The following is a 115,343-nucleotide window of genomic DNA, read 5'->3' as shown; positions in this document are numbered from 1 at the left end:
ACACCCTACACCTAAATAATCCAAAATCTAAAACAAAAGCATCCGTTGTTAAAATCTAAAATCCTTTGACTTGCTTCAACTCCAAATCCCTTGCAAAAATCTCATCAATCGCCAACATTTCGCCGTCAACTGTCATAAATTTATGATCTTTAGTTGCTCTAATTATCGAACCATCTTCTAATTCGTATTCAAAAACTTCTTGCATTCCGCGATTGTGCCATTGTGCGATGGGTTGACTATAAACATTCCCATTTTGATCGACGCTAAACACGGTACATTCAATTTTATTTTCAACTATTTTACCTATTGGCATCAAACCATATTCTTCAGTTAAAACTTCGGTGTCGTAACTCAAGCAATATTCAGCAAATTTAATCATCTGATCGAATAATGCTTCAGCAATTTGTTTGCTAACACCATTTTTTGCAGAACCATCAATAAAAATTTCGCGATGTTTCTGCATTTCTGATACTTTCTTTTTACCCATCGCACGCCGCAGCAAATCGGCTTGTCCCAAGGAATAACCAGCCATGTCTTGAGCAATTTTCATGATTTGCTCTTGATAAACCATAATTCCGTAAGTTTCATCAAGAATCGGTTCTAAAACATTGGCTTGGTATGCTATTTGTTCTCTACCGTGTTTTCTATCGATAAAGTGAGGAATTAATCCTGCGTCTAATGGTCCCGGTCGATAAAGCGCTAAAATTGAGGAAATATCTTCTATATTGGAAGGTTTCAAATCTCTTACAATTTGCCGCATTCCTGAAGATTCTAATTGAAATATTCCTTCTAATTCTCCTGCTTCTAATAATTCATAAGTCTTTCTGACATCGTTAGGAAGTTTAGCTGTTTCCCCACCTCTCGCTAATACTTTTTGGGCTTTTCTTTCGTGAGCAGTTATCTCGTAGGGATCTATTCTTCTGCCACCAATTTTTTTTTGGATTAAATCGATGGTTTTATCAATCATGGTTAGGTTTCTTAAACCCAAAAAGTCCATTTTTAACAAACCCATCGATTCTATATCTTCCATGTAATATTGGGTAATTACAGAACCATCGTTATTCCTTTGTAATGGTACAATTTCATCTAAAGGTTCCGCTGAAATTACCACACCCGCAGCATGAACTCCGAAGGTTTTGTTGGTTCCTTCGATACGAATTGCCATATCTATCCAGTGTTTCACCGCTGGATCGTTATCGTATCTTTCTTTAAATTCCGGTTCCGGCGTATCGTCGGCAATCATCTTTTTCAACTTAGCCGGTTTACCCCTAGCTACGGGAATCAATTTCGCCATTTTATCGGCTTCCCCGTAAGGAATATCTAACACCCTAGCAACATCTTTTAATACAGATTTGGAAGTCAATCTGTTAAAAGTAATAATTTGAGCAACCTTATCTTCCCCATATTGACTAGTTACATAATCAATAACTTTATCACGACTTTCTATACAAAAATCCGTATCAATATCAGGCATGGATTTTCTTTCTGGATTCAAGAAACGCTCGAATAACAATCCATGATGTACGGGGTCAATATTGGTAATTCCCATCGAGTATGCTACCAAAGAACCAGCCGCCGAACCTCTTCCCGGTCCCACGGGAATGTTATTGTCACGAGCAAATTTGATATAGTCCCACACAACTAAAAAGTATTCAGAAAAACCCATCTCCTGAATCATTTTTAATTCATATTTCAGCCTTTCTTTATAGGTATTATCTATCTCGTTACGAGATTTCCGATTTAACTTGTCTAAAAGTCCCTGCCATGTTACTTCTTCTACAAAAGTATCGGCTGTATGACCGGATGGAATCGGAAAATGAGGAGTTCTAGGTGGACTTAAAATTTTATAGGGTTCAATTTTATCGGCAACTTCTAACGTATTTGTAACAGCTTCTTCTATTACATCTTCCGGTAAATGGTCGCGGAATAACTGCTTCATTTCCTCGGCAGATTTCAGATATTCCGTACCGCTGTAACGCATTCTTTTATCTTCAAAAATCTTCTTCCCAGTTTGGATGCACAACAAAGCATCGTGGGCTTCTACATCGTTACAAGAAATATAGTGAGAATCGTTTGTTGCTATCAGCTTAATTCCTAATTCCCGCGCAATTTTGACAATTTCTACATTTACAACTCGGTCTTCTTGAGAACCGTGGTCTTGAATTTCTAAATAATAATCTTCACCAAATACATCTTGATACCATTTAGCCACTGTTCGTGCTGCATCCGGTCTACCGCTCATTATCGCTTGGGGTATTTCTCCACCCAAACAAGCGCTGGTAACAATTAAATCTTCGTGATACTGCTTTAATAATTCCTTATTTATACAGGGACGCGAAAAAATCCCCTTACCCTGCACCCCTTCTAAATGAGATATAGTAGTTAACTTAGTTAAATTTTTATAACCCCGAGTATTCTTCGCTAAAACAACCTGATGGTAACGAGGACGGCGTTCCTGTTTCGTGATATCGCCGTTAATAATATACATTTCATTGCCGATAATCGGCTTAAAATTCTTTTTCTGACAAATTTTAATTAACTCAACAGCACCATACATCACCCCGTGATCGGTTAAGGCGATCGCCTCCATTCCCAATTCGATGGCGCGATCGATCAAAGGAGGCAACTGAGACGCACCATCAAGCAAACTGTAATCGCTATGAATGTGTAAAGGGACGAAGGACATAGGCTTTCAACCTTTCTCAAACACCGTAAGTGTTATCCAGAGTAACGCAGGAATGTCATATACACTATAGTTTGTTGGCGATAAATATATTAAATTTCGTATCCGCATTGAAATTGTGACCTGATTCATTTCCCAATGCCCCATCCCCTATTCCCAATTCCCATTATTTAAAGATTTCTTAAAGTCCATCAGCATATCCTCAGTGTTGTTTGTGGTAATTATTACTTTTTTAGCAGAAAATAAATGTATGAATAGTTTGATTGTTTTTAAGTAATCTACCTAAAAGACATCAAATTCAGCCTCAAATTATCGGTTATATTCTGGATAAAGTTATCAAAATCAAAAGAAATCCAGGGTAAAAAATATTGCTAATAGAAGTTTTTGAATACTTAACTAAGATTCCCTTCGCGAGCTTATCCCCACAAAAAAGCCCCATCCTTGGGATGAGGCGATTTTATCAGGCTGAAAGTAAAATTAAAATGTTGGAAACCCAAAAACGAAAATTAGCCTATTCAAATAAAATTTTGTTAACTCGTAACTCATAAATCTTTCCCGAAGCGCCATAAAACCATCCTAAGAAGACAGAATTAGCTTATGCACCGCCTCTGGATTGCCCCTTAGCATCGCATTCTCTGCCCCAACAGCGCTCTAAAAGCTCTATTCTGTAAACGTAGGCAAAGGTATGGGGATTTAATATAAGTTTTTCATTAAACAATGGTTGGTTGAGATACTGCCAAAAAGGGAACTTTAGTTTGTTTTTGTTTTTTTCTGGATTCATAACAAGAGCCAATAATTTAAACCGTTGTTTGGATAGCAGGCATTTTTTTAAATGCTACTAGTTATTTAATAGTTAAACCTTACACAATCTGTATACAGTTGACCTGCGAACAATTGCGGAAACATGAATCGCTGACAGAGCCACTTACAACACCTTTATACATAATAGAACTTCCATTATTTTGCGGTTGCCAGAAAATAATTGTATGTATATTAAGCAACATAGCTAGTGGTGACTAGGGAATAGGGAATAGGGAACAGGGAACAGTGACCAGTTAACTGTTCATGTAGTGGTATGGTATTGTCCGGATTAATTTGTAAAACCTTGCCCACATAAAAGTGCCCTCCCCTGGAATCAGGAAAGGGTTGGGGAGGGGAGACAAGGGGATGGGGAGATCGCACAGCCACTGCGTTGGGCGGGTTCCCCGACTTGTAGCAAGTGGCGCAACCCGGAGGGGGAGATGGGGAGAAGGAGAAATATAAACTTTCTAACTCCTAACTCCTAACTGCTAACTGCTAACTGTTAATAATGGTTTCCAGCTTTGCGACGGTGGATAGCAGTTACTGTATCTGCTTGCAATAATTTACCATTGTCAACTGTTGCATATATTACCCAGTGGTCGCCGCATTCCATACGCTTGCTTGCAGAACATTCGATGTAGGCTATACCATCGGTGAGGATGATGCCACCATTATCAGCTGATGTTGTGGGGAAACTGGAAAAACGATCTTCACCGGGAGCAAAAGTTTTGCGGAAGTGCTTAACGTAATCTTGTTGATTGTCTTCACCGATAATATTTAAAACAAACTTACTTCCAGGATAAAGCAGCGTTTCAACCGCTCTATCTTTGGCGATCGCTAAACTAATTCCTGGCGGATCGAATGTAGCTTGCGACACCCAACTACCCAACATTCCGGTGGTAACTTCTCCCTGTTTGGCTGTAAGTACGCAAACAGAACCAACGATACGTCCAACGGCTTGTTCCATTGGAGTTGCAGTGGGTTGAGGTATACGTAGTTTGCGGGCTTTTCTCAAGGTTTGAGCAAAGTCGGTTGCTGTTTCTTCGCATTCTTTAAGGGTTTTATCAGATGGTTTGAATCTAGCTTTAAAGGTATCGAAGCCAAATTGAAATCCTGCATCCCTTAGCTTGCCTTCAATTAAATCGAATGCTTCGCCACTCCAACCGTAGGAGCCAAATACGCCAGCAAGTTTACCAGTATCACCAACTGAAAGAACAATACCCAAAGCAGTATGAATCGGAGTAGGAGCGTTACCGCCGATGGTAGGAGAGCCGATGATAAAACCATCCGACTTTTCAATGGCAGTGCGGATATCATCTGGGTCGGCAAATTCGCAGTTAATAGACTCAACAGCTACCCCACCTTTAGTTAAACCCAAGCCAAATGCTTGAGCTAAAGTTGAAGTATTACCGTAAGCTGAAGCGTAAAGTAAGGCAACGGTAACTTCGCGTTCTGTTTGAGAAACGCTCCACTGTTGGTAAGCCTTATTGAGTTCAATCAAACCATAGCGTACCAAAGAACCGTGAACCGTAGCATACATTCTCACCGGAATTTCGGAAATTTTTTCCAAAGCCGCTTTGACATGATGTGCATGGGGAGCCATCAAGCAGTCAAAATAATAGCGCTGATCTTCTTTTAAAATATCCCAGTCTTCATCAAATACTTCTTCACCGCAGACATGGGCACCAAATAGTTTATTTGAGTAGAGAACTTGGGTTTGTGGGTCGTAAGTAGCAAGTCCGGTAGGCCAGCGCGGACTCGGAATCGGAATACCTTTTAAAACGTGTCCCTTACCCAAATCGAGAGTTTCCTTACCCCGCATTTCTATAACTTTGAGGTTTGGGCCAAAAGCCTTACGTAGATTAGCAGCACCAGGAACAGAAGCCACAAATGTTAGCTGAGGTGCCCGTTCTAGAATTGCTTTAAGAGTAGCGACGCGATTGGGATTAAAATGTCCAACAATCACATAATCTAACTCTTGCAAATCTAGAACACTCTGCAAAGCCTCGATATAAATATGAGTAAAAGTTTCCGGAGGAGGATCGATAATTGCAGTTTTATCACCTTCAATTAAATAGCAATTAGAAGTACTACCCTTAGCCAATGCATATTCAATTTCAAATCGTAAGCGCGTCCAACTGCGAGCTTTAATCAACTTAGTATCGGTCGCAATCGGGGCGATCTGCATATCGCGGGGATTGGAATTGTTCATAATATCGATGGAAAAAATAACTTGTTTAAGAATCAAAAGATTAATCAAAAAAAAAAGAACGTAGATGCCTATTTGCAATTTAATAAATAGATGAAGAAATTAAAGTTCGTAGTAAGGACTTTAGTCCTCGGATTTAGGACTAAAGTCGGCACGTAGAACAATTGCTAACCCCTAATTAATAGTAGGTTCCAACTTTACGATGGCGAACTGCTGTGACTCCATCGGGGTCAGAAATACGACCATCGGAAACGATACAGTACAATAATGTGTGGTCGCTACATTCCATGCTGGTCTTGACTTCACATTCCATGTATGCTAATGCATCTGAAAGAATGGGGCTACCGTTTTTAGCTGTTTGAGTTTTCACTCCTTCAAATCGGTCAACACCGGGAAGTAAGCGCTTGAGGAAATGCTTTTTGAGGTCTTGATAGTTTCCTTCTTCAAGCACGTTGAGGACGAAATTATCGCCTATCTGTAGTGAAGATTCAATTCCTCGCTCTTTAGCAATAGCTACGGTAAATCCTAAAGGCTGTAAGCTTGCTTGAGCAATCCAGGAAGCAACCATTGCACCTTTAATGTCACCTTTTTTAGTGGTAACAACATAAAGTCCGTTGCTAATCCGACCTAATGCTTTTTCTAAGTCGGCATCGATTGACTTGAGATGCTTGATGTTACGTTCGCGTACTAGCAACTGTCCCATTTCGTTACCAGCTTCGTCAGCTGCTCGAAATACATCGTTTTGTGGTTCTTCTTTGATGCGGATTGCTTCAAAGCCTTCTCTTACACCATGTTCGAGGAATTTTCTCCGTAAGGTGTCGATAGGTTCGTCATCTCCACCGTATGACTCATAGAGTCCGATGACTTGCTTATTTTTCACTACTGCTAACAGAGAACTGATCGCAGCTTGTGCCGCAGTATTATGAGAAGGAGGCATACCGATGATGATACCTGCCGCTCTACCTGCTAATTCTTGGATTTCTTGGAGATCGGTGCTAGCTAAATCCAACATCTCCACACCAACGCCGGTTTTTTGGATACCGTGCCCAATTGATTGCGCTAAGCGATCGCAATATCCGTATTCCGCTACGTAGTACAAACCAATGATTGTTTCGGTTTTGGCTTGTTTTTGACTCCAAGTTTGATAACACTCTTTGAGCGTATCCAAGTTGTGATAAAGTAATGGCCCGTGCCCGTTAGCAATAATTTTTATTTTGCCCAAATCGTTCATTCTCTTCATTGCATTCAATAAAGAGCGAGCATTTGGCCCCATCAAACAATCGTAGTAAAACTTGAAGTCAGGTTCGATTGCCTCTAAATTGACATCAAAGGTATCGTCACTGCAATAGTGCATACCAAAAGCGTCGCAAGTAAAGAGGGTTTGAGTCTTCTTGTCGAAACTGAAGATAGTATCGGGCCAGTGTAAATTAGGCGCACTTACAAATTCGAGTTCGTGTCCGTCACCTAAATCTACAGTATCACCAGTCTTAACAATTCGCTTAGAAAACGGATCGTGTACCAAGTTTTCCAGAAACTGTAAAGCAACCTTAGAAGCTAATACAGTTGCTCTAGGAGCAATTTGCAGCACATCCTCCACTAAACCACTGTGATCGGGTTCAGTGTGGTTGACAATTATGTAATCAATCTCCTTGGGATTAATTAAGCTCTTGAGAGTTTCTAAATATTGTTCCCGAAACTTGCCGTGAGACGTATCAACCAAAGCTGTACGCTCGCCGCGAATTAGATAAGAGTTGTAAGTTGTACCGTTTTGCAATCCAAACTCAATATCAAAGCGATCGCGATCCCAATCGAGACTACGAATCGCCGTTGTGTTTGGAGCAATTTCAACAGTTTGTATAGTAAGACGTTTTTGTGCGTTCTCGTTGACCGCTACCATATATATAAATCCGAAGACAGTTTTTGTTTACTTTTCTGTCTTTATTTTTCCCATAAAAACTTTTGTAAAGTTGTCAAAAACTTTATATTCTCGAAAAAATTTTTTGTAGCAGATGTTGCTGTTTTTCAGCAGTTTCAAATCGCTGAAAGACGGTATAGTAATTTATTTTTTTATTTACTTGTTTATTTACTTTTTTCAAAACGGATTATATCAGGAAACTTAAATTTTTAAAAATAAAAGGTATTGTGAAAGCCGTAATTATCATGTGGTGATTAACGGTAATAGGGCATGGTTATTAGATTTTGTTGAGCTTTTTCAATTAAAAGATTGAACTTCTGTTAAGTACTATTACACATTAAGAAAAGTGGGGTTAAGTAGATTGTCTAATTTATTTTTTAGTCCTATTAATCTGATATTTTGCACCATTCTCAAGAAGCCCAAATTCCCGCCTCGTAAGCCGGAGGCTTTCTCGCAGAGAAATAAATTTCAAGGCTAATATACGAAGTACGTTAAAACGTACTATAATCACCTCAAAACCATACCCAGTCTGATTTATCAGACTTTGTATATAAGCCTTGGAATTAATTCCAAGGCGGTTGTTGAAAATGGTGCAAGATGTGAAATTTATAGAACTTTCGCTATTAGACCAAGATTTACAACCCCGGTTGGGTATGCAATATTACACCACAAAACAAATATGACGAGTTGGTAAATATCATTTTGAATAAACCTTTATTTCAACGTGATGTTGATTCACGTTTATTCGATACATACATCGTAAAGGCTCAAATCTTGTTCATCAGCAATTATTCGACATTTAAGTTTTGATAATTGGTCAATCATGCTACTACGTAATCCATTTCGAGAAAGATTGAGAGTGTGTAAGCAATTAAGTATAGAAGATTCGCTCAAATCAATATTTTCTACACTTGTTAAATAACCGAAAAAGGACTAAAGTCGGCACGTAGAACTGTTTGTTACCAATTACCAATTACACATTACCCATTCACTGTTCCCAATTCTTTCCTCTTTCAACAGCACGCAGCCAAGTAGCATAGTTTTGTTGAATCTCTTGAATATGATTAGAATCAAGATTCGGCTCAAATACTTTTTCTATAGTTCTTTGACTGATTAATTCTGCATAATCATTCCATAAACCGATTGTTAAACCGGCAGCGAATGCAATACCTTGTACTGTAGTATCTCGCATCACTGGTTGTTCGATGGGAATTCCTAATAAATCGGCTTGAAACTGCATTAAAAAATTATTGTTGGAAGCACCACCATCTACAGTTAACTTTCCGATAGAAATGTTACTAAATGTATTGATTGCGTCTACAACTTCTTTTACCTGATAAGCAATTGCTTCCAATACAGAACGAACCATATGTTCTCTGGTGACACCGGCGGTAATTCCTAGAAAAGAACCTCTAGCGCTCATATCCCAATGAGGTGCGCCTAATCCGCTCAATGCAGGTACAAAGTATACTCCACCGTTGTCGTTGACTTGAGTTGCTATAGTCTCAGTTTGAGCGGCTGTTTCAATTAATTGCATACCATCGCGCAACCATTGGATACAAGCCCCACTAGTAAACATACTGCCTTCAAGAGCATAGTTAATATCTAAAGAACCATCTTGATTTAGTTGAGTCCAAGCCACCGTACTCAAAACCTGACTTTGCGATCGCGCTATTTCTTTTCCAGTATGAGCAACTAAAAAGCTACCAGTACCGTAAGTGCATTTCATTAAGCCGGGAGCATTGCAACCATGACCGAATAAAGACGCTTGTTGGTCGCCTAAAATAGCAGTAATCGGAATTTCGACTTCGAGTAAAGCTTTATCAATAACTCCAAAATGACCAAAGCTGGGCTGAATCTGGGGTAAAATATGACGAGGAATTTTAAATAAATCTAATAGCCTTTCATCCCAATCGCAAGTTTCCAAATTCATCAACATTGTGCGACTGGCATTGCTGTGATCGGTTGCATGAACTTTTCTGCCGGTAAGATTCCACAGCACCCAAGTATCGATTGTTCCAGCCAAAACATTATTTAGTTCAACTCCTGCAACAGAATCTAATAGCCAAGAAAGTTTTGTTGCAGAAAAATAAGCATCAATAACTAACCCAGTACGTTGATAAATCTCCTGTGCCAAACCTTGATTTTGTAACTCATTGCAAAGGGGAGCAGTGCGTCTATCTTGCCATACAATTGCTTTTTGTAAAGGTTTTCCGGTGTTTTTATCCCACAATAAACAAGTTTCTCGCTGGTTGGTTAAACCAATAGCAGCTATTTGTGAAGGGGAAATTTGTGCTTTTTCAACAGCACTTTGCATTACCGAAATCGTCGCTTCCCAGATTTCTACCGCATCATGTTCCAACCATCCCGGTTGGGGATAATATTGTTTGAGTTCGAGGTATGCTTGCCCAACAATTTGACTGTTAAAATCAAACACAAAAGCACGATTACCCGTAGTGCCTAAATCTAAAGCCAGAATGTAACCTGGTTGATTTGTATTGCCCCTACTCTGGATCATATTTTTTTACTGCCAGCAAAGCCTATATAATCATGCCATAGAAAAGGGAGTAGGAACTAGAAAGTAGAAACTGGTAAATAGAAGAAGCGAGAGAATCAAATTTCACATCTATATATATAGTTATATTCAAACCGAGGAATCGGAATTCTGGGTTTGATGGCATTTGAGTTGGGAAATGGACAATGCAAGTCTTTGGTTATGTTTATAACGTGGTTGATTTGGTGCCTGAGTTTCCCTCATCCCCTAGCCCCTTCTCCCAATTCTGGGAGAAGGGGGACAAGTGGTAATATTGCAAAACGAAATGGGCAAACTAAGTGAGATAGTTTAAATCAGATATCTCATGAACAAATCATTCCCCAGAATTCGAGGAACTACACCTGAAATTGAAGAGGCTGCGATAGAATTACGCCGCGAATTTACGCCAACAGAAAAGCAACTTTGGCAAGCTTTGAGGGCTAGAAAAATAGGTGGTTTTAAATTTCGCCGCCAGCATCCGCTAGGACGTTTTATTCTTGACTTTTACTGCGCTAAGTGCAAGCTAGTTATCGAAGTAGATGGAGAAATTCATCATAATCGGCAAGACTACGATACGGAAAGGACGAAATACCTACAAAGCTACGGTTATACAATTTTGCGTTTCCAGAATCACGAGGTTATACAAAATTTAGAACAGGTATTGCAGCAAGTTTTGCAAACAGCATTAAGGCTTTCTTCACCAGATTAGTTTGTTTATATCAAATCCCCCCCTTCTCTCAAACTTGGGAGAAGGGGTTAGGGGATGAGGGAGAGTTTACAAAACCAACCAATTGATTCGATTAAAAAGATATGGCTCTTCATTACATAGTATGCTAAATTATGAGCAAGAAATCGCTGCAACACTTACTATGCAAAGACTTTGACTATTATTTACTTGATTTCTTCCTAAAATCGTTTTTTTCCCTTCTGCCTACAGCAAAGCTGCCTTCTGCCTTTTTACGATTATTTAGTTAGCATACCAAGTGCTGAAGAACCAAAGATATTTATCGATCAACACAGTCAAATCAGCAGGTTAACGACACTATTGGATTAAGGCTTTCCTCACCAGATTAGTTTGTTTAGACTCAAATCCCCCTTCTCTCAAACTTGGGAGAAAGGGTTAGGGGATGAGGGAGAGTTTACAAAACCAACAAATTGATTCGATTCAAAAGATATTATTTGATCAACGCAGTCAAATCAGCAGGTTAACAATACTCCGCCCATTAACGCTTGAGCGCTCTTCTTAGTTTGTTTAAACTCAAATCCCCCTTCTCTCAAACTTGGGAGAAGGGGTTAGGGGATGAGGGAGAGTTTACAAAAACCAACCAAAAAAAACTATTCTTCAAACAATGGACGTAACTGGATTCGAACCAGTGACCTCTACGATGTCAACGTAGCGCTCTAACCAACTGAGCTATACGTCCGAAGCTATATTTGTATAACATACATTCTGCAATGAATGCAAGTTTTTTGGATAATTGGTTTTCTGCACAAACCTCTTTAGAGACGTAAAATTATGACCTTGCGGTCACGCTACGCTAATACGTCTCTACATACATTATCAGTTGTTTATGTTTATTCTTTCAGTTGCTTCTGGATCGATGATATTAGTTCTTGCGCTCTTTTATAAGATGTTGTTCCAGACTGTACGGTTTTCAATTTACTGACAATTGTCTGTAATCTGGCTTTGTACTGGTTAAGCTCGGATGGGGGATTGGCAATAAACCTTTCAATTTGCACTTCAGCTTGATTGAGGATTTTCTGCGATTCTCTTTCTGCTTGCAGTCGAGTTTGAATAATTCCTTGGTTGCTTTGATATTTAGCTAGTAGTTTCTGGGCTTCTAGATAATTGGGATTTGTTGCGTCAATATTTCGCAACCGCTTGATTGCTTCTAACCACAGCTTTTCAACTTGCTCCCATTTATAAGTTGGATGGGGTGGATTTTGCGATGCTTGTGCTGCTTGCATGGCAAATACTTTCGCTGCTTCAATTAAATTACCCGAAACTCCACTTTTCCCATCTTTAGCAATTATTTTGGCTAAATCGGGTTGGGAAACTGCAATTATAGTCAGAGCTTTTTTACCAGCTAAGGTTTGTCTGGGAATTTGCAGTAAGGTAATCATTGCGGTTTGCATCTGAGCGATCGCCTTTTTTTTGTCTCCAGTATTTTTAGCTTCTTCATATTGCTGCTTAGCAACTTTTAAAGTTTCTTCTGCTTGCTTTACCGACTCAAAAGCATTTTTTTCTTGAAAGGCTTGGGCATCTATCCGCGCAACTCGACGACGTGCTGTTTCAAATTCATCAACAGTAAATTCCCAAGTACATTCAAATAAACCGCAATAAACTTGGGGATAATAACCTAAAAGTTGAGTTGGTAAATCATCTAAACTTCGTTGTGCTTGTTTAACTTTTTCACTACTTTGCTTAATGTCTTCTAAACTAGTAGCATTATTTATCAATCTATCTGCTTGTTCAATAGCACCGATCGCTTCACGATAGCCGTTATCCATACTGATGTAAGAAGGTAGAAGTAGAAATGGTGCTTTTTCAGCTACGGGTTTGCGAATCATAGGCAATGGTAAATTAACTAACCATATTGCACCGCCAATACTAGCTACAACTATTGCCACCCATTTCAAATCGCTGAAAATTCCCGGTGGTTGATTGGCTTTAACAGCTTTTCTGATCGCTTTTTCGCTAAAATCTGGAAATACATCCACAACTAATAAGAGTAATTCCTCAAAAGTTATGGGAGAACCTTTTTCTTTACGAAGCTTTTCAAAACGCTTAGCGACAATTTGTCTTTCTTTTCTACCGATATCATTATTAGAACCACAATTGAGCAACTCCGAGCGCAAAATTTTAAAAGCGGAATCATTAAGACGATACATGATTTTATGGTTGATTTAAAAGGTTGAGTTGAAAGGTTGAGTTGAAATCTTGAATCTTAAAAGTGAGGAGTTATTTAAAATCCCCGAATAAACGCTATTTTTTTTGAGCTATTTTCTCGTAATAACGCTAATACTACATATTTGAGCCTCCGCACGTAATATCTCAAATGCATTGCTATCTAGACGGTACATCCAATCACCCTGTTACTCTTACTATGATTATTCCCATCTGTGAGAGAAAAATTACAGTACGACGATGGAGAGTTAGAAGTTAGGAATTAGGAGTCAGTTAACTGTTCACTGTTCCCTACTCCCTACTCCCTACTCCCTGCTATCTGACTTTGGATAGGTCAAACTCTATGCCAATTGTTGCTAGCATCTGTAGGGTAGCTAACAAAATTATTATTAATAAAAATGCCTACAGCCTTAATTACTGGCGCTTCTGGTGGTATCGGTAAATGTTTTGCTCAGAAACTTGCAGCAAAAAATACAAATCTGATTATCGTTGCTCGCTCGGAAGATAAGCTTAATGCTCTTGCTCAAGAGTTACAGGAGCAATACAAGATTCAAGTAGATGTGATTGTCAAAGACTTATCTCAAATATCAGCACCTCAAGAAGTCTTCGATGCTGTTCAAGCTAAAGGATTGAGCGTTGATATATTGATTAACAACGCTGGCTTTGGTGACTATGGTGAATTTGTTCAGACAGATTGCGATCGCCAAATTCAAATGATTCAGTTAAATAATATTGCGGTAGTAGCTTTAACTCACAAATTTCTACCACAAATGCGCGAAAGAGGTTCGGGAAGCATTATCAATGTCTCGTCAATTGCAGCATATCAACCAATCCCATATCTTTCAGTTTACGCAGCCACTAAAGCTTTCATTCGCAGTTTCAGCGAAGCATTATGGGCAGAAAATCGTCAGCATGGGGTAAAGATTTTAGTAGTTTCTCCGGGACCTACAGAAACTAATTTTTACACTGAAGCTAACTTTCCTCCCGCATTAGCACGCACCGCTAAAAGTATGTCTACGTCCGAAGAAGTAGTCGATCAAGCCTTGAAAGCTTTAGAACAAGGAAACGCAGCCGTAGTAGTTGGTGGAATTGCATCCAAGTTTATCACCGGATTATCTTCTGTAATTCCCAGAGAAACTTTACTTAATGTATTAGAAAAACAGTTTAAGGGTTAAGGAATTGGGCCGCAGGGCATAGGGAATAAATTGTAGGTTGGGTTAGACACGAAAACAATATTGAAAAATAACAATAAAATTTATAAATCGTGTCGTAACCCAACATCAATATTTAGAAAAACATGAATAATTGAATTAAATTAATTTGTAGGGTGTGTTATCGCGGAGCGTAACGCACCTTAACTCAAAATATTTTACAAATCACCATTCACAACGGAGCATCATTAATAAGTTGCTCGGTAGAATCAATCAAATAAACTTGAGATTGACGCTGTTCCCTAACTGCAATCAAAGAATCAATAATTGGATTCAAACAGCGTTGTGCATCTTTATATCCTTGCTGTTTTAACTTCCTAATTCGCTGACTGCTGAAATCTAACCAGCTATCCACTACACCAACAACCGGAATTTCTGATTTATTAATCGTTTTTTCTGGTCTAATTTCAATAATTGTTTGTTCGGGAAAATCATCGCGATTCCACACAGAACCATTTTTTAAATGAATCACAATCACGTTTTTACATCCACGTTTTGCTAAAGCTGTTAGCGGTACATTATCAACCAAACCACCATCAATATAATTTTTTCCGTTAACTTCTCGACTGGGAAATGCAAGCGGAAGTGCTGCACTTGCTAATAGTAAATTATAAATAGTTTCATCATCCAAACAATCTTGTAAACAAAGCCAACAAGCACCAGCACCAGTTTTAGCACGAATCAAATCAATCAATAAATCGTAACCCAAACCGGGAATTTTTAAAGAAGGAAATACCGTCACCCATAATTCAATATTTTTTCGTAAAGTATTAGGATGAACCGCTTGTTTTAAAAGTTGTTCGATGGGTTCGGGGTCAAAAATAGAGGTATTATTTTTCTTTAATCCTTGTTTAATTAAGAAATCGACTAACCAGTGTCTTAAATTGGGAGTAAAAGCTAGAGTAGCGTAGCTAAAAGTTTGTAGAATTGTACCTGTATGAGGACGTAATATTTCTGCTTTTCCTAACTCTTCCCAAAATTGATTTAAACGTTCTACGGCATGGGGAAACGGGTAATAAGAAGATAAAACCGCACCATTTAAAGCACCGATACTTGTTCCAGCAATGATTTGTGGTTGCAATCCTAATTCTGCAATATATCGAACAGCACCAGCTTGATAAGCACCTTTAGCACCACCACCAGTTAATACAAGTCCGAATTCCGGTTGATTTGATTTCATTAAATTATTTTATTTTGTTCAATTTGTAACACACTTGCAAACCTAACCCCCTAACCCCCTTCCCTGCAAGGGAATGGGGAATATTAAAGCCTCTCTCCTCATAGGAGAGAGGTTTGGAGAGAGGTCAAAATGTAGTTTATTTACCTGAAATTATTCTTAAACAATCATTCGCAGTTTCTTCCACCACAGCAGTAATAAATTCCCTCGCATCGCTGGTACGAGATATATACTTAATTTGATTCCGACAAAGCGAAACTGCAATTTGTCCGGGTTTTGCTGTTTGTGGAAGAGTTGCTAATTCGAGAGTTGTACCAATAATAAATAAATGAGGAATATCAAATAAACGTTGCTGCGAGAAAGAACGAATTTCTAATAAACTTGCTGTTAATTCCTTATCATCTTCCGTCATTGAAGTAGAGGAACAATCTAATAAATCACCGATTCCAAAAAAGCTGCTGGTTAATTGTTTCTCTGTCGCAATAATTTTATTAACTAGCAATTCCCGAAAACGTTGGGTATCTCCCGTTTCCAATTCGTAGATAATAACAGCACTGCTGAAAATTTCCCTTGCGAGTAAAGCAACTTGTATAACCCAAGGTAAATTATGATAAGTTTGTCCAGCAGCCCAAGCAGTAATTATTCTGTCTAAATCTTCGTTTGCAGCAACTCGTATTTCTAATTGACGCAATCTTGTTTCGATATTGTTGATACGAATATTGATTTGTTCTACAAGTTGATCGAATCTCTCTTCTTGTACTTGTAAACTTTGTTTTTGATTACGGATAGCGTTACGTGCTTCTAATAAAGATTTTTGGGTAACTTCCAAAGCAACTTGAGAAACTTTGAGAGAATCAGTAAGCTCTAAAACCCAATTGTGTAAAGCTTCTTGACCTGCAATAATGTTTCCATCAAGTAATATTTTGCGTTTGTTATTGCTACCGTCGAGTTTATCGAATAACTTTCCGAAGAAACCGCGATTTTTGCGATAGCGGATAATGTCTTTATTAACTTGAATTCCGTTGACTAAGTTAATTAAAGCTTTGTCGCTGACGGTGGGAATGCGGTTTTGCAGTTGTGAGAGATGGTTGGTAGAAGGGCTGATTTTATTATTAGCTAATTTCGTTAGAGGAAAAATACTTTGCATTATTTATCCTCCATTAAGTCTTTTGTGCGTTGTAAATAAGTATCTGTTTCTCGAAGCTTTTTGGCAGACTCTGAAGATAAAAAATTCAAATTAGAAGTTAATTGAGATTTCTTCTCAACCTCTATTTTTTGGTCTTCTTGTGCTTGTTTTAAAGTTTCGCAGTAATTAGTTAAATAGTTGTCGAGATTATTAAATAAGTTATTAACACGCTGTTTGAAATCACAGTCTAAATATTGCTCGACACCTTTACTAATATTATCAATGTTCTCTTCAATTAAATTATTAGATTGATTAATAATTTCTTGAAGCGATACAGTATAATATCTCTCTTCTTTATCTGGTCGTTTAACTCTTATTGTTTCTTTCTTCGGAACTATCCATAACCAATGAGAAAACTTTCTTTTTTTAACTACTTTTGTCTCATATCCTTGGTCTATCAATCTGGTTTCATAATTAATATTTGTTTGAGGATTAGTAAGAGTCAGGCTATCAAATTTTAATTTAGGTAGTGACAAACTAATGTTAAAGCTTTCATTGAGCCTTTTTTGTGCCCGTTCAATTATTGGTTGCGTTTCATATTCTAAAGAATCAGTTAATTTTCGGCGTGCATATTCAATTTCTTTTTGGAAGTTTATACGAATTTCTTCTAGTAACGGCTCTATCACATTATACTTTGCCGAAGCAATAGCTTCTTCCACAAAATCTTCTGCTTCACTTAAGCTTGTAAATTCAATTACACCTTGACTACTTAAATTGATTTCACCGTGTCTAAATGGTTTAGAAGCCCAATTAAAAAAACTTTGGAAAGCCATACCTCCCTTTTTTATAATATCCGCACGTTGATATTTCTCTTCAGTGAAGTATATTTCAATAGATTTTGTAGCTCGTTTCTCTAATTTTTGAAAAATTTTATCTAATTTTCTCTCTAAATCGGCTTTAATTTTATCTACTACTTCTAAACGATTACGACATTCTTCTAAAGACTCTAAATCTTGTTCTAACGCTCCTAATTCAAACCTGAGTTTTTCTTCATCTTGAACAATAGCACTACTCCGAAGCTGTACATCATTATTCAACTCACTTAAATAATGACTTGCTATTTGTAGCGTTGACTTCATACACCTTGGTGCAGCTTCTCTCATTAAAGCAGCGATCGCACCATTCAAAAACGGCTCGAAACCTGACTTTTTCCACAGTCTTTCGGCTTTCCGCTTCAATTCGTCAATTGTCGCATCTTCTAATTCTTCTTCCCAATCAATTCCATATACTTCCTGAGCTAAAGCACGTACTGTGTTCATTTCACTAACTTTTTTATCAGGAGACTGCTGTAATTCCATCAAAAAAGTAGCAGAAGTAAACGCACGTCTAGCAGAAATTTCAAAGACTCGGTTTTTATCCCCAGTTTCACCAATCCCAAACTCAGCAGCAACAAAATCCTTAACTTGTTGTGGATTCATATCGCCATCACGGCGCTGATCGACTTTATTAACCAAGACATACAGGTTATCTTTTCCCCGTAACTTGATAACTCTTTGAACGTCTTGTTTAACTTTTTCAGCGGCTTCGTTTTTTAATTGAGTAAAATCTAAAACAATTAAAACTATCGAACTTTTAGCAAGTTGTTCGGCTACAACTGCTTGAAGTCGTAAATTTTCTCCAGCTTCATTTGGTCCCGGAGTATCAACAATTACCAGTTTTCCTTGAGTTTTAGATTCTTGATTATCTCCTACAGAACGCCAAAATGGTGTTTTAATAAGAGGAACATCTTCAAGATTTTGAATTGGATCTGATTGCGGATCTAATATGCTGCAAAGCCTAACAATATCATTCAAACTAGTTAAAGTATGAGCAATATTTGTACTTCCTTCAGACTTACGAGGTATTGACTCACCAACTTTTAATTCCTGAATTAACTCAGGCATCTCTTGCAAAATAGGATAGTTAGCAAGTCTTTCTTTTACTCTTTCCAAACCCTGCTCATTAATCCGATCTCGTAAGGAAACTAAAGTATTTTTAAAAACAGCTAAAACTTCAGGACTTAAAGTTAAAACAGGTTTATCTAACTCAGCATCAAAAATAATTTCAGTAGGAAGCGTAGTCATTGCAGAATTGCGACTGGGGAGAATATCTTGTCCCGCAACTGCATTAACAATAGTTGATTTACCGGCTTTCATTGGAGCAACAATAGCCATTCTCAACTCCAAGTTTTCAACCTTGCTGGTTTCGTTTCTTATTTGTTTTTCAAAGTCCGCATACTTGTTATCAACGTCATCAGAACTAAGTGCATTACTCGCACGGTTCATTAAATCGCTAATTTGCCCTAATAACTCAATAACGTCTTGCTGTAAGTCTTGTACGTTAGGAGTAAGTACTTCAGCGACCATAATATTTTATCCTATAAATGAAATGTAAATTAAAATTAATTTAATTGAATTGAATTAAAAAGAATTAATTCACATTCATTTTTGCCGAAAAAAGCAATATTGCAATCACTGAAAACACAGTTGTCGCTGTAGAGTGTGTTTTCATGAAGCATAACGCAGCTTGATTATTATTTGCTCTGATATACTCCAAATATCTATGATTGATAAAATATTTGGTTTATGGGTACTTTTAATTTACTCTTTAGTCCTATTTATAGGACTTTTGCTATTAGCTTGGGGTTTGCAACCTGAAGCGAGTATGAAAGAAAACCCATCAATTAAACGTTATCCAGCAAAGGCTGGTAGTGCAAAGGGTTTGGTATGGATGTCGGATGATTTTGATGAACCGTTGGAAGAATTCAAAGAGTATATGAAATGAAATTATTAGATACAAATATTTGGATCGGATGCGCGGGCATGGCTACTACGAACCTTTTATTTAGTCCGCGCAGGCGGACTTTGCCTGTGTAGCCGCGACTTCTAGTCGCCAGGTTAATTGAGAATTGAGAATTGATCATTGCTCATTGCCTAAACAAACTTCGTCAACTGCATCCGATATCTTTCTTTCTTAGTAACAGCAATTTCTCCAACTTCTAAACGCCCTTTACCGCGAATTGCAATCAAATCTCCCGTTTTCATCTGATGAGAAGCCTGCTTGACATCTTTCCAATTAACCCTGACATCACCAGCATTAATTAGATCGACCATTTTGCTGCGAGACATCCCAAAACCAGCAGAAGCGATCGCATCTAATCTTAAAGACGCTTCCACCGTGGTTAATTCTTTTTTCTTCGGTTCTCTTACTTTTAATTCAGCAAAATCCATCTTTTGAGTCTTGACAGGAACCGAACGTACCTGTGTCAAACTTGTTTCTAAAAAATCTGCTAATTCCGGTACAACTACAACCTGCGCTCCCCGCTCGCCAAGTACGATAATATCGCCGGTTTTTTCCCGTACAATTCCCGTTCCCAACATCGCACCTAAAAAATCGCGGTGGTTAGCAGTATCAAACAGAAAATTCCCAGCAATATTCAAAGCCACAAGTTCAACTTGCGATTCATCTAAAGGAAGTTCGCTGCGTGCGATCGCAATTCTTTTTCGTTCAGCTTGCGGATATCCACCCCATGCCAACAACTCAACTTCAGTTAACCGACTAAAACTTTGAATTGCTTCTGCCAACTCCGGTGGTGATAAAAAATCAGTAAAAACCACTTCCCAAGTTCTAATCGCTTGCTCGGCACAATCAATTACACGCGCTACAGTATCTCGATTTTCAACGTTCTTTAAAAGTTCTTCTCTTGGCAACATTTTGTCAGTTATCAATAAACAATTATCAATTATCAATTATCAATAATTAAGGTTAAAGGTTAAGAAATTTTGGATTTTGGATTTTGGATTAACACTTAGGAATTAAAAGTCAATTTTCTTCCCCTTTTTCCCCCTCTTCCCCCTCTCTCCTTGTCTCCCATGCCCAATGCCCAATTACCAATTACCAATTCCCAATCTCATTCAGCGGCGTAACCTTGAATATTTTCAGGTTCAAGTTGACGTAAAATCCGGGTTGTTTCACGTTTGGCACTATCGACACCTTCAACTACAACTATGTATTTACCAGCATCTAAGCGGTTGCGATAAGGTAAAGCGTCACCACCACCAACAACTAAACCGACTCCTCCACCAACAAAGATCGCACCTAAAGCCCCACTACCAGCACCTAACAATCCTCCAATCAGGCGATTGCCGACTTCCCCCGCCCAAGAAAAGGTATTTATCCCGGTAATCAAATTAAAAGCAAAGCCAGCAAAAAAGCCAAACGGTACCAGCCAGTAAGACATAAACTTTGCCTGCTTTTTGGCTTGTTCTTTAGGATCGATTAAACCAAATTCATCAGCAGATTTATAGCCTCTACCAAGTATGGTGCTTTTAATGTCCTTTTTTTCTAAAGCAGTGTAAGCTTCTTCTGCCATTATCCTGTCTGGGAATACTGCAACTAGATAGTTCATTTACGTTAAAGCTTTTATCTAAAGTTATCTAAAAAATATCGCTCTAACTAACAGCCTACCACCAGTAGGGAAGGGGAGATGGGGAGAGGGGGAGATGGGGAGATGGGGAGATGCGGAGACAGGGAGAGAATAAATAATTATTACCAATGCCCCATGCCCAATGCCCAATGCCCAATCCCAATTACTTATTCTTCCGTAACTAAATCCAAAGGTTCGCAAAATTCCGGTATACCCTGCTTAAAAACGTAAAGTAAAACCGGAGTAACTAATACGGTGGGGAAAGTCGGGGTTTTTTGGATTTGTTCGATGAGTTTGTCTACGGAACCTTCTGCTAAATCCGCACGCCATTCTTGCTGACAAATTAGCGATCGCCATTTTTTCGCTAAACTATCTAACCATTCGGAATTGCCAATTTCTGGTTGCTGTCCGGCTTTGATAGCCAAAGTCATTGCAGCATCTTCTAAGTCTCCGTCACAATCCTCAATCAAATCCAGCGCCTGTAATGCTGGGGGATAATTAGCAAATTTAGAGCGAAATTGGGCTATTTCTTGTGATGTAACTGTAGTCATAGAAATACTGTCTTTTCAGATAAATATTACAGCATTTTAACTACAAATAGTTAGCTTGAATACAAATTAAATTTTACTTTGATTCCCCCCTTAAGAAGGGGGGCTAGGGGGGATCAAAACGTTATAAAGCAAATTTAGAAGACTTGTGTTTACACCGTAGCTGTTTGCAGCAGAGAGAAGTGCGAGCAATCACAGATATTAACATCATAATTTTTGTTATGAATAAAACCCCAATAACTTTTAATAAATGTAATTAGCCAAAAGTCTATAGTTACAAGTTAGAAGCTAAGAACTAAAAACTAACAACTAACAACTAATGACTAATAACCTCCGTTAACGTAACCCTCTTGAAGTAACGTTACGTTGCAAATTAGCCAAAGCGCGATTGTAATCCAAAATAGCGGTAATTCGATTACCTTCGGCTCTAGTCAAAGCGTTTTCAGCATCAAGTACTTCAAGTTGAGTCCCAACACCGGCTTGAAAGCGCAAGCGAGCTAATCTTAAAGATTCTCTAGCTTGATCCAAAGCTGCTTGGGAGGTTTGCACGTTTTCCAAGTTGGATTGCAGTTGTGAATAAGCTTGCTCTACCTGAAAGCGGATTTGATTGCGAGTACTAGAAAACTGAGTTTCGGCTATCTCAGTGTCTACTCTTGACTGTGCCGCTCGCCCTTTTGATGCACCACCATCGAATAAGTTAAGGTTTGCTCTCAATGCGACGCTGTAACCATCGGTTAATCCTGCGGTATCGTTAAACTGATCGAGCAGTTCGTAATTAGCAACAACACTTACTTGCGGGCCGAGCTGTGCAAGTGCTTCCCGTCGCTGCTGTTGGCTAATATTACGCTGTGCTAACTGCTGTTGCAATTCGGGACGATTTTGATAGGCCAAAACTATACTGTTTTCCAGCGTTTGATTCCACAAACCAGCCAACTGTACTGGATCTGCGGCTGAAAGAGTGGCTGATTGGGCTACATTCAACCGTGTCGCTAGCTGACGACGAGAGATGCGCTGCTGCGATTGGGCATTAGTTAACTGTTGCTGGGAGTTTGCTAAGTTAACCTGAGTACGCAATGAGTCAAAGCGCGTTCCCACACCAGCTTCTTCTAATGCTCGCGCATCTCTTAAGCTAGCTTCAGCATTAACTACAGCAGCTCTAGATATACGGACTTGTTCGTCTGATTCTTGCAAGTTGTAATACTCGGTGGCTACGTTAAGGCGAATTTCTTCAGATAAACGTTCAACGTCTAATTCTTGCAAGCGCACCTGCTCTTCGGCTTGTTGGATGCGTGCCGAACGCGCTCCAGAGGTGTATAAATCGTAACTGATCTGTGCCTGCCCAGTGAAAGAAGTTGTGGGGTCGTCAGCATCCTCAAATTGAGGATTAGGATTAAGTCTACGTTGAAGTTCGCTTCCTGATGAAGAAGATCGACCGACTTGACCAGTCAAACCCACGTTAGGCAATAAAGCCGCTCGTGCTACCTTCAACCCTGCTTGTGCCCGTTCTAGCTGCAATAAAGCTACCTGTAGCTCTTGATTATTGCGTCTTGCGAATTCTAACGCCTGCTGCAAAGTAAGTGGTTGATTTTGGTCAACTTGAACTTCACTAGGTTTGGTAGGGTATTGCAGGGGATTGGCGCTGGGATCGAGACTGGGAGGAATTGGAGCCGGACTTTGTAAACCCGGTCTTGTAGGCTGCACGGGAGCGGGGGAAAGTGGTTGAGCTATTTTATTATTAGGAATAGAATTATTTTGACAAGCCCCAACCGCTGAGGATGATGAAATATTTTGCAGTTTTAAATCATCTTGTCCCCTTTTAGGCGTATTCTGCTGTATAGAACATGGTTCTACTTTTAATAAATTTGCCGCTCCCGACCCAGTTGTAATTTTCTGTAAGTTTTGAAATATTCTATCGTCTGGATTGTTTTTAACTGTCACTGGGGCAATTTTTTCAATTCCAGATGAATTCTCATTTCTATAAGAAACTTTGCTAAATGAACGTTTTTGCGAGGTTTGTGTCAAACTTCTATGGGAAGCAGTTTTCAAGCTGTCAGTGTTTGAATTTTGATTGTTTCTCCTTATCGGATTAATTAAAACTCCAGTTTTACCAGTCACCTTCACCCCTGAAATCTGACGATCGACTGGTTTTACATTGACCGATTCAAATCCGATGGGAGTAAATTGAACCGGGTACTGTTTGTCAACCGTAACTTTTGATGGCGTAAAAGTATTATCGTTATCTACTTCACTACTTATACTGGTAGTAAAGATACTAGGATAAACACCCAAATGCGAGTCATCCACAGTCACGGTATCAGCCAAACCAGGCTGAGCCGTTAAAACTGCTGCTGTCACACCGGGCAAGAAACTATTTAATATTTGCTGTGCTTTCACCGCATTTCCTCACACTACAATCAAGCGGCAGAGACTTTTTTCTCACCACAGACTATATCACGCTTACAACCCTGACAATGTTAACTCAGATGCTAAGACTAAGAATCAGATGTTTGGTCATCTTCAAAACCCCTAACAATGCGAGATAGTTCCGCCTTTTCATCGATACTAACGCGGCTCGGCACTCCACTGATAATTCTTTCGTAATCTTGGAATGAATTTTTGATTTGAGGCCCTTCACGAGTTATATTGTATTCCCTAATACCCTTATCGTGCCAGGAACCGCGCATTTTAAATACGTTGATTGCTCGCGACATTTCCCCACGAATTTCTACATATTGCAATAGGATAATCGTGTCGGTGATAGTGGAAATATGAGAATCGGTAATCGAGTTTGAACCCAAAAAGTGGGTAGTAGTGTTGGTAAAAAAGCCAGTAATTTCTTCTTGCTTGGCGTAAGCAGTTACACCAATAACAAATTGTCGAAATGCATTATTAGAAACTCCCCTATCTAAAGCGCTAAGGGAATCTATGGCAATGCGAGCAGGTTTAAATTCAGAAATTTCTGACTTAATAATTTGCAAGTGATCTTCTAAGCCAGTTGATTCGGGATAAGCACAAATAATTTTTAGCAATCCTTGCTTTTCTAGCTCCTCAAAATCAATTCCCCATGAAGTGGCGTTACGAGAAAGTTGTGCGCGGGATTCTTCATAGGCAAATAATATCGAGCGTTCGCCTTGACGGCAACCTTCCTGCAAAAATTTACTGACTAACAGCGTTTTACCCGTACCTGTAGCACCTGTAGCCAAAATAATTGAGTCTTTAAAAAATCCACCTCCGCACATCCGATCCAAGTATTCGACTCCTGAAGATACGCGGACGTTTGAAGAGCGTTGGGTTAACTGCATCGCACCCAATGGGAAAATATTTATCCCGCCGTTGGTAATGGTAAAAGGATATTCTCCTTTCATATGAGTCGTACCGCGTAACTTGAGAATTTCAATGGTGCGTCTGCGACGTTCTCCTTCTAAAACGTTACGAAAAATGATTACATTGTCCGAGACAAATTCTTCTACTCCGAATGTTGCAACGGGGCCGTATTCTTCTCGTCGTTCGGTTGTCATGATGGTGGTAACGCTCAAAAGTTTTAAACGTGCAACCAAACGAAAAATTTCTCGTCGTACTAAACCCGCAGCTTCGTACTGTTGGAATATTGCTGTTATCGAGTCAATCGAAATGCGCTTGGCTTTGTATTTTTTAATTGCGTATTGCAAACGCTCTATCAGTCCCGATAAATCAAAGTTACCGATAACTTCTTGCCCTTCAGGATCGGGAGAAGCATCGAGAATAAATAATTGACCGTCGTCAATCAACTGTTGTAAATCCCAACCAAATATATGAGCATTTCTGATAATATCATTGGGAGCTTCTTCAAAAGTAACAAATATTCCTGGTTCTTCTAAGTGGGTAATACCGTTATAGAGAAATTGTAGAGAATATAATGTTTTACCCGTCCCGGAGGTACCGCTGACCAAAGTTGTTCTACCTTTAGGCAATCCACCATGAGTAATATCATCAAAACCCTCTATCAAAGTGTGAATTTTTTCTACACCCCGATTTATTAGAGGTTTGGCAGTTTGTAGCGGCTTGTCTTTCTCGCTCATTGCTTGTTAACTAGAAATAATAAATTGACCCTCCTAATTTAGGATTTGGAATTTCGGATTTCGTAAATCTAAAATCCAATGGGTCCGGGTATGGTAATAACTACAGTTCGTTGATTAACCTCTATATAGTTTACTATTCCGAGTTGTTTTCTTGTTCGCTGTCTGGTGCATCTAATAAATTTAGCCCAATTAATACTTTTTCTTTGTCGGATAGATCGCCAATTATTTTGCGAACTGGTGGTGGTAAAATTTTTGACAAGGTTGGTGTAGCCAAAATTTTGTCATCCTCCGCTTGTTGCGGATTTTTTTGAACATCAATAACTTTTAAGGCATAGACTCCTTTAAATTCCTGTTCTAATATTGTTTTGAGCGTCTTTAGTGCCTGTACTGAATTAGGCGTGTTTCCTGATACATAAAGCTTCAGGACATAGGTATCACCATCTTGATGGTTCATACGCGCATCTTGGGGTAGAAAATAAACAAGAAACAGAGGGAGTAAATTTTAAACCGTATTTAAGCAATAAATATTTATTTTTATATTTTTATATTATTTATCTTCTGACAAATCACCGAAAACATCAACCCGATTAAGTCTTAGAACGTCGATACATTTCGCATAGGTGAGCTAACATATCAATCAATGTCAAGCGATAATCAAGAAGTAATGAATTGTAATCGCTTCTACCTTCTATTTTTAGCTGTTTGGAAAATTCATCTACTAAATCCATATGAATCTCAATAATTTGAGGCACGGGAATATTAGCACAAAATATTGTATTGATTAATTTATCTATTTTTTCTTTTAGATTTATATCATTGGTAAAGTATTTAATTAAAATTTGACGGTACTCAGACTTAATTTTTCGCAAAATTTCTTTTTTTTGATTTGAATCCATTTGCTCAAATAAGAGCATCATTTCAGATTGTGACATCTAACTACATATCCATTTTTTCCCTATGCTTCTTCATTTATTTTCAACTACATATAATCTTTGTTATACAAATATTTACAAAGGCTACAGTAATTTCCGTTCTTTACAAATAATCTTGATTTGATTGGGTAATATCGCGCCAACTTTTTAGTCTCATAAAATTGTTGCATTTCGACGAATGAAAATTATATTAACAAATACATATTTATATTTATCATTATTTTGAAGTTATGCTAATTATTCTTGGAAAATATTTTGCTTTAGACTTTGAATCAAATATTTGATGTTTGATAATTATTTTACTCCAACTTGATTTCCCTTGTTAAACCTAAATCAATATACTCTTAAATAATTGGGCTTCATCTCGTATTAGAAACTAGCATCGAAACAGTCGATCGTAGGTAACAATAATTTCTGTAAATTTTCTTCCTTAATCGTTGCTCCGCTGATTTTTACGGTAAAATATTTATTATTATTATGTATAAATAATTTAATCAAATATTTTGAAATTTTGCTTGATGATAAAATATGTGAAGTAGCTTTAAAAAATGTCATAATTTGAATCGTTATAATTACTAAAGATTTTCAGAGTAATTTTGGAGTAATAATTGTTTTAATGGTTGCTATCAGATGCATCATGGTATTGACTCCTTTATGGACGCAAGTAATTATCTCCCCGATGTATCTGCTGCCAAGTAAAACTAAAAACCCGCCGCACCGACAACTCTTGTATGGCAAGTAGGCTCCTGCGATATCGAACTCCATTGCTTGTATAAAGCATGTAGTTTCAGTTCAAGATCGTCCTGTGATGTCGCTGTCCTTTATAAAGTGAAGAACGATTAAACTTGTTATGACTTGTAAAAGGAACAAGACAAGCAGTGAAGACGGTGATGCCGGATGCTCTATACAGAAGAATAACTCCAGAAGGCAAATGTCAATTCAACATTACCCGCTTTACGAGTTTATTAGTAGAGTCCCCAGTTGCGATGAAACTACTCCTATAGAGGAGGTGTTATCTTTTTTTGAGCAAGAGCAGCATTCTGTGCAGTTAGTAGTGCTAAACGAGCAACAAGTTCCCTGTTGTTTGCTTGATGCAACGAATCTGCTAGAGTTTTTCATCTATGGAAAACAGGACGAGCTAGGAAACACACATAAATTTGATTGGAATCAACCGATATCTTGTTTAGATACAGAATTTTTCCAACCAATCCAAATTTTAAGCTCATCTTTAAGTTTAGAGCAATTTGGTTCAAAATTGCGTACCCAAAAATTGCCGGCAAGCTCTCGTAATTGGGTGCTGGTAGATGAACATGGTAAATTTTTAGGACTTTTAGATAGTTGTAAGTTGTTGAAGCATTTAGCATCATCGCACAGGGAAAAGAAAACTGTAGCCATAGCTTCAGGAATCTTAGAGACGGAATACCAAGAAGCGAGTAACCTTGGCTCGGTTATTTCCAGGAATTCGATCGCCAAAAGCCATTCAAATGGTGCTGAAGTTATCAGTTATGCAGATGCTAAAAATAAAATTTATTCGATAAATCAAAATAAAAGCCAATGGTCTTATAAGTATGCAGCACAATTACTTAAAGGGCTTCCTTGGGCGTTAATGTTAGAAACAGATACTAAAGAAGTAGTATCGCAAAATCAACTTTGGTACGAACAGCTTGGGGAATTAAAAGATCCGCAGGGGTTCAAGGAACTTTGGGAAAACACAATCGAAGGCAATTTAACACAAAAAGGTGTTGAACCTGAATTAAACCATTCTAAGTCCGGTTCTACCTTAAACCGTTGTTTTATAGATAGCGAACCAGGTAGTTGTGTTTGTGTTGTGGAAATGCAAGATGGACAAGAAAGAGTTTGGCGGTTTACGAAAATACCAGTAGATATTGGGGATATCGATCTTCAGGAATTAAAGCAGGAAGAAATACCGGAAAACGGTCAACTGTGGCTTGTTTTGGCTACAGATATTACCGAACAACAGCAATTAACCCAAGAATTAGCAGCGAAAAACGCCGATTTAATCCAACTTAATCGTTTAAAAGATGAATTTTTGGCTTGTATCAGTCATGAATTAAAAACACCTTTAACAGCGGTATTGGGGTTATCGCGCTTGTTATCCGATCAGCAGTTAGGCAAACTTAACGATAGGCAAGCCAGGTACGCTAAATTAATTCATCAAAGCGGCCGTCATTTGATGAGCGTAGTTAACGATATTTTGGATTTAACCCGGATGGAAACGGGCCAAATGACCTTAACTCCAAGCAAAGTCAATATTAAAAACGTTTGCGATCGCGCTTTAAAAGAAGCCAAAGCAATCCACGATCAAACAAGCAAAGCCACAGCATCGGAGTTAGAGGAAGACTATCAATTTGTTCTTGATATTGAGTCAGGATTAGAAGAAATTGTTGCTGACGAATTGCGTTTGCGTCAAATGTTGATTCATCTGCTTTCCAACGCTTTTAAGTTTACCTCTTGTGGTGGTGAAATTGGTTTGCAGATCAATAGTTGGGAAGGTTGGATTGCTTTTACAGTTTGGGATACGGGTATTGGTATTGCCGATAGCCAGCAACATTTGATATTTCAAAAGTTTCAGCAATTAGAAAATCCCATGACTCGTCAACATGAAGGTACGGGTTTGGGGTTAGTATTAACCAGGGCTTTAGCTCGACTTCATGGCGGTGATGTTAGCTTTTTATCGCGAGAAGGTTCGGGAAGCCAATTTACAGTGCTTTTACCTCCATCTCCTCCTCAGAAGATGGTAGGAGAAATCGGTTTGGGCGATACGGAAGGACACTTACAATCGGTCGGCTCCCCAGTTACACAAGAGAAGCCATTAATAAAGTCTGGTTCGCTAAAAGAATTACCAGTGGAAAATATTCCTGTTTCCACAAGTAAAAACAATTTTAACTTCTTATCTTCTAAGGATCGAGATTCTATTCCTAAGTTACAAACTGTTGCTAACAGTTTAGTCTTGGTTGTAGAAACGGTAGCTAGATATATAGATGATTTTACGAAGCATTTAAGTAGTTTAGGATACCGAGTAGTAGTAGCTCGTTCAGGCTGCGAAGCATTAGAAAAAGCCCGGAGACTGCAACCCATAGCAATTTTTATCAATCCTTTGCTACCGATACTTTCGGGTTGGGATGTATTGACATTGATCAAATCAGATGTTGCAACTCGGGATATTCCGACAATTGTCACGGCTAGCGCGGCAGAAAAAGAACAAGCATTTAGCAAACGCGCCGATTATTTTCTCAACTTACCTGTTACTTATCCAGCTTTAGCGGGGTTATTAGAAACGATTAGCCACATACCCGAAGAAAAGCCAGCAGATGCGAAAAATAGCACCCCGAAAGCAAAAACTTCATTGCGGATATTGAGATTAGTCGAACCCGAAGTAGAATCATTAAGTTATCATCCATCGCTGGGAAAACATCGAGTAATAGAAGCAGATGACTTAGAACAAGCACAACTCTTAGCTCGTGTTTGGAAGTTCGATGTGGCTTTATTAGATGTAGAAATGCCTCTGGCCGAAACTTACCTAGAACAAATTGCCAAAAGTGAAATTTTAGCGGCTTTACCTTTAGTAACTCGTAGTGTAGAAACCATACAAGCAGCATCAAAAATCGGTAAATTATCGGTATTTCCTTGTTTAACGCAATTAGGCAAACACAACAATATTGATAAAGAAAAAGCACCAACTTTATTATCAGTGTTGCAAATTGCTGCTGGTGTATGCTGCCCTCCGAATATTTTAGTTGTAGATTTAACTGTAATACCGGATTTACCGGGAGCAATAATTGATCGTGAAATAAAGAAAACTAACAAAACTAGTAAAACTAATAGAAATAACCGCGCTCAAGTTAACTTACCCTGTAATGGAAAACTTCCCTGTCCCCTAAACGACGAACAACTTCAAACAACTCGTCCAACAGAATGGTTTCAAGCTTTGGTTCAGTACCTACAAACAGCAGGTTTCAAAGCAGCAATGTGTAACAGTTGGAAAGAACTTTTACAACAATTACGTCACGAAAGTGTCGATTTACTATTAATTTGTTTAGGAGAATCCACCATAGAGCTAAAAGTTCAATCGCTAATAGAAGCATTAGAACAAATGGCTTCGGATTTACCACCATTGTTACTACTCGATCGCCGATCGAATTCCAATCAAATAGAATTGTCAGAATTTGAAGCATCAGCAACCATCGCAGCACAGGTGTTACCTCGTTCAATTTCGATGGAAAACCTGTTAAGTAGAATTAATCAAGCGTTATCAGTGAGCAGTGAGCAGTGAGCAGTGAGCAATCTACCCGACACCCTAGAAGGGTGCGGCTACATTTATTAATTAGAATTAATTGGAATAACTATATAATTTGTCACTGCGAACTGCTCACTGCTCACTGATTCCTGATTTTGACTCGAATTAAGCCATAAGCTTCTTTTTCGGCTATATTTTCGTAGTCAGTTGGTTCTAAACCCATTTCAGGAAACTTTTTCGGTTGTGCCAAGATTAATATTGAGTCAGCTTTTGCTTGATTTTGAATATAGTCTGCTGCTTGTGAGTTGATTTTAATATAATTAATTTTGCGCTGGCTGTAAAAAGCAACGCTGGGTTTTTTAAAGCCAACCATGACTATTTCTTCTCCAGGTTGTTGTACTTGTGCGGCTAATTGCGATAATTGTTTCAAAGGGAGCTGACGACTAGCATCAGATACAAATATAGCTGGAGTTAGAACCAATACCATGAATGCTGAAAACGCCAACAAATTGATACAAATTAAATGTAAATAACGGCGACGTATTAAGAAAATTGCAATAATTACAGCAGCAGCCACCCAAATTATGCCTCCTAAAACTGGTAAATTAGACCTTTGCAACATTTGCTGAAAATTCGGTGCTGCGGGATCTGGGCCAATTAAACTGCTAACTTTAAAAAAGGCAAACCCTACTGCTGAAATAAAAACTACATTTAACCATCCACTTGCTTGCATTAAAGGCGAGGAAAGCAATACGGGAGATAGCGTAGAACTAGATGTTTTAGTCTGCGTACTTGTATCAACTATTAAATCGCCCCACAGCAGCGCGATCAAAATACCAGCGGCTGGCATTAAAGGTAATACGTAGCTGGGCAGTTTAGTCACGGCGATGGTAAAAAAGCTGAAAACACCAACAAACCACCAAAAAGCAAATAAACCAAGCTGTTGAGAACGTTCGGTAGATATCCACGCTCTACGCTGCCAAAACTTTATTCTTGCCATTGCAACGGGCAAGTAAACCGCATATGGGGCAAAGCCAACCGCTACGACTACAAAATAAAAATACCACGGAGCCGAATGTCCGTTAACAACATCTGTAAACCGCTCAACATTATGTAAGCCAAAAAAGGAATCAATAAAATTCCAACCATTCCTTAAAGTTACCAATACATACCAAGGAACTGATACGGCAGAGATAACCAGCATTCCTCGCAAAAGGTGGATTTCCTTTACTACCTGCCAAAAATTTCCTAAATAAACTAAAAATAGAAAAATAATGAAACCGGGTAAAACAATACCCACAGGTCCCTTAGTTAAAATAGCTAAACCAATTAATACATAAAAAGCAAAATACCACCGTGCTTTTACGGTAGAATCAACAGGTTGAGAATATCCTTGAAAAAAGCATAATAAAGCCGAAGCCATGCATCCCGTAAGCAGCATATCCGAAACACCTACTCTACCCCAAGCAATCATTTCCGGATTCAAGGCTATTACAGCGGCACCCAAACCAGCAGTTAACCAACGGCGAGAAGGATGGTATACCCCTTGTAAATCGTCAGTTTTAGCTTGGTGATCGTAAAGAGTATAAAACGCCAAACCAATCAAACCCAAAGCCGCGATCGCAGAAGGCAAACGTACAGCCCATTCATTCACCCCGAAAATACTGTAAGCTATTGCCTGACACCAATAAATTAAAGCAGGTTTATCGAAACGAGTTTCCCCATTAAAATAAGGTGTAATCCAATCACCCGTAACATACATTTGACGAGAAGCTTCCGCAAACAGCGGTTCAGTCTCATCAATTAAGCTAAAATCTCCCAAACGCCAAAAAAAAGCAATCCCCGCAACCAAAATTACCCATAAAATCGATAGCATCACAGCCAGTTGCGGACGCTTTGACATATTCTTCCACCAATACTTAGAAACACTTTGAGTCATCAGTTTATAATCAGTGGGACACTCACTAGTTATTAGTCATTAATAATCGGTTGTTAGTCAATAGTCAAAGACAACTACCACTCCACATTTTAATGACTCTCACAGAAATGCTCTGTTCCTTTTTTCTAGGGAAGGGGAGAGGGGGAGATGGGGAGATGGGGAGATGGGGAGACAAGGGGACAAGGGGACAAGGGGACAAGGAGAGGGGGTAGAGGGGATAGAAATAATAACTCCTAACTCCTAACTTCCAATGCCTAATGCCCAATTACCAATTACCAATTACCAATGCCTTAAAAAATGCAAAACACTCGTCTAAACTCGCTATTCGATTTAATTGTTAGGAACCTAGCGTTATGGTTCCTTAATCCTTGGCGGAGAATATCGCTGCTGATGATTAGTTTTTTGTTCGGTTTTTTTATGGGAACGGTAGCCGCTACTACAGCCGGACAAAGAGCAGTATTAGATGTTTTTATAGCCGCATTTTTAGTATTCTTAACGGAAGTGAGCAGTCGAATAGTTTACCGACGACCACCCAAAGAACGTCGTAAATTATGGGTAGAATCACTTAATTTTCTCAAAGTCGGTTTTATTTACAGCCTATTTGTAGAAGCGTTTAAACTCGGTTCTTGACGCAAAGAAAGTGACTATAGCATATCTGGTGAAATATTTTTATCGAAGGTAACTACCATCTGGGAAACCCTGACATCTAAAGGTTTAAAATTTGGATTAACAGAAGAGAATATGCTATCGCCGGAAACAGCTGAATACTGCTTTTGATGTTTTGCAAATGAATTTTCATCTGGGCTGAGTCTTAGAGCAAGTTTGTCTTTGTATTTAGATAATTTCGTTCCATCTATATAAACAAAACCGCCGTTATCCCAACCGAATCCAGTTAATTGAAACTCATCTAATATTTCGCGTAATCCGCTCATAGAAGTTCCAACCCCAACACCACCGTCGAGCATTTTCCATTGCCGACCAAAACCCGAAACATGACTAATTTTACTCCGATTTTTATCTGTCCAAAAAATTGTCAAAGCACCTGGTGTAGTTGAATTAACTTTGGTAACTGGAAATGAAACTGTACCCTCACCTCGCAAAACTACGTCATCTTTTAGATTGGTTTCACCATACAATTCAACTAAATCTGCACGGGTAGTGTCAGCAGTAATAAGCCCAATACGCTTTCCTGGAATTATGAAAGTATCGTTTACTGGTTTCAAATAATCAACTTTAGCTTCAACAGGTTGGTTTTGAGATGAATTAGTTGGTGAATTATCTGTGTTTGTGGAATTGCTTGGTGCTACAGATTGCTTTTGAGGTACCTTTGGTGTATCAACCGATAATGGTTGTTGTTGAGATGAACTAGTTTGCGAATTATCTGTATTATCTGGGTTTTGTTTCTCCATCGTTACGGGATTCGATGGTTGGATTGCTGCTTGTGAAACTTCTTGTGGTAAGGAATTTACAGTATTGTTATCCGAACAACCTACTCCTACTGCTAAAGTCAAAACAGCAATAGCAAGACCTTTGTTAATAGAAATCATTTATATACCCCTTGCACAAATTAATAATTACGGGATAGAATTATTACCTATTTATACTTCAATACGTAGTAAGCTAATTCCTTAAAGTGATGAAATTTTCTATATTGATAGTTCCCAACTATTCATCAAAATGAACAGTCATTTGAGAAACTTTCATATTCAAAGGTTGCCAATTTGGATCGGTTGAAGATAATTGGCGTTAAGCGAAGCTCTACCGAAGGTAATCGCCTAATACAGCTTGATGTTGCTGAGAATTTTTTTAATAGCCTTCTCCGAGGCGGAAACCGAGCAAATATCCTTCCTATTTTACCAATTACCAATTACCAAAATTCTATAGATTATAAGCTTTCCAAAAAATATAAGCCGCCAAAATAGCAAGCCCTACACGAAATGTTAAACTAACAATTTGGTCGGGTAATTTAGGTAAAAAACGGGTACTTAGCTGTGCCCCTAAAAGTCCACCAAACCCTAAAATTAAACCTTGAGCTAACAAGATATTACCTTCAATGGCGTGTCTAGAAGCAGAAGAGATAGAGCTAATCACAATAACTCCCAAACTAGTTTGAATTGCTTTTTTTATCGGTTCTGCTAGTAAAAGCATTTGTAGAGGTACCATAATTACACCACCACCTACTCCGAATATACCAGCAAGCATGCCAGCAAGACCGCCGGTAACAATTGGAGCAATAATAGAACCAATTTTCGATTCCCGATCTTGTTGATTCTGTTCGTTTTCTGCTTCTTGCTTTTTCGATAATTTTTTGCGTAACTCTACTAAATAAATAGTAAATAAAAGCAAAATACCAAAGGCCACTAATTGATTGCGGGGAGGAATAAACTTTGCTATTCCAGCACTAAAATAAGCTGTAACTGCCGCAGGTAATGCTAAAAAAATTACCTTTTTAAAATCGATATAGCCCATGCGCCAATTCTGAATAGTTCCAGAAGTCGCGGTAATTACAATTGCCAGACTACTAGTAGCAACAGCCTGCAATGGTGTATATCCAAATGCCAATAGTATAGGTACTAAAACCGTACCACCACCAATACCCAACAATCCAGCAAGAATACCCGCAATTAATCCGCTAATTACTAGAAGCAACCAATTTTCCATGTTTTAATTGTTAGTTGATAGGGAGTGGGTAATAGGGAAATCGAATAAATCTTTTCCAAGAAGATGTTTCAAAAGCCAAATTTAATACTTTGCTTAACTATTAATGTATAATTCACAATTACTAATCTAAAATCTAAAATCTAAAATCTAAAATCTAAAATTGCTTAACTCCCAACTCCCTTCTGGTAAAATCGCTTTCGATAACATTCCATGTACGCCTTTTTGCGGTAAGTTGACGACTTGAGTAATCCGAAAACTTACAGCTAAACTGCATAACACGTAGGCATCTTCTGGCGATAACTTCGTGCAGCTTACCAGAAAATTGATCGTATTTTTTAACGCTTTTTCTAAAGCTTGATCTAATGTGGGAGCAAAGCCCATCGTGATGATATCAGTAGGGGTTTCGGCTATTGGTGTGGAGATTTGCAAATCCTTTCTCAGCTTTAGTTCAATAGTACCGTTCATGGAAGTTTCAATTGCAGTCACATTTACTTCTCCGTCTCCTTGAACTGAATGCCCGTCACCGATGGAAAATAAGGCACCGGGAACGAATACGGGTAAAAATATTTTGGAACCAGCTTGTAATTCGCGGTTGTCGATATTGCCACCATAGTTTCCCGGAGGTATGGAATTTCGGGAATTTTCGGCTGTGGCAACTCCAAGAATACCGAAAAATGGTTTGAGGGGAATTTTAATCCCGCTACCCGTGGGAAATTCTGTAACGTTATTTTCTAAATCCAAAGGAATAAATCTTAAGGCAGGTTGATTAAATTCTTCTGGTAAAGCACCCCAATTTTTACGAATAGCGTTAAAACCAACTGGTAGACTTGGTGTAATATGCTTTAAAGTTACTTCCAAAACATCCCCAGGTTGAGCATCTCGCACGAAAATTGGTCCGGTAAGTAAATGAGGCCCCCCTGCAATTTTACGTTGGGGGGAAAGATTTTCGTATATATCAAGCAATGCGGGAGTCACAAACTCTGGTGGTGCTTTGTGGCAAACATGAAACCCCGTGTAAGTTTCTACATCCACCGTATCGCCAGAGTTTACGGTTATTGCTGGTTCGAGTGAATGGGAAAAACCGCCAAGATGTACGGTATATTTAGTGGCTTTGATAATGTGATGAGTCATGGGATTTTAGATTTTAGATTTTGGAAAATGTTTCAAAAGTCGGATTTATACTTTACTTTACTTGTTTGCTCCTGTTGGGAATAATCGTTGTTTGATTCCATAATTGCTTCGTTTTGTGATTCCATAAATAATTTAGCATTAGGGGAAATTGTCAAGTCTTTATTTAAACTTTTATCCCGATTTTTAAATTCATCTAATAATTTATAGAAAGAATCAAGACCTTCTTTTTCGCTTCCACAATAAAGCATAATTATCTTTGCCCAGGAATTAGATGTTGAAACATGATATCTTTTTTGAAGCCAAGGCTGAAACTCTCGATGAAAATCTATTTCGTCCTCTGTTGACTTAATGTCTAATTCTCTTAATGCGGTTTTAAAGCCTACCAGAAAATGAAATAAATCACTTACAGATGCACGACCTATATACATTCCAGGACGGACTCTAATTTTTTCTAGTATTTCAAAAAATTTACTCATTTTAACTCACGTATATTTATTAGTTCACTTTGATATGATATCAATATTGGTAATTACAAAATCTCCACTAGGACAAATGAAATCATTAAACCATTCTTCTTTGGTCAATCCGTTTGTCGAAAGATTATCAAATATTTTACTTTTAATTTCTACTCCGTAATGCGTTCCATTAAGCGTGATAGACTCGTTTATATTTAGATACTCTAGACGTTTACTCATTATATAATCTTCACCTTCAGATGTTTGAATTCTAACAATTTGACCTTTGACACCGTTTTCTTTTAACCAATTAACTATTGCTTCAACGCATTCGTAGCATTCGAGCAATTCATAAGTTGCTGTTATCTTACCAATTTCCCGATAAATTTCTTCATTTGATAGAGAACTCACCCACACACCCCTATACAAAAATCGCACATTTAATCAATAATTAATGCATGATTTGTTATTGATTAAACGTATATTTAATTAAATGAAATAATAACCAATTCAAGATTTAAAACCTTAATTCAAAACTCAAAACTATTAACTCCTAACTCGCCATTCCTACTTCCTAATCGCTGCTTTCATATCACCTTTAATGAAAAACCAAGCTATCAAATAAACTAATATTCCCGCAGCCATTCCTGGAAGTACTTCGTAAACTAGCTTTTTTAATTCGGGGTTTGTGCCCCATATTATTGCGGTTGATATTCCAACTATCATCATTGCAACAGCAACTATTCTGTTAATAGGTAGCTGTAATACCCGTACTATAAACAACGGACCTAATGCTGAAGCTAAAGCTGACCATGCAAAAGTAACTAGGAAAAATACGCTTTGGCTGCCAAATAAGGCAATTACAAATACCATTGCGGTAACGGTTAGGGTTCCTAATTTGACTATTTTATAAGAATGAGCAAATTCAGGAAAGACATCTTGAGTAAGGGCTGCCGAACATGAAAGTATCTGTGAATCTGCTGTGGACATTGTTGCAGAAAATATTCCTGCTAACATTAATCCTACTAAAGCGACTGGTAATAATTCTAACGATAATAAAGGTAAGGCTAATTCTTGATCCGTGGTTAATAATTCAGGTAGTAGCACTCTTGCTGTTAAACCGACACCAAGGGAAGTGAATGCGGCAATAGTACCGGCGGTTATTTTGATGTTGCGAGCTTTGGCAACGTTACGCGCATTGTCAATAGCCATTGCACGAACCATGATGTGAGGTTGCCCTACTACGCCAAATCCAGCCACAGCCCAACCGATAAAGAAGGGTATGAAACCTAATGGTAAATTTGCTGGACTCAAATTTACTAAGGCTGGATCTATTTCGGCTAGCTGCGTCAAAACTCCATTGAAACCGCCGCATTTTATAATTGAAATAACTAACAGTAACAGCAACGAAACAATCATAATTATTGCCTGTATTGAATCTGTCCAAATTGAGGCGCGGATACCCCCAGAAAAACAGTAGAGAACAACAATTATGGTTCCGATGATAATACCTATACTATAATCCCAGTTAAAAACTGCACTGAGGGCTTTGCTTCCTGCTACAAGTTGTGCGGCTGCGTAGGCACTAAGAAAAGCTATGGTAATTAAAGCTGAAATAACGGTAATCAGTCGGGCACCGTTAGTATTTTGACCGAGAAAACCCGAAACTGTCTCTGTTTGGGTTTCTTCAGAAATTTCTCTTAATCTTTTAAAAAAAAGCCACCAAGCAACATAGTCTCCGATCGCCCAACCAATACTTAGCCAAATTGAGGAAATTCCTGTTTCATAAGCATAACCAACTTGACCCAAAAATAAGAAACCGCTTTGTCCTGTAGACATTGCTGAGAGTGCTGTAAACCAAGGATTTACACTTCTTCCAGCCAGAAGGTAATCGGTAGTATCATTTTGCTTTTTAGTTGCCGAATAAATTCCTACTGCGGTAAACAAAAGCATAAAACCAATGAAAGTAATCGCAATCCAAATTTGATCTGCCATTATGTTAGTAGATAGTTAAAATATTTATTATTTTCCATGATTTGGGTTTTTAGCAAGGCAGGCATGAGATTCAGATTCATATTTGACTTTTAACTTTTTGTTTAAGTTAGGAACAATGATGATTCGTGAAATGTCTTTTATTTTTGGAACGGCAATATGTAAATAAATGTTTATTTGGAGCAGAGGAGCAGATTATACAAAATTTATATCTAAAAAAAATATAAAATGATTAAACCAAAACGATCAATGCAGTCGAAAATGGATAATTAGTCAATAAATTTAAAAAAATAGGTAAATTCTTCATGTTATAGAAATAACATTCAGTAGGTGGAAGCAGATATAATATAAGTATTATATATCAAGCTAACAATCAAAACAGGCAGTATTTTAATGTTAAAAAAGGTTACTTTAAATTTACGTGTAAACTAGCGAGAAGTGTACATAAATATATAATACGAAATACTTTACAACTTCTTAAAAATATTGTTATGACTTAGAGACTATCGAAATATTTTGCACTCGATAGCAATCAAATAAAAAATTTTAGATTTTAACAACGGATGTTTTTATTTTTGATTTTACTTCGTAGTTTTAAGCCCCCGGATTTATACTCGGAGGCTAATCCAGATTCTCTAAAAGTACTTTTCACAAATATATAATAATGGACTTACAGCCACCAATACCGTCGAACGAGCTAGCAAGATTAGCAGCACTCCGTCAATATCAAATACTCGATACTGCTCCAGAAAAAGTATTTGATGACTTTACATTTTTAGCCGCACAAGTTTGTCGTACTCCCATTGCGCTGATTAGTTTTGTCGATGGCGATCGCCAGTGGTTTAAGTCAAAGGTTGGTGTAGATGTAGACTGCACTCCCAGGGATGTAGCTTTCTGCGCTTACACCATCATGCAGCAGCAACCATTGGTAGTTCGTAATGCTTTGAACGACTCTAGATTTGCGAATAATCCCTTGGTTGCCCAAGCACCTGAGATTCGATTTTATGCCGGCGCACCTTTGATTACACCAGAAGGATATGCGATCGGAACCTTATGTGTAGTTGATACAGTACCGCGAGATTTAAGTTTAGAACAACAAGAAGGATTAAGAGCATTAAGCAATCAGGTAATAGCACAGTTAGAAATGCGACGTAACGTTATTACCGTATCTCGTAACGTCATGCAGCGACAGCAGCAAGAAGCAGAAATGCGTCGTCAGCAGGAGTTTATCGAAGTTATTTATCGTCGGGGATTAGATAAAATCCAAAAAGGCGATTATGAAGCAGCTGCTTTAGATTTTAGCCAGTATTTACAGTTAAAGCCCAATGGAATTAAAGCTTATTATCAAAGAGGATTAGCCCTTCACAAGTTAGGAGACTATCAAGGTGCAATTGCAGATTTGAATCAATACCTGCAATACAACCCCAACCACGCAGAAGCTAGATACAGTCGGGGGCTTATCCGTTCCCAACTAGGAGATTACAATGGAGCCACAGCGGATTATACAAAAGCTATGAGCATTAATCCCGACTATATTAATAACAATAACAATAATTCGGGATTGCTTCTTCCGACTGGTGAAGATAACCATCAAAGAATAACTTTGGATTCTATTGACGCTTCATCAATTACATCCGAACATACAGTTACCGTTGATTCTAATATTGTTAGTTCCGAACTTAGTAGCGAATACCATCGAGCTATTTCTGTAGGATCTGAAGTTTTATCATCTCCTCCTCAAAATCCACAAGATTATATCAGTCTAGGCAACGATTATTATAAAAATCAAGACTATAACAAAGCAGTAGAAAACTATACTCTTGCTTTGAAATCAAATAGTTCAAATAGTAACAATGCCGCAATTTATTTAAATCGCGGCAATGCTAATTATCATTTGAAAAAATATGGTGAAGCAATTGAGGATTACACCCAAACCTTACGCATAAATCCTAAAAGTGAAAAAGCTTATATAGGATTGGGTAACACTTGTGCCAAACTAAAAAATTACGATAAAGCGATTGAATACTACACCAAAGCTTTGACGGTAAATCCCAGCAACGATAAAGCTTATATCAGCCGGGGGAATGCTCGCTCTAAATTAAAAGATTACACCGGAGCGATGGAAGATTATAAAAAGGTGTGGGCTAAGAGGGAGTAGGGAGAGGGGAGATGGGGAGATGGGGAGATGGGGAGATGGGGGTAACTCCTAATTCCTAATTCCTAACTCCCTAATCCAAAATCCAAAACAAAAGCATCCGTTGTTAAAATCTAAAATCGAACTAGGCTTTATCCCTTTCGTGAACTTCTGCGGGGGGACTTGTTGCTTCAACGGCGGTGAATGATTCTAAGATTTTGTAAGTATGAGAAGCCCCTTTTGGTACTACCCAAGAATCACCAGCTTCTAATACAACTTTTTGACCTTCTAAATGTAATTCTGCACTACCTTTAATTACATAACCTACGGTTTCATATTCTCTTGATGCTGCTTCTTTTGGTTCGTTGGGTTGTTCGTTTTCCCATAAACGCATAGAAACGGTTTTACCGGAAGCTAAATATTTCTGTCCCATTTCTCCTGTTGGAGAATTAGCTGAATCTACTTTTTTAACGGTTGTATCGCTCATTTTATTTCCTTATTGTTTTTTAGTTTGTAGTAAGGACTGTCTTCCCTTTTAACTAAGAACTAAAGTTCTTACTACGAAGCTCTAACTAAGCCCTGCAAAAATTCAATTACGGTTTAAGCACAACTTTAATACAGTTTTCTTGCTTCTGCTTGAAAATTTCGTAACCTTTAGGTGCTTGTTCCAAAGGTAATTGATGGGTGATTACAAAAGATGGATCGATATCGCCGTTTTGAATATGTTCGAGTAAAGGTTTTAAGTATTTATGAACGTGGGTTTGTCCAGTTTTTATAGTTAACCCTTTGTTCATCGCCGCACCCATCGGAAATTTATCTATAAACCCACCGTAAACACCGGGAACTGAAACGTTACCACCTTTACGACAAGCTACAATCACTTCCCGTAAAGCAGTTGGCCGATCGGATTCTAAACGTACTGCTTGCTTTACCTGGTCGAATAAACCCATAAAATCGGTACCGTGGGCTTCCATTCCCACAGCATCTATACAAGCATCGGGGCCTCTACCTCCGGTCATTTCTTTGAGGGCTTCGCCTACGTCTACTTCTGTATAGTTAAAAACTTTCGCCTTACCGAATTCTTCCGCCATTTTTAAACGTTCGGGAATACGATCTATAGCGATAACTTGTTCGGCACCGAGCATATAAGCGCTTCTGATGGCGAATTGTCCGACGGGACCGCAACCCCAAACAGCGACAATATCACCCGGTTGAATGTCGCAATTTTCCGCTGCCATGTAGCCGGTAGGGAAAATATCTGTTAAAAATAATACCTGCTCGTCTTTTAAACCATCGGGGACTTTGAGCAAGCCAACATCGGCAAAAGGTACTCTAGCATATTCTGCTTGACCGCCAGCATATCCTCCTAACATATGAGAATAGCCAAATAAACCTGATGGGGAATGTCCCATTAATTTTTCAGCTATCCAAGCATTGGGGTTGGAATTATCGCACAAAGACCATAAATCGCGATTGCAGAAAAAGCAGCCACCGCAAGCAATCGTAAACGGAACTACAACGCGATCGCCAACATTAACATTCTTAACCGCGCTACCGAGTTCGACAACTTCCCCCATAAATTCATGTCCGAGGATATCTCCCTTTTTCATGGTGGGGATATATCCATCGTAAAGATGCAAATCGGAACCACATATCGCCGTAGAAGTGATTTTAACGATTGCATCGCGGGGATTGATAATTTTAGGATCGGGTACAGTTTCTACCCGTACATCATTAGCACCATTCCAGCAAACAGCTTTCATTATAGTTAGTAGTTAGTGATTAGTTGTTAGTTGATAGTTGATAGTTGTTAGTTGTTAGGGAATTAGGATTTATAGCAACCTGCATGGACTTAATAAATTAACCCACGCAGGTGGTGAATCTAGTTGGCGGTGTCGGTTTCCGGAGCCACTTGCGTGCGGGGGTTCCCCCCGTTGAGCAAAGTGGCGTTCCCGCCAAACTAGTACACCACGGCTTAAATAAGGCAACCATTAAAAATGGCTGAAAAGCTTAGAAAATCAAACTTCTTACTTCTTACTTCTTACTTCTTACTTCCGCCAAGCGGTACTAGTGAACCCGGAGGGGTTTTGCTTGTGTAGCTAAGCCAGTGCGTTGGGCGGGTTCCCCGACTTGAAGCAAGTGGCGTGCGGTTTCAACCGCCGGGTAAATATAGATTACATTTACTAAACTATCTACTTTGCTCTGAATAATATGGCTTTTTCGTACCAGTTATTGGCTCAACTGTATCTTCAATTCTGTCTTCTGTTGAACGAAGGAAATCCTTAGTGCTTTCAGGTAATGGTTCGTTAAGGTTTAGCTTTTCTACGATAGTATCTTTAGCATCTTTAAGACTTTTCACTGGTTTTTCATCGTCAATATCAATTCGAGAATCTGCATCCGGAACCTGATATCTACTTGTTGCTTCTGGTGTTAGTGGTTTAGCTTCTGCTATGTTTGGATAACTAAAAACCGATACAAAAATTAAACTCAATCCAATTAAGACAACTGCATCAGTTCTCTTATTAATCAAATTTTGAAACCAATAAACCAATTTTTTCACTAATCTTTTCATGATACACCTGTATTTTTTACTTCAAATTATTTAAGCTTGACCCTTGTCTAATTACACTAGTTTGTTAGATTGTAAATATTGTATAATAGCCATGTTTGCCCATTCAATTTTACATAATAAAACAAAATCTACTGTAACTACGAACTACCCTTCGGTTGTCCTTCAGTAGTTGCAATTTCACCCGTTTCCATCAGCATTTTAAAACGGTTCAAATCATCGCCAATTTGCTGCTTCGGTTCTTCACCAAAAAGTTTGGCAATTGCAGCACCAATTTTACCACCCGGTGGTTGATACACGATGACTACTTCTACTTCCGTTCCGCGATTACCAGGAGCTTTTTTAAAGCGAACAAAACCAGAATTTTCGATATCCGCATCCTTCACCGAAGACCAAGAAATAAACTCGTTTTTTCGATCTTCAATAATATCAGCATCCCATTCAACACTCGTACCCAAAGGAGCTTTTGCAACCCAATGCGAACGCTCTGGATCGACTACCTTAACCAACTTCAGATGATTCATGAATTGAGGCAAATTTTCAAAATTATGCCAAAAATTATAAAGTTCATCCAGTGGTTTATTTATTGTTACCGTCTTTTCAACTTTTATGGTTTGACTCATTTTTTTTAATCAATTTTCAATTATCAGTTATCAATTATCTGCATAGCTATTTATTGATAATTGATAACTGTTCACTGCTTACTGTTAACTGACTAAACAGCAGTACTCGTTGTAGGTTTAGCTGGTTTCAATTCACCACCCATTTTTGCTCTATAAAGCTCTACCAAACGCTGTTCGTGAGCCATCAAATCTTTTTGAATTTCGGTAAAAATTTCAGTTGTTACCGGATCGGTAAATGCAGCCATCATACTACCGACATCGTTTACTGCTGTTTGCAAATCGCCCAAAGCGCAGCGAATTTGATGGATATCATCGCTACCCTTGATTGCATTTTTTACTTTGGCATAACCTTCAGCAATCTTTGTTTTCAAAGAAGGTTTTTCACCAAGTTGATCCAACCGCGCTTCTAATTTACGGGTGTGAACTTCTTTACTTGCAATCATCTCTTGAAACAGAGATTTTACAGACGCATCTGATACTTTTCCTGCATACTTTCCTAAAGCTTCGTGAGAATAACGCTCTCCAGCTAAAACGGTATTCAAACCATTGACAATATCGCTTTTATGAGAACCACCCCAAGCATCTGCGATTTTCCACCATTCAGCATTAGGATCGTCTCCGGTGGGTAAATCAACTTCTTTTCCGCCGTAACCCAAACGGCTTAAAATCGCCGTACAAAAAATTGGTAAATCCCCAGGTTGACGAGAAGTAATTAAGTTACCATCTACCACCAAAGGCTTATCTTCATAATTAGCACCAGCGTTAATCATATCTTTACGAATAGCGCTGAAACCAGTAGCTTTTTTACCTTTTAATAAATCACCTTCAATCAATAATTGTGGCCCGTGACATACCGCAGCAACTAGCTTACCTTGACTCATGGCTTCTTGTACGAAACGCACGGTATTAGGATTGCGACGCATTTTATCGGGAGCCATTCCTCCGGGAATAACTACCGCATCAAAATCGCTTGCCATTGCTTCGGTAGTAGTTCCATCAGCAACGTGCGAAACTTTACCTTTTTTACCTTTATAGGCTTCGTTCATCCGAGAACCCAAAACAGAAACTTCCATTCCTGCTTGCTTTAAAGCTTTATAAGGAACTTGAAATTCTGAATCTTCTACACCATTTTCAATTAGAATTGCAACTTTCTTTGCTGTAGAGTGACTATTTGTAGATACCATGTTTTTCCTTTGTAAATTTCAACTATATTTTTCAAATTATGCAGAGGCTTCGCTTTCAGATAAGCTAGGGAAAACTTCTCCAAAATCATCAGAAAAATTATGTTTAAAACTAGCGAATTCGCCAGGTGACACCGCATTTTGCAGAACTGTAAAAACAGCGCGGATATGCATTACTGCATCGTTGGGTTCTACACCTTCTTTTTTACTAACCCGCTCGATAAATTCTTTAACTTTAAAATGCTGACCGTTTTCACCTTCACGTCCGCGCAAATATTGAGCGATTTCTTCTGGTAATTGTGCGGCTAAATCTTTAGCTTCATCGCCAACAATTCGCTCTTTAACAACTTCTAATGTCGCCTTAATTGCAGCTTCTCCTTTTTCGCGAGAATCAACTTGAGCAACGCTTTGGACGTGTTTGATAAATTCGTCGTACTTCATGCAAAATATCTCCTATTTATTTTCAACTTAATTCAACACCTTTATAGAGTTTTTATCTTAATTAATTGCTATTTATCTATAATTAAAATGTTGCTATTAATAATCGAAATTATTTTATTTATTTCTTGTCTTGAGCTTTTTTGGACTTTTACCGATTGTTACTCCCTATTACCTATGACTCAAATAAAAAGCGATGAATCAACATTAAAGATATTCTTTAGAAATAACGACTAGATGTTGACTCATAGCTTAAGTTAATTCTGTGAGGTTGCTTTTATGTGGATTATTATTTACAACGATATGCGTCCATTACCTATTTCACTTCGTTCGTAAGGGAGATATTCTTTTACAACTTTAGTTATAGTTCTTTTGGAAGAGAAATATTTTAAAGTATTGAGCTATCGTGATAAAGCACCATTATTAAAAGTCAAATGAGCGAACCTAAAAATAAAAAGGAGCAAAATATCAATAACGAAGCTGAAGCTAGCGATTTACCTCAAGAAATAACTGAGTCATACGGAACCGGAGTTAGCCAACAGCCGGGAATGAATATTGGTGGAAGAGAAATAGAAGAGCAGTTACATGAGCATAATGCAACAAGCCCGGAATTAACCGGGGGTGATGTTGATGCCTATTGGCAAGGTGCAAACGCTGTTGGTGATGAAGCAGTTGGTGGAACCGTTACGACTCCCGATAAAAATGTGACGGAAGAATTAGGAAAAGCAGTTGGTTTGGAAATGGATGATAAACAACCCCTGCAAACAAACGATATTTTAGATAGACGGGATGATGAGCGCTGGGAATTAGATCCTAAATCATCCGAAGATTATCGAAATCACCCCAAGTAAAAAATTATAGAAATTAGCTTATTCTTTCTAAGAATTAATAAACCCGGTTTTTTTATTGAAAAGCCGGGTTTCTGATTGTTCGTAGTAAGGGCTTAAATCCTTTGATATATATAAGGCTAAATCCCTTACTACAAACAAATTAAAAAATTCATCTCAAACAATTGCACTTTTTGAAAACCTCGCTTGGTTGAAATTATTTATTGAATAAATACTCTTTGCGATATCAATACATCTGTCTTCAGTAGGGTTAAATACTCAAGGTTACTTTGATACGGTTGAAATTAATAGATAAATAACTTTATTGCAATCGGAGTAAATTATGGAAGCTACACAAACTAACGACCCTAAAGTTCGCGAAATAGTTCAATCAATTCAAAAATTAGGTGTAGATGAGCAGCTTGCTTTGTTCTATTTCATCTACAAAGAAATGGGTGATTCAATTACACCTGCCGCACCTGGAGCTAGTACCGTTTCTCCAGCAATTGCTGATGGTTTATTCAATCAAGTTAAAGAATTATCTCACGAAGAACAATTACAATTACAACGGGATTTAATTAATAAAGCCGACACCCTACATACCCGCGAATACGGTTCAATGAGCGATACAACCAAGCTGCTATTTTGGTATCGTTTAGCTCAAGGTATGGATGCTAATACTATTATCCCCATGCCTGCTGGCTACGAAATGTCTTCTCAATCGAAAGAAATAATGGATAAAATCAAGCCCTTAGATTTTGGCGTACAAATGAGTCTTTTCCGCGATTATGTAGCCCCAATGGGTGCAGAACCCAAACAGGGTAGTGAAGTTTAATAATTTTGAATTTTCTTTTTTGAACAGTTTTTATTCTTTGTAAGGTTGATACATCACCTTAATAGCGATACATATTAATCCTGTAGAGACGTAGCACTGCTACGTCTTTATTAATATATAGTGCTGAACAAAACTATTTTAGTCAAAGTAATGAATCAGATTTGATGTAACTTTTATCTATTTTACTCTATGTAAGAAGAACGAAAAACCCGCTTATTCCACAAACTTAGATCCCCCCAACCCCCCTTTACAAAGGGGGGCTTTTTATAATTCATATCAAAATTAACTAATTATCAGATATGCTTGAAAATCGGAATAGCTGTTGTATTCTTCCAATTAACAAGAAAGTAATAAGAAACAGGACTAATAATTTCTATGAGTTTGATTTTAACCAACGACGACGGTATTGATGCTCCAGGTATTCAAGCTTTGCTCAATGCTGTAGAAAAATCAGCAATTTCATCTGATATTTTATCTACAATTTTATCTAAAGTTATTATCGCCGCTCCTCAAGGACATTTATCCGGTTGCGGACATCAAGTTACTACCTCCACTCCCTTAACATTACAGCGTCGCTCCGATAATGCCTACGCGATCGCAGGTACTCCCGCAGATTGCGTTCGTCTTTCAATTTCCCATATTAGCCCCGAAATTAAATGGGTACTTTCGGGAATTAACGCTGGAGGAAACATGGGAGTTGATTCTTATATTTCCGGTACTGTAGCTGCGGTTAGAGAAGCTGCAATGCACGGTATTCAAGGAATCGCAATTTCTCAATACAAGAAACCAGGTTTGGAATTCAACTGGGATAAATCAACGAAATGGACGGCTAAACTTCTAGCTGACTTATTTAATCGTCCGTTACCATCAGGAAATTTTTGGAATGTTAATTTACCCCATCTTCCACCAGAAGCAGCGGAACCCGAAGTCATTTTTTGTCGTCCTTGTAACAAACCTCTGCCAGTGAATTATCGTACCGAAGGCGATAAATTTTATTACGTAGGCGAATATGCCAGTCGAGAGAGAACCCCCGGTAGCGATGTTGATATATGCTTTTCAGGAAAAATAGCCGTAACTCAATTGACAATTAACAGTTAACAATTATCAATCATCACCCGTCGGGTGTGAATTATAAGTAGTTATAAGAAAAATATTTATTGGTGCAGCGTTCCTTATCAGCTTAATTCCGAAGCAGGATGATTTGCATTTAACAAAGCATAACGACTTAATTGTTCATTGATAATTGTATGACGCTACCGCGTCACGCTATGTCCTAACGGACACGCTAACGCTAACGCTAATATTGATAATTGATCGCTGATTACTCTTCATCTTCCGTTTCCAAAACTATCATCAAACGGTTTAGGGTTTGCGTTAATTGAGTAAGTCTTTGCAGGGAATTGTCTTGCCCTTCTGCAAGAGTTTGCACGGCATCGCACAATGCCAAGATTTGATAACCTTGCTGCTGTATCTGCTTTCCCTGCTCTTCTACTTGTACGCTTAAATTATCGACTCTATCGGAAAGACGTTCTATTGTCTCAGTAGTAGCCAGTACGGCTTCGCCAATTTGCTCAACTATCGACTCTAAACGTCCTACTTTTACTTTGTCTATTCCAGTTATAACCATTTTTAGCACCTTAATTTTGAGATAGCACCACTGTGGAGCTGTCGTTCATCCCTAACCACAATGGAAATATTTTGTAGTACCTATGTAACTACACTTAAAAGGGATGCTATTAATCATGTTTCCCAAAACATTGAATGAAATGCACATAAAGGGAGTTGACAAGGAATAATTAATTCCCTTTTATGAGCGGCTAATGTATTAAATATTCATCCAAATGGCTCGACTATAGATGTTTGAGGAATTGTATCACCTCTTACACGTAAACTACTTTTTGACCGCATTGTTATTATTTTTCTGTAGATTATAAGCCTTACCATACAACCAAAGTATTCGCTAAATCAATAATTAAATGACTAAGTTCTACTTGATACGTAAAACAGATTCTATATATCAAACAATCATCAAGGCTTACGCATTAACTAGGTAGCAAAATTTAACATCACGGGTGATTAACTCGCCATAATAATTTTTATGCATCTATCTTAAGAGAGAATTATTATTCTTTACCGAAAGTTTATAAATAATGATTATTCTGATGAAATAAATGAAGATTCAGCAAATATACGGGGGCAGACTTTCGATCGCATAAAGCTAAGTCTATATTCAAGGTATTGTTACGTAAGAATACGTTTCTCGCTTAAAACTTAGTTTGGTTGCGTTCCAATTACCGATGATAAGTATTGTTAAAGGTGCAGGTTCTAACAGTTGGGTTTCACTAATTGCCCCTCATCCCTCAGTAAATTCTAGATTTAAACGTTTTCTAGATATTTTAGGAAGTATGGTGGGTTTTGTGGTTTTAGCGATTGTATTTTTGCCGATCGCGATCGCCATCAAAATAGATAGTCCCGGTCCGATTTTTTTTGCACAGGAAAGGTATGGACTTTACGGACGTACATTTCGCATTCGTAAATTTCGTTCAATGGTTTCGGATGCGGAACAATTAAAATCGAAGGTACAAAATGAAGCTAACGGACACTTTTTTAAAAGTAAGAATGATTTTCGGGTTACAAAGGTAGGACGTTTTCTGAGAAGCACGAGTTTAGACGAACTTCCTCAGTTTTGGAACGTTTTTGTAGGTGAAATGAGTTTGGTTGGAACTCGTCCCCCCACAGGTGATGAGGTAAGCCGTTACTCGGAGCATCACTGGCAACGTTTGCACGTCAAACCCGGCTTGACAGGAGAATGGCAAGTAAACGGACGTTCTCACATTAAAGATTTCGAGCAAGTATTCGAGCTAGACTTGCAATATCAAACAAAATGGCATCAATTCTACGATCTATCGTTAATTTTTAAAACAATTTATGTAATTTTTGCCCGTATAGGAGCTTTTTAAGTCAGTTAGTAGATTGGGTTAGACGCAGGTGCGGATTTAATCATCAGTCAATAATTTACTAAAGCGTCGTAGCCCAACATTTTTATGCTTCGGCTGATAGTTAGTATTAAATCAAAATAACCCGCTAACTGCTAACTGCTCACTGCTAACTGCTAATGCAGCAACTCTTCTACCTGATGCTGACTCCATAAATCTCTGTAAAGTCCGGGTTCTTGTAAAAGTTCTATTTGAGTACCAGTTTGAACGATTTTACCTTTTTCCATGACAAAAATTCGGTCGGCAGCAGCAGCAGCAGATAATTGATGGGTAATGAAAACAACTGTTTTACGTTTGGTTCCGCTCGAAAGATTTTTTAAGATTTGTGTGGCAGTTTGATTATCGACGCTAGAAAGTGCATCATCTAAAATCAGTACCGGAGCATCAACCAACATGGCTCTAGCTAAAGCTGTACGCTGTCTTTGACCGCCAGAAAGTGTAATTCCGCGTTCGCCGACTAAAGTGTCATATTGTTTGGGAAAATTAGCTATTTCGGAACTAATTTGCGATAATTCGGCAGCAGTTTTAACTTCTTGCTGTTCTGCTAAAGGATCGCCATAACGGATATTATTTTTAATTGTAGTACTAAAAAGAAAGCTGTCTTGGGGAACGTAAGCGATCGCATCCCGTAAGTCAGTTAAAGCGATTTCTGTAATATCCGTTCCATCTAAAAATAATTCTCCTTTATCAACATCTAATAAACGCGGTAAACAATTAGCTAAGGTTGATTTACCCGAACCGATAGCGCCTACTATGGCGATTGTTTCTCCTGGAGTAATATTAAAATTAACATTGTCTAACGCGGGAGTTTCTGCTCCTGGATAAGTAAATGTGAGGTTTTTAGCGGTTAATTCTCCTTTAATTTGCTCTCGCGACAGTTGAATTGAATTACTGTAATCTTTAATTTTGGGTTCGACGCTGAAAATTGATTCAACGCGATCGACGCTAACTTCACCACGTTGATAAGCAGTAATAGTAAATCCCAGTAAAGCTGTAGGAAATATCAGGCGCTCAATATATAACAATAAAGCTACAAAATCACCCACCTCCAAACTCGAACCAATTCTACCTGCTCCGATCCAGATAATTATCAACGTACTGATATTAGCCAATCCGCCAATTAAAGGAAACAAAGTATTTCGCGTTTGCGCTAATTTTAAGTTAGCTTTTAATAGCTGGTGATTTTGTCTAGCAAAAGCGCGACGTTCGTTATCTTCTTGAGCGTAAATTTTTATTAAGGAAATACCGCTAATATCTTCTTGAATCAGGTTACTGATATCCGAAAGATTTTCCTGTACTGAAGTTTGCTGATTGCGGAGACGCTCGCTAAATAGCAATACCATAAAGAACATGATCGGATAAGGTATTAATGCTAATCCGGCTAGTTCCAGATTGAGAGAAAACATGATCGGTAAAGTTAATGCATAAGCAAACATAGTATTTGCAAAGCTCAAGACTACAAACCCTAATAACCGTCGAATATTATCAACATCACTCGTAGCACGGCTAATTAAATCTCCAGCTTTATTAGTAGCAAAATAAGAAGGCTCCAGTTTCAGCAAATGTTCAAAAATCTGCTGTTTAAGGTCAAATTCTACCTGTCTTCCCACACCAAATATCCAGATACGAGAAGCCATCCGGATCAGCCACATTGAAGAACTGAGTGCAACAATAATTATGGAGTAGCGGATTATTTGTCCGTAATCGAAGTTTTGCGAAAGTTTATCAACGCAATCTCGAATTAATAAGGGTATGTAAGCCCCCAACCCATTAACAACGAGTAAAGCGATAATACCTAAAGCTGTTGGTCGCCAGTGAGGGCGCAGATAAGCAAGAAGTTTGACAAAGCGTCGTGATTTTGACATTCGAGCAATTAATTATCAATTTTCACCCGTTCACCGCAAGGTGCGGATCTTCAATTATCAGTTATCAATGAACAATTATCAATGAATAATTTTTACTCGTTTGTCGTAAGGAACCAAATCGAACTTTCTATTTTCTTTTGAGAATAAGGGAGCGTCTCGCTTCCATGACAAATTAATTACGAGGGGTTTGTAGTGAGGACTTCAATCCTCTAATTAAGGGCTTTGCCATTACTACGAACCTTTAATTTACCTCGCAAAACTTATGTGGCGGAATACTAGCTGATAACTGCTAAACAAAAACTAGAGTACGGCACTTACCACACCCTAGTATATTTTTTTGCTATTTTGCTATCTATATAGATAGTTCTATCGAGGGCGTAAGAAAGAATTGACTTGATTCAAGTAACTTTCCCAAACTCTTGTAGTTAATAGCAGAGTTTCTGCACTCGGTACAAAGTCTTCTAAACGTAAGCCCCGACGACGAATAGTATCTGGTCTTTGTAAAAGATAAGGCGGAATATTTATACTGCTGGGGTTAAATGCTAATGTTGTTTCACCTAGATTTAATTGAGGTGTAACAGTATCGCTAATTATATCTGACATATTAGCTACATTTGTTTCATCTGCAAATGCAACAAGGGTTGCAGATTTCGATTCAAGTAAAGCGACATCAGGATAACCTACCCGTGCAACAGGCGATTGAATCAAGAAATAGGCCACAGCTGGTGTACTTGCTAACAATAATATCGTTAGTGCCCAACCAACTAACATTCCTCCTGGCTTGTCTATAGCTCCACTTTTCATTCTTTGAGCGGCAAAAGTCATCAGTAAAATTGATGCTCCTAAAGGCTTCAAAGGAAAGGATACTACTCTCCATAAAGAAGCAATAGCAGGTTCGTTGGGATTAACAAACGACAATAACAAAATAATCAGAAAAACTACAACTACCAATCGTCCGACAAAGTTTCCGCTTGGGTAGAATTTCTGAAATAGGCTAAATACAATAGTACCTATAAGTAGCCATAGAAGTACTCGGCTTAGCAGTTCAAACATAAATTTACTCTCAAATGTTTCTGTACTCTCAATCCTATATGGCTCTGAGTTTGATTTATTCTACTGTCAAATGGTAGTAGTACCATTGCTTGACTTCAAATACCTCACACCCTACACGCCAAAACTACCTTCGTAGTGATTTTAGTGCAATTTTTATTAATATTGTTTAGTATTTGTAATCTAGAAGATAAGTAATCTCGCTGGCATTAAATTAAATTAATGATGTAACTGTCAAATTCAAGGGAAATTTTATGTCTTCCGAACAAAATACTATTTTAGTTACCGGGGGAGCCGGGTATATTGGCTCGCACACCGTATTAGCTTTGAAACAAGCTGGTTATTCCGTTTTGATTCTTGATAATTTAGTTTACGGACACCGTGACTTAGTGGAACAAGTTCTTAAAGTCGAACTTATCGAGGGAGATACTGGCGATCGCGATTTATTAGATAAATTATTCAAATCCCGTAACATCGCAGCAGTAATGCATTTTTCTGCCTACGCTTATGTAGGAGAATCGGTTTCAGACCCAGCAAAATATTATCGTAATAATGTAATCGGTACAATAACCCTATTAGAAGCAATGCTCGCTGCATCCGTTAAGAAATTTGTATTTTCTTCAACTTGTGCAACATACGGAGTCCCAGAAACAGTACCGATACCGGAAGATCATCCCCAAAATCCGATCAATCCCTACGGTGCAACTAAATTAATGGTGGAGCGGATACTTTCAGATTTTAGCGAAGCATACGATTTTAAATCGGTACGTTTTCGATACTTTAATGCAGCAGGTGCAGATCCTGAAGGTAATTTAGGAGAAGATCACAATCCCGAAACTCATTTAATTCCTTTAGTGTTGCAAACAGCTTTAGGAAAACGCGAGTCAATTTCGATTTTCGGCACCGATTACCCCACTTTGGACGGTACTTGCGTTCGCGACTACATTCACGTTAGCGACTTAGCAGACGCTCACGTATTAGGCTTAGAATATCTGCTCAAAGGTGGTGATAGCACCTTTTTTAATTTAGGTAACGGTAACGGCTTTTCCGTCAAAGAAATAATTGAAGCAGCAAGACTTATTACTGGTAAAGATATTAAAGCAGTAGAGTGCGATCGCCGTCCAGGAGATCCCCCAGCCCTGATCGGAAGTGCAGAAAAAGCCCGAAAAATACTAGGCTGGCAACCACAATATACATCTATCAAAGATATCATGACTCACGCTTGGGAATGGCATCAGAAACGACACGGGAGTTAGGACATGGGGGGATGGGGTGATGGGGGGACAAGGGGAATTTTAACCTTTAACCTTTAACCTTTTCGCACTACGGCGAAAATTCCACCTATAAGTACAACAATTCCCAAACCTATAGCCCAAAATGGCAAGGGAAAAGCTTGTTCTTCGGTTTGATTTAGATTGACATTTTGTACTTCTTGTGCAGTCTGTGTTTCTTGTTGATTTGTTGTAGCTTTCTTCGTTCCAGCAGCTACAGTAACATCAAACTTTAATTCAAATGGTTTGAATTTAGCATCATTTGCAGGTTTACCGGAAAGCTCTAATTGATAAGCTCCGGGTTTGGGGAATGTAATCTCTGCTCCCGGAATACCTTGATAGCGTTCGGCTGATATAGGTTGCAAACTCGGTTGAACAAGAGGCTTTGCTTCTGCTGTACGTGGTTCGCTGTAAACACTCAAGCTACAATTGCACTCTTTAAGAGGAATTATCTTACCTCCCTTACGAGTTAAAGCAAACCAAGTTTGTGCAGCTTCTCCAGCGCGGGGTGTATCGTCTGGTTCAATATGCAAAGTAGCCCCCACATCTTCAGCAGTTTCTATCTTGTGTGCGGAAGCCCGAGGAATTAGTAATGATGGAAGATTCATAATTTGGGACATGGTTGGGAGTAGAGGGGGAAGATGGGTGAAATTTCTACTGATAACTGATAACTGCTCACTGCTCACTGCTCACTGCTTGCTGGAAACATAAAATCTTCGCAAACCTAATGCTGACCAAAAAAGGCGGTTTCTGAGTAATAATATTCCGAGAGTGACAATTACTAAAATCACTGGGGCTATTTTGCTTAGAAGAGTTGATTGCACGGAACCAAGATAATTGGAACCAATAATTAAGGCATGAATTGCACTTAATATTAAAGCTGGAACGCTTAATAAATGAATTAGCCGCCAATATTTGCCTAAAGATTTTTGTAAGTAATCAAAACTAGTTAAAGCAGCAGGAGCCATTAAAATTAACGCTACTGCACCAAAAGCCATTCCTAATTGAAATTCTGATGGTAAGAAGAAAAAACTATTTAGCTTCCAGCCTAATGAATGTTCCATCATATGAGCGGTGTGGGCTAAAGAAACGACGAAAGCACCAACCCCTAAAGCGCGACGATAACGCATTGGTGCTGCCCATAAACCACTGATGGGACGAGCTATCAAGGCTAACATCAGCAGTATTAAACCAGCGTGTCCGGTGTAGTCTACCATTGTGTCGCCAGTTCGTAGCAGGGTAATGGAGCCTATTGCCAGAGTTACCCAGCCACCCAAACGAAATAATTGCGATCGCCTATCTTTACTAATTAAGGATGCAGAGACTCCCACACCCAACATCATCGGAAAGGTTCCCAAACCAAAAGCTAGCATTGTAGCTGCACCCATCCACATATTCCCCGTTTGAGCAGCTTTGATTTGAGCGGTATACAGGAAACCACAAGGCATTAAACCCCAAGTCATCCCTAAAAATGCTGGTGTATACCACGTGTTTTGCAATGATAGTTTTGACATTCCCGCATTCAAGCGATCGTGTAAACCACCTTGTAATAACGGGTGTAAAAATGGAATTTTGGGTAAAAAGTTCGGATTAATTTGTCTAAGTCCAAATAAAATCAACATTAAACCAGTAATAATTGCTATCCACTGACGTAATTCGCTACCAACACCCGCTAATTGACCTCCTTCTACTAATATCGAACCTATAGCTCCAATGGCAGCACCAACCAAGCCATAACTGAGAATTCGTCCGAAATTAAGCAAAATATGGAACTTGGATTGTTGCCACCAATGAGTATTTTTACTTTGGGAAGATAAGGAAAAAGCTACAGTCAAAGGGCCACACATTCCTACACAATGACCAAAACTACCAAGAAATCCCAAAGCTGCAATTAGGAAAAGATCGAGTAACATTTTAGATTTTGGATTTTGGATTATAAAAAAGTTTTTATTAAAAATAGATTTATAGTTAGGTTCGTAGTAATTCGTTTAGTCCTTTATCTGAGGATTAAAATCCTCACTACAAACTATGAATTATTGCTGCTGATTTTTATTTACTGCTTCTGAAACATTAACCACTGCTGTATCTGCAATAACTTTACCGTTGCTAGCCCAATCAGCATGATTGTTAGCATTCAAAGTTACTTTAATCTTGTTTTCACCGGGTTCGAGATTTTCGAGATAATACCAAGAACTATACAGTCTGGTAATTTTTTTACCGTTCACAAAAATATGAGCGTGCCCTTCTCCAGCTTCTGGTGCTTGGTTCACTTTTTCGGGTGCAAATTCAAAGTTAGTTACTTTCGCTTCCAGATTCCACCCTTTCTTAACATCTTTACGTAGCACTACATCAACAGTTGGAATTGCTTGCCCTTGAGGGACTTCCATTGTTCCATGTTTGTGTTCGCCATGTCCGCTTCCCATCTCAGCTACAGTCATAGTCGCACCTTTCGCGATCGCCATTACGGAAATCAATGTAGCCGCCGCGACAAAAAAGTGTTGAGCTTTCATAGCAAAAAAAAGTCAAAAATTACCCGTTTCAACCCTTAAAAGTAAGTGTTTTTGATTAAAATGTCAAAAGACAAGTTGTCGTAGTGAGGAAATAGATCCCTATTCCCTATTCCCTTTTACTGAACCATCGGAATTTCGATTACAAATTCCGTACCCTTTCCTGGTGTTGAATTACAATAAAGTTTACCGCGATGTTTTTCTACCATGATTTGGTAGCTGATAGATAAACCCAATCCCGTTCCTTTTCCAACTTCTTTGGTAGTGAAAAATAAGTCAAATAGTTTCGATTTATTTTTGATCGGAATACCAATACCGTTATCAGAAATACTTATTTTTATATGGTTGCTTGCAGTTGATTTGTAAATTAGCAATACAATTACGCAGCGTAAAAAGTTCTGCTTGTATCGCTTCATATGCGTTTTGTTCGATAGAAATTAGATTATTTGTCAGCTAAATAGTCGTTTAAGAGGGACTAAGTAGTAGGAAAACGATCGCATTAGTTTCTGAATCTTAGTAATGGAGCGCAATAACCTTTATATAGTAAGTATTTAAGCACTTTTGCCAAAAATTAAGCATCCCTTTGTACGGCTATAACCAAAAAAAAAATTGAGTAGTTTGTCTGAAGGGACGAACTACTCAATAATCCGGTAAATTTAAACAGTTAATTATTTTGTGACGGTAGAAAAAAGGTTAATTAGAAAACTACCGAAATGATGTTAAAAGTTGTGAATCTAAAAACTATATGCACGCTCCGATAACTTAATGAATGTGACAATCAATAATTATATTAATAGTTCATATTGCATAAGTATATAGAGACAGATTTTATACATAAAAATAAAATTACCTGTTCTCAAGACTATACACTCGTAGAACTTAACTTGTGTTTTGACTGCAATTATAGGTGTAAGGAGCTTTCCTCAAATGCTACGAACGTTGCGAGCAAACAGCTATGCCATATAATACGCAAGGCTAAATGCGGAAACTGCAACAATCACGGGAGCGACAACGCTAAATTCAAACTTTTTGGTTTTAAATATCTTTACACAAGACATAGGAATTATTATCGGCCAAAAGATAGTTGACATTATAAACATCACAAACGACAAAAATTTGTCTTCTGGAGAGGAACTTGGATTACGAAGAGTAAATCTCAGCCAGTTAATGAAAAAATAGCAAGTCATTAACAAATAACTGACAAAAACGGCGGATTCAGTCTTATTCATAAACGATACTCCTTGGCTATCTAAAATGACGACGATACGAGTGGACAATGACATTCGCAAATATTCATCACTGTTGAAGAAATGTGTGCTAGATGACAGTGTTGTTTTTGACCTCTTTATAACGGTTTATATTTTTATTAACATCTATCTATGTTAATAGAATTGTGAAAACCGAGAAATCCGTGTTAACACTTAAATTTTATTATAAATACCGAATGTACAATTACAAAATTAAGTTCGTGCTAGCTATAAAGGAAACAATACTTATGCTGATAAATCGCATTAAATTAATTGCAATCGGCATATTTACGATATTCAACTATCTATGGGCACATCAGGAATTGTATTATATTTTACCAACTCACTACAAATAAACAAATAAAAATATTTTGTATAAAATACTACATATCGTATCGGATTCGATCGGAAATAAAGTCGTGTAATTCAAAAAAAGATTTTTAGTAGTTAACTAAAATCAAACTTTATTATATGCTCAAAGCTCAAAGCTAAAAGCTAAAAGCTGGATAAATAATATATTTTTAGTAGTAAATTAAAAACTTACTTACAAATTAAAGAGTTAAATTTATTTGCTTAAACCCTGAATAATACTCTTATAAGCAAATACTAATTAATACAAACTTTTACTATTAAATGCTAAATATTTTTTGCGGTAAACACCCCTACGGCGCTTTTAAAGCAGTAATTGCACTACTTTGTCGATCTAAATACGCTATAAATTCTGATAACAGGTTAAGTACTATGACTCTAGTACTATATACCAATGCAATATATCCCAATATTATTACATTTGCTCGCAACATGAATCGCTATTCTTTTTGATGTAATCTTTGATAGTATCTAAATCGATAAAACAGTCAGCAACATCAATTAAGGATTCATTAGTCATTGCTCGCAGACTAACAAGTTCCACTCTAGCACCTTGGTAAGCTACAGCATTTACAGCATAAGTTAACTCTCCATCTCCACTTACCAAAACTGCTGTATCGTAGTAAGGGGCTAAATTCATCATATCTACAGCAATTTCTACGTGCTGATTTGATTTTCTCGAACCATCTGGAAGTTGAATTATTTCCTTTGTTACTACACGATATCCGTTTCTACGCATCCATAGCAAAAAACCTTGCTGCTTTTCGTTATGGCGATCGACACCAGTATAAAAGAAAGCTCTTAACAATCTTGACTCTCTAGTTAAACAGCAAAGTAATTTAGTGTAGTCAATTTCAATACCAAGTTGTAAAGCTGTATGAAACAAATTTGAACCATCAATAAAAATAGCAACTCTACCGCGATTAGAACTAATGTTTAATTGAGAAGCTTCTTTTTTTATTGGCATCTGTGTTTCTTCATCTGCGAGAATAATTTTCATACCTTTTTGTGGTTTTTCTAGTTGCCCTTCAGCGGTAAAATTTGTGATATCCATGATTTTTAAGCTTTGTGAATGACAATAGTGCGGTTAGATTAATGATTTTTTTTTCACAAGTATTAACGCAATTCACAGAAAAGAAAATAATTAAGTATTTATTCTATAAATTCAAAAGTATGATTTACATATTTTATTGAATGCTTGAGATTGAATTTATATACGTAAAACAATCGAAAAGCTCTCTTTTATTGTTAATCGATTATTTAAGCCAGATATTGCATATAAATTTATTGTAACGAAACTTTTATTTGGTTCTACACAAAGTAAATTATTTTGAGGTTAATTGAAAGCTGAAATAATTACAAATTAATAAAACGGCAATAAAACAGTAATATTCACAACATTTTTTGCGGCAGGAATAAATTTGATCGTATTTTTGCTTGATAACAATCGCATTATTCAGCTTAAGTTTTCAAATTATTTATGACCGATACATTTAAAAAAAAACCTTGCTAGATAGTTTCTTAGCAATATTTAGTTACTCTAAGTCTCTTTGAGTAAACTTCTACACAAATAGTTAATACTTGCTTGAGAGATAATTCGCAGATGTAATATTTTGAAATATTTTTGGCAGATGTTAAAAATATTAATCATTAATCTACTTAATTATATTCTTGAACAAGAAGCTGCACCCGGATATTTCTTACAATAAAATAGAAGCAATATACATTATTTAAGATAAAAATATAGATATATCGTCACGAATGCTTATTTTAAATTAAATAGTCATAATTATTCGTTGAATTGTCTAAAAATTCCCAATTATACTGCATAGACTATGCAAATTTAATGTAAACTGTACTGCATAGTTTGTTTATTTTAATTAGTTTTTTTAGTCTGATTTTTTTTATATTTCTTAATAATGATGAATTATGGTGAGTTATCATAAATTATTTGAACAATTCGTAATTTAAAACACATCTTTAAACCTCTCCTATATGGTAGAAGAGGTCTGAAAATATGTTTTAAACTATTTTTTATTAAAAGAATTAATTGGCGATCGCCTTCATCGAAAGTATACGAAGTTCTTCTCGTACACTCATTAAGATTTTTCCTAAATGATTTTCTCCGGTTTTATTTTCACCGCAACCCCAGAAATAATCATTTGGTGAATTTTCCACAAGCAATTTGTCACCAGTCGAAAGCAGGATTTCTCTAATATCCGGGTGAGCAAGAAACTTTTTGTGTACCGCTTCTCGCATAACTTGGGTTTTCACCATTTCCCAATCGGAACGTATTTGATGAGTAGAACACCTTCCTAAAGCAGCAGCTTCCTCTGGAGTCGAAGCTTGATGAATCAAAGGGATAACTTCTTCATCAGGACTTCCTACGAACTTTTGTGCTTGGTAATAATGCTCCACTGTAGACCACAAAGTATTCTGTATTTCAATTGAGTGGAGGGAAAAGTTAGAAAAACAACCGTAGGGCTGCCAAACTTTGTAAAAATAAATAGTCATATGAAAACTGCTGTTTAATATACCACTTCTATGATGCCTGTAGATGTTAACAGCTTGCTTGTTGAATTCAAATTTATTCTGTTTCTACAACCTTTAGACGGAAGTTTTTTCCTTAACCAAAGCTTTACCGTGAGAACTAAACGTCTTAATGGTATACAAAATGGAATCACAATTAGCTAGCAACCAACGTAAACCGCTGATAATAGCTGGAATTTGCTTGGGTATAGGCTTAGGAGGTTTTTTCGATGGGATTGTGCTGCATCAAATTCTCCAATGGCATCATATGTTGAGCAATGTTTTGCCCTTAACAAATCGCTCCAATATAGATTTGAATGTACTGGCTGATGGTTTCTTCCACGTTTTCGATTACGTGATGACTATAGTGGGAGTTGTCTTGTTATGGAAAGTAGCGAAGCGTGATGACGTTCCTTGGTCATCCAAGACCTTTTTTGGCTCAATTTTGATTGGTATTGGTTTATTTGATTTCGTTGAAGGATTAATCGATCATCAAATTCTCGGAGTTCATCACGTCAAACCTGGCCCAAATGAATTTGCTTGGGATATGGGATTTTTAGCACTTGGTGTGCTTCTTATGTTAGTTGGTTGGCTAATTTGTGCGAAGAGCGAACAGTTATCAGTGAACAGTGAGCAGTGAGCAGTGAGCAGTTAGGAATTGGGCATGGGTAATTGGTAATTGGTAATAATTATTTATTCTTCCCCCTCTCCCTCCTCTCTTTGTCCCCCTCTCCCCTTCCACATAACTTAGAATGTGACCATAGTCATGACTAGGGACATTATGAAGACTATTTCCAAAAGTAAACTCAAAAGTCAACTGCTAGAGTTCTTACGTCTTGTGGAGTCAGGGGAAGAAATAATTGTTACCGATCGCGGAAAGCCAGTAGTAAAAATATCTAGATATGGCGATTCACCAACAACCGAAGAGTTATTTGGAGAAATGCGCGGCAAAGTACAGTATTTTGAAGATTTGACGACTCCCACAACTGACGAATGGGGAGAATTGTGAAAATTGTCCTCGATACTTGCGCTTTGATTTGGTGGAGTTTAGATCCAAATGAACTTACGAGCGCTGCAATAGAAGCTTGCAAGCAGATGGAAAAAAACAAAAATGGCCTTGTTCCATCGATCGCGATTTGGGAAATTGCTCTCAAAATCAAAAATAAAAAATTGGATTTAGGAGTCAATCTTAATAAATACGTTGCCTCTTTGAAAAAGTCCGATGTCGTAAGTATTGTTCCGATTGATGAAGATGTGTGGTTAGAAAGCGTAAATCTGGAATGGGAGCATCGAGATCCAGCAGATAGGGTTGTTGTAGCATTAGCCAGCAGAAATCAGGCTTCGATTGTCACAGCAGATACAGAAATAAGAAATTTTTACCCAGATGCGATCTGGTAATTAGAAGTTAGGAGTTAGGAGTTAGGAGTTAGGAGTTTAATCTCCCCTTGTCTCCTTGTCTCCTTGTCTCCTTGTCTCCCCATCCCCCCCCATCTCAAGCGTTCTGCATTTTCCGCCAAACGGTAAAGGCTAAAAGTACAATAATTGTGAAAGTAGTAGCAAAAATGACTTCGGGGGTCATTCTTCGTATACTCATTCCCAACCAGTTGCAAGCTAAAGTTATTGACCAGAGGATAACCGCTGCACGTCTCTGGGATAAGCCCCAAGCTAGTAAGCGATGGTGCAAATGGTCTTTTCCTGGCGTGCTGAGAGGATTTTTACCTTTTGCTAATCTTCTTACAAAAACTTGGGTAGTATCCAGTACTGGCAGTAGAAGAAATGCAACCGGGGGCAATATTGATAACACTGTAGTTATTTGTAATTCGCCTAAAATACTGGTTGCTGCTAATACATAACCGAAGAAATATGCTCCGGCATCACCCATAATAATTTTTGACGGATGGAAGTTATGGCGTAAAAAGCCTAGCGCCGAACCACCTAAAGCTGCTAAAACTAAAGTCGCTGCCGCACGGTTGGGAAACTGGGCGGAAACTGCTAGCAAACTCATCGCCGTGATAAAGCTGACTCCTCCCGCTAAGCCATCCATACCGTCCATTAAATTAATAGCGTTGGTAATTCCTACTACCCACAATACTGTCAATAATGTTGAGAGCGTAGAATCTATAGGAGTATTGAAAGTTAAATTAAAGCCAATATTGTTAGCAACTAGCAAAAGCGCTGTTAAGATTTGCACTAACAATCGAAAAGAGGCAGGTAAGCCGAATTGGTCGTCAATAAAACCTACTAATACCAGTATTGAGCCGCCCAGCAATACGGTTAAAACCTCCGCTAATACATTTTCTAATTCAATCGGTCGTAATAAGCTAGCAAGGGTAACAGCGGCAATTACTCCTGCATAAATTGCTAATCCTCCCGCATTCGGTAAAGGTTCGCTGTTCAAACGCCTTGCATTTGGTTGATCTGCCCAACCGACACGTATCGCAAATTTACGTATCCGGGGAATTAAACTCCAGGTAACAACTAAAGCCAACAAAAACGTAAACACTACTGCCAACCAGCCGGAACCGCTGGGTTCAGCAATACCGAGAGATTTAAGGGAATTGTATATATTCATCTCCCGATTCCTTGATTACTGCGAGTATCTATCACGATCGCCAACTGTATATTAATCATTTTTGCTTTTAATATCTGTAATATAAACAGCTTGCATTGTTAGCACTCTTGAGCAGTGAGTGCTAAATTGTAAAACAATAGTGCTTGTGAGTTTAAAAATGCCAAAAATCGTTTCCTTTAATGAAGAGTCACGTCGGTCGTTAGAGAGGGGTATTAACGCCCTTGCTGATGCCGTCAGAATAACCTTGGGTCCCAAAGGTCGCAACGTTCTTTTAGAAAAGAAATTTGGTGCGCCTCAGATTGTAAACGATGGTATCACCGTTGCTAAAGAAATTGAACTTTACGATCCTTTGGAGAACACTGGAGCAAAATTAATCCAGGAAGTAGCTGAAAAAACCAAAGAAATCGCGGGAGATGGTACTACTACCGCTACCGTGTTGGCTCAAGCTATTATCCGCGAAGGACTCAAAAACGTTGCTGCTGGCTCCAACCCTATGAGCTTGAAGCGCGGTATCGACAAAACTATCGAAGCGCTGGTGCAAGAAATCGTTAAGATTGCTAAACCAGTCGAAGGAAGTGCGATCGCGCAAGTTGCCACCGTATCTGCTGGTAATGATGAAGAAGTCGGCAAAATGATTTCGGAAGCGATGGAGAAAGTGACTAAAGACGGGGTAATTACCGTTGAGGAATCAAAATCTCTATCTACCGAATTAGAAGTTGTAGAAGGGATGCAAATTGACAGGGGATATATTTCTCCCTACTTCATCACCAACAATGACCGGATGACAGTAGAATTTGAAAACGCCCGCATCTTGATTACTGATAAGAAGATCGGCAATATTCAAGAATTAGTGCCAATTTTAGAAAAAGTTGCTCGTAGCGGTCAACCTCTGTTAATTATCGCTGAAGATGTCGAAGGTGAAGCCTTAGCAACTTTGGTTGTAAATAAAGCCAGAGGTGTGTTGGGAATTGCTGCTATCAAAGCTCCTGGTTTCGGCGAACGTCGTAAAGCCATGCTACAAGATATTGCGATTCTTACCGGCGGACAAATGATTTCCGAGGAAATCGGTTTGAGTTTGGATACCGCAACTGAAGAGATGTTAGGAACCGCTCGCAAAATCGAGATTGACAAAGAAAACACTATTATCGTTGCTGCTGGTGAGTTGAAAGCCGATGTCGAAAAGCGCATCGGTCAAATTCGCAAACAGCTTGAGGAAACCGACTCAGAATACGATACAGAAAAATTACAAGAACGTATCGCCAAACTTGCTGGTGGTGTAGCTGTAATTAAAGTTGGTGCTGCAACCGAAACCGAATTACAAGACCGTAAATTACGGATTGAAGATGCATTAAACGCTACCAAAGCAGCGGTAGAAGAAGGCATCGTTCCCGGTGGCGGTACTACCTTGATTCACCTGATCAAAAAAGTAGAGGAAATCAAGAAGAGCCTCAAAGACGAAGAAAGAATTGGTGCTGACATAGTAGCACGAGCCTTAGAAGCGCCATTACGTCAAATTGCTGAGAATGCCGGTGTAGAAGGTTCAGTTATTGTTTCTAAAGTTAAAGAGACTGAATTTAATATTGGTTACAACGCAGCTAACGGCGAATTTGAGGATTTAATTTCCGTCGGAATTATCGATCCAGCCAAAGTAGTGCGTTCCTCCTTACAAAACGCCGGTTCCATCTCCGGAATGGTATTAACTACCGAAGCCTTGGTAGTAGAAAAACCAGATCCTAAAGCTGGTGCTGGTGCCCCCGACATGGGCGGCATGGGCGGCATGGGCGGCATGGGCGGCATGGGCGGCATGGGTATGCCAGGAATGGGTGGAATGGGCATGATGTAAGTTAGGGGTTAGTAGTTAGTGGTTAGTGGTTAGTAGTTGGGAGTTGGGAGTTGGGAGTTAGGAGTTACCTGGCGATTGAAATCGCGGCTACACAAGCGAAACCCACCTGAGCCGCACCTAGCGGTGAACGTGGGTTAGGAATTAATAGTCCACCTCCGTGGACTTCGTCTGTGTAGAAGGGGTTTCAACCGCCGAATACATTTCTAACAACCAACAACTAACAACCAGCAACCAACAACTAACAACTAACTAAATTGCTAAATTCTCTTTAGCCCATAGGGCGGCTTGGGTTCTATCTCTTAACTCAAGTCGCCCTAAAATTTGGGTAACGTAGTTTTTTATGGTTCCTTCGCTGAGATATAAAGTTTTAGAAATTTCTCGATTGCTTTTTCCTTGGGATATTAAAGTTAATACTTCTAATTCCCTTTCGGTTAATTTTTCCTGAATATCGTTTTCTTTAACTGGAATTGGCGGGCGTAATTGGGCGAATACTTTGGGGGCAATAGTTGGCCCTAATTGAGAATGTCCTTGGTGTATGGCGTGAATTGCAGCGGCTAATTGAGTTGCGGGAGTATTTTTAAGGAAGTAACCGAGTGCCCCAGCTTGTAAAGATTGCCAAATATATTCATCTTCATCGAAAGTCATCAGCACCAAAATTTTTATCCAAGGGAAAGAGTGATGAATTTCGCGGGTTGCGGCAACTCCATCGCAAACAGGCATCCGCACATCCATAAGAATTACATCAGGTTGCAATTGTTGGGTAAGAGAAATCGCTTCATTACCATGATTGGCTTGCCCGACAATTTCTATATCTTCTTCTAATGATTAATTTCGCCCAACTTGTTCTATTAAAGTGGCTAAAGCTTGATTAAGATTAAAATTTATTTGCCGTCTTGACTGCACGGAATTTCTGACATTATAAAAAATGTTTTCCGGAGATGTCTAATTAAAAGCAACCATTCCACATAGCTTATGGTGCGACGGATAGATAAAGAAGCAGTTTGGTTAAAGCGCATGAAATTACAACAATTGCGATTTAGATAAATTGTCTTAAAAATATTATGTATCAAAAGATATATTGGCAACATGACTAAAGTCATTTCGCTACGGGCTATTTTGCAAATGTGCGTGCTGTTCGAATAGAAACTTCAGTAGGAGTTTTAGGAAGCGCTCGCAGTTTTATCCAAGCATCAACCTTTCTTTATTCGTTTTTCAGTATTTTCTCTGCTGAGTGGTGCGTTATTTTTCGATGCTGTCACCGATTTAGGTACGGCAGACAGCGTAACAGGTAATCCTGCTGGAGCAAGAGATAAACGCTTTTTGATTGTTAAACGAACATTATGAGTTAAGATTGGTCGGTGAGATATGTTCGTGGAAAATAAACTAATCTCTTGTAGGTAGTGGTTTTTATCAATTTATGTATTAGAAAAAATAGGAAATTTAAGAAATCATTATTATCTACATTATTTAATAGGGTCAAAATATATGCTAGAAAAATTATTTCGTCCGGCTCTTCAAGCAAATGAACCCTACGAAGAAGATTTTTATCACCATCCAGGAACAATACCGGGAACTCTTAATGAAGATAGAGACGCGCCACCTACTAAGATTTCTTTAATTGATTACAATGAAGACAAAGTTATTCCTAAAAGGATTTCTGTACCAGAAGATTGCGCTAAGTATCTGAATACTGAATCAGTTTCTTGGGTAGATGTTGCGGGTTTGGGTAATACAAATATTTTGCAAAGAATTGGCAAAGTTTTTGATCTGCATCCTTTGGTTTTGGAAGATGTGGTAAATGTTCCAGAACGTCCGAAAATAGAAAATTATGAAGATCAGTTGGTGATAATTTCGCGGATGGTGATGCCAACAGAGAATAGTGATGGTTTTCACAGCGAACAAGTAAGTCTTGTTTTGGGAAAAAATTATCTGCTTACCGTGCAAGAAGAACCCAACTTTGATTGCTTTGACCCGGTACGCTTGAGAATTCGCAACAATAAAGGTATCATCCGCAAGCAGGGAGCTGATTATTTAGCTTATGCTCTTTTAGATGCAATCATTGATGGGTTTTTCCCCGTACTCGAAGATTATGGCGAACGCATTGAAGACTTAGAGGAGGAAGTAATATTAAATCCGACTCGAAAAACACTGCAAAAAATTTATAGAATTAGACGAGAATTGTTACAATTACGTCGCGCTATATGGCCGCAACGTAGCGCTATAAATGCTTTGATTAGAGATAGTAATGAACTTATTTCTGAGGAGGTGAGAATTTACTTAAGAGATTGTTACGACCATGCGGTGCAGGTAATGGATATGGTAGAAACTTATCGGGAACTTGCATCGGGGCTGATGGACGTGTACCTTTCTGCAATCAGCAACAGAATGAATGAAATCATGAAGTTGCTCACGGTGTTTTCGTGGATTTTCCTACCTTTAACCTTTATTGCTGGGTTGTACGGCATGAACTTTGAGTATATGCCTGGTTTAAAAACACCTTGGGGCTTCTGGTTATGCGTTGCAGCAATGGTGGCGATCGCAGTTGGTTTAGTAGTGTTTTTCCGCAAGAGAGGGTGGTTGGAAAGCCCTCCAACTCTCAAAGATGTTCGAGGTGAGCGAAAATTTTAGGGGGATTACATTAAACGCTTATGCAACAATCGACGAGTCCTAATTTACTTGTACTGACGCTTTATATGATTGGTGTCAGTTATGTGCTAAACTTAATGGTCGAATCAATCGATGAAAAAATTAAGTTTGTCTATGATAAGGCAACTGTTGACAAACAGTTAAAAGAACTAGAACTTGATGATAAGGTTTCTATCGCCTTTAAACTTAGTCCTTCTTATGATATTGATGGCTTAAGAGATTTATTAATTATCCTTGGCAATAAATCGGATCATCTTGCGATGTATATTGACTGGGATAACTGTTCTTTTGTTGTAAAACACAAAAACGTATCGCGTCGAGTAATTCGTAAATCACCAGATATGTCACGAGATTTAGCTGTACCCCAAAGCCCCAGTTTGGTTGCTCCCTCTCAAAACCTCGTAGAAGGCATTACCACTGAAGATGTGTTTGGAAGAGATCAAGAAACAGGAATATATGAAGCCAAAAAAGCTTTAGTTAATATAAGCGGACTAAAAAGTAGTCCAGTCAGAGCGCAAAGAAAGTTATACAAAAACTTTATCAGCAGAAGAGAACAATTGGAATGTTCTCTACAATTAGTGCTGCGATTTTCCGAATTGCGCGTGGGATTAAGCCCTGGTGAAAATGTTCCTCCCATGTCCATTATTACTTGTCCTTTTATAATTAGAAAACTTCCTTGGACTTATGCCTTACCTTGGAATCAAAAAAGAAAAAAATAACTATTAGTCAAAGGTTATATCAAAGCTAAACTAGAATGTTATGGGAGAGTTGGCGAGGCGGTTGCAGATTAGTTTGAAAAAAAACTAATTTGAGGAAAGTCCGGGCTTCCCAAAGACCAAACTTGCTGGGTAACGCCCAGTGCGTGCGAACGTGAGGATAGTGCCACAGAAAAATACCGCCTTTTCAATGAACAATGAACAATTATCAATTATCAGTTTTCGCTGTTCATTGATAATTGTAAATTGATAATTGTAGCCCGTAAGGGCGTGGCGTTAGCCATAAAAGGTAAGGGTGCAAAGGTGAGGTAAGAGCTCACCAGCAGCATCGAGAGGTGCTGGCTCGGTAAACCCCGGTTGGAAGCAAGGTGAGAGGAACTATGGTTGGTCTTTTACCAGTTCCGCTTTATGAGAGCCGCTTGAGGCGTTTGGTAACAAGCGTCCCAGATAGATAGCTGCCCTGGGAATTCGGAGAGAAATTTCCGCATTTCTTGAACAGAACCCGGCTTATGTCCGACTCTCTCTCCTCCCTCTAGGAATTTTGGATTTTGGATGCAGGGATTTTGGATTTTGGATTGAAAGAGTTAGGAGTTAGGAGTTAGGAGTTAACAATTAAAGCATTTAACTAGTTATTAATATTATCAATGCCCAATGCCCAATTACCAATTACCAATTACTAATTACCAATTGATTGATGTCTGTTATTTATCCGCGTCGTCAGCGACAACTTGAGAGTTTGGTTAAAAAGCTAGGTTTATCGGTAAAAGCGCCTATTAAATGGGATTTACTGGACTTGGCGTTGACTCATCCGTCTATTTCTGAGTCGGCGAATTACGAACAACTTGAGTTTGTTGGAGATGCGGTGGTACGTTTGGTGGCTGCTCTTGTTCTATGGGAAGATTTTAGTGATGCTCGCGTAGGAGATTTTGCTGCAATTCGTTCGGTATTAGTTAGCGATCGCATTCTTGCAAAATTAGCTGGCTCTTACGGTTTGGAGCTACATTTATTGGTTGCTGGTAGTGCTTACGGAGATAGAGCAGGGCAAGAATCTAGATTAGCTGATGCTTTTGAAGCGGTTTTGGGTGCGCTTTATCTGAGTACTAATAATTTGGAATTGATTCGCTCTTGGTTAGATCCTCATTTTAAACAACTCGCTACAGAAATTAATTCAGATCCAGCAAGACAAAATTATAAAGCTGCTCTACAGGAATGGACTCAAGGAGAATATAAAACCTTACCTGAATATCGCGTCACTCAGTTTACTTCACCTCAACACAATCAAGAACGCTTTCGAGCCGAGGTTTGGTTGCACGATCAAAAATTAGGTGAAGGTAAAGGACGTTCCATTAAAGCTGCCGAGCAAGCTGCTGCCAAAATGGCTTTCATGGCAATTCAGCCTCAGTAATAATACTGTATTCAAATAAGTATCTGTTAAGCTATTGATTATAAAGTTGTTGTATATTTAATTTTAGATTTACAAAAATTCTACAGTTGTAATTTTTTTGTATTTGATATAGCTAGTAGTCCTTTTCATTAGTTCTACGGGGTAAAGGAAAGTTTGTTCGTAGTAGCGCTTCAGCGCATCCGGATTCCGGAGGCGCTGAAGCGCTACTACGAACCCAGCAAAACTTATGTGGTTGAGTACTAGCTCTAACAACTAATAACTAATAACTAATAACGAGCGGATGACTAATTCAATAAAAGTTGCTGTGGTTGGGGTTGGACGTTGGGGTGTTCATTTATTAAGAAATTTTTTAGAGCATCCCCAGGTAGAAGTTGTAGCAGTAGTAGATCCAAATGCTGAATGTTTGGCGAAAGTAGAACGGCAATATGATTTAAGTGAAAAATCTGAAAATAATGTTTTATTAACTACCGAATGGCAAAAACTTCAACAGCTATCAGAATTAAATGCGGTAGTAATTGCGACTCCTGCCGTTACCCATTATTCATTGATAGTAGATGCTCTAAATTGGGGATGTCATGTTTTAGCTGAAAAACCTTTGACTATTAATCCCTCAGAATGCCGTCAGTTGTGCGAATTGGCAGAAAAACAGCAGTTGATTCTGATGGTAGATCACACCTACTTATTTCATCCGGTGGTAGAAAAAGGACAAGCAGTATTGCAAGCTGGTGCTGTAGGAGATTTACGCTACGGTTACGCAACACGCACCCATTTGGGGCCAGTACGTCAAGATGTTGATGCACTATGGGATTTAGCTATTCACGATATAGCAATTTTTAACAATTGGTTGGGCGAATCACCAATTATTGCCCAAGCAACAGGAAAAGTTTGGCTACAACAAAAAGCTGTTGATTCTCCCCCTCTATCCGATTTAGTCCAAGTAACGCTAACATATCCCTCGGGTTTCCAAGCGTTCATTCATCTATGCTGGCTAAACCCTGATAAGCAACGGCGTTTGGTAGTTGTAGGTAGTCAAGGTAGCTTAATTTTCGATGAAATGTTAAACGATAAGCCTTTAACGTTAATGCAGGGTGAATTTGACCTAACTGAAAATCGCTTTATCCCAGTAAATCAACAGCAAAAAGTGCTAGAAGTCGAAAAAGGGGAACCATTACAACGAGTTTGTAACAGTTTTATTGAATGCATCCAGCAAAATACTCCGTCATTAACATCTAATGGTTGGGTAGGTACGCAGCTAGTAGAAATTCTCACCGCTCTTACTCAATCCTTAGAAGCAGAAGGTGAACCTATTTCTATACAAAACCAACATAGCGATAAACGTAAATAAAAATGTTTGAACCCGGATGCGTTCGCCGTCAGGCTTGCCGTAGGCTAGACGGCGCTACTACGAACAATGATTAACACTGCTATTTTAAGTTACCTTGAATACTAGCTTGTGGTACTTTACCATTCCCATTTACAGAATCAATTTTATTTTCGCTATCTGTTAAAGCTAAAGTAATTTTAGCTGTAGTACCTCGATTTATCCCCGGACTTTCAAGAGTTATCGTACCTCCCATCAATTCGATTAAATTGCGTGAAATTGCTAGCCCCAACCCCGTACCATTATGCTGGCGGGTATTGCTAGCATCTACCATCACGAAAGGATGAAATAGTTTTTGCTGTTGCTCGATATCAATACCTATACCTGTATCAATAACCGAAACCGTTACCCAAGATTTATCGTTATGATTTTGAATTTCTGTGGTTATGGTTATACTTCCTGCTTCAGTAAATTTTGTGGCGTTGCCGATCGCGTTGATTAAAACTTGCTTGAGCTTCGCTGTATCTGCATTAACTCGAATTTGCTCTTCTAAAACAGGAATATTCAACTGCAAACCTTTTTGTCGAATATTAAGCGATTGCGAGCTAATTACTTCGTTAATGACTTGATGCAAGTCTATTGGTTTAATTATGACTGAAAGCTTACCTGCTTCGATTCTAGAAATATCAAGCAAGTCATTAATAATACCCAACAAATGAATCGCGGTTTCATCCGCACGTTTGAGAAACTCTTTTTCTTCTTCTCTATCGTCACACATATCTTCCCGAACCAAACGTATGGAATTAATAATGACGTTTAAAGGGTTTCTCAACTCGTGGGAAGTTGTCGCCAAAAAATAGCTTTTGCTTTGATTTGCAGTTTTTGCATCTTTCCAAGCAATTTCCAACTCTTGGGCCGATGCTTTGAGTCTTTCAACCATTTGATCTAATGCTTGTGCTAATTGATTGAATTCCCGAATGTTGAAATTATGCGGAATGGGGGAAGAAGTATCTGATAAATGAAGATTCAAGGCATAATCGCGTAGTTGTTCTACTGGATGCGCTAAGTAACGAGCCACATACAGCGATGCTAATAAAGTCGCAGCAATCAAGCCAACTGTCAAAACAAATAAAATTAATTTGATTTCTTTCAAACCGACTAAAGCATTATCCAAGCTCGTAACGGCTAAAATTACCCATTTTTGGTCGCCATCAACTGGGCTGTCAATAGCTGTATATCCAGCAAGTAACTGCTTGCCTTCTTGATCAAAAAACAAATCTGAAGAACCTTCGGGTTTGGATACAGCATTTTTTACAATCTGCTGTAGCTTTTTTGCATCTGCGTGTTCGGCGATATTGGTACCTACTCGTTGAAAAATCGGGTGTGCCATAATTGTCCCGTTTTCTGCAATTACTACCGTAGAACCTGTTAATAATCTGGGATTCTTTTGATTTTTTTCGTGCAGTAGTTGCGATTGCATACTTAAGGTATAAAGCAATTTACCTTGAGTATCGTAGACGGGAGAAGCTAAGTTTAGCTCTAGCTTTGAGGATGGATTTTCTAAACTATTTTTTTGAGATTTTGCCGGTAAAATAGGTTCAATTTGAACTTTATTTCTCGATGTCGAAAAATTATTCAAATTAATTACTTTTTTACCACAATTTTTAGCAATAATATTGTTGTTGCTTGGATTTTTCAACTGAATGCATTTGATTTGTCTGGGCAATTCTTTCACTAACTGAGTAACAAATTTTTCTATTAACTCAGGTTTACCCGATTGAATAACTGTAGTTTGGGAAGCGATAAATAGATTACTTTTAAGCGTATCAATAGTATCGACAATGTTCTCTGCTTTGATCGTTGCACTTTCAGTTAAATTCTGACGGGCAACTTCTATTAAGCTAGAACGTGCTTTTTTATAGCCGACAAACTCACCTATCAATAAGACTGGTACTGATAGCAATAATATCTTGGATATTAGAATTCGGCGAAATGATGATTGACGAAAATTCACCATTGGTATTCTCTGATAAGCATCTGTTCAAACTTTAAAATAAATGCGATCTAACAAGTTAATATACTTCTATTATTAAGTTTATTATTCCGGTATAGTCAAGTTATTAAATTCTTGTCAACAAAAAAGAATTGCGAGATACCAAATTTTATCGGCTAGAATAAAAATTTCCATAATTTAGTATTTGGTAATTGGTACATCTTTGTTACACTTGATCAACCTTCACATTTAAGATACATATTGAGATAAATATGATAAAGTATATGACTTCGCTACAAGAGTATTGTTTATTGCATGGCAATTATGCTTTGAAGTTAATCGCACCAATCTAACTGTATTACAGCTAATAAATATCGGCTATACAAGTTTTCTATTTATTGGTATTACTCGTTGAGAAAATATCAGTATCGCGGCGCAGTCGCACCATAATCATGACAAAACAATCTCGTCCTCAAACCACAATCGTTTTGGCAATGAGTGCAGATGGGAAAATAGCAGATGTTACTCATGCTCCAGCTAGATTCGGTTCAAAGAATGATAAAGCACACCTAGAAAAACAAATTGCGACAAAGGATGCTGTTTTGTTTGGTGCTGGTACTTTACGCGCTTACGGTACAACTTTAACAGTATCGCATCCACACCTATTACAGCATCGAAAATCCAATGGTAAGCCACCCCAACCCGTTCATATCGTTATTTCTGATTCCGGTGAGTTAAACCCAGATATACGCTTCTTTCAGCAGCCAGTTGAACGCTGGTTAATTTCAACAGCTACAGGAGCCAACTTTTGGCAAACAAGACCGGAATTCAAACGTATACTGGTATTTGAAACACCCGCAGGAAAAGTTGATATTCATGCAGCGTTCAAACATTTGACTACATTGGGTATAGCACAGTTGGGAGTTTTAGGTGGCGGAAATTTGGTCGCGAATCTTTTAGAGTTAAATTTAATTGATCAAATTTGGCTGACTATCTGTCCCTTAATATTAGGTGGTGAAGATGCTCCAACCCCAGTTGAAGGTTGTGGATTTTTAGCGAAACTCGCTCCACGCCTGCAACTGATAGAAGTTCGCACCGAAAACCAAGAAGTATTTCTGCACTATTCCCTGCAACAATTCCCAGATTAGATTACGCTGTAGGAAGCTTTTGCCGCTCCTAAATGTGTCTTTAACTCTGATGGTGGAAAAAATTAAGTCGAGTTATTCTCTCTTGTGGATTGATAAAGTTGCTGAAGTACCCAAAAATGCTTGGAATGCTTTGGCTGTTCCACTTCAGACTCCTTTTTTTGAATGGGATTGGTTAAACAATCTCGAAGTTTCTCAAAGCGCTACAGCCAAGAGTGGTTGGTTGCCCAATCACTTAACGTTATGGCGAGATAGAACGTTGATTGCTGCTGCTCCACTTTATATCAAAGGACATAGCTATGGAGAATTTGTCTTTGATAATCAGTGGGCAGAATTAGCTTACCGTATTGGCGTAGAATATTACCCCAAAATGCTGGGGATGTCGCCGTTTACACCAGCCGAGGGTTATCGATTTTTGATTGCACCAGGGGAAGACGAAGATGAAATAACTTCCTTAATGCTGCGGGAAATAGATTCTTTTTGTAAAAAGCAGCGTATCAGTGGCTGTAATTTTTTGTATGTAGATCCCGATTTTCATCAAGTATTGGAACGTCAGGGTTTTACAGCTTGGTTGCACCACAATTATGTTTGGCAAAATCATGACTTTACAAGTTTCGATGATTATTTAGGTGCATTTAATGCTAATCAGCGTCGTAATATCAAACGCGAACGAAAGGCTGTAGCAAAAGCAGGTTTGGAACTCAAAGCATTTACTGGTGATGATATTCCTCAAAACTTATTTCCTTTAATGTACGATTTTTATGCCGACACCTGCGACAAATTTGGTTGGTGGGGCAGTAAATATCTGACAAAACAGTTTTTTGAATCGCTGTACGAAAACTATCGCGATCGAGTCGTCTTTTTTGCAGCTTACAGCGAACAAGATAACAGCCAACCTGTGGGAATGTCATTTTGTTTATACAAAGACGATAAAATGTACGGCCGCTACTGGGGTAGTTTTCAAGAAATAGATTGTCTGCACTTTGATGCTTGCTATTATTCACCCATTGAATGGGCGATTAAAAACAATATTCAAATATTCGATCCCGGTGCAGGTGGACGACACAAAAAACGTCGTGGCTTCCCAGCAACCCCGAACTACAGCCTACATCGTTTCTACGACAATCGTTTAGGACAAATACTCCGTCGCTACATCAGCGAAGTCAACGAACTCGAACAGCGGGAAATTGAAGCAATTAACGAGCAGATTCCTTTTGCAGCTAAGAATGAGGAGTAGGGAGTTAGGAGTGGGGAGTTAGGAGTTAGGAGTTAGGAATTAAGAGTTAGGAATTAGGAATTAGGAGTTATAAATTCAATGTTGGTAACTGGTAACTGGTAACTGTTCACTGTTAACTGAAAAGAATTACACTATTTTAAGTTCATGAAAACCCTTATGAGAGTAATTGTTTTTAAGTAATTATGAATCTACTTGACAATTTAAAAGCAATAGATGACAAACTTTCTCAACGACATATTGATTTAGATCCTGCCGGATATTTTATTATTTACATCGACCGAGAAGAAGGATTAATTTTTGCTAAACATTTTAGTAACATCATCGATGAGCGAGGTTTAGCCGTCGATCCAGAAACGGGAAAAGTTATTCCAGCAAAAGGAAAAGTAGAACGAACCCATACTACGGTATATTCTGGCAGAACCGCAAAAGAATTATCTGTAAAAATTTTTGAAGAAACTCAGCCCTGCCCGATAACCATGTTCGATCATGCTGCTTATCTAGGTAGAGAATTTGTCCGAGCCGAGACTGCTTTGGCAACAGGGCAAGTGTACGTGCAGGATTAAGATTTTGGTAAGGTAATTGGTAATTGGTAATTGGAGAGAGGGGGGAGAGGGGGTAGAATAAATTATTATTCACTCCTAACTCCTAACTCCTAACTCCTGACTCCTAACTCCTAACTCTCTTTACCTTCCGATGATGGTTGGAAAACTAAATAGATATAGTATGTTGCCATCGGAATTACGGTAGCAGCTATCAGTAATCCTACTATCCAAGCTGTAGCATTTTCCTGGTCGGTGTCTTCAGCTTTGGTAAATGTTCCTTCCACCTGTACATCGTTTTTAACTTCTGGTGGGCCGGGATCTGGTTCACCAGAAAGTACGGTGACAAGACGTTCTTGTGCATCTAAAAAGGCTTGATTGTACTTGTTGCCGTTCCGCAACGGTACTAAAATTGTTTCTGATGCTACACTTTCGGCTATGTCATCAGGCATTATGGATTTGATTTTATCACCCGTAAGAATAGCGGTGCCATTGGTTACAGAGTCAATCATTAATAAAGTTTGATTTGCTTGTGCTTCTTTGGTAGGAAACCATTTTTCAAATAGGGCTTTAGTAAAACTTTCGGGAGTTTCTCCGTAATCTAAACGACGAACAGTAACTATTCTGACTTCGTTTCCTGTTTGAAGAGCCAATTCATCAAAGGCACTACTAATTTGACCTTCATTGAAACGGCTGATTAAATCTGCTTCATCTACAATCCAGGTGTCTGAAGTCAGGTTTGGCATATTATATACACCCGTAGCCAAAGCAGGTATCGTAAACGTTGAAAAAACGAATATCATCATCGCTAACAATACAATCAGCTTAGCGATATACTTTTTGCAACTCAAGAAGCGATTGAGAAGCTGTTTCATAGCAGAAAACCACCATACGACTTTTCACCAAAAATACTACATAAGTACGATCAAAGTCTCGTTTTTGGCAAGGTTTTATATATAAAAGTGCCGAGCAATATTGATATAAGTAAGGATTTTAGGATAAAACGTAATGATTTCAGTTGTCAGTAAGCGAATAGGGAATGGGGCATGGGGAATAGGGAAAAATAAAAATGTGTTTGATAAAAACGGAAAACTTTTCCACACGTTTAGATCCCCCCAACCCCCCTTTTTTAGGGGGGCTTTACGTAAGTCCTATAATTTAAGAAATTATTAAAATTCAAATTAATCAGATGAATTACCTAATCGCGGTTTATGCTAACAAAGTAGAAGCTTTATCTGCTCGCACTGCTTTAGAAAAAAGTTTACCCAGCGAGCAAATTAGTATTTTAGGTGAAGGTTTTGAAAGTACTGACGAATACGGACTAATTAAACCCGAACGACAAGCTAAAAGTAACCTGCAAAGTTTTGCTTATTGGGTTGTACCGCTCGGATTTGCTTGTGGTTATGCTTTTAATTTTTTAGAGAATATCGAAATCCCGACCGTAGATGGTGTTCTCAATCAAGTTGCTGGAGGCTTGTTGGGAGCAGCTTTTGGTTTATTATTTGCTTTTGCTGTAGGTAGTAGTGTAGAGTCTAATGTTGTTAATAAAGATGCTTCCCTTTATCGCGATCGCCTTAATGCTGGCAAGTACTTAATTGTTTTTCACGGTACCAGTGAATTAGTAAAAATTGCTACTAATACTCTACATTGTTTTGATGTTGAGAATATTTAAAGATAGGGAGTAGAAAGTAAACAACAATTTAAGCAAACAACCTGAATCTCGCTAAAACGTTTTCAATCGTCTGCGGCAAAATATTATTTAATTCCCTAGTATCTTGAAATTGCATTATCTGAGTTGCACTTAAATCAAAGGGAAATTGTCCAACCATTACCTGACGCTGCATTTGTGCAATTAGTATCTGCTCAGAGCGCTTACTTTGAATAGCGTAACCGAGTTCAATACAGGTGTTAGCACTGGGAAGAAGTAAAGGTTTTTCCTTACCGCTATCAACACTGGCGATCGGTGTGGCATCCGCAATAAATAACAAGCTTCTGCGAATTTTTCGCATCATGCTGCTTCCCAATCTCATCGGCGCATCTTTTGGGCGAATAGACTCAATTAACTTTAATGGCAGTCGCGATCGCAAATTTAATTTATCTAAGGTATCGAGCAATCCTTCCCGCAAAGCATCGCTAGCTTCAGGATATTCATTTTGATAACTCAAAAAAATCGTTGGCTCTAACTGCGCTAACAAAGCCTGTTTCGTGAAATAAATCTCATGGCTAATTAAATCAATGTTGGCAACACAATAGCCACCACTGCCTTCAACATAAAATTCTATCTCGTCGCCTTCCAGATAGCGCCTAAACCAAGTTGAATTTTTTACTTCCTCACTGTCTTCCAAAAAATCTGCTCTCAAAGCCGACTTTAACAGACTTTTTTTACTGATACGAATATCTGGCTGACGTTTTTCCAACTCTGGAATCGGCTCATACTTTTCGATATACCAAGCTCTCAGAGCAATAATCGACATAACTAGAAGCTAATTGTTTAAATGTGACTAAAATTTAACTAAGTATTTCAAATATTTAACTTCGTACAAGCTTACACCGAAGTGTAGCCCTGAAAACAACATCCACATGAATATCATCCGAATGTTATATAGATATCAACATTCCGACAAAATTACAGTTAACTAAACTTTCATTAATTAACAACTTAAGATAGTTGTAGCAGCTTTAAAATATTGATACTCCCCAACACTCCAATTTTATCTGGAAAAATAAGTACTATTGTACCATAAAATAAAGAGATAAATCACAAAAAAATAATAACTGGTAACTTCTAACTGCTCACTGCTCACTGCTCACTGATAACTGTCGATCTTCTGCTTGCAAAATTTCCTTTGCTTGTAAGATACGCTGCATATGTTCTTCTGTTACGGTAGGATACTCTAACTTCAGTTCTTTTAATTTAGAGCAGACAATATCGGCTACAGCCATACGAGTAAACCATTTGTGGTCGGCAGGAATAATATGCCAGGGTGCCCATTCAGTGCTAGTGTGGCGAAAAGCATCTTCGTAAGCATTCATGTAATCGTCCCAAAAATTACGTTCTCGGATATCACTTGCTGAGAACTTCCAGTTTTTTTCAGGTGTTTCAATGCGCTTCATAAAGCGGTTTTTCTGTTCTTTTTTTGACACATTGAGAAAAAACTTCAGAACAACAATTCCATTATTAACCAAATATTTTTCAAAATTATTTATCTCTTCAAAACGCTGCTTCCATATATGGTTTCCTTTTAGAGATACAGGTAATTGTTGTTTTTCAATTAGCTCCGGATGCACCCGCGTCACCAAAACGTCTTCATAATAAGAACGGTTGAAAATACCTATTCTTCCTCTTTCGGGTAAAGCTTTAAAACTTCGCCATAAATAACCATGATTTAATTCTTCTGAGGAAGGTTGTTTAAAACTAAACACCTGACAGCCTTGAGGATTTATGCCAGACATAACATGCTTAATCGTACTATCTTTACCAGCAGCATCCATTGCTTGGAAAATAATTAATAATGCATGAGTATTTTTAGCATAAAGAATATCCTGGTATTTCGCCAATCGTTCAATATCATGAAGCAACTTAATCTTTGCATCGCCCTTTTGATCGTAACTACCTGTAAAAGCAGTATCGTAATCTTTTTTCAGAGAAATTTTTGAACCCGGTTTAACAATAAAAGCATCACGATCCATAATTAATGACTTTCCTTAAAAGCTGACAAACTTCTACAGTAATAAGTATTTATCCTTAATTAGCAATCAAGTAAAATAAAGCAACAAAACTTTTTATTTTGGGAATTGGGAATTGGTAATTGTCAACTCCTAACTGCTCACTGTTAACTGTTCACCAGTCATCATCTAAGTTTTGTTTATTAACTGGACGCATGGCTTCTCTACCTAAGAGAAACATTCCGGCAACTCCCAAGCAAACAAACCAAATATACTCACCCCAAAATGTTCCAATTTGTTGAGTTGGACTCATTTCTGGATGTAGGGTAGTGAAAAAAAGAGCCAAAATAAGAATCATTAACGAACTAAATCCAACACAGCTTAAACCAATCCGAATCCGAGCAGGACGTAATTCCCAATCGTTAATTTCACTTAGGTCTATTTCTGCTAATTCTTCTAACGAATCATCCGCAATATCTGAAGCATCTTGTAAGTTTTCGCTTAACTTTGGCGGTAGAATTGGTACTAATGCGGCAACAGTTGGACGGCGTAGCAAAGCTTCCGTATTTCGCAATATTTCTAAAGGCTTGCGAGAATCTGGCTCGGCAAATTCTAATTCTTCTGTAGTTTTTTCAACCGGGACTTCGCGTTCAAAATCCATATTTTTGCCTCGTTGAAATATCGCCTTTCTACTTCTATTTTTAACTTATTTTGCTCGCAGTTGTCGGGATGAATGTAATTAAGATCAAAGGTTAAAGGTAATAAATTAATTTCTTTTTTGGTAATTTTGATTTTTTAGGACTTACGTAAAGCCCCCCAATATAGCGGGGGGTTGGGGGGATCTAAACGGCTGAAATAGTTAATTTTATCTTTCTTACGGGACACGCTTCGCTAAGGTTGCGATTGCACAAGTCCTGTTTTTAACAATATGCAATAGTTTTATATTATTAAGGACGGGCTAGAAGCCCATCCCACAAGAAAGTGTGTACAAACGGGATTGTTGTTTTTGAAAATTCCTTTTTGTAATTAAGTGGTTTCCTGTAAATCTTTGAGTCTTGCCATTACGTCTTGAGAATGAACGATTGGATTAACTTTGACAAAAGTTTCTCGCAAAATTCCATCTGGATCGATAATAAAACTGTGACGGCTAGAAATAAACGATAACCAGGAACCGTAATCTTTACTTACCGCACCTGTTGTATCTGCTAATAAAGGAAATTTTAAACCTTCAGAATCGCAAAATTCGGCGTGAGAATCAATATCATCGGCGCTGACACCAATAATTTCGGTATTCCTTTCTAGGTATTTTGGCAAATCTTCTTGGAAACGACGAGCTTCGATAGTGCAACCAGCAGTGAAATCCTTGGGATAAAAATAAAGCACTACCCATTTACCGCGATAGTCGGAAAGGGAAATTTCTCCATCTCCAGTATTAGTCGGTAAAGTAAATTCCGGTGCGGGTTCATTGATAGAGGGTAGCGTACCACCCATTGCATTCGCAGCAGGGGTAAAATTCAACCATCCTAAGAATACAAAACAACTGGCAAATAATATATTGAGAAAATTGCGACGATTCATTTTTCTGTAGAGTATGAATGAGTACTTTATATAAGTTTACAATCACTCGTACAGTAGATGTATTTATATTTAGCAGTTGATTAATATAAGGTTCGTAGTAGCGCTATGCCCTGGCGGGCACGCTACGCTAACAGCGCCTCATATTCTGGAATCCGGATGCGCTAAAGCGCTACTACGAACCCAATTTATTGAAAGCCTTCACCCGATTGTTCTACTTGAGTGTGAGTTTCTACAGATTCTATATACTGACTATCGAGAAGAAATGAGCCTTTAGCGAAGCGGATGCCCCAGTATCCTCCGGGACGACGGTCAAGAACGATACCTTCTTCCCCTACATGGATGATATCGGGAGGGCGTAACATGGGCATGGGTTCGGCCGTTTTGATATAAGGTGGTAGCGCTACCACACGGACTTTACTACCAATAGCGAATTCTTCAGACATAGTAAGGAGTTGGGTATTAGGAATTAATTACTTATTAGTTTAAATCTAACGTTTTATCCTGTCTCAAATCTCCAAGATTTCGGTAATCTAGTACGGGGGAAGTAATAGAAACAATAAAATTATTTTTGATTATGCTGTCAGATAGTTTGTATCTTGTGTACGGTTTGCTTGCTGTTATTTTAATTTTTGGTGGGGCGATCGCCTTTTTTCGTTTTTTATTCGCGGCAATTTATGCTAAGGGAAATTCTAAAGATACGGTGCTTTTAGATTTAATGGAACGAGCGGGTATTCCTAACTGGCAGACTTTACAGCAAAAATCGGGTGTAAGCACTACCGTAGTTTGGCTGTTGCGCGACGGACAAGGAGCTTCGGTTAAATTGAGTGAATTAGCGGATGTTGCGAAGGCTCTTGTATTGCCTTTAGGGGTTTTTTTGAAAAAGTTGGATTTGGTTGAGTAATTTTATTGGGCATGGGGCATTGGGCATGGGGCATTGGTAATTGATGATTTGAAACTCCTAACTCCTAAGACGTAGCACTGCTACGTCTCTACACTGTTAACTGTTTTTGGGGAAAGCTGGTATTAAGTGATTATTAAAAGCTATGCCAGAAAATCCCCAGAAGCCACGAGAATATGATGCTGTACTCGGTGGTGAAAATCCAATTGGTTATAGAAGCTCCGGTAGTAACTTTAGTAGAAGCAAAAAGACAATATCCAATCCGGGTTAGGGCAATGCATGGCTGAAATCATAGCCGCTCAAATATTCAACCAAAGAAAAGGTAAAGAAATTTCTACAATTTATGGTGTTGTTACTACTGGAACTAATTGGAAGTTTTTAACGCTTAAAAGTCAAATTATCGAAATAGATTTGAATGAATATTTTATCAGTGAATTGGGTAAGATTTTAGGAATTTTGAAAAGTTTGATTTGATATTTTATCTTTTATCCGGCGGTTGAAACCGCACGCCATTTGCTACATACTGCGGGAACCTCCGCAACGCAATGGCTTATCTACACAAACAAAACCCGCCGTGGCAGCGGGTTTCAAAATTTATCATTATTATTCCACGCAGGTGGAATTTGCCTGTGTAGCCGTGTTAGCGCAGCGTCTCCGGAGGAGACATTCTATTCGCCAGATACTCTAAAAAACCCTTCCCCTACGGCACCTGCCAAATCCTCTGATGATAATTATCAATATCTGCGTAGGGGTCTACAGGCGTGTGTGAATGGTCGTGATGATGGTGATGGTGGTCATGTCCGTGTCCGTGTCCGTGGTTATCCGATACTGCGGCAGTGCGGAATTTACACATCTCACAATTCATCTTCACTTCGCCGAGTTGGGTTTCTATTTCTCGCTCTCGCAATACGGTTAATAATTCTGGCTGTAAACCAATTTCTGGTAAAGCAGTAATAGAAATATCTGGATATTGCTCTTGCTGTTGAGCTGTAATATCAAAGATTTTTTCCATTAAAGTCCCCATAAACAAGAAGTATGGCAAAACAATTATGCGTTTTGGCTTATACAAACGAGCGCGTTTGAAACCTTCTTCTAATCGAGGATGGGTGATGCCGATAAAGCAGGTTTCAACGGTGGAATAACCGCTACCTTCCCAAATAATCCGAGCTAATTTATACACGTCGCCGTTCGCGTCGGGGTCGCTGGAACCTCTACCTACAAACAAAAGTACGGTATCTTGACGGGAAATTTGTTGGGGATTATGTTCGGGTTTATCGAATTCGGCTAAACGGTTGCGCCACAGTTCGATAAATGTGGGTGTAATTCCGAAGTGTCTGCCGTAGTGAAATTTTAATTCGGGATATCTAACCCTAGCGCGGTCTAATTCATTGGTAATATCAAATTTATTGTGTCTTGCAGCAAATAATAAAATCGGTAAAGCGGAAAGTTCGGTATAGCCGTTTTTGATGCATTCGTCCACACCTTCTTGAATTGTCGGCTCGGTTAATTCTAGAAAACAAGGTAAAACCGGACGAGAATCATCTAAAGCTTGATAAGCACTGGCAAAATCTAGCAAAGCCTGCTTTCCTTGGGCATTTCTTGTACCATGTCCAATCATCAGCAAAGGACGCTTCATTGGTAAAGCAGGTAATTGCAGATTAGGAAATTGTAATTTTGTCGAATTTGAATTATCGATAGTTTGCATTATTTTCAGAAGGCTCCCTTCCCGTGCTACGCAGGAAATAAAGTGAGCTAATAACAGATAGGTGTTCTGGCTCAAACAATTTTGGATTTTGGATTTTGGATTGTTATTAATCTAAAATCTAAAATCTGGAGCAGGAAAGTTTGGGGGAAGAACATCTACCCCCCAGCTTTCCGCAAAATCTAAAATATTTTTACAGTTGCGGCACAGCCCCGGAATTTCACCGGAGTTTCCCTAGTCTGTTACGGTTCACGTTTGTTTAGTTATATTAGCCGAATCCGTGTCTATTGCGAAATGCAGGATGGGGGGATGGGGGATGGGGAGATGGGGAAAGAGTTAGGAGTTAGGAGTTAGGAGTTGGGAGTTAAAGTAAGATGCCCAATTACCAATTACCAATTACCAATGCCCAATAGCCAATTCCTAACTGTTCACTGCTCACTGCTCACTGATTACTGCCTAAGCTGGAACCACAAATTCTTCTGTTCCCCCTAACTCAAATGCTGCATGAATCGCTTTTAATGCTTTGATTCCTCGATCTTCTGCGACTACGCAACTGATTTTGATTTCTGAGGTGGTGATCATTTGAATGTTGATGTTCTCTTGAGATAGGGATTCAAACATTTTGGCTGCAACTCCTGGTTGCCCTACCATTCCGGCACCAACTATACTCACTTTGGCGATTTCCATGTCAAGCACTACTTCACCCCAACCGCATTCTCCTGTGGCTTTCTGTAATAATTCTTGGGCTGCTCGTGCGTCTACTCTGGCTACTGTAAAGGCTATATCTCTGGTGGGAATACCTTTGATTACGTGACAGCGCTGGGATTGAATTATCATGTCAACGCTGATGTTGTGATTAGCTAAAGTTCCGAAGATTTTTTCTGCCATGCCTGGAGTATCGGGAACTCTACGAATCCCCAAACGCGCTTGTTTCATGTCTAAGGCTACTCCTCTTACTGGAGGGGAGGAGGGAGAAATTGTGAGAGCGGGAGAAGGAGAGGAATATTCTGCTTCTATTTCAAATGTTTCTCGCAGTGCGGCTACGGCTTTTTCGCAATCTGCACTGTCAATTACACAGCTAACTTTTACTTCGCTTGTCGAAATCATTCTAATGTTTACTCCCCTACGCGCTAGGGTTGCGAACATTTCGGCAGCAACACCAGGACGACCAATCATTCCCGCACCAACTATACTTACTTTGGCTATCTGTTGCTGTATCATGACTTCGGCTTGTTCTGAAGAGTCAGAATTACGCAGTGCTGGAGCGATCGCCGAAGCTACTGCCTCTGCTTTCTTTAGTATCGGTGACATCACTGTAAAGGCTATGTCGTTGGTATTACCTTCGTGAATCGACTGAATAATTAAATCTACGTCCACTTTCTGACGGGAAATTTCCCCAAATAGCCGCGCTGCAACCCCCGGTTGATCCGGTACGCGCAATAATGAGACCTTGGCTTGATTGGTATCAAATTCAACATCGTCAACGGGTCGAGCTATTTCTAAGTTAACTAAAGAACGCGGTTTTGGTTCGGGTGAATTAACTACAGTTCCGGGGCAATCCGTCCAGCTAGAGCGTACTACCAATTGCACGCCGTAATTGCGGGCTATTTCTACAGCGCGGGGATGCAAAACCTTTGCTCCTAAAGAAGCTAATTCCAACATTTCATCGCTGGTAACTTCTGCCATTAATTGCGCTTGCGGAACCAAACGCGGATCTGTAGTTAATATCCCCGGTACATCTGTATAAATTTCACATTTTTGTGCCTTTAATGCAGCGGCGATCGCCACTGCTGAAGTATCAGAACCGCCTCTTCCCAAGGTAGTAATTTCTAATTCTTCGGTACTACTAATTCCCTGAAACCCAGCAATTACAACTACTCTACCTTCTTCTAAGCATTTTTCGATTCTATCGGTAGCAATATGTAAAATCCGAGCGCGGGTATGTTCGGCTTCAGTAACAATTCCTACTTGGGCACCCGTCAAAGAAATTGCAGGCTGTCCGATTTCCTGCAAAGCCATACTAACCAAAGCAATAGTTACCTGTTCCCCAGTCGAAAGCAACATATCCATTTCTCGTCTTGAAGGGTGAGGAGAAATATCATTCGCTAGCTTCACAAGTCCATCTGTAGTTTTTCCCATAGCAGAAACTACCACTACCACAGAATTTCCGGCTTTGGCAGTTTCGCAAACGCGCTTTGCTACTGCTTGAATGCGTTCAACCGAACCAACAGAAGAACCACCGTATTTTTGAACTATGAGCGCCATGATAATTGTATGGGAGATATATGAGGAACTATGTTACCGTTTCAAAGCCAACGCCATCGCAAGGCATCAACAAGTATATTATTAACAACTTATCAGACAGCACACCGCTTGTGAAAGTTAAGAGTTAGGGGAGGGGGGGAGAGGGGGAAGAGGGGGGAGAGGGGGAAGAATAAATAATAATTACCAATTACCAATTACCAATTACCAATTACCAATTACCAATTACCCATGCCCCATGCCCCATGCCCAATTCCCAACTCCTAACTGATTACTGCACTATTCCCGATCGCAATGCCCGCACTGCTGCTTGTGTGCGATCGTCAACGCAAAGTTTACTGAGAATTCCTCTAACGTGGGTTTTTACGGTACCGATTGTTAAGTAAAGTTCTTTGGCAATTGCTGCGTTGTCGCATCCAGAAACTATCAATTCTAATACTTCTAATTCCCGTTTTGTTAATGGATAAGTTTCTATAACTTTTTCAACTTCTGGATCTACTGCTTGAATTGCGACTGTTTTTGCATCCGCACCTGCTTTTCCTTCGGATACTTCTTGGCGTACTTGTCGCAGTACAATATCTGCAATTGCTGGATCGATCCAAGATCCGCTTGAAGCTGTTGCTTCTACTGCTTCAACTAATTTCTCGCTTTCAATATCTTTCATGCAGTAGGAATCTGCACCAGCACCAAAAGCTGCTAGTACCGCTTCGTCGCTGTTTTGCATGGTTAGAATCAACAGCTTAGTATCTTGGTTTTCAATTTCTGCTTGATATTGCCGAAATCTTCGCGTTAACTCAATACCGTCTATGTCGGGTAAACCAAGATCGATAGTCGCAACATCCGGCTTTAAGCTTTTCAGAAGATTTAAACCATCAATTCCGTTAGAAGCTTCACCAACGATTTCAATATCTTCGCGAGTTTCCAAAGCCGCTCGTAAACCTATCCTAGTTAAATTATGGTCTTCGATTACGACTACTCTAATTTCACTCATTTTATGCAACCTCTACCCACATTATTCAAAACCCTATTAAAGATAGCAGAGCTATTTTCTAAGAAACGATTATGTTTATTGTATTTAATACGTTTATAAATACCATTACAAGGCTTGTGTTTACAAATAGTTATAAATCTATTTTTTGCATTTCATCCTCACGATAGATACCTATATACACAATAACTTAACTGTAGAAGCTAGAAAAAGCAGGTCTGAACGATTAAGCTTTTAACAGTGAACAGTAAACAGTTAACAGTGACCAATTCTTAACTCATAACTCCTAACTCCTAACTCCTAACTTATATGTCCCGCCGTTATGAATCAAAGTCATCATCCTGCTAAAACTGATAATACTGCTCAAAGTGAAGCTCACTTTGGACGGGTTATGCAGGCTATGACGCAGATTTTTTGTTGTACGGATGCAGATGGACGGGCTACTTATTTTAATCAAAAATGGTACGAAGTAACTGGATTAAATGAAAATCAATGTTTAAATTTAAGTTTAAATTTTAATTTTCTACAGGCTATTCATCCATCCGAACGCGATACGGTTTCTCAGTCTTGGTTAGCAGCGGTAAAAGAGCGCAAATCGTGGGAATACGAATTTAGGATCGTACACAAAAATAAAAAAGCTTGTTGGTATGCGGCTTTTGCCCAACCTTGTTTTGACGAAGAGGAACAGGTTATTGAATGGGTAGTTACTTTTAATAATATTAACAAATATAAGCGAAGCGAAATTAGGTTAGAACAGCAAAGCGAAATTAACTTTGAACAACAAGAAGCACAAACCGAGATTCAAAAATACTTTGAAAGACTAACTTTAGCTTTAGATGCTGCGAAAATGGGTTCTTGGTATTGGGATTCGTTTACTAATAAAAATGTGTGGACTCCTTACCACGATATAATTTTTGGTTACGAACCCGGAAATGGAGAACATACCTATGAAGATTGGGCAATTCGGGTTCATCCTGAAGATTTACCATTCGCTGAAGCTGCTTGGCAAAGCGCTTTGAACGAACATAAGGATTATGTTTGCGAATACCGGATAGTTCTACCTGACGGTAGTATACGCTGGGTTGAATCTTACGGACGCTACTATTACGATGACGATGGTAAAGCTTTGCGGATGGCGGGGACTGTCACCGATATTACCGAACGTAAAAAAGCACAGCAGGCTTTAGAGTCAAGCGAGCTTCGCTACAGTACTTTAGCTCAAATCTCTCCCGTTGGTATTTATCGTTGCGATGCGTCTGCAAATTTACTTTACGTCAATCAACGCTGGTGCGAAATAACTGGGTATAGTTTTGATCGGGTAATCGATCAGGGGTGGCGTGCAACAATTCATCCGGAAGATAGAGCGCGAGTGGAAGCAGAAGTACAGCGCACCTTAGAGCAAGCAATACCTTTTGAATCCGAATTTCGCTTTCAACGCCCCGATAATTCTGTGGTTTGGGTATTTGCTCAATCTGTTCCGGAAATGAATGCCGATGGAGTCGCGATCGGTCATGTAGGTACAGTTACCGATATTACTTATCAAAAGCAGTCTGAAAAAGCATTGCGAGAAAGTGAAGAACGTTTTCGCTCTACTTTTGAACAAGCGGCAGTGGGTATTGCTCATGCAGATAAAAATGGTAAATTTATCCGCGTAAATCAGAAGCTTTGCGATATTTTGGGCTACACTCGCTCCGAACTTTTGCAGCACACTTTTCTTCAAGTTACTTATGCAGATGATTTAGAAAGCGATTTGAAACAGGTTCGCAATTTATTATCTGGTAAAATTCAAAATTTCTCGATGGAGAAGCGCTATATCTGTAAAGATGGTTCTGTAATCTGGGTAGAGATGACGGTTTCTTTCGTGCGTCAAACCAATGGTGAACCAGATTATTTTCTTAGCGTCATTAAAGATATTAGTCAACGCAAACAAGCGCAAACCCAACTAAAACTTAGAGCGCAAGAGCAAGAAGAATTAAATATCCTATTAACCGAGACTACATCCCAATTAAGAAAACGCAACTCAGAATTAGACCAATTTGCCTACGTAGCTTCTCATGATTTGAAGGCACCCCTCAGAGCGATCGCTAATCTTTCCCAATGGTTGGAGGATGATTTATTGGACATCTTGGAGCCGGAAAATCTGCGTCACCTTGAATTACTGCGTCAGCGAGTCTATCGCATGGAAGCTTTAATCGACGGTTTGCTACAATATTCTCGCATCGGGCGTGTTGATAATGCCGAAGAAAAGGTGGATGTTAATCGGCTTTTAACTGAAATATTTGATGGGCTTGCACCACCCGAAAATTTTACCATCGAAGTAAAAACTCCCATGCCTAGCTTAACTACAAAAGGTATGATGTTAAGGCAAGTATTTACGAATTTAATTGATAATGCTATAACCCATCATAATGGTTCGCAAGGTAAAATTGAAGTTTCTGTAAAAGATAAAGGGGAATATTACGAATTCGCAGTATCTGACGATGGAGCGGGAATTTCTCCCCAATATCACGATAAAATATTTGTAATTTTTCAAACTTTACAAGCCCGTGACAAAAAAGAAAGTACGGGAGTCGGCTTATCTATTGTTAAAAAGATTCTGGAAACTGAAGGAACCACGGTAACAGTAGATTCCGATCTTGATAAGGGAGCAACTTTTCGTTTTACCTGGCATAAGTAGTAATTATATAATTAACAATGCCACAAAATGGCTATATTCAAAAAAACGACTGCTGTTTGGCGCTCTTTACCAGTACGTTATCGTGGTGCAATAATAATTGCTCTACCCTTTTCTTGTTTGATAATAACTCTACTTGCCTCAGTTTGGTCGAGACAAAATGCTATTGCAACTTACAGAGAAATTGACCATACGAAAACGGTAGTCTTACATAGTAACAGATTGCTGAAACTTTTGTTAGATGCTGAAACAGGTACTCGCGGCTATATAATTTCTCGCAATCCGACATTTTTAGAACCTTACAATACAGCACGTCAAAAATTACCAGTAATTGTTGATCGCCTAAAGCAAAATTTACCCGATGATGCTCAAGGAAAAAGATTTAAACGGATAGAAGTTTTAGCACAGAGAAATATTGAGATTCTAGAGAAAAGAATAGAAAAACTCGAACAAACAGAACAAACCTTAATCGAATCACCACCAGCAGATCCTTTGCTTTACCAAGGTAAAAGTGCTATGGATACCATTCGCGAGGTAATTGATGCTTTTCAACAAGAAGAATTACGTCAGTTAGATGTATATCGCGAAAAATTGAACGATATCCGCGATAAAAATATTAAAATACTATGGTTTACGGTGACGATTAGTATATCTAGCTATGTAGGAGCAATCTATTTATTTAGCAAGCTTGACTGGCAAATTGAAGGGCAGCAATTACAACTTAAAGAAAAGAAAAGCTTGCTTGAAGGAATAATGGGGAATGTTGTAGATGGAATTATTACTTTAGATAAACAAGATAAGATTGATAGTTTTAATCAAGCAGCAGCAACGATGTTCGGTTATCAATCTCAAGAAGTAATCGGTAAAAATCTTAACATATTAATTTGTGAAAAAATAGAATCTGAAAAACCATTATTTAATAAAAGTATTTCAGCAACGCATCAAGCTCTACCAATGTATGCTTTGGGAAATCGTCAAGTAGGCACGAATTTTCCGGTTGAAATATCTATCAGCGATTTACAAAATGGCAACGGAAAAATGGTAATCGTTCGCGATATTACCGAGCAAACCCAAGTAAGAGAAAAATTAGAAGCTAACGTTCAAGAATTGTCTCGTTTGAGTCTGTTATTAGCAAATACGAATCAAGCTTTAACCGAAAGAAATCAAGAATTAGACAGCTTTGCTTATATTGCTTCCCACGATTTAAAAGCACCTTTGAGGGGAATCGCAAGTCTTTCTCAATGGTTGGAAGAAGATATTAAAAATGATTTAACACCAGAAAATCAGCATCAGTTTGAACTTCTTAAGAAGCGAGTTTACCGCATGGAGGCTTTGATTGATGGTTTACTAGAATATTCGCGGGTAGGAAGGGTACAAACTGCATCAGAAGAAGTTGATGTAAGCCAACTTTTAGCAGATATTATCGATTCCCTTAACCCACCGCCAACATTTAATATCGAAATCGCTGCCGATATGCCGGTACTTACAACTAAAAAGTTGCTTTTGAGACAGGTATTTGCCAATTTAATCAGTAACGCTATCAAACATCATCCCCGCGATGATGGAAATATTAAAATTTCAGTAGAAGATAAAAAAGAACTATATCAGTTTATTGTCAGCGATGATGGTGCTGGTATTGAACTCAAAAATCGAGATAAAATTTTTACGATTTTTCAAACCTTGCAATCTCGCGATAAAAAAGAAAATACCGGCGTTGGTTTATCTATTGTCAAAAAAATTGTCGAGTCAGAAGGCGGTAAAATTCATCTGGATTCCGAGTTGGGTAAAGGAGCAACTTTTTATTTTACTTGGTTGGAATCAACTATAGAACAATAGTACTTCATCCGATAGGAATAGGTTATTTGATAGAAAACCCTCACTAACGGTCAAACACCGGCGTGCAGCTATGGGTTTACAATTCACTAAAGCACACTTTTATAATGCTCTATTAATGCTTAAATAGACATTTGAAAGATTTATCCCAAACTATAATGCTAGAAAAGGATCGGATAGTAAATATCTTACTTGTGGAAGATGACGAAGTAGACATTATGAACGTCGAGCGAGCGTTCAAGAAAGCTGCCATCAAAAACCCACTTTACATAGCTAGAAATGGAATAGAAGCATTAGCAATGTTGCGCGGTGGAGATGACAAACTCCCCGAAGTGCCTAACGAACGCCGTTTAATATTATTAGATATTAATATGCCAAGAATGAGCGGTTTAGAATTTCTCCAAACAATACGTGCCGACAAAGAATTAAAGTTAACTCCTGTAGTAATGCTGACAACATCCAATCAAGATAAAGACATGATCGAGGCATTCGATTTAAATGTTGCTGGCTATCTTTTAAAACCCGTAACTTTTTCTAGATTTGTTGATTTAATGACAACTCTTAATAAATATTGGTCTTCTTCAGAAATGCCGAATTAATCAAATTTGCAATAATACAAAGATTACAATTATCTATATGTGAATATTTTTCAATAACTGTAATTATATGAAACAAAAAATAAATTAGACCATTAATTAAAGCATAATATATGATATTTTGTCATAGATATGACCAGCTTTTAAAAGACCTATAATAATATTGAATTAGATTTATTGAATTAGATTTATTGAATTATATTATATTTTACTTAGTTTAATTGTAGCTCTTTGCTTTTATCCTTATATGGAAGAAACTCTAAACATATTAATTATTGATGATGACGAAGTGGATCGTATGGCTGTGAGTCGGGCTTTAAAAGCAGCGAATGTACGAATGAAATTGTCTGAAGCAAGCGATTATTCTGAAGCTGTTGAAATTTTAGAACACAATGACTTTGATTGCATATTTGTAGACTATCTTTTACCTGGGAAAGATGGGTTAGTAGTAGTACAAGAAATACGTGCTAGTGGTTCTAAAGTACCGTTAATTGTTTTAACCGGACAAGGAGACGAACAAACAGCGGTTGAATTAATGAAAGCAGGAGCTTCCGACTACATTACCAAATCGAGAATTACTCCCGATTTATTAAGTGCAACTCTGAGAAATGTAATTCGTATCTATGAAGCAGAACTACAAATAGAATTATTTAATCAGCAGTTAAGAGAAAGTAACGAACTATTGAAGAAAAAGAATAAAGAATTAGAGGAGAAAAGACAACAGATTCACATCCAAAACTTGAAATTATTAGAAGCTTCGGAAACAAAATCTAAGTTTTTAGCAACTATGTCTCACGAACTGCGAACGCCTTTAAATGCGATTATGGCATTTTCTCAAATGCTACAGCGTAAAAATAAAGACAATTTTTCTAAGCAGCAAGTAGATATGATCGAGCGGATTCATGGTAATGGTAAAAATTTGCTGGCTTTAATTAACGATATCCTCGATCTCTCAAAAATTGAAGCAGGCGGTTTAAAACTACATCCAGAAGAATTCGATTTATCTCAATTAATAAATACCACTATCGATGAATTACGTTCTTTAAAATCACAAAAAAAGTTAGACATAAAAGTTAAAATAAATTTGGAAAACACTAAGACTATTAACGACAGAAACCGCGTGCGTCAAGTTTTGGTAAATTTGATTTCTAATGCAATTAAATTCACCGATGAAGGAATGGTTTTAATAGAAGCAACCGAAATCTCAGAATCCGATCTTGCTATTATCGTTAAAGATACGGGTATTGGTATTTCTAAGGATGATACAAAACATATTTTTGAACCCTTTCGTCAAATTAATCAAACAATTTCACGTAAATATGCCGGAACGGGGTTGGGTTTAGCGATTACACAATCTTTAGTAAAAATGATGAATGGTAGCGTTTCAGTTGAAAGCAAAGTAGCCCAAGGTTCGACTTTTCGAGTGGAGTTACCGCGCTATATTAAGGCAGAAGAGGAATAAATATGAACGAAAAAGAATTACCATTATAAATAATTTATGTCTTGATGATTTAGACAAATTATAAAATCAAAAATCAAAAATCAAAAATCAAAATTATAAATAGTATACGTTTATTTAATACATCCTATTACTACTGCTACTTCCTTTTAAAAATAATTCCTAATATTTGAGATAAAACATTATGTCCTACAGTAAACCTGAAAAAAAAGACCGCATTTTAGTAATTGACGATATTTTTGATAACTTACTTGTAATCGAAACCATATTAGAAGACGAAGGATATGAAATAGAGATTCAAGAGAATAGTACATTAGCCTTAAAAATGGTAGAACAGTCTCCACCAGATTTGATTCTTTTAGACGTAATGATGCCAGAAATTGATGGCTATGAATTTACTCGCCGCATTCGTCAAAATCAAAAATTACCATTTATTCCGATTTTATTAATCACTGCTTATGACAGCATCAGCGTTGTGGAGGGATTAGATGCAGGAGCGGACGACTTTATTCGCAAACCAGTAGATGCTGACGAACTGCAAGCCAGAGTACGCAGCCTTTTACGACTCAAACATAGTATAGATGAACGCGACCATATGGCAAGTTTGCGTCAAGATTTTGTTTCCCGCTTCACCCACGATTTAAGAACACCTTTAGCCGCTTCCAACCGCATTTTAAAATTGCTACGCGAAGGTCGATTTTTTGAAATATCTCCGGATATCGAACAAATTTTTACTACCATGATTACCAGCAATGATGACTTGTTGCACATGGTGAATAGTTTGCTCGAAGTTTATCGTTATGAAGCTGATTGCAAAAAAATTAATTTCGATCAAATCAATATTTATGACTTAGTTCGCGACGTAGTTCAAGAATTAGCGCCTTTAGCAGAAGAAAAAGAATTAACTTTAAAATCTAATTTAGAGAAATTAGAAAATAATAATACAGAAAACAGCGAGCTATACACAATTTTTGCAGATCGGATTGAAATCAAAAGAGTTTTAACTAATCTAATTGGAAACGCGATTAAATTTACACAAACAGGCTTTATAGAACTTAATTTGCAATTAAATTCAGATACAGTGCAAATAAAAATTAAAGATACAGGTGCTGGCATTGCTCCAGAAGAACAAGCAATCTTATTCGAGAGATTCCGACCTGGTAAGCACAAAAATTCCGGTAGCGGTTTAGGCTTATATTTATCGCGTCGTATTATTGAAGCACACAAAGGCTCAATTAATGTAGAATCCGAATCTGGAAATGGAAGCACGTTTACGATCGGTTTGCCGAAATCAGATAGCAGTCAACAGTTAACAGTTAGCAGTGAACAGTGAGCAGTTAGCAGTTAAGTGTTGGGAATAAATTAGTTTTTCTCTTATGCCGTGTCTCTATCCTCTTCTTATAGTTAGAAGAATTATTACTTATCCTCCTTAAGGAGGTGTATATTTTGTCTTTATTTCTCTATATTTATCGGCAGGCAAAAACGATCGCAAATCACTCTTAACTGATAACTGTTCACTGATAACTGTTCACTGTTCACTGTTCACTGTTCACTGATAACTGATAACTGAATAATGGATATATTTGAACTCGATGCTCCTAAAGGAAATTCGATTGCCGGTCATTTGCTAGATTTGGGTAACGATCCTTTAGGCTTTTTAACAGATTGCGGTCGCAATTATGGAGATATTATCCCTTTACAGTTGGGATTAACTCCTGCTTGTTTGATTGTTAATCCCGATTATATTGAACAAGTTCTTAAAGAACGAAATTCTTTTGTTAAAAGTAGAGGATTTCGCGCTCTTAAAACTTTGCTTGGTGAAGGTTTGCTGACTAATGAAGGTGAATCTTGGTTCCGTCAGCGACGATTAGTACAACCCGTTTTCCACCAAAAACAAATTAATGGCTACGGGAAAACAATGGTGGAATACAGCGAAGATATTACAGAAAATTGGGTTGATGGCGAAATCCTTGACGTTCATGTTGAGATGATGAGCCTTACTCTCAAGATTGTGATGAAATGCATTTTTAACCAAGATGTCGGCGAAGGAGAAGCGAAAAATGTCGCTCATGCATTAGATGTGGCGATGAATTGGTTTGAAAGCAAGCGCAAGCAGAATTTTTTGATTTGGGAATGGTTCCCCAGACCGGAAAACATCCGCTACCGCAATGCTATTAATAAAATGGATCAAAGTATTTACAGTCTGATTCAGCAAAAACGCGATCGCAACGAAGATGGTAAAGATTTGCTGTCAATGTTGATGCAAGCTCGCGATGAAGATGATAACTCGCAAATGAGCGATCGCCAATTGCGCGATGAAGTGGCTACTTTGATGTTAGCAGGTCATGAAACTACTGCTAATGCTTTATCTTGGACGTGGATGCTGTTAGCCCAAAATCCGCAAGTTGAAGCCAAGTTATGGGATGAGCTAAAAAGTGTTTTAGGTGGACGTTTACCGACTATTGAAGATTTGCCGCAACTGCAATACACCAATATGGTAATTAAAGAGTCGATGCGATTGTACCCACCAGTGGCGCTTTTTGGCCGCGAAGCTGTGGAAGATTATCAGCTTGACGGTTATGAAATTCCCTCTGGATGCGTGGTAATGCTCAGTCAGTGGGTAATGCATCGTCATCCCAAATATTTTGATAATTCTGAAGAGTTTATTCCCGAACGTTGGCAAAATGATTTAGAAAAGCGCTTACCTAGAGGTGTTTATATACCTTTTGGTGATGGCCCGCGCATCTGTATTGGCAAGGGTTTTGCTTTGATGGAAGCAGTACTTATACTAGCTACCATTGCGAGTAAGTATAAATTAAGTCTTGTGGAAGACCATCCTATAGTTCCTCAACCTTCGATAACTTTGCGACCGGAGCATGGTATTAAGGTAGAAATTACAAAGCGCAATTAAGGTGTAGGACTGTGGATGCAATTTTAGAAACAGCGAAAGAGTTACATTCGGAACTGATTGATTTTGTGCTGGATGCGGAAGGGGATTTAGCCGTATCTTTGGAAGCTTTTAGTGCCGAACAATTAGCTACTTTTTCTCAATCTCAGTATAGTGGTGCCGTTCAAAATGAAATGGTGCTGAATATGTTTCTCACTGAAGGTGCGGTGGGAGATAAGAAGCCAGTTGATATATTTTTAGAATCGCATCCCGATTTATCTACACAACAGCGCCATATTGTAAATAATTGGCAACGCAGTTTTGCAGGGTTGTTTGTAGCTAACAAGATTTCGGATGATAGTTTTGAATTAAGAAACTGGTTAACTGATAAGGAATATTTGGTCAAAATTGACTCGAAAGAACAACAACAATTGAAACGTGCCAAGGAAGGAGAAATTCTATTAGCGCGAATTGTTCCCATAAATGACAGTTTATGGATGTTTTCTTCTCCCATTACATTGATGGGCAGGTTGGGTAAACCAAAATTAGCTGTAGCAATTGGAAATTTTAAAACCAATTATAAAAATTACCTATACGGTGATGCACCAGAATTACTCGAAGAAGCATGGCTTTCTGTTGAAAAATACCACCAAAGGTTTATTGACTTTTTTGGCAGCGATGAAATTACTTTACCGGGATATGAATTAGAACAAAAACTCAGCGAACTTCAAGAACAAGTTACTCAAAGCAGATTAGAAGCAGCAGGGATTGATAGCTCAAAATCTTTAAAGGAAATGGCGCAAGAAGCCGATATTTCTGATGAGGAGATGGCTGAAGTTGCAGACGGGATGGGTTTAGAAGCAAAAGCTATTTCTAAAGTATTAGATAGCAATAAAACTGTCAAAATGGTAATGCCGAAAGTAGAGTTACCCGCCCACTTGAAGAAAGCTGAAGAAGTTACCGTACTAAGTTTTCCTCGCTGGGGACAAATCTTTTTGACAAACTACACTCAATTCAAGAGTTTGCTTGAAAATGGGAATACTGACGAACAAATAAATGCTGATAAACTAGTACGCGAATATCTGGAATCTCCTGAAATTAAAGCTTGTGTTTTGTCTCGTTTAGCAGAACAATACCCCGAACAATTAGAACAGCTGTTGCAACAAGTATTAAAGCGCCCGCAATTTAATTTAGAGCAAGATTATGTAGATTTGTTAAAGCAATTTAACAAAACTTTAAACGTTGAATTACCTGAAGTTGCCAGCGTTCCATTGCACTTACACAATCTTTTTCAAGAAGCATTATCGGAAGTAAAAGGAAAGAGTAATAAGAAGGGTAAAAGTAAGCCAAAAGGAGGATTTGGTTCGTAATTAATATTCTTGACAGATTGCGTGTTAATTAATACTACTTGCCGTAAATTAATACCTAAAATATCGCAAAAGGTTGATTAAATGCGTTTTCAACTTGATCGTGACATACTCATTTTTGCCAAATTTTGCTACATTGCTAAATAATTAATTACTTAGTGCGACTTACTTAAAAGTAAATTTCTATTCCTCTCGAATATCAAGGTTACTTCTCATTATAGATTTGCGAATGTTTGGAAATTGATAAATTAGTAATAACGAAACGAACACAACTCTTGTTGAGGAGAATTAAAATATGTTTGATATTATTGCATGGGTTATTTTAGGTCTGATCGCTGGTGCGATCGCTAAAGCTATTTACCCTGGGCATCAAGGTGGTGGAATCCTAGCAACAATGCTTCTAGGTATTATTGGTGCATTCGTTGGTGGAAGTTTATTCTCACTTTTAACTACGGGAACGCTAGCTTTAACCTCATCTGGTTTTAGCATCGGTGGACTAATCGTTGCTATTATCGGCGCAATGGTTGCTATCTTCATCTGGAGTTTAATCACCAGACGTACTGCATAATAACTGGTAGGTAAAGATTCTCTTGTACCGCTGGTAATTTGGTTATAAGAATGGGGAAGCTACATGAATGTAGTTGAGAAAATGATTAATCGCTTCTTAATTGTTAATCCCCTTGCCAAGAGAATCTATTTTTTTATAAATCCCCGTAGATTATCGGGGAAGTAAATCATAATTCAGGATTGTAAATATGACTAATCAAAATAACAAGCAGCCTTTAACACCCGAACAAGTTGATTTTGAACAAAAGAAACAACAAAAACAAGAATTAGAAAACGAAGATAATAACGTACTCAACCCTGGAGACAAGGTTGATGAAGGTAAGTCAGTTTCGGAAAAAGCGCAACAAGTTGCTGTAGATGCACCCGATATTACTGGAGATCACATTACCGTTCCTACTTATTTCGTTACAGAAGATAAAGAAACGGGTGAGGAAGAAGCATTACACCATGTTAAAGATGCCGAAAAGATTTCTGATGTCATCCGTCAAGCACGAGTAGACGAAGACGGTGAGCGAAAATGGCGTTAGAGCTAGTTCAAGCTTTAATCATAAAAATTATTTAACTAATCTCTCGAAATTAATTCGGGAGATTTTGGTTTATAAGTGGTTTATAAAGTTCGTAGTAAGGGCTTTAAAAATAAAGATACAAGATGATATGTTAAAAAGATTACCTTTCTAATTAATTTATTTCTAAAGACATATTTTAAAGTTATTCTCAAGACGGAAGAATACAATTAGCTTTAAGAAGTATTATGGAAACAATCATAAACATAACAATCATAAAACATAAAGTTAAATAAAACTACTATATAGATAAGGAGGAAAAAACAGATTATTATAAGTAGTGAAAAGCACACAATTGCCGTAGTTTCAGATGAAGATACCATTGAACAGGTTACGCTACAATTAAGGCTCGGCGGCTTTCCGATACAGCAAATTTATCGGGTTATACCTTTAAAGAATCAATTTTACGAACGTATTTTAGGGGATTTAGAAATTCCCAAAAATAGAATTGTTTTTTATACAAATAGCCTGCAATGCGGTAAGCATCTATTAGTAATTAAAACTACCGAATCGCAAGTTAAGCAAGCTGAATGTGTTTTAAGCTATTTAGGTATTAACGATTGGGAATTTTATTATACGTCAGGAACTTACGATCTAATTTCTTCAAATTTTGATAAAGTTCCACTTTTTTAATCATGCGATCGATAGTTTTATGCTAAGCTCACTAAACTAATTCCCTTCAAAGAGTTTTAGTTTTAATGATAAATTTTTAATCCCACAATGTACTACTGTTTTATTCGTGCAATAGTCATTCAACTTAAAGTAGTTCGCAGTTAAACTTGGAGAAACAAATTATGAACCTTGGACAATTAAAACTTGCTTGTGGTATTGCCAGCCTCAGCGCTGCTATCTTCACTTTTGGCGGAGTAAAAGCTCAAGCACAAACCCCTCAAATCCAAGCGCAACCAGAAGCCAACACATATGTTGAGACACCGACAAAAGTTGCTCAATTTGAACCCGGTACCTCTACTCGTTCCGGTCCTAGCTACATTGGTGTAGGTGGATTTTTAGGATTTGATGATGATAGTGCATTAGGTGATGGTGCTTTTTCAGTTATCAGTAAAATCGGTATAAGCAGAAACTTTTCTATACGCCCATCTGCTTTACTTAATGATCAACCCGTATTTTTAATTCCCGTAACAATTGACTTTCCCGTTGATGACGTTACGGAACTTGGAGTTCAAAGAATCAGCGTAGCGCCTTATTTAGGTGCAGGAGTTTCAATCAATACTGATAATGATGCTGATGTTGGCTTCCTACTTACCGGCGGAGTTGACGTTCCCGTCTCTAACAAAGTTACAGCAACCGGAGGAGTAAATATTGGCTTCTCTAGCGATAACGCAGATGTAGGATTACTTTTAGGTGTAGGCTATAACTTTTAAGTCAAAGATTAAAAGTTAAAGGTTAAAGGTTAAAGATAATAAAATTATTTTCACTTTTTATTATCTACATTCTTTTTCTTTAACTATCATCTTTGCCTTTACAAGTAGCTTTAACAAAGTTCAAAAATTAGATGAATTAAGAAACCCGGCTTTTGAAAAATAGTCCGGGTTTCTTAATTATCATCAACGATTTAACAATGCTACAGAAATACTGTTAATTGAATTGCAGCTAAAATACTACAAACCAGGACTTTTCGACTTTTTAACATCTGGAACAATATCGGGACGTTCTTTATCTTCCCAACCTACGGGACGCTTAGAATTGTACCAAGCAATGGAGCCAATAGAAACTGCTGCAATAAAACCTACTACAACTATTCCTGTGAGTGACATATAGTAGTCAGCCCTACCATAAGTATTGTCAATTAGCTCTGCTAAAACGTAGTTAAAAGAAATATTCATTGTCACAGTCCAAATTTGAACAAATAATTAGTTAACAATCCAGATATATTTCAATCAGAAATTAATAAAAATTTTCACACTTTTTGTTACCACTTGTCAATCCATTTTGGATTTTAACAGCGGATGTGTTTGATTTGCATCTTAACACCTGATGCCTGTTCTTTAGATTAATAGTTTTATAATTTGATAATTTTGAATTTATTGAAATAAGTTTTCATATTACTTGTCATATTATTTATTAATGTTTCCTATACCCACTATTCCTTGTTTCTCGTTCCCTTTTCCCTTTAACTAACCTTAAATATTAAAATAAAGGAGTTAGAAATTAATCTAACTCCTTTATTTTTAAAACTCAATTATTCCATTTAATGAATAATAATATAATCAAGCATTATTATTAATTCACCAATGAATTAATAACTGATTAAAAATTAATCAATTGCTTTTTTAACTTTGTCTTTTGCATTCTCTACGGTTTGACGAGCTTCAGCTTCACCTTGCTTGGCTTTTCCTTTTGCTTGATCTTCAGGGTCGCCGGTAAGATTACCCATTGCTTCTTGAGCTTTACCTTCAATGTTTTTACCAGCAGCTTTTGCTTTATCTTCAGTACTCATAATTGACTCCTTTAATTGATTTATAATTAACCAAAAATTTGGTTTTTTATTTGTTTTTTTCTTTCTTACTTAATATATTAGCTATTAATTATTCACTATCCCTCTATCATGAGAAAGTTTTTTATATAGTTATCTATATCCATTTATATAGCTAATTTGGTTGAAGGTAAAAAGTGGAGAGTTAGGAGTTAGGAGTTAGGAGTTATAACTGATAACTGTTCACTGTTCACTGTTCACTGTCAACACCAAGGCTGACGAAAATCTGCATATAAAGTTAATCCACCGTCTACAAATAAAGTTTGTCCGGTGATGTAAGAAGCTTCGGAGGAAGCGAGAAACGCGACTACACCAGCCATTTCTTCGGGTGTTCCGGTGCGACGCATTGGTATATGTTGTTCGACTTTGGCTTTTTCGTCGGGTGAGGAAGCCCAAGGGTTGATGGGTGTCGCTGTTGTGCCCGGAGCAATCGAGTTAATCCGGATTCCCATATGTGCATATTCTAAAGCTAAAGTACGGGTTAAATTTTCCATGCCTCCTTTACTGGCAGAATAGGCTGCATAATAAGGTTTGGGGATAACCTCGTGGATGCTGGAATTATTAATAATTACACCACCGTGGCTTGTATCTAAAAAGTGCTTGATAGCTTCGCGACAGCAGATATAAGTCCCTCTAAGATTAACAGCAATGATGCGATCGAATTCAGAAATTTCTATTTGATGAGAAGAAGCACCATCTGTATCAACGCTGGCGTTATTGATTAGAATATCTACACCACCAAAGTTGTCTACTGTCTTAGAGAACATATTTACGACGTGATCTTCTTTAGAAATATCGGCCTCAATCAGCAGATGTTTAACACCGTAATTTTCTATTTGAAGACTAGTTTGCTCCCTGAGCATCATTTCTTGCGCGTCTTCTGCTTTTTTTGGTTGTTTGTAATAATTTAAGGCTACATTCGCCCCTTCCTCAGCAAAACGGATGGCGATCGCCTTTCCAATTCCCTTCCCAGCACCCGTAATAATAACGTTTTTTCCTTTTAAGTCTTTCATGTTCATAAATATTTAATATACAGATTTATCCCTGGAATAAATGCTTAACCCAAGTTCAAAATAAACTTTATTTATCAAAGTGAAATCAATCAATAGGTTGAGTTTTCAGTTAGCAGTTATCAATTATCAGTTACCAATAATAAATCTTAACTCCTAACTCCTAACTCTCTACTTTCTAAACTACTTTCAAAACACCAAACACCATTACAGCCAGATAAACTACGTATACGCCATTGAGTATCAAAACTTCTTTGAGAGAAAAGCTGTAGTTTGGTTTTCCCCAGTAAAGAAACGCTGCATATATTATTCCCAACAAAGCGACAAATGCTAGATTAACCGAGTAAAGTAGTAAATTATCAACAGGTAAGGTAACAAGAGCTAAAGGAAAGAAAGCAAGAGTCATTGTTGCTGTATTGTCGGCAATGACGCTGGTGGTAGCAGCTGTAAGTTGTCCGCTACCGGCAACGCTCCAAGTTGCAAATACTTCAGGAACAATACTTAATGTTGCGGTTATAAATAAACCACCAATAACTCTGGAAATTCCTAAATTAGAAACTATTTTTTCAGTTGCCGTTACGGTAAAATAAGCTCCAAAAATCAGTAAAACAATTCCAATTACAGCAGTAACTATTTCTTTGCGATTCCATTCAACTCGTGAGCCTTGTTTGCGCTTACGTAATACTGCATTACCTAAATAAATTACATAAGCAACTAACATTATCCAAGCGTCGATGGGTTGCAAACCTCGCCAAGCTTTCGGTAACGTAAGTATTGCTGCTAAAGCGACTATTAATAAATAAGGAATTGCCTGTACGTACAATGCTTCTGATTTAACTTTTAGAGCTTTGGAAGATGTTGAATTATTATCGTTACTATTACTTCGCGATTTTTTTCGATTGCGCCACCATGAAGCGATATAAGCAACCGTGACAATTGCAGGAACGGAAATAATATTACTTCCTAACAAATTACCTAATCCGATATCGGAAAAACCACGAATGGCGCTGGTTGTATTAGTTCCTATTTCCGGGCTAGCGGTAGCAAAAGCGACAAAAGCTGCACCCGCAGCTTCGGAAAGTCCCCACTGTTGCCTTAGTTTCTGTAAAGGCTCGGCAATTTTATCTGCTCCCCAATGGGCTGCATATACGGAAGCGAGAAGCAGAAGTACCCAAGGTAATATAGACATTTTATTAATTTAATTTCGAGTAATAATTATCTAATAGCTACCTTAATTTCAGATTAAATAACAAAAATAATATACAGTTAGACTTAACTCTAATTTTTAATTAATTTTTAGTATATAGATAAGTAACAAATTACTTGCGATAAACGGAAGTAAATAAGTAATCAAGTTCGTTGGCTTGCTTTACTTGTTCTAAGGCACGAAAAGTAATAATATCACCAATATCGAGGATAATATTGCCCTGCTTATCGCAAATAACTCGTTTAACCGGATGACCTAATATACTTTTAATTTTTTGATCTTCCCAAAAATTATAATTATTGCTATCGCTTTGCCTTATTTCACGTGTATTTCGATTGCCTAGCATGACTAACATTTTTTTACTCTTAACGGATTACTACATATTTATTAGATAATTTAATTCGTTCTTCTCCTGTTTTTCTGTTTTATCAGGTTAAATATGAATCCGAACAGAAGCTTACTCTATTTATAAGAGGAATTGATCGTATTTCCATCAACCTACAGTTACATTCACGCTCTATTAAAAGATTAATTAAGGTATCCTCCTCTAGATAAATCCGTTGTTGTTTTTAATTTATCTTTAAATAAATTTTCATATTGTTACGACTTACGCAAAGCCACCCAATTAATCGGGGGGTTGGGGGGATCTTAACGTTGCGATTGCGTAAGACTTAATTGTACGCTTGGTAATGTGCTTTTAATTAAATAATTTAATACTTTTTTAATGATTTTTTAAGATTTTTTTAAGATTTAATTAATAGGAATATGAATAGTTATCGTATGTGAACAGCTTTCATCCGAGCAACCGCATATATCCCAATTGTGTTCTATAGCTTTGGTATAGTGTAAAAAATAGTTAAGAATATAAATATCTATTGATTTTTGGCAAAAATGCTCTTAACCTTAGCAAATTTTATCGCGACTGCCTCTCTAATGCCTCACGGTACCTGCTACCTATGGAAACCTGGGTTGGTGGGGCTGCATCTGGTGAGCGACGCTGTGATTGGTTTATCTTATTTTTCTATTCCCATAACTCTGATACATATTCTTCGCAAACGAGCAGATATTCCTTTTAACGGAATTTTCTTGCTGTTTGCTGCTTTTATTGTTTTTTGCGGTACCGGACATTTAGTAGATATCTGGACTTTATGGCATCCGCATTACTGGATTTCGGGATATATCAGAGCAATTACTGCTGTAGTTTCGTTTGTAACTGCAATTGCTTTAACTTATTTAATTCCCCAAATCTTAGCTTTACCAACTCCTGAGAAACTGCAAGAAGAAATTGAAGATAAAAAGCAAAAAGAACAGTTTTTACGCAGTATTTATGAAGGAGTCACAGAAGCAATTTTTGTAGTTCAGACTACAAACAAAGACGAATTTATTTATGAAAGTATTAACCCGGTTTGTGAAAAATTAATGGGGATTACTTCAAAGCAAATTGAAGGAAAAACTCCCGAAGAAATTCTTCCGAATGATGTGGCTTTGTCGATTCGAGAACGCTACAATTATTGTTTGTCAATTGGGGAAAGCGTTAGTTATGAAGAATGCTTAAAATTTAATCAGTCGGAAGAATGTTCCTGGTGGATAACAAACTTAAAGCCTTTGTTTGACGAAGTAAGTCAAATTTATCGGATTGTTGGTACCAGCCTTAATATTACCGACAGAAAGCAAGCAGAAGCGGAGTTGCAAAAAAGTGAAGAACGATGGGAGCTAGCTTTGCAGGGTACGGGAGACGGTATCTTCGATTGGAATATTAAGGAGAATGAAGCTTTTTTCTCTACTCAATATAAAGAAATGTTGGGTTATACCGATTCAGAAGTAGAAAATAGCTATCAAGGATGGCAAAACTTGCTTCATCCAGAAGATATTGACTTGACAGAAGCAACTTGGAAGGCTTATTTAAATCATCAAACTCCCCAATATAGCGTTGAATTTCGTTTGCGCTGTAAAGATAACAGCTACAAATGGATTTTAGCTCGCGGGATGGCTCAGTGGAATCAAAATGGGGAAGCTATTCGTATGGTTGGTTCCCACCAAGATATTAGTCAACGCAAAGCAGCCGAAGCAGAAATTGTTCGTTTGAATCAAGAGTTGGAAGCCAGGGTAAAACGGCGCACGACGCAGTTGGAGGAATCAAATAGACATAAAGATCGGTTAATTGAAAGCGAAAAATTAGCAAGATCGGAAATCGAAATTTATGAAGATATTGTCGAAAATATCCAAATTGGTTTATGCATTTGGCAAATGGACGATCTTGACGATATCACCAGTTTTCGGTTAACAACTATTAATCCTGCTGCATCGCAAATGCTGGGTGTAGATATCAATCATTTTGTGGGTAAGCCGATAGAAGAATGTTTTCCTAACGTTTTACATCGAGAGCATATTGCCATCGTAGAAGCCTACGCTGAAGTAGTTAAATCCAAGCAAGTTAAAGATTTAGGAGAATTTTCTTATGGTGACGATCGCATTCCCGTGTCTTTTTTTGAAGTCACGGCTTTTCCTTTACCAGATAACTTAATGGGTGTTGCTTTTAATAACGTGGGTGAACGCAAGCGGATGAAAAATGCTTTAGCAGAAAGCGAGCGTTTGTATCGTAATGTAGTTAACAGCGTCAAAGAAGTTGTTTTTCAGATAGCTAGAACGGGTATTTGGACGTTTTTGAGTGCAGCTTGGACTGAGATTACTGGGTTTAATATAAAAGATAGTTTGCTCGAATCATTTACCAATTTGATGTATGCCGAAGAAGACAAACGAAAAGGTAGAGAGTTATTTGAATCGGTAATATCAGGTGAACAAGAACATTTTCAATATGAATTCCGCATTCTGACTCAAGATGGCAATTTCCGCTGGCTAGAAATGTACGCTCAAATCGAACATAATTCTGATGGTGAAACCCTTGGGGTTTACGGTACCCTCAATGATGTTACCCAACGCAAGCAAACAGAAGCTGTTTTACAAGCGAGGGCTGATGAATTAGCTCAAATTAATTTAATTTTATTGCAAACTACAAGGGAATTAGAAAAGCGCAATAAAGAATTAGATCAGTTTGCTTACGTTACCTCCCACGATTTAAAAGCTCCTTTAAGAGCGATCGCCAATTTATCGGAATGGATTGAGGAAGATTTACAAGAAGTGCTAACTCCCGATACGCAAAAGCAAATGAGTTTGTTACGCGGTAGAGTATATCGCATGGAAGATTTGATTAACGGGCTTTTACAATATTCCCGTGTCGGAAGAATCAAAACCCAACCGGAAACGGTTGTGGTTGCTCAACTTCTAGAAGAAGTAATTGACTCAGTTTCTCCTCCGGAAGAGTTTACCATTGAAATTGTTGGGGAAATGCCCACTTTATTTACTGAAAAGATTCCTTTACAACAGGTTTTTAGTAATTTAATTAATAATGCTGTCAAACACCATAATCGTTTAGATGGTAAGGTGACAATTTCCGTTCGAGAACAAGATCAATTTTACGAATTTGCAGTTGCCGATGATGGTAAAGGTATTGCAGAACAATATCATCAGAGAATTTTCGTAATATTCCAAACATTAGAAGCGCGCGATAAGCGTGAAAATACTGGTATTGGTCTTGCTATAGTTAAAAGAATAGTTGAAGAAGTAGGAGGAACGATTACACTAGAATCTCAAGTCGGGAAAGGCACAACTTTCCGGTTTACCTGGGTTAAGTAAAGTATATGAATTTGACAGCTCCCCACTCAGAGTTACCCAACAGCAAGCAACCTGGATTACAATATATATTCCTAAAGAATCGCATATGAGACTATTTAACCATGACTATTAGACAGTTAAATAAAAAGATAAATTTAGTATCTTAAGATATGAGCAGAGAACTATCATTTATGGCAAACTCAGATTAAAAATCAATTTATTTAAACTATAGTTGGAAGGGACAATGGAGGAAAAAACTTTAAATGTGCTACTTGTTGAAGATGACGAAGTAGATGTGATGAACGTCAAAAGGGCGTTTAAAAGAAATAATATCACAAATCCACTTTACGTTGCTTTCAATGGATTGGAAGCTTTAGAAATGCTACGAGGTGACAATGGCGACTCTCCACAAATTCCTCAACAGCGGAGAATCATTTTGCTAGACTTAAATATGCCTAGAATGGGAGGATTAGAGTTTCTACAGCAGTTGAGAGCAGATTCTAAACTTAGACCAATACCAGTAATTATACTCACCACTTCCGATGAAGATAAAGATAGGATCGAAGCTTATAAATTAAATGTAGCAGGATATTTATTAAAACCAGTTAAATTTTCTCAATTCGCCGAAACAATGGCTACTTTAAATAAGTATTGGTCTTTATGCGAAATACCTTGAATCATATAATTCAACCGTAGTTATTGGTATATAGATAAATATACGAAAATGTATAAAATGTATTTATTATAATTCTATTTAGGGCACTAACTATTTATTTGTTACCTAAAACGGTAGAATTTTATTTATAATTTATTGTAGTATTCTCATTGTATCAGCTTAGATAGTTTCTTTCCTTGTTGAAAGCAGGCAAAGAGTTACTAACCCGATAGAAAGCGAGTTACGAGTCAATTCATCCACTTAATGTGTCAGCTTAGCTGCTGGAGGAAAGTCTCGTCTGTGCTGAAAGTAGAGATATAAATCGATTATGTACGGAGCAGACTATGCGAATGGAACTTGATGAATCTGGCAAGCAGCAACGTAATTCCGAACTACCTCTGATATTAGCAGTTGAAGACAACGAAGATAATTTATTAATAATTAATTACGTAGTTGATTCTTTAAGCTGTAGATTTATCGGCGAACCTGATGGCAAAAAAACCTTGCAGATTGCACGACAATCCCAGCCTAATTTAATATTACTAGATATTATGTTGCCAGAAACAAACGGTATAGACTTGTTTCATGTTTTGAAGCAAGATAACTCTACAAGTCATATACCTGTAATTGCAGTAACGGCATTAGCAAGGGCTGATGAGAAAAAGCGTATTTTAGAAGCTGGTTTTGATGCTTATATCAGCAAGCCTTATATGCTTGAGGAAATAGAAGAACTGATTTGTAGCTATCTTAATTTGAAACAGAATCCTCAGTAAGTTGTAGTTTTTTATTAGAAGTTAACTTATAGTTATCGGCAAATAAAGCAATAATACTGACGTAGTTTGTATCAAGATGAGTTGCGAAAAGAATATTGCTTACTTGAGAATTTGTAACTTCCTCAATTAGTAGTTTAAAATCGGGTTGCAATATTTTTTCTATACTACTTCTTGCCTTCTCAACTATTTCCTGATATCCTGCTGCCATTAAGAGTTTCTCTGGTTTAGTAATAGCATTTTCGATCACAATAGTTAATTTGTTATCTAAAAAACGGCAGTAAACATCTTCAGGTTGATGTCCTAACTTATCTATAAATAAAGACTGTATGCGTTCAACCAAAATTTGGTCTACATTGTCAGAAGGTGAAATTTGAGAATACATCATAGAATACCTATTAACAACAATTGAAACTCATTAGTTTTACTTGATAAATAAAAATTAGCCGATTAATTAGTTGATTATTTTAATATTAAGTAGAAAGTTTTAATATTAAACTGGTTATAAGATGTTTTATTTTTAACCGTATTATTAACCTGATTTAATTCTCTTTCTACTAATAATAAATATTGAAATTAAAAATTATTCCATTGAAGAATGATTACCATTCTTTTCATTAGATACTTTTGGCTTTGCTTTAGGAATCGCATCTGGGTTACGAACTTCTGGGGTTTTTGATAGTACAATAACAATACCGCTTCTACCAGTTTCTAAAGTTGCATCACCCATTAAATCTAATACCTTTACTTCTAAAACTTCCTCAATCAACGCTTTAAGTTTTGGTTCTATGGCATCATCCAAGCCAGAACGCACCTGTTCTGCTAATTCCTCTTGTCCTTGATCGAGTAATAATTGCTCTGTTGGAGTGATGGAATTTTCCATAACAATCGCCAAAGAATCATCGAATAGTTGACAAGTAACTTTCGTTGGTCTGTGTCCTAACTGATTGGCATACAAACCTTGAATGCGTTGCGAAAGTTCTCTTTCTCTTTGTCCGCGAGTTGGAATAGATATTTTCATAATGTTCTCCAGCTAAGTGTTGACCGCAATCGATAAGTCACTATTAAGATCTAGTACAGTAGACTGCACTGATACTATTTACAATTTTATTTCTTGGTAAAGCAAATTGCTAAATAAGCTAAACATATCAAAATAAATTGAGTTACCAAAGGCAGTGATATTTGATTTGCTTGCAGCCCGTATCTAATCATCACTTAATAGAATACAGCTTGCAAAACTGGAAAACAGCATTCGAGTGACAGATATTAAGAAGTTCTAGAATAACCCTTTAGATGTAATTTTGTATAAACGAATAATATTCCCATATGCTTATTGAATGACTAAGATAGCGCAGGGTGAATGATGTAGTACGTGATTGCTGACACTGCCTAAGAACGCTTCCGCAATTGCGTTATGCCCTTTGCGACCCAAAATTATTAAATTTACGTTTAAATCTCTAGCGATTTGGCAAATTTGGGAGCCAATATTTTCCGTACCTTCATAACATTTATATTTAACCCGAACACCTTGTGAGGAAGCTTCTTTTTGATACAGTGCTAAATGTTTTTCAACTTGTTGATGCTTAGTTATATTAGCATCTTCGATTAAGTCTATATTGACCATTGCTGGAGACATACTAGTTGCTCCGGGGATTCCAGATAAACCCATACCGCTATCCATAGATGTTTGAGACATCATTGCCATTTCGGTGAGGTCGGATAAACAATGAATTAATGTTAATTGCGCTCCGATACTTTGAGCTAAACTTAATGCTTCAGAAAAAACGGATTCATCTCTGGGTGAAAGTTCTAAAGCTACGAGAATATTTGTAAAAGCCATTTTCTTTGAAATTTGGATTTTTAAAGTTATAAATTTTGATAATTATAGATTTGTATAAATACAAGTTTTTCAGTTCACTTGTAATATAAACAGTTAAATAGAATAAGACAACCATCTATATACATAAGTAAACAGGTGAAGGTTCATTCTAAAGGTAGATTTTAATTATCGATCTGATTAATTATTATTAACCATTTTGCAATTAAAAATATAACTTATAGATTAACTAAAATGGTTCGTTAGGCAGAAAAGATTATTTCAACAACACTTTGGTATAGATTTAGCGATAGGCGAAGAATCTTTAGTTAGGACTGACTGTCAGCCAGTTGTCTAGGTTGAAAAAATGGCTCGTCCAGTTGTGGATATGCAAATAGATCCTGTCAGGATGTGCTGTTAAAGTTTAAGATTAAGAATATATGCTCAAAAATAGGGAGTTAAGAGTTAGGAGTTAGTAGCGAGTAGCAAGTAAGTTACTTTTCACCTTGTCCCCTTGTCTCCCCCTCTCCCTATCTCCCCCTCTCCCCACCTCTTCCACTAAAAGATTGAAATGAAGAAACTAGTAAAGGGTCTGCGTGAATTTAAAGCTAATTATTACAGTACCCATAGAGAATTATTTGAACAACTTTCTCAGGGACAAAAACCACGAGTATTATTTATTACTTGTTCTGACTCTCGCGTAGACCCTAATTTAATTACTCAAGCTGGAGTTGGCGAACTATTTGTAATTCGCAATGCCGGTAATATTATTCCTCCCTTTGGAGCTACAAATGGCGGCGAAGGGGCGACTATTGAGTATGCGGTACAGGCTTTATGTATTAACCAAATTATTATTTGCGGTCATTCTCATTGCGGGGCAATGAAAGGGCTAATGAAGCTAAACAAATTACAGTCAGATATGCCTTTGGTGTTTGATTGGCTTAAGTATGCCGAAGCTACCCGACGTTTGGTTTATGACCATTACAGCGAATATGAAGAGGAAGATTTGCTGGAAATTATGGTTGCTGAGAATGTTTTGACGCAAATCGATAATTTACGAACTTACCCATTTATTCACTCCAAACTTTATCAAAAGCAAATTAGTATTTATGCTTGGATTTATCAAATTGAAACCGGAGAAATTCTAGCATACGACCCAATAACTCATGCTTATACTACACCCCAAAGCCAAATAAATGAATTCGAGACTGAAGAAGTAGCCGAACCAGTAATAGATACAACAAATTACGAGGATCTTGGTTTCCCTATGACACGTTTATCAAGGGAACAAATGAATCGAATTTATAAAGGTTCTAGAAATTAGTTGTTAGGTGTTAGGTGCGTTAAGGCATGATCATAAATAGTCTTAATTTATCAAAAACTACCTGTAACGCACGATTTAATAATTTCGCTCTTTATTATATATTAAATTGTGTTTAAATCAACCCGTGTCAGCTAACATAATTTCGATAAGTTTGAATAAACCGGGTTTCTTGCTAATAAGGGAACCCGGTTTTCGGTGTAAATGCAAATTCTCAGCTTACAAGTAATAAATAGAATCAAATAAAATTAAATATTTAAAAATTGCTAAATAAAATAAATAAATGTAAACTCATTTTTTACAACTTTAGATTAATGATACAAATAAAAATTTCTGACCTGAGAAAGTTGTAATAAGATGTTATAACTGTATATTATTAAATACTGGAAAAATTAGGAGAAAGCAAATGAATACTGATGAAGCCGTTCTTAGAGATGAGATTCGGCGGCTTGCTGATGAAGCTTTTCAGCGTAAGCTTATTTCTGGGTTTGGAGATGGCCCAGATAATAGCGAATTTCAGATTGTTATAAATGGAAAGCCAAGACATTTACCTTTAGATGAAGCACGTTCTGTTTTAAATGAAATGTTACGTACTAATTCAGTTGAATAAACAATTATCAGTTATCAATTTTCACCAGCAGGGTGTGGATCATCAATTGATGGATATAAATATCGGCTATCAATACGAGATGCTGTGGATAAAATCAGGTTTGTAATTGTAACTCTTGTACTACTAACTAGCAGATGTTTAATTGATAACTGCTAACTGCTAACTGCTAACTACTAACTACTAACTGTTATATTTTTGTATTGCAAAAGAAATAAAAATAGTTTGATCGATTAAATTAAGATCGGAAATTCAATATTTATATTTCAATAAATAATCGGAGATAAAATGACGCAGAATAGCATCCGTGGGCAGCTGTTAATTATTGGCGGCGCGGAAGAGAAACAAGGGGAATGCGAGATTCTGCGAGAATTTGTTCGCTATGCGGGCGGAATCAAAGCAAGAATTGCGATTTTGACTGCTGCAACAGACTTACCGATAGAAGTAGGACAAGAATATATTCGCTTATTCGAGCAATTAGGTGCAGAAGATGTTCGCATCATTGATACCAGAACCAAAGAAGATGCATATTCATCTACTGCATTACAGGATATTGACAAAGCAACTGGCGCATTCTTCACTGGAGGAAACCAAATTAGAATTGTCGATACCATTAAAGATACCGATTTAGGTGCAGCTATTCACCGACGGCTTTCTGAGGGAATGATAATTGCGGGTACAAGTGCTGGTGCTGCCATAATGCCGGATATGATGATTTTTGATGGCGATTCCGAAACAAATCCTCGGATGGAAATTGTCAAAATGTCTCCCGGAATGGGTTTTCTCCCCGGAGTAATTATAGATCAGCATTTTCTACAGCGCGGTCGTATGGGACGTTTAATTTCAGCTTTAGCCCAGCAAAAAGAAGCGGTTTTAGGATTTGGAATTGATGAAAATACCGCGATGTTAGTTACTGGAAATAAAATTAAAGTAATTGGAGAAGGAGCCGTTACCATCATTGACGAGACAGACGTTACCCACAGCAATATTGACGTTATTTTGAAAGATGAAGGGTTAGCAGTTTGCAATGCGAAACTGCATATTTTGCCACGGGGGTATGAGTTTGATTTGGAAACTCGTAAACCGATTGTGAAACAGTTAGGAGTTAGGAGTTAGGAGTTAGCAGCGCAAGGGCAAATTTAGATGTAAAGGCATACGATAAAGCGAATTTAAGAACAAAATGGGGGAACTGTTGAAGAAGAGAAATTATTTTATAGCTATTGCAGCGATCGCGATATTTGTTGCTAGTTTAATTATTACAAAAAATACTGCTAATTCCGTAGCACAAAGTACGGAAAAAGTACTTTCAAGCACTGAAATTATTGAGGATTTGACAGTTGCAAGAGTAGACGGAGATATTATTGTACCAAAAGATATAGAAGATTTAATTGCAAAATCAGACATTATCGTTATTGGAAAACCAACACAATCAATAGCGGAAAGTACGCCTTTAATTCAACGGGATTCTGACGGTTATATTAGTGTAGCGATTTCCCAAACTGAATTTAAAGTACAACGTGCGATCAAAGGTGCATCATCTTCTGACACGCTATTAATTGGACAACAAGCAGCTATAGTTCCAGATAAAAATACAGATAAAAGTGTTCTCCGGGTATTTGACGATTACCAACCCTTAGTTAAAAATGCCAAATACATTCTTTTTCTTAAGAAAGGTTTGAATGGTAGTCCACTGTATTTTCCTACAGGAGTTTATTACGGTAAATTTAATATTGATGGTGCAGATCGATCTGAAAATAAAATAGAGAATCCACATTTCAAATCAATACGAAAAGACGTGATGAAAAGGTTTAAGGAAGTTATAGATCGGGCATCAGCTAGTTAGGAGTTAGGAGTTAGGAGTTAGGAGTTAGGAGTTAGGAGTTAGGAGTTA

General features: G+C 37.8%; 98 protein-coding genes, 1 tRNA gene, 1 other RNA gene, 2 pseudogenes and 1 riboswitch. Of the genes and pseudogenes, 44 read left to right on the top strand and 58 right to left on the bottom strand.

Going from position 1 to position 115,343, the window contains the following annotated elements; translation table 11 throughout:
- Window positions 1-55 precede the first annotated feature (55 nt).
- From ACM03V_RS06320 to glpK, 4 genes are all read right to left on the bottom strand, one after another.
- Window positions 56-2,686: a DNA polymerase III subunit alpha gene (locus tag ACM03V_RS06320; protein ID WP_414619909.1), complete on the bottom strand. Its 2,631-nt coding sequence runs from the start codon at window positions 2,684-2,686 to the stop codon at window positions 56-58.
- 1,300 nt (window positions 2,687-3,986) lie between these two features.
- Window positions 3,987-5,696, bottom strand: coding sequence for a diflavin flavoprotein (locus ACM03V_RS06315; protein ID WP_414619908.1), 1,710 nt, complete (start codon window positions 5,694-5,696; stop codon window positions 3,987-3,989).
- Between the two features lie 175 nt (window positions 5,697-5,871).
- The gene (locus ACM03V_RS06310; protein ID WP_414619907.1) at window positions 5,872-7,590 is read right to left on the bottom strand and encodes a diflavin flavoprotein; all 1,719 of its coding nucleotides are present in this window, start codon (window positions 7,588-7,590) and stop codon (window positions 5,872-5,874) included.
- Between the two features lie 1,006 nt (window positions 7,591-8,596).
- Complete coding sequence (gene glpK, locus ACM03V_RS06305) at window positions 8,597-10,126, bottom strand: glycerol kinase GlpK (protein ID WP_414619906.1); 1,530 nt, start codon at window positions 10,124-10,126, stop codon at window positions 8,597-8,599.
- A 340-nt stretch (window positions 10,127-10,466) separates the two neighbouring features.
- On the opposite strand from glpK, the gene ACM03V_RS06300 reads away from it, so the two are divergent.
- A complete protein-coding gene (locus tag ACM03V_RS06300) occupies window positions 10,467-10,850 on the top strand; it encodes an endonuclease domain-containing protein (protein ID WP_414619905.1) in 384 nt (127 codons plus the stop codon).
- A 641-nt stretch (window positions 10,851-11,491) separates the two neighbouring features.
- Here the strand turns inward: ACM03V_RS06300 and ACM03V_RS06295 are convergent.
- Together ACM03V_RS06295 and ACM03V_RS06290 are read right to left on the bottom strand one after the other, a co-directional pair.
- Window positions 11,492-11,565 (bottom strand) — tRNA-Val (locus tag ACM03V_RS06295).
- 151 nt (window positions 11,566-11,716) lie between these two features.
- Entirely contained in the window at window positions 11,717-13,033 is a 1,317-nt protein-coding gene (locus ACM03V_RS06290; protein WP_414619904.1) for a hypothetical protein, read from the bottom strand.
- A 414-nt stretch (window positions 13,034-13,447) separates the two neighbouring features.
- Here ACM03V_RS06290 and ACM03V_RS06285 point away from each other — a divergent pair, with 414 nt between their 5' ends.
- Window positions 13,448-14,224, top strand: a complete 777-nt coding sequence (locus tag ACM03V_RS06285; RefSeq protein WP_414619903.1) for an SDR family NAD(P)-dependent oxidoreductase — start codon at window positions 13,448-13,450, stop codon at window positions 14,222-14,224.
- Window positions 14,225-14,432: 208 nt separating this feature from the next.
- Here the strand turns inward: ACM03V_RS06285 and ACM03V_RS06280 are convergent, their stop codons facing one another.
- The 3 genes from ACM03V_RS06280 to ACM03V_RS06270 form a co-directional block, all read right to left on the bottom strand.
- Complete coding sequence (locus ACM03V_RS06280; RefSeq protein WP_414619902.1) at window positions 14,433-15,440, bottom strand: patatin-like phospholipase family protein; 1,008 nt, start codon at window positions 15,438-15,440, stop codon at window positions 14,433-14,435.
- Between the two features lie 136 nt (window positions 15,441-15,576).
- Window positions 15,577-16,584 (bottom strand): diguanylate cyclase regulator RdcB family protein, encoded by a 1,008-nt coding sequence (locus ACM03V_RS06275; RefSeq protein ID WP_414619901.1) that lies wholly within the window; start codon window positions 16,582-16,584, stop codon window positions 15,577-15,579.
- Complete coding sequence (locus ACM03V_RS06270) at window positions 16,584-18,968, bottom strand: dynamin family protein (RefSeq protein ID WP_414619900.1); 2,385 nt, start codon at window positions 18,966-18,968, stop codon at window positions 16,584-16,586. The genes ACM03V_RS06275 and ACM03V_RS06270 overlap by 1 nt, the downstream gene beginning before the upstream one ends.
- Window positions 18,969-19,164: 196 nt before the next feature.
- Between ACM03V_RS06270 and ACM03V_RS06265 the strand changes: the two genes are divergently transcribed.
- Window positions 19,165-19,386: a DUF2281 domain-containing protein gene (locus ACM03V_RS06265; RefSeq protein ID WP_414619899.1), complete on the top strand. Its 222-nt coding sequence runs from the start codon at window positions 19,165-19,167 to the stop codon at window positions 19,384-19,386.
- Between the two features lie 149 nt (window positions 19,387-19,535).
- On the opposite strand, the gene ACM03V_RS06260 is transcribed toward ACM03V_RS06265, so the two are convergent.
- From ACM03V_RS06260 to ACM03V_RS06230, 7 genes are all read right to left on the bottom strand, one after another.
- Complete coding sequence (locus ACM03V_RS06260) at window positions 19,536-20,315, bottom strand: photosystem II S4 domain protein (RefSeq protein WP_414619898.1); 780 nt, start codon at window positions 20,313-20,315, stop codon at window positions 19,536-19,538.
- A 197-nt stretch (window positions 20,316-20,512) separates the two neighbouring features.
- Window positions 20,513-21,010, bottom strand: coding sequence for a hypothetical protein (locus ACM03V_RS06255; RefSeq protein ID WP_414619897.1), 498 nt, complete (start codon window positions 21,008-21,010; stop codon window positions 20,513-20,515).
- A gap of 185 nt (window positions 21,011-21,195) precedes the next feature.
- The gene (locus tag ACM03V_RS06250) at window positions 21,196-21,579 is read right to left on the bottom strand and encodes a hypothetical protein (protein WP_414619896.1); all 384 of its coding nucleotides are present in this window, start codon (window positions 21,577-21,579) and stop codon (window positions 21,196-21,198) included.
- Window positions 21,580-21,912: 333 nt separating this feature from the next.
- Entirely contained in the window at window positions 21,913-23,970 is a 2,058-nt protein-coding gene (locus ACM03V_RS06245) for a TolC family protein (protein ID WP_414619895.1), read from the bottom strand.
- Between the two features lie 98 nt (window positions 23,971-24,068).
- Window positions 24,069-25,634, bottom strand: coding sequence for a circadian clock protein KaiC (gene kaiC / locus ACM03V_RS06240; RefSeq protein WP_414619894.1), 1,566 nt, complete (start codon window positions 25,632-25,634; stop codon window positions 24,069-24,071).
- 133 nt (window positions 25,635-25,767) lie between these two features.
- Window positions 25,768-26,088 (bottom strand): circadian clock protein KaiB, encoded by a 321-nt coding sequence (kaiB, locus tag ACM03V_RS06235; RefSeq protein WP_414619893.1) that lies wholly within the window; start codon window positions 26,086-26,088, stop codon window positions 25,768-25,770.
- Between the two features lie 133 nt (window positions 26,089-26,221).
- A complete protein-coding gene (locus ACM03V_RS06230) occupies window positions 26,222-26,566 on the bottom strand; it encodes a KaiA domain-containing protein (RefSeq protein WP_414619892.1) in 345 nt (114 codons plus the stop codon).
- A gap of 931 nt (window positions 26,567-27,497) precedes the next feature.
- Here ACM03V_RS06230 and ACM03V_RS06225 point away from each other — a divergent pair.
- Entirely contained in the window at window positions 27,498-30,860 is a 3,363-nt protein-coding gene (locus ACM03V_RS06225; RefSeq protein ID WP_414619891.1) for an ATP-binding protein, read from the top strand.
- Between the two features lie 103 nt (window positions 30,861-30,963).
- On the opposite strand, the gene ACM03V_RS06220 is transcribed toward ACM03V_RS06225, so the two are convergent.
- The gene (locus tag ACM03V_RS06220) at window positions 30,964-32,763 is read right to left on the bottom strand and encodes an ArnT family glycosyltransferase (RefSeq protein WP_414619890.1); all 1,800 of its coding nucleotides are present in this window, start codon (window positions 32,761-32,763) and stop codon (window positions 30,964-30,966) included.
- Between the two features lie 297 nt (window positions 32,764-33,060).
- On the opposite strand from ACM03V_RS06220, the gene ACM03V_RS06215 reads away from it, so the two are divergent.
- A complete protein-coding gene (locus tag ACM03V_RS06215) occupies window positions 33,061-33,393 on the top strand; it encodes a DUF565 domain-containing protein (RefSeq protein ID WP_414619889.1) in 333 nt (110 codons plus the stop codon).
- Between the two features lie 14 nt (window positions 33,394-33,407).
- Here ACM03V_RS06215 and ACM03V_RS06210 read toward each other — a convergent pair whose 3' ends face one another.
- From ACM03V_RS06210 to ACM03V_RS06185, 6 genes are all read right to left on the bottom strand, one after another.
- Window positions 33,408-34,310, bottom strand: a complete 903-nt coding sequence (locus ACM03V_RS06210) for a hypothetical protein (protein WP_414619888.1) — start codon at window positions 34,308-34,310, stop codon at window positions 33,408-33,410.
- A gap of 331 nt (window positions 34,311-34,641) precedes the next feature.
- Complete coding sequence (locus ACM03V_RS06205; protein ID WP_414619887.1) at window positions 34,642-35,424, bottom strand: sulfite exporter TauE/SafE family protein; 783 nt, start codon at window positions 35,422-35,424, stop codon at window positions 34,642-34,644.
- A 147-nt stretch (window positions 35,425-35,571) separates the two neighbouring features.
- Complete coding sequence (locus tag ACM03V_RS06200) at window positions 35,572-36,555, bottom strand: acetamidase/formamidase family protein (RefSeq protein ID WP_414619886.1); 984 nt, start codon at window positions 36,553-36,555, stop codon at window positions 35,572-35,574.
- A gap of 32 nt (window positions 36,556-36,587) precedes the next feature.
- Window positions 36,588-37,031, bottom strand: a complete 444-nt coding sequence (locus ACM03V_RS06195; protein ID WP_414619885.1) for a hypothetical protein — start codon at window positions 37,029-37,031, stop codon at window positions 36,588-36,590.
- 24 nt (window positions 37,032-37,055) lie between these two features.
- Window positions 37,056-37,421 carry a papain fold toxin domain-containing protein gene (locus tag ACM03V_RS06190; protein ID WP_414619884.1) on the bottom strand — a complete coding sequence of 122 codons (366 nt, stop codon included), beginning with the start codon at window positions 37,419-37,421 and terminating at the stop codon, window positions 37,056-37,058.
- A gap of 156 nt (window positions 37,422-37,577) precedes the next feature.
- On the bottom strand, window positions 37,578-39,005 hold the full coding sequence (locus tag ACM03V_RS06185) for a sodium/proline symporter (RefSeq protein ID WP_414619883.1): 1,428 nt from the start codon (window positions 39,003-39,005) through the stop codon (window positions 37,578-37,580).
- A 661-nt stretch (window positions 39,006-39,666) separates the two neighbouring features.
- On the opposite strand from ACM03V_RS06185, the gene ACM03V_RS06180 reads away from it, so the two are divergent.
- Window positions 39,667-41,160 (top strand): tetratricopeptide repeat protein, encoded by a 1,494-nt coding sequence (locus ACM03V_RS06180; RefSeq protein ID WP_414619882.1) that lies wholly within the window; start codon window positions 39,667-39,669, stop codon window positions 41,158-41,160.
- A 121-nt stretch (window positions 41,161-41,281) separates the two neighbouring features.
- Here the strand turns inward: ACM03V_RS06180 and ACM03V_RS06175 are convergent, their stop codons facing one another.
- From ACM03V_RS06175 to ACM03V_RS06150, 6 genes and pseudogenes are all read right to left on the bottom strand, one after another.
- The gene (locus ACM03V_RS06175) at window positions 41,282-41,623 is read right to left on the bottom strand and encodes a cupin domain-containing protein (RefSeq protein ID WP_414619881.1); all 342 of its coding nucleotides are present in this window, start codon (window positions 41,621-41,623) and stop codon (window positions 41,282-41,284) included.
- Between the two features lie 106 nt (window positions 41,624-41,729).
- Window positions 41,730-42,899: a zinc-dependent alcohol dehydrogenase gene (locus tag ACM03V_RS06170; protein ID WP_414619880.1), complete on the bottom strand. Its 1,170-nt coding sequence runs from the start codon at window positions 42,897-42,899 to the stop codon at window positions 41,730-41,732.
- 425 nt (window positions 42,900-43,324) lie between these two features.
- Entirely contained in the window at window positions 43,325-43,708 is a 384-nt protein-coding gene (locus ACM03V_RS06165) for a hypothetical protein (RefSeq protein WP_414619879.1), read from the bottom strand.
- A 137-nt stretch (window positions 43,709-43,845) separates the two neighbouring features.
- Window positions 43,846-44,328: pseudogene (locus tag ACM03V_RS06160) on the bottom strand (SRPBCC family protein); the annotation flags it as partial.
- 92 nt (window positions 44,329-44,420) lie between these two features.
- Entirely contained in the window at window positions 44,421-45,512 is a 1,092-nt protein-coding gene (locus ACM03V_RS06155) for a DJ-1/PfpI/YhbO family deglycase/protease (protein ID WP_414619878.1), read from the bottom strand.
- Between the two features lie 36 nt (window positions 45,513-45,548).
- Entirely contained in the window at window positions 45,549-45,950 is a 402-nt protein-coding gene (locus ACM03V_RS06150) for a DUF2267 domain-containing protein (protein ID WP_414619877.1), read from the bottom strand.
- 431 nt (window positions 45,951-46,381) lie between these two features.
- Here ACM03V_RS06150 and ACM03V_RS06145 point away from each other — a divergent pair, with 431 nt between their 5' ends.
- From ACM03V_RS06145 to surE, 3 genes are all read left to right on the top strand, one after another.
- Entirely contained in the window at window positions 46,382-46,798 is a 417-nt protein-coding gene (locus tag ACM03V_RS06145; protein ID WP_414619876.1) for a DUF6335 family protein, read from the top strand.
- 319 nt (window positions 46,799-47,117) lie between these two features.
- Complete coding sequence (locus ACM03V_RS06140; RefSeq protein WP_414619875.1) at window positions 47,118-47,609, top strand: orange carotenoid protein N-terminal domain-containing protein; 492 nt, start codon at window positions 47,118-47,120, stop codon at window positions 47,607-47,609.
- A 375-nt stretch (window positions 47,610-47,984) separates the two neighbouring features.
- Complete coding sequence (surE, locus tag ACM03V_RS06135) at window positions 47,985-48,707, top strand: 5'/3'-nucleotidase SurE (protein ID WP_414619874.1); 723 nt, start codon at window positions 47,985-47,987, stop codon at window positions 48,705-48,707.
- A gap of 223 nt (window positions 48,708-48,930) precedes the next feature.
- On the opposite strand, the gene ACM03V_RS06130 is transcribed toward surE, so the two are convergent.
- Window positions 48,931-49,236: a hypothetical protein gene (locus tag ACM03V_RS06130; protein WP_414619873.1), complete on the bottom strand. Its 306-nt coding sequence runs from the start codon at window positions 49,234-49,236 to the stop codon at window positions 48,931-48,933.
- 670 nt (window positions 49,237-49,906) lie between these two features.
- Here ACM03V_RS06130 and ACM03V_RS06125 point away from each other — a divergent pair.
- On the top strand, window positions 49,907-50,569 hold the full coding sequence (locus ACM03V_RS06125) for a sugar transferase (RefSeq protein WP_414619872.1): 663 nt from the start codon (window positions 49,907-49,909) through the stop codon (window positions 50,567-50,569).
- Window positions 50,570-50,721: 152 nt separating this feature from the next.
- Here the strand turns inward: ACM03V_RS06125 and ACM03V_RS06120 are convergent, their stop codons facing one another.
- Window positions 50,722-52,470: an ABC transporter ATP-binding protein gene (locus ACM03V_RS06120; RefSeq protein ID WP_414619871.1), complete on the bottom strand. Its 1,749-nt coding sequence runs from the start codon at window positions 52,468-52,470 to the stop codon at window positions 50,722-50,724.
- A 366-nt stretch (window positions 52,471-52,836) separates the two neighbouring features.
- Complete coding sequence (locus ACM03V_RS06115; RefSeq protein WP_414619870.1) at window positions 52,837-53,523, bottom strand: hypothetical protein; 687 nt, start codon at window positions 53,521-53,523, stop codon at window positions 52,837-52,839.
- 251 nt (window positions 53,524-53,774) lie between these two features.
- Here ACM03V_RS06115 and galE point away from each other — a divergent pair, with 251 nt between their 5' ends.
- A complete protein-coding gene (gene galE / locus ACM03V_RS06110) occupies window positions 53,775-54,776 on the top strand; it encodes a UDP-glucose 4-epimerase GalE (protein ID WP_414619869.1) in 1,002 nt (333 codons plus the stop codon).
- Window positions 54,777-54,829: 53 nt separating this feature from the next.
- Here galE and ACM03V_RS06105 read toward each other — a convergent pair whose 3' ends face one another.
- The 6 genes and pseudogenes from ACM03V_RS06105 to ACM03V_RS06080 all read right to left on the bottom strand — a co-directional run bounded on the left by ACM03V_RS06105 (window position 54,830) and on the right by ACM03V_RS06080 (window position 61,428).
- Window positions 54,830-55,399 carry a hypothetical protein gene (locus tag ACM03V_RS06105; RefSeq protein ID WP_414619868.1) on the bottom strand — a complete coding sequence of 190 codons (570 nt, stop codon included), beginning with the start codon at window positions 55,397-55,399 and terminating at the stop codon, window positions 54,830-54,832.
- A gap of 81 nt (window positions 55,400-55,480) precedes the next feature.
- Window positions 55,481-56,704, bottom strand: a complete 1,224-nt coding sequence (locus tag ACM03V_RS06100; RefSeq protein WP_414619867.1) for a sulfite exporter TauE/SafE family protein — start codon at window positions 56,702-56,704, stop codon at window positions 55,481-55,483.
- Between the two features lie 120 nt (window positions 56,705-56,824).
- Window positions 56,825-57,301 carry a hypothetical protein gene (locus ACM03V_RS06095; protein WP_414619866.1) on the bottom strand — a complete coding sequence of 159 codons (477 nt, stop codon included), beginning with the start codon at window positions 57,299-57,301 and terminating at the stop codon, window positions 56,825-56,827.
- Between the two features lie 116 nt (window positions 57,302-57,417).
- Window positions 57,418-57,648 (bottom strand): annotated as a pseudogene (locus ACM03V_RS06090) (sensor histidine kinase); the annotation flags it as partial.
- Between the two features lie 1,681 nt (window positions 57,649-59,329).
- Window positions 59,330-59,968: an NYN domain-containing protein gene (locus tag ACM03V_RS06085; RefSeq protein ID WP_414619865.1), complete on the bottom strand. Its 639-nt coding sequence runs from the start codon at window positions 59,966-59,968 to the stop codon at window positions 59,330-59,332.
- A 992-nt stretch (window positions 59,969-60,960) separates the two neighbouring features.
- On the bottom strand, window positions 60,961-61,428 hold the full coding sequence (locus tag ACM03V_RS06080; protein WP_414619864.1) for an NADAR family protein: 468 nt from the start codon (window positions 61,426-61,428) through the stop codon (window positions 60,961-60,963).
- A gap of 160 nt (window positions 61,429-61,588) precedes the next feature.
- On the opposite strand from ACM03V_RS06080, the gene ACM03V_RS06075 reads away from it, so the two are divergent.
- The 3 genes from ACM03V_RS06075 to ACM03V_RS06065 all read left to right on the top strand — a co-directional run bounded on the left by ACM03V_RS06075 (window position 61,589) and on the right by ACM03V_RS06065 (window position 62,841).
- Window positions 61,589-62,083, top strand: a complete 495-nt coding sequence (locus tag ACM03V_RS06075) for a DUF2243 domain-containing protein (RefSeq protein ID WP_414619863.1) — start codon at window positions 61,589-61,591, stop codon at window positions 62,081-62,083.
- A gap of 141 nt (window positions 62,084-62,224) precedes the next feature.
- Window positions 62,225-62,452, top strand: coding sequence for a type II toxin-antitoxin system Phd/YefM family antitoxin (locus ACM03V_RS06070; protein ID WP_414619862.1), 228 nt, complete (start codon window positions 62,225-62,227; stop codon window positions 62,450-62,452).
- On the top strand, window positions 62,449-62,841 hold the full coding sequence (locus tag ACM03V_RS06065; RefSeq protein WP_414619861.1) for a type II toxin-antitoxin system VapC family toxin: 393 nt from the start codon (window positions 62,449-62,451) through the stop codon (window positions 62,839-62,841). Before ACM03V_RS06070 ends, ACM03V_RS06065 begins: the two co-directional genes overlap by 4 nt.
- Window positions 62,842-62,935: 94 nt before the next feature.
- Here ACM03V_RS06065 and ACM03V_RS06060 read toward each other — a convergent pair whose 3' ends face one another.
- Entirely contained in the window at window positions 62,936-64,015 is a 1,080-nt protein-coding gene (locus ACM03V_RS06060) for an MraY family glycosyltransferase (RefSeq protein WP_414619860.1), read from the bottom strand.
- Window positions 64,016-64,172: 157 nt separating this feature from the next.
- On the opposite strand from ACM03V_RS06060, the gene groL reads away from it, so the two are divergent.
- Window positions 64,173-65,858, top strand: coding sequence for a chaperonin GroEL (gene groL, locus ACM03V_RS06055; RefSeq protein WP_414619859.1), 1,686 nt, complete (start codon window positions 64,173-64,175; stop codon window positions 65,856-65,858).
- A gap of 249 nt (window positions 65,859-66,107) precedes the next feature.
- Here groL and ACM03V_RS06050 read toward each other — a convergent pair whose 3' ends face one another.
- Window positions 66,108-66,668 (bottom strand): response regulator, encoded by a 561-nt coding sequence (locus ACM03V_RS06050; RefSeq protein WP_414619982.1) that lies wholly within the window; start codon window positions 66,666-66,668, stop codon window positions 66,108-66,110.
- A 675-nt stretch (window positions 66,669-67,343) separates the two neighbouring features.
- On the opposite strand from ACM03V_RS06050, the gene corA reads away from it, so the two are divergent.
- The 5 genes from corA to ACM03V_RS06025 all read left to right on the top strand — a co-directional run bounded on the left by corA (window position 67,344) and on the right by ACM03V_RS06025 (window position 71,970).
- Complete coding sequence (corA, locus tag ACM03V_RS06045; protein WP_414619858.1) at window positions 67,344-68,486, top strand: magnesium/cobalt transporter CorA; 1,143 nt, start codon at window positions 67,344-67,346, stop codon at window positions 68,484-68,486.
- Between the two features lie 20 nt (window positions 68,487-68,506).
- The gene (locus ACM03V_RS06040) at window positions 68,507-69,223 is read left to right on the top strand and encodes a hypothetical protein (RefSeq protein WP_414619857.1); all 717 of its coding nucleotides are present in this window, start codon (window positions 68,507-68,509) and stop codon (window positions 69,221-69,223) included.
- A 45-nt stretch (window positions 69,224-69,268) separates the two neighbouring features.
- Window positions 69,269-69,745, top strand: an RNA gene (gene rnpB / locus ACM03V_RS06035) — RNase P RNA component class A.
- Between the two features lie 169 nt (window positions 69,746-69,914).
- On the top strand, window positions 69,915-70,625 hold the full coding sequence (gene rnc, locus ACM03V_RS06030; protein WP_414619856.1) for a ribonuclease III: 711 nt from the start codon (window positions 69,915-69,917) through the stop codon (window positions 70,623-70,625).
- 280 nt (window positions 70,626-70,905) lie between these two features.
- Window positions 70,906-71,970, top strand: coding sequence for a Gfo/Idh/MocA family protein (locus ACM03V_RS06025; RefSeq protein ID WP_414619855.1), 1,065 nt, complete (start codon window positions 70,906-70,908; stop codon window positions 71,968-71,970).
- Window positions 71,971-72,049: 79 nt separating this feature from the next.
- On the opposite strand, the gene ACM03V_RS06020 is transcribed toward ACM03V_RS06025, so the two are convergent.
- Complete coding sequence (locus ACM03V_RS06020; protein WP_414619854.1) at window positions 72,050-73,963, bottom strand: ATP-binding protein; 1,914 nt, start codon at window positions 73,961-73,963, stop codon at window positions 72,050-72,052.
- 428 nt (window positions 73,964-74,391) lie between these two features.
- Between ACM03V_RS06020 and ACM03V_RS06015 the strand changes: the two genes are divergently transcribed.
- From ACM03V_RS06015 to ACM03V_RS06005, 3 genes are all read left to right on the top strand, one after another.
- The gene (locus tag ACM03V_RS06015) at window positions 74,392-75,087 is read left to right on the top strand and encodes a RibD family protein (RefSeq protein ID WP_414619853.1); all 696 of its coding nucleotides are present in this window, start codon (window positions 74,392-74,394) and stop codon (window positions 75,085-75,087) included.
- A gap of 49 nt (window positions 75,088-75,136) precedes the next feature.
- Complete coding sequence (locus ACM03V_RS06010; RefSeq protein ID WP_414619981.1) at window positions 75,137-76,321, top strand: GNAT family N-acetyltransferase; 1,185 nt, start codon at window positions 75,137-75,139, stop codon at window positions 76,319-76,321.
- Between the two features lie 182 nt (window positions 76,322-76,503).
- Window positions 76,504-76,884: a DUF4346 domain-containing protein gene (locus tag ACM03V_RS06005; protein ID WP_414619852.1), complete on the top strand. Its 381-nt coding sequence runs from the start codon at window positions 76,504-76,506 to the stop codon at window positions 76,882-76,884.
- A gap of 110 nt (window positions 76,885-76,994) precedes the next feature.
- Here the strand turns inward: ACM03V_RS06005 and psb32 are convergent, their stop codons facing one another.
- Entirely contained in the window at window positions 76,995-77,735 is a 741-nt protein-coding gene (gene psb32 / locus ACM03V_RS06000) for a photosystem II repair protein Psb32 (RefSeq protein ID WP_414619851.1), read from the bottom strand.
- A 314-nt stretch (window positions 77,736-78,049) separates the two neighbouring features.
- On the opposite strand from psb32, the gene ACM03V_RS05995 reads away from it, so the two are divergent.
- Window positions 78,050-78,532 carry a hypothetical protein gene (locus tag ACM03V_RS05995; RefSeq protein WP_414619850.1) on the top strand — a complete coding sequence of 161 codons (483 nt, stop codon included), beginning with the start codon at window positions 78,050-78,052 and terminating at the stop codon, window positions 78,530-78,532.
- Between the two features lie 28 nt (window positions 78,533-78,560).
- Here the strand turns inward: ACM03V_RS05995 and ACM03V_RS05990 are convergent, their stop codons facing one another.
- The 5 genes from ACM03V_RS05990 to sipA form a co-directional block, all read right to left on the bottom strand.
- Window positions 78,561-79,334 (bottom strand): hypothetical protein, encoded by a 774-nt coding sequence (locus ACM03V_RS05990; RefSeq protein ID WP_414619849.1) that lies wholly within the window; start codon window positions 79,332-79,334, stop codon window positions 78,561-78,563.
- 319 nt (window positions 79,335-79,653) lie between these two features.
- Window positions 79,654-80,550 (bottom strand): polyphosphate kinase 2 family protein, encoded by an 897-nt coding sequence (locus tag ACM03V_RS05985; protein WP_414619848.1) that lies wholly within the window; start codon window positions 80,548-80,550, stop codon window positions 79,654-79,656.
- Window positions 80,551-80,701: 151 nt separating this feature from the next.
- The gene (locus tag ACM03V_RS05980) at window positions 80,702-81,187 is read right to left on the bottom strand and encodes a hypothetical protein (RefSeq protein ID WP_414619847.1); all 486 of its coding nucleotides are present in this window, start codon (window positions 81,185-81,187) and stop codon (window positions 80,702-80,704) included.
- A 365-nt stretch (window positions 81,188-81,552) separates the two neighbouring features.
- Complete coding sequence (locus ACM03V_RS05975; protein WP_414619846.1) at window positions 81,553-82,104, bottom strand: peroxiredoxin; 552 nt, start codon at window positions 82,102-82,104, stop codon at window positions 81,553-81,555.
- Between the two features lie 185 nt (window positions 82,105-82,289).
- Window positions 82,290-82,547, bottom strand: coding sequence for a regulatory protein SipA (sipA, locus tag ACM03V_RS05970; RefSeq protein ID WP_414619845.1), 258 nt, complete (start codon window positions 82,545-82,547; stop codon window positions 82,290-82,292).
- Between the two features lie 131 nt (window positions 82,548-82,678).
- Here sipA and ACM03V_RS05965 point away from each other — a divergent pair, with 131 nt between their 5' ends.
- The 3 genes from ACM03V_RS05965 to ACM03V_RS05955 all read left to right on the top strand — a co-directional run bounded on the left by ACM03V_RS05965 (window position 82,679) and on the right by ACM03V_RS05955 (window position 83,476).
- Window positions 82,679-83,005: a hypothetical protein gene (locus tag ACM03V_RS05965; protein ID WP_414619844.1), complete on the top strand. Its 327-nt coding sequence runs from the start codon at window positions 82,679-82,681 to the stop codon at window positions 83,003-83,005.
- 142 nt (window positions 83,006-83,147) lie between these two features.
- Window positions 83,148-83,273 (top strand): hypothetical protein, encoded by a 126-nt coding sequence (locus tag ACM03V_RS05960; RefSeq protein ID WP_414619843.1) that lies wholly within the window; start codon window positions 83,148-83,150, stop codon window positions 83,271-83,273.
- Between the two features lie 8 nt (window positions 83,274-83,281).
- On the top strand, window positions 83,282-83,476 hold the full coding sequence (locus ACM03V_RS05955; protein WP_414619842.1) for a hypothetical protein: 195 nt from the start codon (window positions 83,282-83,284) through the stop codon (window positions 83,474-83,476).
- Window positions 83,477-83,702: 226 nt separating this feature from the next.
- Here the strand turns inward: ACM03V_RS05955 and ACM03V_RS05950 are convergent, their stop codons facing one another.
- From ACM03V_RS05950 to ACM03V_RS05940, 3 genes are all read right to left on the bottom strand, one after another.
- Complete coding sequence (locus ACM03V_RS05950; protein WP_414619841.1) at window positions 83,703-84,707, bottom strand: sirohydrochlorin chelatase; 1,005 nt, start codon at window positions 84,705-84,707, stop codon at window positions 83,703-83,705.
- Between the two features lie 38 nt (window positions 84,708-84,745).
- A riboswitch (cobalamin riboswitch) is annotated at window positions 84,746-85,001 on the bottom strand.
- Window positions 85,002-85,160: 159 nt separating this feature from the next.
- Window positions 85,161-86,969 carry an aspartate kinase gene (locus ACM03V_RS05945; RefSeq protein ID WP_414619840.1) on the bottom strand — a complete coding sequence of 603 codons (1,809 nt, stop codon included), beginning with the start codon at window positions 86,967-86,969 and terminating at the stop codon, window positions 85,161-85,163.
- Window positions 86,970-87,237: 268 nt separating this feature from the next.
- A complete protein-coding gene (locus ACM03V_RS05940; protein ID WP_414619839.1) occupies window positions 87,238-87,957 on the bottom strand; it encodes a response regulator in 720 nt (239 codons plus the stop codon).
- A gap of 319 nt (window positions 87,958-88,276) precedes the next feature.
- Between ACM03V_RS05940 and ACM03V_RS05935 the strand changes: the two genes are divergently transcribed.
- From ACM03V_RS05935 to ACM03V_RS05890, 10 genes are all read left to right on the top strand, one after another.
- Window positions 88,277-90,631: a PAS domain S-box protein gene (locus ACM03V_RS05935; protein WP_414619838.1), complete on the top strand. Its 2,355-nt coding sequence runs from the start codon at window positions 88,277-88,279 to the stop codon at window positions 90,629-90,631.
- Window positions 90,632-90,658: 27 nt separating this feature from the next.
- Window positions 90,659-92,464 (top strand): CHASE3 domain-containing protein, encoded by a 1,806-nt coding sequence (locus tag ACM03V_RS05930; RefSeq protein ID WP_414619837.1) that lies wholly within the window; start codon window positions 90,659-90,661, stop codon window positions 92,462-92,464.
- Window positions 92,465-92,619: 155 nt separating this feature from the next.
- Window positions 92,620-93,060: a response regulator gene (locus ACM03V_RS05925; RefSeq protein ID WP_414619836.1), complete on the top strand. Its 441-nt coding sequence runs from the start codon at window positions 92,620-92,622 to the stop codon at window positions 93,058-93,060.
- Between the two features lie 244 nt (window positions 93,061-93,304).
- Window positions 93,305-94,519 (top strand): ATP-binding protein, encoded by a 1,215-nt coding sequence (locus ACM03V_RS05920; protein WP_414619835.1) that lies wholly within the window; start codon window positions 93,305-93,307, stop codon window positions 94,517-94,519.
- A gap of 181 nt (window positions 94,520-94,700) precedes the next feature.
- Window positions 94,701-95,849: a response regulator gene (locus ACM03V_RS05915; RefSeq protein ID WP_414619834.1), complete on the top strand. Its 1,149-nt coding sequence runs from the start codon at window positions 94,701-94,703 to the stop codon at window positions 95,847-95,849.
- Between the two features lie 240 nt (window positions 95,850-96,089).
- Window positions 96,090-97,427 carry a cytochrome P450 gene (locus tag ACM03V_RS05910; RefSeq protein ID WP_414619833.1) on the top strand — a complete coding sequence of 446 codons (1,338 nt, stop codon included), beginning with the start codon at window positions 96,090-96,092 and terminating at the stop codon, window positions 97,425-97,427.
- A gap of 11 nt (window positions 97,428-97,438) precedes the next feature.
- Complete coding sequence (locus ACM03V_RS05905) at window positions 97,439-98,773, top strand: hypothetical protein (RefSeq protein WP_414619832.1); 1,335 nt, start codon at window positions 97,439-97,441, stop codon at window positions 98,771-98,773.
- A 292-nt stretch (window positions 98,774-99,065) separates the two neighbouring features.
- Window positions 99,066-99,338: a GlsB/YeaQ/YmgE family stress response membrane protein gene (locus ACM03V_RS05900; protein ID WP_414619831.1), complete on the top strand. Its 273-nt coding sequence runs from the start codon at window positions 99,066-99,068 to the stop codon at window positions 99,336-99,338.
- Between the two features lie 187 nt (window positions 99,339-99,525).
- Window positions 99,526-99,864, top strand: coding sequence for a hypothetical protein (locus tag ACM03V_RS05895; RefSeq protein WP_414619830.1), 339 nt, complete (start codon window positions 99,526-99,528; stop codon window positions 99,862-99,864).
- Between the two features lie 830 nt (window positions 99,865-100,694).
- Window positions 100,695-101,282 (top strand): hypothetical protein, encoded by a 588-nt coding sequence (locus tag ACM03V_RS05890; RefSeq protein WP_414619829.1) that lies wholly within the window; start codon window positions 100,695-100,697, stop codon window positions 101,280-101,282.
- A 237-nt stretch (window positions 101,283-101,519) separates the two neighbouring features.
- Here the strand turns inward: ACM03V_RS05890 and psb35 are convergent, their stop codons facing one another.
- The 5 genes from psb35 to ACM03V_RS05865 form a co-directional block, all read right to left on the bottom strand.
- Entirely contained in the window at window positions 101,520-101,675 is a 156-nt protein-coding gene (gene psb35 / locus ACM03V_RS05885) for a photosystem II assembly protein Psb35 (protein WP_414619980.1), read from the bottom strand.
- Window positions 101,676-102,175: 500 nt separating this feature from the next.
- The gene (locus ACM03V_RS05880) at window positions 102,176-102,358 is read right to left on the bottom strand and encodes a CsbD family protein (protein ID WP_414619828.1); all 183 of its coding nucleotides are present in this window, start codon (window positions 102,356-102,358) and stop codon (window positions 102,176-102,178) included.
- Between the two features lie 239 nt (window positions 102,359-102,597).
- A complete protein-coding gene (locus ACM03V_RS05875; RefSeq protein ID WP_414619979.1) occupies window positions 102,598-103,407 on the bottom strand; it encodes a glucose 1-dehydrogenase in 810 nt (269 codons plus the stop codon).
- A gap of 175 nt (window positions 103,408-103,582) precedes the next feature.
- Window positions 103,583-104,593 carry a sodium:calcium antiporter gene (locus ACM03V_RS05870; RefSeq protein WP_414619827.1) on the bottom strand — a complete coding sequence of 337 codons (1,011 nt, stop codon included), beginning with the start codon at window positions 104,591-104,593 and terminating at the stop codon, window positions 103,583-103,585.
- 130 nt (window positions 104,594-104,723) lie between these two features.
- Window positions 104,724-104,966: a hypothetical protein gene (locus tag ACM03V_RS05865; RefSeq protein ID WP_414619826.1), complete on the bottom strand. Its 243-nt coding sequence runs from the start codon at window positions 104,964-104,966 to the stop codon at window positions 104,724-104,726.
- A gap of 536 nt (window positions 104,967-105,502) precedes the next feature.
- On the opposite strand from ACM03V_RS05865, the gene ACM03V_RS05860 reads away from it, so the two are divergent.
- The 3 genes from ACM03V_RS05860 (at window position 105,503) to ACM03V_RS05850 (ending at window position 109,711) form a co-directional block, all read left to right on the top strand.
- Window positions 105,503-108,304: a PAS domain S-box protein gene (locus tag ACM03V_RS05860; RefSeq protein ID WP_414619825.1), complete on the top strand. Its 2,802-nt coding sequence runs from the start codon at window positions 105,503-105,505 to the stop codon at window positions 108,302-108,304.
- Between the two features lie 223 nt (window positions 108,305-108,527).
- Window positions 108,528-108,959, top strand: coding sequence for a response regulator (locus ACM03V_RS05855; RefSeq protein WP_414619824.1), 432 nt, complete (start codon window positions 108,528-108,530; stop codon window positions 108,957-108,959).
- A gap of 323 nt (window positions 108,960-109,282) precedes the next feature.
- Window positions 109,283-109,711 carry a response regulator gene (locus ACM03V_RS05850; protein WP_414619823.1) on the top strand — a complete coding sequence of 143 codons (429 nt, stop codon included), beginning with the start codon at window positions 109,283-109,285 and terminating at the stop codon, window positions 109,709-109,711.
- On the opposite strand, the gene ACM03V_RS05845 is transcribed toward ACM03V_RS05850, so the two are convergent.
- The 3 genes from ACM03V_RS05845 to ACM03V_RS05835 all read right to left on the bottom strand — a co-directional run bounded on the left by ACM03V_RS05845 (window position 109,686) and on the right by ACM03V_RS05835 (window position 111,548).
- Window positions 109,686-110,096, bottom strand: coding sequence for a DUF2294 domain-containing protein (locus ACM03V_RS05845; protein WP_414619822.1), 411 nt, complete (start codon window positions 110,094-110,096; stop codon window positions 109,686-109,688). The two genes, ACM03V_RS05850 and ACM03V_RS05845, sit on opposite strands and share 26 nt — an antisense overlap.
- Before the next feature lie 195 nt (window positions 110,097-110,291).
- A complete protein-coding gene (locus tag ACM03V_RS05840; RefSeq protein WP_414619821.1) occupies window positions 110,292-110,729 on the bottom strand; it encodes a DUF2294 domain-containing protein in 438 nt (145 codons plus the stop codon).
- A 309-nt stretch (window positions 110,730-111,038) separates the two neighbouring features.
- The gene (locus ACM03V_RS05835) at window positions 111,039-111,548 is read right to left on the bottom strand and encodes a universal stress protein (RefSeq protein WP_414619820.1); all 510 of its coding nucleotides are present in this window, start codon (window positions 111,546-111,548) and stop codon (window positions 111,039-111,041) included.
- Between the two features lie 547 nt (window positions 111,549-112,095).
- Here ACM03V_RS05835 and ACM03V_RS05830 point away from each other — a divergent pair.
- The 4 genes from ACM03V_RS05830 (at window position 112,096) to ACM03V_RS05815 (ending at window position 115,295) form a co-directional block, all read left to right on the top strand.
- Window positions 112,096-112,848: a carbonic anhydrase gene (locus ACM03V_RS05830; RefSeq protein ID WP_414619819.1), complete on the top strand. Its 753-nt coding sequence runs from the start codon at window positions 112,096-112,098 to the stop codon at window positions 112,846-112,848.
- 403 nt (window positions 112,849-113,251) lie between these two features.
- Complete coding sequence (locus ACM03V_RS05825; RefSeq protein ID WP_414619818.1) at window positions 113,252-113,455, top strand: hypothetical protein; 204 nt, start codon at window positions 113,252-113,254, stop codon at window positions 113,453-113,455.
- 285 nt (window positions 113,456-113,740) lie between these two features.
- Window positions 113,741-114,568: a cyanophycinase gene (locus ACM03V_RS05820; RefSeq protein WP_414619817.1), complete on the top strand. Its 828-nt coding sequence runs from the start codon at window positions 113,741-113,743 to the stop codon at window positions 114,566-114,568.
- Window positions 114,569-114,644: 76 nt separating this feature from the next.
- Entirely contained in the window at window positions 114,645-115,295 is a 651-nt protein-coding gene (locus tag ACM03V_RS05815; RefSeq protein ID WP_414619816.1) for a hypothetical protein, read from the top strand.
- The last annotated feature ends 48 nt before the right edge of the window (window positions 115,296-115,343 follow it).

The sequence above is a fragment of the Calothrix sp. CCY 0018 genome, assembly GCF_963920925.1.
Lineage (GTDB): Bacteria > Cyanobacteriota > Cyanobacteriia > Cyanobacteriales > Nostocaceae > Rivularia.
Note: the sequence above shows the minus strand (reverse complement) of the source record. Positions and strands in the feature narration are given on the sequence as shown.

What these genes read in the sequence shown, in the direction of transcription:
- ACM03V_RS05950 (WP_414619841.1), bottom strand. Translation starts at nt 84,707, where the DNA reads ATGCAAACTATCGATAATTCAAATTCGACAAAATTACAATTTCCTAAT.
- ACM03V_RS06100 (WP_414619867.1), bottom strand. Translation starts at nt 56,704, where the DNA reads ATGTTACTCGATCTTTTCCTAATTGCAGCTTTGGGATTTCTTGGTAGT.
- ACM03V_RS05960 (WP_414619843.1), top strand. Translation starts at nt 83,148, where the DNA reads ATGCCAGAAAATCCCCAGAAGCCACGAGAATATGATGCTGTACTCGGT.
- ACM03V_RS06260 (WP_414619898.1), bottom strand. Translation starts at nt 20,315, where the DNA reads ATGTTGCCAAGAGAAGAACTTTTAAAGAACGTTGAAAATCGAGATACT.
- ACM03V_RS06060 (WP_414619860.1), bottom strand. Translation starts at nt 64,015, where the DNA reads ATGAATATATACAATTCCCTTAAATCTCTCGGTATTGCTGAACCCAGC.
- ACM03V_RS06115 (WP_414619870.1), bottom strand. Translation starts at nt 53,523, where the DNA reads ATGTTTGAACTGCTAAGCCGAGTACTTCTATGGCTACTTATAGGTACT.
- ACM03V_RS05930 (WP_414619837.1), top strand. Translation starts at nt 90,659, where the DNA reads ATGGCTATATTCAAAAAAACGACTGCTGTTTGGCGCTCTTTACCAGTA.
- kaiB (WP_414619893.1), bottom strand. Translation starts at nt 26,088, where the DNA reads ATGAACCATCAAGATGGTGATACCTATGTCCTGAAGCTTTATGTATCA.
- ACM03V_RS05895 (WP_414619830.1), top strand. Translation starts at nt 99,526, where the DNA reads ATGACTAATCAAAATAACAAGCAGCCTTTAACACCCGAACAAGTTGAT.
- ACM03V_RS05865 (WP_414619826.1), bottom strand. Translation starts at nt 104,966, where the DNA reads ATGTTAGTCATGCTAGGCAATCGAAATACACGTGAAATAAGGCAAAGC.
- ACM03V_RS05870 (WP_414619827.1), bottom strand. Translation starts at nt 104,593, where the DNA reads ATGTCTATATTACCTTGGGTACTTCTGCTTCTCGCTTCCGTATATGCA.
- ACM03V_RS05925 (WP_414619836.1), top strand. Translation starts at nt 92,620, where the DNA reads ATGCTAGAAAAGGATCGGATAGTAAATATCTTACTTGTGGAAGATGAC.
- ACM03V_RS06005 (WP_414619852.1), top strand. Translation starts at nt 76,504, where the DNA reads ATGAATCTACTTGACAATTTAAAAGCAATAGATGACAAACTTTCTCAA.
- ACM03V_RS06195 (WP_414619885.1), bottom strand. Translation starts at nt 37,031, where the DNA reads ATGAGTAAATTTTTTGAAATACTAGAAAAAATTAGAGTCCGTCCTGGA.
- ACM03V_RS05855 (WP_414619824.1), top strand. Translation starts at nt 108,528, where the DNA reads ATGGAGGAAAAAACTTTAAATGTGCTACTTGTTGAAGATGACGAAGTA.
- ACM03V_RS05910 (WP_414619833.1), top strand. Translation starts at nt 96,090, where the DNA reads ATGGATATATTTGAACTCGATGCTCCTAAAGGAAATTCGATTGCCGGT.
- ACM03V_RS06025 (WP_414619855.1), top strand. Translation starts at nt 70,906, where the DNA reads ATGACTAATTCAATAAAAGTTGCTGTGGTTGGGGTTGGACGTTGGGGT.
- ACM03V_RS06230 (WP_414619892.1), bottom strand. Translation starts at nt 26,566, where the DNA reads ATGTCACAATCTGAAATGATGCTCTTATTTGAGCAAATGGATTCAAAT.
- ACM03V_RS05860 (WP_414619825.1), top strand. Translation starts at nt 105,503, where the DNA reads ATGCTCTTAACCTTAGCAAATTTTATCGCGACTGCCTCTCTAATGCCT.
- ACM03V_RS06210 (WP_414619888.1), bottom strand. Translation starts at nt 34,310, where the DNA reads ATGATTTCTATTAACAAAGGTCTTGCTATTGCTGTTTTGACTTTAGCA.
- ACM03V_RS06175 (WP_414619881.1), bottom strand. Translation starts at nt 41,623, where the DNA reads ATGAGCGATACAACCGTTAAAAAAGTAGATTCAGCTAATTCTCCAACA.
- ACM03V_RS06285 (WP_414619903.1), top strand. Translation starts at nt 13,448, where the DNA reads ATGCCTACAGCCTTAATTACTGGCGCTTCTGGTGGTATCGGTAAATGT.
- ACM03V_RS06015 (WP_414619853.1), top strand. Translation starts at nt 74,392, where the DNA reads ATGACAAAACAATCTCGTCCTCAAACCACAATCGTTTTGGCAATGAGT.
- ACM03V_RS05900 (WP_414619831.1), top strand. Translation starts at nt 99,066, where the DNA reads ATGTTTGATATTATTGCATGGGTTATTTTAGGTCTGATCGCTGGTGCG.
- ACM03V_RS05890 (WP_414619829.1), top strand. Translation starts at nt 100,695, where the DNA reads ATGAACCTTGGACAATTAAAACTTGCTTGTGGTATTGCCAGCCTCAGC.
- ACM03V_RS05940 (WP_414619839.1), bottom strand. Translation starts at nt 87,957, where the DNA reads ATGAGTGAAATTAGAGTAGTCGTAATCGAAGACCATAATTTAACTAGG.
- ACM03V_RS06150 (WP_414619877.1), bottom strand. Translation starts at nt 45,950, where the DNA reads ATGAAGTACGACGAATTTATCAAACACGTCCAAAGCGTTGCTCAAGTT.
- ACM03V_RS05880 (WP_414619828.1), bottom strand. Translation starts at nt 102,358, where the DNA reads ATGAGTACTGAAGATAAAGCAAAAGCTGCTGGTAAAAACATTGAAGGT.
- ACM03V_RS05845 (WP_414619822.1), bottom strand. Translation starts at nt 110,096, where the DNA reads ATGATGTATTCTCAAATTTCACCTTCTGACAATGTAGACCAAATTTTG.
- ACM03V_RS05945 (WP_414619840.1), bottom strand. Translation starts at nt 86,969, where the DNA reads ATGGCGCTCATAGTTCAAAAATACGGTGGTTCTTCTGTTGGTTCGGTT.
- ACM03V_RS06200 (WP_414619886.1), bottom strand. Translation starts at nt 36,555, where the DNA reads ATGACTCATCACATTATCAAAGCCACTAAATATACCGTACATCTTGGC.
- ACM03V_RS05980 (WP_414619847.1), bottom strand. Translation starts at nt 81,187, where the DNA reads ATGGATTTTGAACGCGAAGTCCCGGTTGAAAAAACTACAGAAGAATTA.
- ACM03V_RS06250 (WP_414619896.1), bottom strand. Translation starts at nt 21,579, where the DNA reads ATGACTACAGTTACATCACAAGAAATAGCCCAATTTCGCTCTAAATTT.
- ACM03V_RS06275 (WP_414619901.1), bottom strand. Translation starts at nt 16,584, where the DNA reads ATGCAAAGTATTTTTCCTCTAACGAAATTAGCTAATAATAAAATCAGC.
- ACM03V_RS06120 (WP_414619871.1), bottom strand. Translation starts at nt 52,470, where the DNA reads ATGTCAAAATCACGACGCTTTGTCAAACTTCTTGCTTATCTGCGCCCT.
- ACM03V_RS06165 (WP_414619879.1), bottom strand. Translation starts at nt 43,708, where the DNA reads ATGAAAAGATTAGTGAAAAAATTGGTTTATTGGTTTCAAAATTTGATT.
- ACM03V_RS06310 (WP_414619907.1), bottom strand. Translation starts at nt 7,590, where the DNA reads ATGGTAGCGGTCAACGAGAACGCACAAAAACGTCTTACTATACAAACT.
- ACM03V_RS05935 (WP_414619838.1), top strand. Translation starts at nt 88,277, where the DNA reads ATGAATCAAAGTCATCATCCTGCTAAAACTGATAATACTGCTCAAAGT.
- ACM03V_RS06145 (WP_414619876.1), top strand. Translation starts at nt 46,382, where the DNA reads ATGAGCGAACCTAAAAATAAAAAGGAGCAAAATATCAATAACGAAGCT.
- ACM03V_RS05990 (WP_414619849.1), bottom strand. Translation starts at nt 79,334, where the DNA reads ATGTCGATTATTGCTCTGAGAGCTTGGTATATCGAAAAGTATGAGCCG.
- ACM03V_RS06095 (WP_414619866.1), bottom strand. Translation starts at nt 57,301, where the DNA reads ATGAAAGCTCAACACTTTTTTGTCGCGGCGGCTACATTGATTTCCGTA.
- ACM03V_RS05975 (WP_414619846.1), bottom strand. Translation starts at nt 82,104, where the DNA reads ATGAATCGTCGCAATTTTCTCAATATATTATTTGCCAGTTGTTTTGTA.
- ACM03V_RS06010 (WP_414619981.1), top strand. Translation starts at nt 75,137, where the DNA reads ATGGTGGAAAAAATTAAGTCGAGTTATTCTCTCTTGTGGATTGATAAA.
- ACM03V_RS05915 (WP_414619834.1), top strand. Translation starts at nt 94,701, where the DNA reads ATGTCCTACAGTAAACCTGAAAAAAAAGACCGCATTTTAGTAATTGAC.
- ACM03V_RS05820 (WP_414619817.1), top strand. Translation starts at nt 113,741, where the DNA reads ATGACGCAGAATAGCATCCGTGGGCAGCTGTTAATTATTGGCGGCGCG.
- ACM03V_RS06085 (WP_414619865.1), bottom strand. Translation starts at nt 59,968, where the DNA reads ATGGATATCACAAATTTTACCGCTGAAGGGCAACTAGAAAAACCACAA.
- ACM03V_RS06290 (WP_414619904.1), bottom strand. Translation starts at nt 13,033, where the DNA reads ATGTATCGTCTTAATGATTCCGCTTTTAAAATTTTGCGCTCGGAGTTG.
- ACM03V_RS06300 (WP_414619905.1), top strand. Translation starts at nt 10,467, where the DNA reads ATGAACAAATCATTCCCCAGAATTCGAGGAACTACACCTGAAATTGAA.
- ACM03V_RS06040 (WP_414619857.1), top strand. Translation starts at nt 68,507, where the DNA reads ATGCAACAATCGACGAGTCCTAATTTACTTGTACTGACGCTTTATATG.
- ACM03V_RS05830 (WP_414619819.1), top strand. Translation starts at nt 112,096, where the DNA reads ATGAAGAAACTAGTAAAGGGTCTGCGTGAATTTAAAGCTAATTATTAC.
- ACM03V_RS05875 (WP_414619979.1), bottom strand. Translation starts at nt 103,407, where the DNA reads ATGAAAGACTTAAAAGGAAAAAACGTTATTATTACGGGTGCTGGGAAG.
- ACM03V_RS06320 (WP_414619909.1), bottom strand. Translation starts at nt 2,686, where the DNA reads ATGTCCTTCGTCCCTTTACACATTCATAGCGATTACAGTTTGCTTGAT.
- ACM03V_RS05955 (WP_414619842.1), top strand. Translation starts at nt 83,282, where the DNA reads ATGGCTGAAATCATAGCCGCTCAAATATTCAACCAAAGAAAAGGTAAA.
- ACM03V_RS05835 (WP_414619820.1), bottom strand. Translation starts at nt 111,548, where the DNA reads ATGGCTTTTACAAATATTCTCGTAGCTTTAGAACTTTCACCCAGAGAT.
- ACM03V_RS06205 (WP_414619887.1), bottom strand. Translation starts at nt 35,424, where the DNA reads ATGGAAAATTGGTTGCTTCTAGTAATTAGCGGATTAATTGCGGGTATT.
- ACM03V_RS05995 (WP_414619850.1), top strand. Translation starts at nt 78,050, where the DNA reads ATGAATTACCTAATCGCGGTTTATGCTAACAAAGTAGAAGCTTTATCT.
- ACM03V_RS06280 (WP_414619902.1), bottom strand. Translation starts at nt 15,440, where the DNA reads ATGAAATCAAATCAACCGGAATTCGGACTTGTATTAACTGGTGGTGGT.
- ACM03V_RS06180 (WP_414619882.1), top strand. Translation starts at nt 39,667, where the DNA reads ATGGACTTACAGCCACCAATACCGTCGAACGAGCTAGCAAGATTAGCA.
- ACM03V_RS06225 (WP_414619891.1), top strand. Translation starts at nt 27,498, where the DNA reads ATGTCAATTCAACATTACCCGCTTTACGAGTTTATTAGTAGAGTCCCC.
- ACM03V_RS05825 (WP_414619818.1), top strand. Translation starts at nt 113,252, where the DNA reads ATGAATACTGATGAAGCCGTTCTTAGAGATGAGATTCGGCGGCTTGCT.
- ACM03V_RS06265 (WP_414619899.1), top strand. Translation starts at nt 19,165, where the DNA reads ATGATTGATAAAATATTTGGTTTATGGGTACTTTTAATTTACTCTTTA.
- ACM03V_RS06080 (WP_414619864.1), bottom strand. Translation starts at nt 61,428, where the DNA reads ATGACTATTTATTTTTACAAAGTTTGGCAGCCCTACGGTTGTTTTTCT.
- surE (WP_414619874.1), top strand. Translation starts at nt 47,985, where the DNA reads ATGAGTTTGATTTTAACCAACGACGACGGTATTGATGCTCCAGGTATT.
- corA (WP_414619858.1), top strand. Translation starts at nt 67,344, where the DNA reads ATGCTAGAAAAATTATTTCGTCCGGCTCTTCAAGCAAATGAACCCTAC.
- ACM03V_RS06185 (WP_414619883.1), bottom strand. Translation starts at nt 39,005, where the DNA reads ATGGCAGATCAAATTTGGATTGCGATTACTTTCATTGGTTTTATGCTT.
- psb32 (WP_414619851.1), bottom strand. Translation starts at nt 77,735, where the DNA reads ATGAAACAGCTTCTCAATCGCTTCTTGAGTTGCAAAAAGTATATCGCT.
- ACM03V_RS06140 (WP_414619875.1), top strand. Translation starts at nt 47,118, where the DNA reads ATGGAAGCTACACAAACTAACGACCCTAAAGTTCGCGAAATAGTTCAA.
- ACM03V_RS06130 (WP_414619873.1), bottom strand. Translation starts at nt 49,236, where the DNA reads ATGGTTATAACTGGAATAGACAAAGTAAAAGTAGGACGTTTAGAGTCG.
- ACM03V_RS06215 (WP_414619889.1), top strand. Translation starts at nt 33,061, where the DNA reads ATGCAAAACACTCGTCTAAACTCGCTATTCGATTTAATTGTTAGGAAC.
- ACM03V_RS06170 (WP_414619880.1), bottom strand. Translation starts at nt 42,899, where the DNA reads ATGAAAGCTGTTTGCTGGAATGGTGCTAATGATGTACGGGTAGAAACT.
- groL (WP_414619859.1), top strand. Translation starts at nt 64,173, where the DNA reads ATGCCAAAAATCGTTTCCTTTAATGAAGAGTCACGTCGGTCGTTAGAG.
- ACM03V_RS06255 (WP_414619897.1), bottom strand. Translation starts at nt 21,010, where the DNA reads ATGAACTATCTAGTTGCAGTATTCCCAGACAGGATAATGGCAGAAGAA.
- ACM03V_RS05850 (WP_414619823.1), top strand. Translation starts at nt 109,283, where the DNA reads ATGCGAATGGAACTTGATGAATCTGGCAAGCAGCAACGTAATTCCGAA.
- rnc (WP_414619856.1), top strand. Translation starts at nt 69,915, where the DNA reads ATGTCTGTTATTTATCCGCGTCGTCAGCGACAACTTGAGAGTTTGGTT.
- ACM03V_RS06155 (WP_414619878.1), bottom strand. Translation starts at nt 45,512, where the DNA reads ATGGTATCTACAAATAGTCACTCTACAGCAAAGAAAGTTGCAATTCTA.
- ACM03V_RS06125 (WP_414619872.1), top strand. Translation starts at nt 49,907, where the DNA reads ATGATAAGTATTGTTAAAGGTGCAGGTTCTAACAGTTGGGTTTCACTA.
- galE (WP_414619869.1), top strand. Translation starts at nt 53,775, where the DNA reads ATGTCTTCCGAACAAAATACTATTTTAGTTACCGGGGGAGCCGGGTAT.
- ACM03V_RS05985 (WP_414619848.1), bottom strand. Translation starts at nt 80,550, where the DNA reads ATGGATCGTGATGCTTTTATTGTTAAACCGGGTTCAAAAATTTCTCTG.
- ACM03V_RS06070 (WP_414619862.1), top strand. Translation starts at nt 62,225, where the DNA reads ATGAAGACTATTTCCAAAAGTAAACTCAAAAGTCAACTGCTAGAGTTC.
- glpK (WP_414619906.1), bottom strand. Translation starts at nt 10,126, where the DNA reads ATGATCCAGAGTAGGGGCAATACAAATCAACCAGGTTACATTCTGGCT.
- ACM03V_RS06220 (WP_414619890.1), bottom strand. Translation starts at nt 32,763, where the DNA reads ATGACTCAAAGTGTTTCTAAGTATTGGTGGAAGAATATGTCAAAGCGT.
- ACM03V_RS06105 (WP_414619868.1), bottom strand. Translation starts at nt 55,399, where the DNA reads ATGAATCTTCCATCATTACTAATTCCTCGGGCTTCCGCACACAAGATA.
- ACM03V_RS06270 (WP_414619900.1), bottom strand. Translation starts at nt 18,968, where the DNA reads ATGGTCGCTGAAGTACTTACTCCTAACGTACAAGACTTACAGCAAGAC.
- ACM03V_RS06315 (WP_414619908.1), bottom strand. Translation starts at nt 5,696, where the DNA reads ATGAACAATTCCAATCCCCGCGATATGCAGATCGCCCCGATTGCGACC.
- ACM03V_RS05920 (WP_414619835.1), top strand. Translation starts at nt 93,305, where the DNA reads ATGGAAGAAACTCTAAACATATTAATTATTGATGATGACGAAGTGGAT.
- ACM03V_RS06020 (WP_414619854.1), bottom strand. Translation starts at nt 73,963, where the DNA reads ATGGTGAATTTTCGTCAATCATCATTTCGCCGAATTCTAATATCCAAG.
- ACM03V_RS05965 (WP_414619844.1), top strand. Translation starts at nt 82,679, where the DNA reads ATGCTGTCAGATAGTTTGTATCTTGTGTACGGTTTGCTTGCTGTTATT.
- sipA (WP_414619845.1), bottom strand. Translation starts at nt 82,547, where the DNA reads ATGTCTGAAGAATTCGCTATTGGTAGTAAAGTCCGTGTGGTAGCGCTA.
- ACM03V_RS06075 (WP_414619863.1), top strand. Translation starts at nt 61,589, where the DNA reads ATGGAATCACAATTAGCTAGCAACCAACGTAAACCGCTGATAATAGCT.
- kaiC (WP_414619894.1), bottom strand. Translation starts at nt 25,634, where the DNA reads ATGAGCGAGAAAGACAAGCCGCTACAAACTGCCAAACCTCTAATAAAT.
- psb35 (WP_414619980.1), bottom strand. Translation starts at nt 101,675, where the DNA reads ATGTCACTCACAGGAATAGTTGTAGTAGGTTTTATTGCAGCAGTTTCT.
- ACM03V_RS05840 (WP_414619821.1), bottom strand. Translation starts at nt 110,729, where the DNA reads ATGAAAATATCTATTCCAACTCGCGGACAAAGAGAAAGAGAACTTTCG.